This is a genomic window from Streptomyces jumonjinensis, from assembly GCF_009600885.1.
Taxonomy (GTDB): domain Bacteria; phylum Actinomycetota; class Actinomycetes; order Streptomycetales; family Streptomycetaceae; genus Streptomyces; species Streptomyces jumonjinensis.
Window position 1 is genome coordinate 271,899 of the sequence record NZ_VCLA01000192.1, and the last position, 113,833, is coordinate 385,731.

Annotated in this window: 95 protein-coding genes and 4 pseudogenes; 43 read left to right on the top strand and 56 right to left on the bottom strand. The window is 71.1% G+C overall.

Going from position 1 to position 113,833, the window contains the following annotated elements:
• Window positions 1–182 precede the first annotated feature (182 nt).
• Together FF041_RS31900 and FF041_RS31905 are read right to left on the bottom strand one after the other, a co-directional pair.
• Window positions 183–1,085, bottom strand: coding sequence for an NAD(P)-dependent oxidoreductase (locus tag FF041_RS31900; RefSeq protein WP_153525949.1), 903 nt, complete (start codon window positions 1,083–1,085; stop codon window positions 183–185).
• A complete protein-coding gene (locus tag FF041_RS31905) occupies window positions 1,082–1,546 on the bottom strand; it encodes a CYTH domain-containing protein (RefSeq protein WP_153525950.1) in 465 nt (154 codons plus the stop codon). The genes FF041_RS31900 and FF041_RS31905 overlap by 4 nt, the downstream gene beginning before the upstream one ends.
• A 328-nt stretch (window positions 1,547–1,874) precedes the next feature.
• On the opposite strand from FF041_RS31905, the gene FF041_RS39595 reads away from it, so the two are divergent.
• The 5 genes from FF041_RS39595 to FF041_RS31930 all read left to right on the top strand — a co-directional run bounded on the left by FF041_RS39595 (window position 1,875) and on the right by FF041_RS31930 (window position 7,288).
• The gene (locus FF041_RS39595; RefSeq protein ID WP_228388758.1) at window positions 1,875–2,696 is read left to right on the top strand and encodes a cation:proton antiporter; all 822 of its coding nucleotides are present in this window, start codon (window positions 1,875–1,877) and stop codon (window positions 2,694–2,696) included.
• Window positions 2,697–3,465: 769 nt separating this feature from the next.
• Complete coding sequence (locus tag FF041_RS31915) at window positions 3,466–3,930, top strand: helix-turn-helix transcriptional regulator (protein WP_153525951.1); 465 nt, start codon at window positions 3,466–3,468, stop codon at window positions 3,928–3,930.
• A gap of 35 nt (window positions 3,931–3,965) precedes the next feature.
• Window positions 3,966–4,472 carry a hypothetical protein gene (locus FF041_RS31920; RefSeq protein ID WP_153525952.1) on the top strand — a complete coding sequence of 169 codons (507 nt, stop codon included), beginning with the start codon at window positions 3,966–3,968 and terminating at the stop codon, window positions 4,470–4,472.
• 6 nt (window positions 4,473–4,478) lie between these two features.
• Window positions 4,479–5,693 (top strand): MAB_1171c family putative transporter, encoded by a 1,215-nt coding sequence (locus FF041_RS31925; RefSeq protein ID WP_153525953.1) that lies wholly within the window; start codon window positions 4,479–4,481, stop codon window positions 5,691–5,693.
• A gap of 125 nt (window positions 5,694–5,818) precedes the next feature.
• Window positions 5,819–7,288 carry an amidase gene (locus FF041_RS31930; protein WP_228388759.1) on the top strand — a complete coding sequence of 490 codons (1,470 nt, stop codon included), beginning with the start codon at window positions 5,819–5,821 and terminating at the stop codon, window positions 7,286–7,288.
• Window positions 7,289–7,585: 297 nt separating this feature from the next.
• Here the strand turns inward: FF041_RS31930 and FF041_RS40170 are convergent, their stop codons facing one another.
• The gene (locus tag FF041_RS40170) at window positions 7,586–7,711 is read right to left on the bottom strand and encodes a hypothetical protein (RefSeq protein WP_267133244.1); all 126 of its coding nucleotides are present in this window, start codon (window positions 7,709–7,711) and stop codon (window positions 7,586–7,588) included.
• A gap of 399 nt (window positions 7,712–8,110) precedes the next feature.
• On the opposite strand from FF041_RS40170, the gene FF041_RS31935 reads away from it, so the two are divergent.
• The 3 genes from FF041_RS31935 (at window position 8,111) to FF041_RS31945 (ending at window position 10,615) form a co-directional block, all read left to right on the top strand.
• Window positions 8,111–8,749, top strand: coding sequence for an RNA polymerase sigma factor (locus FF041_RS31935; protein ID WP_323393289.1), 639 nt, complete (start codon window positions 8,111–8,113; stop codon window positions 8,747–8,749).
• A complete protein-coding gene (locus FF041_RS31940; RefSeq protein WP_153525954.1) occupies window positions 8,746–9,747 on the top strand; it encodes a CU044_5270 family protein in 1,002 nt (333 codons plus the stop codon). The genes FF041_RS31935 and FF041_RS31940 overlap by 4 nt, the downstream gene beginning before the upstream one ends.
• Before the next feature lie 205 nt (window positions 9,748–9,952).
• Window positions 9,953–10,615 (top strand): peptidase inhibitor family I36 protein, encoded by a 663-nt coding sequence (locus tag FF041_RS31945; protein ID WP_194292255.1) that lies wholly within the window; start codon window positions 9,953–9,955, stop codon window positions 10,613–10,615.
• Window positions 10,616–11,105: 490 nt separating this feature from the next.
• Here the strand turns inward: FF041_RS31945 and FF041_RS39600 are convergent, their stop codons facing one another.
• From FF041_RS39600 to FF041_RS31955, 3 genes and pseudogenes are all read right to left on the bottom strand, one after another.
• A complete protein-coding gene (locus FF041_RS39600) occupies window positions 11,106–11,459 on the bottom strand; it encodes a hypothetical protein (RefSeq protein ID WP_228388760.1) in 354 nt (117 codons plus the stop codon).
• Between the two features lie 319 nt (window positions 11,460–11,778).
• Window positions 11,779–11,994 (bottom strand): annotated as a pseudogene (locus FF041_RS40460) (transposase); the annotation flags it as partial.
• Between the two features lie 247 nt (window positions 11,995–12,241).
• Entirely contained in the window at window positions 12,242–12,829 is a 588-nt protein-coding gene (locus FF041_RS31955; protein WP_153525956.1) for a GNAT family N-acetyltransferase, read from the bottom strand.
• Window positions 12,830–13,091: 262 nt separating this feature from the next.
• On the opposite strand from FF041_RS31955, the gene FF041_RS31960 reads away from it, so the two are divergent.
• On the top strand, window positions 13,092–14,345 hold the full coding sequence (locus tag FF041_RS31960) for an MFS transporter (protein WP_153525957.1): 1,254 nt from the start codon (window positions 13,092–13,094) through the stop codon (window positions 14,343–14,345).
• On the opposite strand, the gene FF041_RS31965 is transcribed toward FF041_RS31960, so the two are convergent.
• The 4 genes from FF041_RS31965 to tap all read right to left on the bottom strand — a co-directional run bounded on the left by FF041_RS31965 (window position 14,303) and on the right by tap (window position 19,426).
• The gene (locus tag FF041_RS31965) at window positions 14,303–15,382 is read right to left on the bottom strand and encodes a hypothetical protein (protein WP_153525958.1); all 1,080 of its coding nucleotides are present in this window, start codon (window positions 15,380–15,382) and stop codon (window positions 14,303–14,305) included. The two genes, FF041_RS31960 and FF041_RS31965, sit on opposite strands and share 43 nt — an antisense overlap.
• 135 nt (window positions 15,383–15,517) lie before the next feature.
• The gene (locus FF041_RS31970) at window positions 15,518–16,270 is read right to left on the bottom strand and encodes a putative adhesin (protein ID WP_153525959.1); all 753 of its coding nucleotides are present in this window, start codon (window positions 16,268–16,270) and stop codon (window positions 15,518–15,520) included.
• A 282-nt stretch (window positions 16,271–16,552) separates the two neighbouring features.
• Window positions 16,553–17,107, bottom strand: a complete 555-nt coding sequence (gene tpg, locus FF041_RS31975) for a telomere-protecting terminal protein Tpg (RefSeq protein WP_153525960.1) — start codon at window positions 17,105–17,107, stop codon at window positions 16,553–16,555.
• Window positions 17,108–17,116: 9 nt separating this feature from the next.
• Window positions 17,117–19,426: a telomere-associated protein Tap gene (gene tap, locus FF041_RS31980; RefSeq protein ID WP_153525961.1), complete on the bottom strand. Its 2,310-nt coding sequence runs from the start codon at window positions 19,424–19,426 to the stop codon at window positions 17,117–17,119.
• Between the two features lie 200 nt (window positions 19,427–19,626).
• Between tap and FF041_RS31985 the strand changes: the two genes are divergently transcribed.
• From FF041_RS31985 to FF041_RS31995, 3 genes are all read left to right on the top strand, one after another.
• On the top strand, window positions 19,627–19,899 hold the full coding sequence (locus FF041_RS31985) for a phosphopantetheine-binding protein (RefSeq protein WP_153480996.1): 273 nt from the start codon (window positions 19,627–19,629) through the stop codon (window positions 19,897–19,899).
• A 79-nt stretch (window positions 19,900–19,978) separates the two neighbouring features.
• Window positions 19,979–20,842 (top strand): phytanoyl-CoA dioxygenase family protein, encoded by an 864-nt coding sequence (locus tag FF041_RS31990; protein ID WP_153525962.1) that lies wholly within the window; start codon window positions 19,979–19,981, stop codon window positions 20,840–20,842.
• 97 nt (window positions 20,843–20,939) lie between these two features.
• Entirely contained in the window at window positions 20,940–22,190 is a 1,251-nt protein-coding gene (locus FF041_RS31995) for a cytochrome P450 family protein (protein ID WP_153525963.1), read from the top strand.
• Window positions 22,191–22,449: 259 nt separating this feature from the next.
• Here the strand turns inward: FF041_RS31995 and FF041_RS32000 are convergent, their stop codons facing one another.
• Both FF041_RS32000 and FF041_RS32005 read right to left on the bottom strand, forming a co-directional pair.
• A complete protein-coding gene (locus tag FF041_RS32000) occupies window positions 22,450–22,884 on the bottom strand; it encodes an SgcJ/EcaC family oxidoreductase (RefSeq protein WP_153480993.1) in 435 nt (144 codons plus the stop codon).
• Window positions 22,885–23,001: 117 nt separating this feature from the next.
• Window positions 23,002–24,186, bottom strand: a complete 1,185-nt coding sequence (locus tag FF041_RS32005; protein ID WP_407698215.1) for an acyl-CoA dehydrogenase family protein — start codon at window positions 24,184–24,186, stop codon at window positions 23,002–23,004.
• Window positions 24,187–24,482: 296 nt separating this feature from the next.
• On the opposite strand from FF041_RS32005, the gene FF041_RS32010 reads away from it, so the two are divergent.
• Window positions 24,483–26,066 (top strand): 4-hydroxyphenylacetate 3-hydroxylase family protein, encoded by a 1,584-nt coding sequence (locus FF041_RS32010; protein ID WP_153525965.1) that lies wholly within the window; start codon window positions 24,483–24,485, stop codon window positions 26,064–26,066.
• Between the two features lie 55 nt (window positions 26,067–26,121).
• On the opposite strand, the gene FF041_RS32015 is transcribed toward FF041_RS32010, so the two are convergent.
• From FF041_RS32015 to FF041_RS32035, 5 genes are all read right to left on the bottom strand, one after another.
• Window positions 26,122–27,495: a condensation domain-containing protein gene (locus FF041_RS32015; RefSeq protein WP_153525966.1), complete on the bottom strand. Its 1,374-nt coding sequence runs from the start codon at window positions 27,493–27,495 to the stop codon at window positions 26,122–26,124.
• Window positions 27,496–27,597: 102 nt separating this feature from the next.
• Window positions 27,598–29,223 (bottom strand): tyrosine 2,3-aminomutase, encoded by a 1,626-nt coding sequence (gene cmdF / locus FF041_RS32020; RefSeq protein ID WP_398703469.1) that lies wholly within the window; start codon window positions 29,221–29,223, stop codon window positions 27,598–27,600.
• A 70-nt stretch (window positions 29,224–29,293) separates the two neighbouring features.
• A complete protein-coding gene (locus FF041_RS32025) occupies window positions 29,294–32,095 on the bottom strand; it encodes an AMP-binding protein (RefSeq protein ID WP_153525968.1) in 2,802 nt (933 codons plus the stop codon).
• A 31-nt stretch (window positions 32,096–32,126) separates the two neighbouring features.
• Window positions 32,127–33,581 (bottom strand): FAD-dependent oxidoreductase, encoded by a 1,455-nt coding sequence (locus FF041_RS32030; protein ID WP_407698216.1) that lies wholly within the window; start codon window positions 33,579–33,581, stop codon window positions 32,127–32,129.
• A gap of 115 nt (window positions 33,582–33,696) precedes the next feature.
• Entirely contained in the window at window positions 33,697–34,938 is a 1,242-nt protein-coding gene (locus tag FF041_RS32035; RefSeq protein ID WP_153525970.1) for an acyl-CoA dehydrogenase family protein, read from the bottom strand.
• Between the two features lie 350 nt (window positions 34,939–35,288).
• On the opposite strand from FF041_RS32035, the gene FF041_RS32040 reads away from it, so the two are divergent.
• The 3 genes from FF041_RS32040 to FF041_RS32050 all read left to right on the top strand — a co-directional run bounded on the left by FF041_RS32040 (window position 35,289) and on the right by FF041_RS32050 (window position 39,271).
• Complete coding sequence (locus FF041_RS32040) at window positions 35,289–36,686, top strand: extracellular solute-binding protein (protein ID WP_323393296.1); 1,398 nt, start codon at window positions 35,289–35,291, stop codon at window positions 36,684–36,686.
• A 186-nt stretch (window positions 36,687–36,872) separates the two neighbouring features.
• Window positions 36,873–37,619 carry a DUF899 domain-containing protein gene (locus FF041_RS32045; protein ID WP_153525972.1) on the top strand — a complete coding sequence of 249 codons (747 nt, stop codon included), beginning with the start codon at window positions 36,873–36,875 and terminating at the stop codon, window positions 37,617–37,619.
• Between the two features lie 137 nt (window positions 37,620–37,756).
• Window positions 37,757–39,271: an FAD-binding protein gene (locus tag FF041_RS32050; RefSeq protein ID WP_323393298.1), complete on the top strand. Its 1,515-nt coding sequence runs from the start codon at window positions 37,757–37,759 to the stop codon at window positions 39,269–39,271.
• An 86-nt stretch (window positions 39,272–39,357) separates the two neighbouring features.
• Here FF041_RS32050 and FF041_RS32055 read toward each other — a convergent pair whose 3' ends face one another.
• Both FF041_RS32055 and FF041_RS32060 read right to left on the bottom strand, forming a co-directional pair.
• Window positions 39,358–40,107: an LLM class F420-dependent oxidoreductase gene (locus FF041_RS32055; RefSeq protein WP_323393300.1), complete on the bottom strand. Its 750-nt coding sequence runs from the start codon at window positions 40,105–40,107 to the stop codon at window positions 39,358–39,360.
• Window positions 40,108–40,503: 396 nt separating this feature from the next.
• Window positions 40,504–41,256, bottom strand: a complete 753-nt coding sequence (locus tag FF041_RS32060) for an SDR family NAD(P)-dependent oxidoreductase (RefSeq protein WP_153525973.1) — start codon at window positions 41,254–41,256, stop codon at window positions 40,504–40,506.
• Window positions 41,257–41,485: 229 nt separating this feature from the next.
• Between FF041_RS32060 and FF041_RS32065 the strand changes: the two genes are divergently transcribed.
• The 5 genes from FF041_RS32065 (at window position 41,486) to FF041_RS32085 (ending at window position 48,685) form a co-directional block, all read left to right on the top strand.
• Window positions 41,486–43,816 (top strand): molybdopterin-dependent oxidoreductase, encoded by a 2,331-nt coding sequence (locus tag FF041_RS32065; protein ID WP_194292256.1) that lies wholly within the window; start codon window positions 41,486–41,488, stop codon window positions 43,814–43,816.
• 72 nt (window positions 43,817–43,888) lie between these two features.
• Window positions 43,889–44,221, top strand: a complete 333-nt coding sequence (locus FF041_RS32070) for a YciI family protein (protein WP_153480977.1) — start codon at window positions 43,889–43,891, stop codon at window positions 44,219–44,221.
• 475 nt (window positions 44,222–44,696) lie between these two features.
• A complete protein-coding gene (locus FF041_RS32075) occupies window positions 44,697–46,265 on the top strand; it encodes a class I SAM-dependent methyltransferase (RefSeq protein WP_153525975.1) in 1,569 nt (522 codons plus the stop codon).
• Window positions 46,262–47,644: an FAD-binding protein gene (locus FF041_RS32080; RefSeq protein WP_323393302.1), complete on the top strand. Its 1,383-nt coding sequence runs from the start codon at window positions 46,262–46,264 to the stop codon at window positions 47,642–47,644. Before FF041_RS32075 ends, FF041_RS32080 begins: the two co-directional genes overlap by 4 nt.
• 555 nt (window positions 47,645–48,199) lie before the next feature.
• The gene (locus tag FF041_RS32085) at window positions 48,200–48,685 is read left to right on the top strand and encodes a GNAT family N-acetyltransferase (RefSeq protein ID WP_153525976.1); all 486 of its coding nucleotides are present in this window, start codon (window positions 48,200–48,202) and stop codon (window positions 48,683–48,685) included.
• A 221-nt stretch (window positions 48,686–48,906) separates the two neighbouring features.
• On the opposite strand, the gene FF041_RS32090 is transcribed toward FF041_RS32085, so the two are convergent.
• The 3 genes from FF041_RS32090 to FF041_RS32100 all read right to left on the bottom strand — a co-directional run bounded on the left by FF041_RS32090 (window position 48,907) and on the right by FF041_RS32100 (window position 50,740).
• Window positions 48,907–49,629, bottom strand: coding sequence for a GntR family transcriptional regulator (locus FF041_RS32090; protein WP_153525977.1), 723 nt, complete (start codon window positions 49,627–49,629; stop codon window positions 48,907–48,909).
• A gap of 342 nt (window positions 49,630–49,971) precedes the next feature.
• Window positions 49,972–50,598: a hypothetical protein gene (locus FF041_RS32095; RefSeq protein WP_153525978.1), complete on the bottom strand. Its 627-nt coding sequence runs from the start codon at window positions 50,596–50,598 to the stop codon at window positions 49,972–49,974.
• A 4-nt stretch (window positions 50,599–50,602) separates the two neighbouring features.
• On the bottom strand, window positions 50,603–50,740 hold the full coding sequence (locus FF041_RS32100; RefSeq protein WP_153525979.1) for a hypothetical protein: 138 nt from the start codon (window positions 50,738–50,740) through the stop codon (window positions 50,603–50,605).
• A 71-nt stretch (window positions 50,741–50,811) separates the two neighbouring features.
• Here FF041_RS32100 and FF041_RS32105 point away from each other — a divergent pair, with 71 nt between their 5' ends.
• Window positions 50,812–51,552: a methyltransferase domain-containing protein gene (locus FF041_RS32105; RefSeq protein ID WP_323393304.1), complete on the top strand. Its 741-nt coding sequence runs from the start codon at window positions 50,812–50,814 to the stop codon at window positions 51,550–51,552.
• A 94-nt stretch (window positions 51,553–51,646) separates the two neighbouring features.
• On the top strand, window positions 51,647–51,784 hold the full coding sequence (locus FF041_RS32110; protein ID WP_153525981.1) for a hypothetical protein: 138 nt from the start codon (window positions 51,647–51,649) through the stop codon (window positions 51,782–51,784).
• A gap of 120 nt (window positions 51,785–51,904) precedes the next feature.
• Here FF041_RS32110 and FF041_RS32115 read toward each other — a convergent pair whose 3' ends face one another.
• The gene (locus tag FF041_RS32115; protein WP_323393306.1) at window positions 51,905–53,020 is read right to left on the bottom strand and encodes a DUF2855 family protein; all 1,116 of its coding nucleotides are present in this window, start codon (window positions 53,018–53,020) and stop codon (window positions 51,905–51,907) included.
• 202 nt (window positions 53,021–53,222) lie between these two features.
• Here FF041_RS32115 and FF041_RS32120 point away from each other — a divergent pair, with 202 nt between their 5' ends.
• Window positions 53,223–54,434, top strand: a complete 1,212-nt coding sequence (locus tag FF041_RS32120) for an acyltransferase family protein (RefSeq protein WP_153525983.1) — start codon at window positions 53,223–53,225, stop codon at window positions 54,432–54,434.
• A 125-nt stretch (window positions 54,435–54,559) separates the two neighbouring features.
• Here the strand turns inward: FF041_RS32120 and FF041_RS32125 are convergent, their stop codons facing one another.
• Window positions 54,560–55,390, bottom strand: a complete 831-nt coding sequence (locus tag FF041_RS32125) for an SAM-dependent methyltransferase (protein WP_153525984.1) — start codon at window positions 55,388–55,390, stop codon at window positions 54,560–54,562.
• Window positions 55,391–55,647: 257 nt separating this feature from the next.
• Here FF041_RS32125 and FF041_RS32130 point away from each other — a divergent pair, with 257 nt between their 5' ends.
• From FF041_RS32130 to FF041_RS32140, 3 genes are all read left to right on the top strand, one after another.
• A complete protein-coding gene (locus tag FF041_RS32130; protein ID WP_153525985.1) occupies window positions 55,648–57,126 on the top strand; it encodes a multicopper oxidase family protein in 1,479 nt (492 codons plus the stop codon).
• Window positions 57,127–57,369: 243 nt separating this feature from the next.
• On the top strand, window positions 57,370–58,440 hold the full coding sequence (locus FF041_RS32135) for an XRE family transcriptional regulator (RefSeq protein WP_323393308.1): 1,071 nt from the start codon (window positions 57,370–57,372) through the stop codon (window positions 58,438–58,440).
• An 11-nt stretch (window positions 58,441–58,451) separates the two neighbouring features.
• A complete protein-coding gene (locus tag FF041_RS32140) occupies window positions 58,452–58,823 on the top strand; it encodes an ASCH domain-containing protein (RefSeq protein WP_153525986.1) in 372 nt (123 codons plus the stop codon).
• 181 nt (window positions 58,824–59,004) lie between these two features.
• Here FF041_RS32140 and FF041_RS32145 read toward each other — a convergent pair whose 3' ends face one another.
• The 3 genes from FF041_RS32145 to FF041_RS32155 form a co-directional block, all read right to left on the bottom strand.
• Complete coding sequence (locus tag FF041_RS32145) at window positions 59,005–62,391, bottom strand: S8 family peptidase (RefSeq protein WP_153525987.1); 3,387 nt, start codon at window positions 62,389–62,391, stop codon at window positions 59,005–59,007.
• A 201-nt stretch (window positions 62,392–62,592) separates the two neighbouring features.
• Window positions 62,593–62,778, bottom strand: coding sequence for a ferredoxin (locus FF041_RS32150; protein WP_398703426.1), 186 nt, complete (start codon window positions 62,776–62,778; stop codon window positions 62,593–62,595).
• A 15-nt stretch (window positions 62,779–62,793) separates the two neighbouring features.
• A complete protein-coding gene (locus FF041_RS32155) occupies window positions 62,794–63,999 on the bottom strand; it encodes a cytochrome P450 (protein WP_153525989.1) in 1,206 nt (401 codons plus the stop codon).
• Between the two features lie 184 nt (window positions 64,000–64,183).
• On the opposite strand from FF041_RS32155, the pseudogene FF041_RS40645 reads away from it, so the two are divergent.
• Window positions 64,184–64,858, top strand: a pseudogene (locus tag FF041_RS40645) (helix-turn-helix domain-containing protein).
• A 104-nt stretch (window positions 64,859–64,962) separates the two neighbouring features.
• On the opposite strand, the gene FF041_RS32165 reads toward FF041_RS40645, so the two are convergent.
• Genes FF041_RS32165 through FF041_RS32180 form a run of 5 tightly spaced genes read right to left on the bottom strand, consistent with a single transcriptional unit; the run spans window position 64,963 to window position 68,461 of the window.
• Entirely contained in the window at window positions 64,963–66,144 is a 1,182-nt protein-coding gene (locus tag FF041_RS32165; RefSeq protein WP_323393311.1) for a hypothetical protein, read from the bottom strand.
• A complete protein-coding gene (locus FF041_RS32170; protein ID WP_323393313.1) occupies window positions 66,141–67,058 on the bottom strand; it encodes a lactate/malate family dehydrogenase in 918 nt (305 codons plus the stop codon). The genes FF041_RS32165 and FF041_RS32170 overlap by 4 nt, the downstream gene beginning before the upstream one ends.
• Window positions 67,055–67,540: a phosphotransferase family protein gene (locus FF041_RS40465; RefSeq protein ID WP_228388762.1), complete on the bottom strand. Its 486-nt coding sequence runs from the start codon at window positions 67,538–67,540 to the stop codon at window positions 67,055–67,057. The genes FF041_RS32170 and FF041_RS40465 overlap by 4 nt, the downstream gene beginning before the upstream one ends.
• A 35-nt stretch (window positions 67,541–67,575) precedes the next feature.
• A complete protein-coding gene (locus FF041_RS32175; protein WP_153525991.1) occupies window positions 67,576–68,211 on the bottom strand; it encodes a hypothetical protein in 636 nt (211 codons plus the stop codon).
• A gap of 40 nt (window positions 68,212–68,251) precedes the next feature.
• The gene (locus FF041_RS32180) at window positions 68,252–68,461 is read right to left on the bottom strand and encodes a hypothetical protein (RefSeq protein ID WP_153525992.1); all 210 of its coding nucleotides are present in this window, start codon (window positions 68,459–68,461) and stop codon (window positions 68,252–68,254) included.
• A 499-nt stretch (window positions 68,462–68,960) separates the two neighbouring features.
• On the opposite strand from FF041_RS32180, the gene FF041_RS32185 reads away from it, so the two are divergent.
• The gene (locus tag FF041_RS32185; RefSeq protein WP_323393315.1) at window positions 68,961–69,998 is read left to right on the top strand and encodes a tetratricopeptide repeat protein; all 1,038 of its coding nucleotides are present in this window, start codon (window positions 68,961–68,963) and stop codon (window positions 69,996–69,998) included.
• A 39-nt stretch (window positions 69,999–70,037) separates the two neighbouring features.
• Here FF041_RS32185 and FF041_RS32190 read toward each other — a convergent pair whose 3' ends face one another.
• The 3 genes from FF041_RS32190 to FF041_RS32200 all read right to left on the bottom strand — a co-directional run bounded on the left by FF041_RS32190 (window position 70,038) and on the right by FF041_RS32200 (window position 73,137).
• Window positions 70,038–70,958 (bottom strand): oxidoreductase, encoded by a 921-nt coding sequence (locus FF041_RS32190; protein ID WP_153525993.1) that lies wholly within the window; start codon window positions 70,956–70,958, stop codon window positions 70,038–70,040.
• Between the two features lie 100 nt (window positions 70,959–71,058).
• Complete coding sequence (locus tag FF041_RS32195; RefSeq protein WP_323393317.1) at window positions 71,059–71,616, bottom strand: carboxymuconolactone decarboxylase family protein; 558 nt, start codon at window positions 71,614–71,616, stop codon at window positions 71,059–71,061.
• A gap of 948 nt (window positions 71,617–72,564) precedes the next feature.
• Window positions 72,565–73,137 carry an acyl carrier protein gene (locus tag FF041_RS32200; RefSeq protein ID WP_153480935.1) on the bottom strand — a complete coding sequence of 191 codons (573 nt, stop codon included), beginning with the start codon at window positions 73,135–73,137 and terminating at the stop codon, window positions 72,565–72,567.
• 307 nt (window positions 73,138–73,444) lie between these two features.
• Between FF041_RS32200 and FF041_RS32205 the strand changes: the two genes are divergently transcribed.
• The 3 genes from FF041_RS32205 to FF041_RS32215 all read left to right on the top strand — a co-directional run bounded on the left by FF041_RS32205 (window position 73,445) and on the right by FF041_RS32215 (window position 77,300).
• A complete protein-coding gene (locus FF041_RS32205; RefSeq protein ID WP_323393319.1) occupies window positions 73,445–74,662 on the top strand; it encodes a helix-turn-helix domain-containing protein in 1,218 nt (405 codons plus the stop codon).
• Window positions 74,663–75,068: 406 nt separating this feature from the next.
• Window positions 75,069–76,196, top strand: coding sequence for a phosphoribosylglycinamide synthetase (locus FF041_RS32210; protein WP_153525995.1), 1,128 nt, complete (start codon window positions 75,069–75,071; stop codon window positions 76,194–76,196).
• Window positions 76,197–76,265: 69 nt separating this feature from the next.
• Window positions 76,266–77,300 (top strand): proline dehydrogenase family protein, encoded by a 1,035-nt coding sequence (locus tag FF041_RS32215; protein ID WP_153525996.1) that lies wholly within the window; start codon window positions 76,266–76,268, stop codon window positions 77,298–77,300.
• Between the two features lie 72 nt (window positions 77,301–77,372).
• Here FF041_RS32215 and FF041_RS32220 read toward each other — a convergent pair whose 3' ends face one another.
• The 4 genes from FF041_RS32220 to metK form a co-directional block, all read right to left on the bottom strand.
• Window positions 77,373–77,789, bottom strand: a complete 417-nt coding sequence (locus FF041_RS32220; protein ID WP_153525997.1) for a hypothetical protein — start codon at window positions 77,787–77,789, stop codon at window positions 77,373–77,375.
• A gap of 399 nt (window positions 77,790–78,188) precedes the next feature.
• The gene (locus FF041_RS32225; RefSeq protein WP_153525998.1) at window positions 78,189–78,914 is read right to left on the bottom strand and encodes a 4'-phosphopantetheinyl transferase family protein; all 726 of its coding nucleotides are present in this window, start codon (window positions 78,912–78,914) and stop codon (window positions 78,189–78,191) included.
• A gap of 40 nt (window positions 78,915–78,954) precedes the next feature.
• Window positions 78,955–79,125: a hypothetical protein gene (locus FF041_RS32230; RefSeq protein ID WP_153525999.1), complete on the bottom strand. Its 171-nt coding sequence runs from the start codon at window positions 79,123–79,125 to the stop codon at window positions 78,955–78,957.
• Between the two features lie 56 nt (window positions 79,126–79,181).
• A complete protein-coding gene (metK, locus tag FF041_RS32235; protein WP_153526000.1) occupies window positions 79,182–80,360 on the bottom strand; it encodes a methionine adenosyltransferase in 1,179 nt (392 codons plus the stop codon).
• A gap of 340 nt (window positions 80,361–80,700) precedes the next feature.
• On the opposite strand from metK, the gene FF041_RS32240 reads away from it, so the two are divergent.
• The 4 genes from FF041_RS32240 (at window position 80,701) to FF041_RS32255 (ending at window position 85,544) form a co-directional block, all read left to right on the top strand.
• Window positions 80,701–82,251: an aromatic amino acid lyase gene (locus tag FF041_RS32240; protein WP_407698217.1), complete on the top strand. Its 1,551-nt coding sequence runs from the start codon at window positions 80,701–80,703 to the stop codon at window positions 82,249–82,251.
• Window positions 82,252–82,336: 85 nt separating this feature from the next.
• Window positions 82,337–82,954, top strand: a complete 618-nt coding sequence (locus tag FF041_RS32245) for a hypothetical protein (RefSeq protein WP_153526002.1) — start codon at window positions 82,337–82,339, stop codon at window positions 82,952–82,954.
• Between the two features lie 313 nt (window positions 82,955–83,267).
• A complete protein-coding gene (locus FF041_RS32250; RefSeq protein WP_323393323.1) occupies window positions 83,268–84,326 on the top strand; it encodes a carboxymuconolactone decarboxylase family protein in 1,059 nt (352 codons plus the stop codon).
• A gap of 303 nt (window positions 84,327–84,629) precedes the next feature.
• On the top strand, window positions 84,630–85,544 hold the full coding sequence (locus FF041_RS32255) for a trypsin-like serine peptidase (protein WP_323393324.1): 915 nt from the start codon (window positions 84,630–84,632) through the stop codon (window positions 85,542–85,544).
• A gap of 122 nt (window positions 85,545–85,666) precedes the next feature.
• On the opposite strand, the gene FF041_RS32260 is transcribed toward FF041_RS32255, so the two are convergent.
• From FF041_RS32260 to FF041_RS32280, 5 genes are all read right to left on the bottom strand, one after another.
• Entirely contained in the window at window positions 85,667–86,722 is a 1,056-nt protein-coding gene (locus FF041_RS32260; protein ID WP_153526004.1) for a prephenate dehydrogenase, read from the bottom strand.
• 70 nt (window positions 86,723–86,792) lie between these two features.
• Window positions 86,793–87,593 carry a TIGR03084 family metal-binding protein gene (locus FF041_RS32265; protein ID WP_153526005.1) on the bottom strand — a complete coding sequence of 267 codons (801 nt, stop codon included), beginning with the start codon at window positions 87,591–87,593 and terminating at the stop codon, window positions 86,793–86,795.
• 105 nt (window positions 87,594–87,698) lie between these two features.
• Window positions 87,699–88,166, bottom strand: a complete 468-nt coding sequence (locus FF041_RS32270; RefSeq protein WP_153480248.1) for an acyl-CoA thioesterase — start codon at window positions 88,164–88,166, stop codon at window positions 87,699–87,701.
• A 144-nt stretch (window positions 88,167–88,310) separates the two neighbouring features.
• Entirely contained in the window at window positions 88,311–89,969 is a 1,659-nt protein-coding gene (locus FF041_RS32275; protein ID WP_153480247.1) for an FAD-dependent oxidoreductase, read from the bottom strand.
• On the bottom strand, window positions 89,966–90,496 hold the full coding sequence (locus FF041_RS32280) for a DUF5987 family protein (RefSeq protein ID WP_153480252.1): 531 nt from the start codon (window positions 90,494–90,496) through the stop codon (window positions 89,966–89,968). The genes FF041_RS32275 and FF041_RS32280 overlap by 4 nt, the downstream gene beginning before the upstream one ends.
• A gap of 428 nt (window positions 90,497–90,924) precedes the next feature.
• Between FF041_RS32280 and FF041_RS32285 the strand changes: the two genes are divergently transcribed.
• Entirely contained in the window at window positions 90,925–91,980 is a 1,056-nt protein-coding gene (locus FF041_RS32285) for a transcriptional regulator (protein WP_228388786.1), read from the top strand.
• A 25-nt stretch (window positions 91,981–92,005) separates the two neighbouring features.
• Window positions 92,006–92,779 carry an AraC family transcriptional regulator gene (locus tag FF041_RS32290; protein WP_323371096.1) on the top strand — a complete coding sequence of 258 codons (774 nt, stop codon included), beginning with the start codon at window positions 92,006–92,008 and terminating at the stop codon, window positions 92,777–92,779.
• Between the two features lie 100 nt (window positions 92,780–92,879).
• Here FF041_RS32290 and FF041_RS32295 read toward each other — a convergent pair whose 3' ends face one another.
• The 9 genes and pseudogenes from FF041_RS32295 to FF041_RS32335 all read right to left on the bottom strand — a co-directional run bounded on the left by FF041_RS32295 (window position 92,880) and on the right by FF041_RS32335 (window position 106,746).
• Window positions 92,880–94,229 carry a cytochrome P450 gene (locus tag FF041_RS32295; RefSeq protein WP_153526007.1) on the bottom strand — a complete coding sequence of 450 codons (1,350 nt, stop codon included), beginning with the start codon at window positions 94,227–94,229 and terminating at the stop codon, window positions 92,880–92,882.
• The gene (gene sgcE6 / locus FF041_RS32300) at window positions 94,226–94,774 is read right to left on the bottom strand and encodes an NADH-dependent FAD reductase SgcE6 (RefSeq protein WP_153526008.1); all 549 of its coding nucleotides are present in this window, start codon (window positions 94,772–94,774) and stop codon (window positions 94,226–94,228) included. Before sgcE6 ends, FF041_RS32295 begins: the two co-directional genes overlap by 4 nt.
• Window positions 94,771–95,232, bottom strand: a complete 462-nt coding sequence (locus tag FF041_RS32305) for an acyl-CoA thioesterase (RefSeq protein WP_153480898.1) — start codon at window positions 95,230–95,232, stop codon at window positions 94,771–94,773. The genes sgcE6 and FF041_RS32305 overlap by 4 nt, the downstream gene beginning before the upstream one ends.
• Window positions 95,229–101,075: a type I polyketide synthase gene (locus FF041_RS32310; RefSeq protein ID WP_153526009.1), complete on the bottom strand. Its 5,847-nt coding sequence runs from the start codon at window positions 101,073–101,075 to the stop codon at window positions 95,229–95,231. The genes FF041_RS32305 and FF041_RS32310 overlap by 4 nt, the downstream gene beginning before the upstream one ends.
• Window positions 101,072–102,145 carry an enediyne biosynthesis protein gene (locus FF041_RS32315; RefSeq protein WP_323393327.1) on the bottom strand — a complete coding sequence of 358 codons (1,074 nt, stop codon included), beginning with the start codon at window positions 102,143–102,145 and terminating at the stop codon, window positions 101,072–101,074. Before FF041_RS32315 ends, FF041_RS32310 begins: the two co-directional genes overlap by 4 nt.
• Window positions 102,142–104,074, bottom strand: a pseudogene (locus FF041_RS32320) (CRTAC1 family protein). The gene FF041_RS32315 and the pseudogene FF041_RS32320 overlap by 4 nt, the downstream one beginning before the upstream one ends.
• Window positions 104,071–105,057 (bottom strand): DUF1702 family protein, encoded by a 987-nt coding sequence (locus FF041_RS32325; RefSeq protein WP_323393329.1) that lies wholly within the window; start codon window positions 105,055–105,057, stop codon window positions 104,071–104,073. The pseudogene FF041_RS32320 and the gene FF041_RS32325 overlap by 4 nt, the downstream one beginning before the upstream one ends.
• Window positions 105,058–105,142: 85 nt before the next feature.
• A complete protein-coding gene (locus FF041_RS32330; protein ID WP_323393331.1) occupies window positions 105,143–106,135 on the bottom strand; it encodes a DUF1702 family protein in 993 nt (330 codons plus the stop codon).
• 167 nt (window positions 106,136–106,302) lie between these two features.
• On the bottom strand, window positions 106,303–106,746 hold the full coding sequence (locus tag FF041_RS32335; RefSeq protein ID WP_153526010.1) for a winged helix-turn-helix transcriptional regulator: 444 nt from the start codon (window positions 106,744–106,746) through the stop codon (window positions 106,303–106,305).
• A 136-nt stretch (window positions 106,747–106,882) separates the two neighbouring features.
• Between FF041_RS32335 and FF041_RS32340 the strand changes: the two genes are divergently transcribed.
• Together FF041_RS32340 and FF041_RS32345 are read left to right on the top strand one after the other, a co-directional pair.
• Window positions 106,883–107,446, top strand: coding sequence for a hypothetical protein (locus FF041_RS32340; protein WP_153526011.1), 564 nt, complete (start codon window positions 106,883–106,885; stop codon window positions 107,444–107,446).
• A gap of 1 nt (window position 107,447) precedes the next feature.
• On the top strand, window positions 107,448–107,930 hold the full coding sequence (locus tag FF041_RS32345; RefSeq protein WP_153526012.1) for a hypothetical protein: 483 nt from the start codon (window positions 107,448–107,450) through the stop codon (window positions 107,928–107,930).
• Between the two features lie 95 nt (window positions 107,931–108,025).
• Here FF041_RS32345 and FF041_RS32350 read toward each other — a convergent pair whose 3' ends face one another.
• Window positions 108,026–109,228, bottom strand: coding sequence for an IS701 family transposase (locus tag FF041_RS32350; protein WP_153526013.1), 1,203 nt, complete (start codon window positions 109,226–109,228; stop codon window positions 108,026–108,028).
• A gap of 327 nt (window positions 109,229–109,555) precedes the next feature.
• Here FF041_RS32350 and FF041_RS32355 point away from each other — a divergent pair, with 327 nt between their 5' ends.
• Window positions 109,556–110,164, top strand: a complete 609-nt coding sequence (locus FF041_RS32355) for a TetR/AcrR family transcriptional regulator (protein ID WP_153526014.1) — start codon at window positions 109,556–109,558, stop codon at window positions 110,162–110,164.
• 194 nt (window positions 110,165–110,358) lie between these two features.
• Here the strand turns inward: FF041_RS32355 and FF041_RS32360 are convergent, their stop codons facing one another.
• Window positions 110,359–111,129 carry an SDR family NAD(P)-dependent oxidoreductase gene (locus FF041_RS32360; protein WP_153526015.1) on the bottom strand — a complete coding sequence of 257 codons (771 nt, stop codon included), beginning with the start codon at window positions 111,127–111,129 and terminating at the stop codon, window positions 110,359–110,361.
• Between the two features lie 190 nt (window positions 111,130–111,319).
• Window positions 111,320–111,970 carry a ScbR family autoregulator-binding transcription factor gene (locus FF041_RS32365; RefSeq protein ID WP_323393333.1) on the bottom strand — a complete coding sequence of 217 codons (651 nt, stop codon included), beginning with the start codon at window positions 111,968–111,970 and terminating at the stop codon, window positions 111,320–111,322.
• A gap of 116 nt (window positions 111,971–112,086) precedes the next feature.
• On the opposite strand from FF041_RS32365, the gene FF041_RS32370 reads away from it, so the two are divergent.
• Together FF041_RS32370 and FF041_RS32375 are read left to right on the top strand one after the other, a co-directional pair.
• Window positions 112,087–113,001, top strand: a complete 915-nt coding sequence (locus tag FF041_RS32370) for a ScbA/BarX family gamma-butyrolactone biosynthesis protein (protein ID WP_153526016.1) — start codon at window positions 112,087–112,089, stop codon at window positions 112,999–113,001.
• A gap of 514 nt (window positions 113,002–113,515) precedes the next feature.
• Window positions 113,516–113,833, top strand: a pseudogene (locus FF041_RS32375) (DNA primase); the annotation flags it as partial.

The following is a 113,833-nucleotide window of genomic DNA, read 5'->3' on the forward strand; positions in this document are numbered from 1 at the left end:
CCCCGGATCCGTGTCCGGCAGATCAACCGTCAGATCCGTCAGGGTCCGCAGCAACTCGGCCCCCGAATCGTCGGCTGAGGTCTCGCCGGACAGCTCAGTGAGCGGGTGCGGGAGTGGGAGCAAGGTGGGGGCGGCCACGGGGTCTCCTAGGGCGATTCATCGGCTCCCTGTCGGGGCGCCGGTCACGTCATGGACGCGGGTGGCCGCCGTACGGCACCCGGTCCGTCCGGTCGGGTGGCGCAGCGCAGGAGCACGGTGTAGTCCTGCGCGCCGTAGCCACGCGTCTCGGCTTCGGCGATCCAGGCGCGGACAGCCGAGCCGATGCGCAGGTTCACGCCCTGGGCGCGCGCCGCGTCGAGGATCAGCCCCGCGTCCTTGGCGGCGAGCCCGAGGGAGAAACGGGGCGGATAGCGGTCCTTCTCCAGGGAGGGGCGGCGGCGCTCGGCCTGCGCCGCCAGCGGCGTAGCGGCCATTACGGCGAAGACGGTGTCCGGGTCAAGCCCCAGGGCCTGCCCCAGCGCCACCGACTCGCCGAGCAGGGCGACCGTCCCGAAGAGGGACGAGTTGGCGACCAGCTTGGCCGCGGTGGCCGAGCCGACCGGGCCGGTCACCAGGACCTGGCCCACTTCCGCGAGGACGGGCCGCCATGACTCCACGTCCTGCGGGGTCCCGCCCGCGAAGACCGTCGCCCTGCCCTCTTCGACCGCGTCGGGGCTTCCCATGACGGGCGCGTCCAGCAGCGCGGCGCCCGCCGGGAGCTGGTCCGCCAGGTGGCGGCTCAGGGCAGGGGACACCGTCGACATCTGGATGACGGCGGCAGGGTGCGCGGCGGCGCCCGCGGCGATCCCGTCCGGTCCCTGGACGACGTCGGCGAGAGCCTGGTCGTCCGCGACGAGCACCAGGACGGCGTCGGCCCGGCGGGCGGCCTCCGCGGGGGATGCGACCGGCACGATCCCGGGGCGGGCCAGTCGGGCCGCGGCGGTCGGGGTGCGATTCCAGACCAGGACCTCGTGACCGGCGGTGGCCAGCCGGCGGGCCACCGCGCCGCCCATGGCGCCGAGCCCGATCACGGCGAGCCGGGTCATCGCGGCAGCCCCTCGCTGCTGAGCACCTGGTTCGAGTACCGCTTGTCGCCGGTCACCTCGGCGCCGAACCAGGCGGGCGGCTCGAACGAGGCCGCGCCCCGCCTGTCGGGGAACTCCACTTCCGCGGTGATCAGCCCGGCGAGATGGCCTTCGAACACATCGACGTACGCGGTCCGTCCGCCGGCCAGCGGAACGGCGCGGCGCGCTTTGCGGACCCGGCAGCCCTCCGTCGCCGGCCACAGGGCGTCGAACTGCTCCCTGTCGATGGTCACCTCGAACTCCAGCCGTTCGAGTCCGCTCCCCTTCTTCACCGTGAGGGAGAGGTCCGTTCCCTCACTGCGGATTCGGGCTTCCGCGTCCGATCCCCGGGCCAGATATCCCTGACGGACCGGAACAGCAGGCAGATCGCGATAGGCGTCGTCTTGCTGGATGAGGAACTTCCGCTCGATTTCCACCTGCATGTCGACCAAGCCTCGGTGTCGTCTCGATGGGGGCGATGAACGCCAATGATCGGCTGCTCTCCCAGGATTCAGACAGGTGCTCTTATGTGCGGTCCGCCGGGAGTGGCTGATCGGCTACCTCCGGAAGACCGTACCTAAGAGCACCTGTCGCCGACCATGGCGAGTTGGCTAGAAAGGCCGATGCTTCACAACAGGTTGCAGCCCGGTTCAGGAGGCGATCGACCGAATGACCGTGCAGAACTCTCACAGCGAGCCGCCGCCGCTTCCCCGGCGCCCGCCGGCCTGGACGGCGCGCGGAGTGCGCGGCTCCCACGGGGGGCGGTAGCGGATGTCGCTCGGTCCCGGTGACACCGCCCATGTCCTGATGGCCGTGGTGGCTCTGATGACGATGGCGCAGCTCGGCGGCCAGCTCTTCAGGGTCATGCGGCAGCCCCGGGTGATCGGCGAGATCGTGGGCGGTCTCGTCCTCGGTCCCACGGTGCTGGGCTGGTTCGCCCCCGACGCCCAGCAGTGGCTGTTCCCGCCGTCCGGTGCGACGGCTCATGTCCTCGGCGCCTTCCACACCATCGGTCTGCTGCTGCTCGTCTATCTCACCGGTGCGGAGCTGCGCGTACGCGGCGGCGCGGCGCAGGGACGCACGATCACCTTTGTGGCCGTCTCCGGGCTGGTTCTGCCGTTCGCCGCCGGTCTGGGCCTGGCGCAGTTGCTGGACGTACAGAAGCTGTCCGGCCGCGAGGACGAGCACAACGTCCGGCGCGACCACCAGTTCGTCTTCGAGGGCGAGGACAAGGCGACCATCCAGCGGGCCCCCACGTCCCCCGGCGCCGTGGCCGCCGTCAAGCGGCTTCTCGCCAGGGAGGACATCGAGCACCCGGGCATCCATCTGCGGGAGCGCTCCGGCATCACCGGAGACGAGCTGTCCCCGGCGATCTGCCTCGAACAGCACCGCCATCCGTTCTTCGTCTGGATCGACAAGAAAGACGCCCTGCGGTGCTCGATGGACCGGGTCAGGGTGCACGATCTACGGCTTCCGGAGGGCGAGCGCGTCAAGAAGCCTTTCAGCGAGATGGAGCTGCCCGTCTACCCGCATCTGCCGGACGAGATCGCCCAGGACCCCCGTCTTCTCCAGCTCATCGAGGCGCTGACGTAATCCCTGCGCGAGACGTTCTCGAAGGATGAGCTGCACGCCTACCGCACCCTTTCCGAGATCTTCATGTACTGAGCGATCACATGGGGCGTGCCGGCGGGCGGCCCGGAAAGCCGGGACGCGAGCCGGCGGGCGGGGCCGAAGAGCCGCCGAAAGCGGTTGTTCCGCTGCGGAGCGACCAGCGTGAAGCGGACCGTAGCCGCGCGGCGGCCCGCCCGGGGGTGATTTACCGGCCGTGCGGGGTGCCGGGCGGCACTTCCAGAGAAACAGACGATTCTGATCGAAATTCGTCGAGCACGGGAGATGGCTCTATGTCATCTCGCGGTAAATGCACAGGCATTTCGCTCATGCCTCGCATTCTGAGCGGCAGCGTTTACAGCTGTCAAGGGGTCTCCGGACATGTGCGGCTTGCACATACGGGAGAGCGTGCGGCGCGCGGATTCCCCCGTGTTCCCCCGTGTCTTCGCAGGATGTCTCCCGACTGACCGGGTCACGTCGGCCGTCCCCGCGGCGCGGCGCGGCGCGATGCCCGCCGCGGGCCGTATCCCGCCGGACGGGCCCGCCCCGCCGAAGGTCTCGGGCGCGACCCAGGATCCAGCACGGATGCCGTGAACGGCGCCGTGGAGCCGGAGCTCCACGGCACGGCTCAGACGATGATTGCTGTGGCAGCACCCCCGTTATCCATCTCAGCTGCCACAGCGATACGAACCTAAGCCGCTTACCCTGATGCAGTCAACTGAGATGGATCGCCAGAAGAGGTGAATCTGAACCGATGATCGAAACCCCATCACCGGCCGGCGAGCCCGGGCACTGCCCCGGAGCGTCGCTCGCACACCGCCTGGAGCGGCTCTTCGAAGTCGTCTATCCGGCCGGCCGCGGCCCCTACAGCAACGACGAGGTGGCCGCGCTGCTGAAGGAGCGCGGCGGGCCGACCGTGTCCGGGACGTATCTCTGGCAACTCCGGCGGGGGCACCGCGACAATCCGACGATGCGTCATCTGGAGGCGTTGGCGGGCTTCTTCAGGGTCCCGGCCGGATACTTCTTCGACGAGGCCGTCGCGACCCGGGTGGAAGTCGAGCTCAATACGCTGGAGCGCCTGCGCGAGGCCGGGGTGCAGCGGGTCGCGCTGCGGGCCGTCGGTCTGTCGCCGGAGAGCATGAGCGCCGTCGAGACCATGATCGACCGAGTCCGCGCACTGGAGGGGCTGCCCGTCGAACCGGATCAGCCCGCTCCCTGAGCCCCACGCCGCTTCTCGACGCCGGGAGGAAACCCATGCGGCGCACCCGACGCGCCTGCCGGACATTCGTGCGAAGTCTCCAGCTGCCCCCCGTGGCGGGCATCCGGGATCTGGTGCCCGAGCTGGAGCGCCGCACGGGGCGTTCCCTACAGCTGCAGCCCGCCGAGATCGGTCTGTCGGCGCCGTGCGGCATGTGGATAGCGACGCGGGCGACGGACTACGTCTTCTACGACCCCCAGACCAGCCGGGCGCATCAGGATCACATCATCGCCCACGAGTTCGGCCACATGCTGAAGCAGCACCGGGGAGTTCCCGGGTACTCCTCCGCGAACGCCGAGGGGCTGATCCAGATGATGGATCCCTCCGTCATCGAGCTGGTTCTCGGCCGGACGGACTACGACGAGATCGAGGAGCAGGAGGCCGAACTGGTGGGCTCGTATCTGCAACAGCACATCCATGCCTCTCGTATCCCGGTGAACGCTCAGCCCGGGGATCTGACGGCCGACCGGGTGGCGAAGACCTTTCTGCGCCAGAGGGACTGAAGGTAAATGAAGGACATACTTCACCCGCTGTGCCTGGTCATAGCGACTCTTGGCTTTCTGTTCCTGCTGCGGGACCTGAGGAAGGACCGGAGGGATTCGGCGCTGGTCGCGCTGAGCCTCGTCTATTTCTTCTCCGCCAGCAGCTTCGCCCTCTCCATCACTCCGGTCTGGATCGGGGTCGACAGGGCGCTGGGGGTGACCAACATCGCCGCCCTGCTGGCGCAGAGCTGTGTGATGGCGCTGCTCGTCTGCCAGACGAGCGTCCTCGCCCACTGGGCGCTGCCCCCCGCCGAGGCCCGCCGGCACACCCGGAACTTCGTCCTGGCCGGGGTGGTGGTCATCGGCTCGCTCGCCGTGCTCTTCAGCCTGCTCACCCCGGCCGTCCAGCGGCCCACCGGCTTCTCCCTGTACTACGTCCACGACCCCTACTACAAGGCGTATCTGACGCTCTACATCGGCGTCTACTCGCTCGGCGAGGTCTATCTGGCCCGCGCCTGCTGGCGGCATGCCCGGCAGGCCCGGGACATCTGGGTCGTCCGGGGTCTTCGCGTCATCACCGTGGGCGCGGTCATCACCCTCGGGTACAGCGCGATCCGTATCGCCGGCGTCCTCGGGAGCGTACTGGGCTTCAGTGTCACGGCGCTGGAGCCGGTCGCCTGGATCTGCGGCGACATCGGGGCCTTTCTGACCCTGACCGGCTACTTTCTCCCCACCCTCGTCCTCCGCTCGCGGGCGCTGCGCGCCTGGGCGGCCGACCATGTCGTCTACTGGCGGCTGCACACGCTCTGGAAGGCGCTGTACCGGGCCGAGCCGTCCATAGCCCTGCTGCGGCCCCGGCTCCCGGTCGCGGACTTGATCCGTTTCCGCTCGGTCGGCTTTCATGTCTACCGGCGGACGGTCGAGATCCGCGACGGCATGATCGAGCTGCGGCCCTTCCTCGACCCCGCGGTACGCGTCGCCGCCGAGGCCCGCTGTCTCGCGGCGGGGCTGCGGGACCCCGATCTGGCGGCGGCCGTCACCGCCGATCAGATCCGCTGCGCGCTGACCCGTCACAGCCGGCGCAGTCCGGTCGGCGAACCGGCCGACTACGCCCTCGCCCGCCAGCCCGCACCGACCGCCCATGAGGACATGAAGCTTCTCCTGCTCATCGCGGACTTCTTCACCGCCCCCGCCGGCTCCCGCAGGGCAGCCGAACCGGCCTCCAGCGGGGTCGAGCGGTGATACGACGTGCCTTTCTCACCGCGTCGGCCTCCGCCACCGCGTTTCTGACCGGCCCCCTGTTCGTCCCCTCCCGAACCCCTCGTAGCTCCCGTAGCTCCCGAACCTCCCGAAGCGGAAGGCCCCCCATGCACGGCACCCCCCACCTGGCATCCGCCCGGGACCAGACCGACTCCCTGCGGCAAGGCCGGATCAGCAGTGTCGAGCTGGTCGAGCTGCTGCTGAAGCACCATGCGGCCGTCAATCCGGACATCAACGCCGTCGTCACCCTCGACGCCGAGCGCGCCCGCGCCGAAGCGGTCCGCGCCGACCGGCATCTCGCCCGCACCGGCCGGCCGCTGGGTCCGCTGCACGGGCTGCCGATCACGGTGAAGGACTCGCTGGAGACCGTCCGGATGCGCACCACCAGCGGCTCCCCCACGCTCGACCAGCACATCCCCGCACGGGACGCCGACGCGGTCGCCCGCCTCAGAGAGGCCGGGGCCGTCATCATGGGCAAGACCAACACCCCCGCCTACTGCGCGGACATCCAGACCTCCAACACCGTCTTCGGGACCACCAGAAACCCCTTCTCCCCCACCCGGACCGCGGGCGGCTCATCGGGCGGGGCCGCCGCCGCGGTCAGCGCCGGGCTCAGCAGCCTCGAAGTCGGCAGCGATCTGGCCGGGTCGCTGCGGCTGCCGGCCCACTACTGCGGTGTCTACGCGCTCCGCCCCAGCCATGGCCTCATCTCCAGCCGGGGCCATATCCCCCGGCCGCCTGGCTGGCTGACCAGCAGTGATCTGATGACGCTCGGTCCGCTCGCCCGGAGTGCGGAGGATCTGGAGCTGCTGCTGGAGGTGCTCGCCGGCCCCGCGCCCACCGATGCGCCGGCCTGGCGTCTGGAGCTGCCCCGCCCCCGGTTCGCCCGGCTGCGCGACCATCGCGTCGGCATCTGGGCCGACGATCCGGGCTGCCGCGTCGACACCGCCACCCGGGCCCTGCTGGAACGCGTCGGGAAACTGATCCGTACCGCCGGAGCACAAGTGGACGACGTCTCCCGGCCCGCGGACCTGGCGGAGTCCGACCGGGCCTTCCAGACCCTGATGTTCGCCACGTCCACCGCGTCCGCGTCCGACGCCGACTTCCACGGCGAGGTGGAGCGGGCCGGGAAGCTGGCGCCCGACGACGCCTCGCCCTACGCGTTCTATCTGAGGTCCCGGACGCTCCATCACCGCGACTGGTTGATCGCCAACGAGAAGCGCGAGGAGCTGCGCGGGCGCTGGGCCGACTACTTCAGCCGGCACGACATCCTGATCACCCCCGCCGCGCCGACCGCGGCCGTGGCGGACCAGAGCTCGGTGCCCGTACCGGACCGCTTCATCACCGTCGACGGCGAGCGCCGTGACTACTGGTCCCAGACGACCTGGGCCAATCTCACGGGTCTGGCGGGGCTTCCCACCGCGATCGTGCCCGCGGGGACGACCCGGGAGGGGCTCCCTCTCGGTGTGCAGATCGTCGGTCCCCATCTCGCCGACCGGACCGTCATCGCCTTCGCCGCGCGGCTGGCCGAGCTGCTGCCGCCGCCGGTCGTCGCCCCCGCGCGCGGCCGGCCGTGACCGGTACGGGGACGGCGTCCGGTACTCCGTCCCCGTAGCCCGCCTTACCCTGCCCAGTGTTCCGGCCCCGTAGCCCGCCCGGCCGCGCAGCGTACAGCGGCTCCGGGTCTCAGGCGGCGCCCATGATGCGGGCGTGCTGGTGCATAGCGGCTCCTGCACCAGGGGCTCACTCCTGTTGCACGGGTACTCGGTGGGATACCGCACGCCGCCGGTGGGGTCGTCGCTCATCGTCAGGTCAGTGACGAAAGCGGTCCAGGCTGTGGCGGTGAAGTCGAGGACCGGTCCGGTGCCGTTCATCTAGGTGTCGCGCACAGCGACCGTGTGGGCGCTTCCAGCGGGGAACAGGCTGGTCTCGACGTACTCTTCCTCGTCCGCGCTGCGGGCGAACTCCAAACTCTGCTCGACGCGGTCGACAGAGGACACCACCTCAACCCCTACTCCCCGGGTTAACAAACCACCGCTATGGCGTTCATCTTTACTGGAGCTAACAGAGGTGACGTTCTGACGGCACCACCGCCCGCCGGGAGCAGCCCCGGTGTGGGCTGCTCGCTGTGGCCGGCACCCGTGCTCGGGCATCGCGGGCTGCTGATGCGCCACCCCGTCGCACGGCTCGCGGCCAGTGGTGCGGCAGGAGGTACACAACTGCGCGGTCAGCACGGCGCCCGCGAGGACGGCACGGTCGTGGCGCAGCGGAGTACTCGGGATCTCCCGCTCCCCCGCCGGCCGGTCCAGCTCCGGGTTGAGGACTGTGGTGTTTGTGGACCAGTGGGAAGTACTTCGTCGGTGAGTGGAACCGGTGGGGCTGTGCGGACACTTGTCTGTGTGGACTCGCAATTGAATGACCGGATCCGGTCCGGTGATCGGGCAGCGTTCGCCGCGATCTTCGACGAACACGCCCGTGTGATCTATGCACATGCTGTCCGTACGACGGGTGACTGGGCTGTGGCCGAGGATGTCATGTCGCTCACGTTTCTGGAGGCCTGGCGGCAGCGTGACAAGCTGCGCAGGGAAGTGAGGAACATACGGGCCTGGCTGTTGGGGATCGCGACGAATGTGCTCCGTAACACCGCCCGCTCCGCTCGTCGGCATCGTGTGGCCATGTCGCGTCTGCCGCCGGTGGAGCCGCTGCCTGACTTCTCGGACATGGTGGTCGGGCAACTGATCGACTCCCAGAGACTGGCCGCGGCGGCTAGGGCGCTGAACCGTCTGAAGCAGGGTGAGCGCGAGGTCTTCGCTCTGGTCGTGTGGTCGGACCTGGGGTACGCGGCTGCCGCCGAAGCACTGGGGATCCCTGTGGGTACCGTCCGATCCCGGCTGTCGCGGGCACGGGAGAAGCTGCGTGGACTGGTCAAAGAGGAACTGGCCAACGCGCGGGCGGCGGAACCGCGGGGCGGCAACGGACACGTACCAGACAGTCGGGCGACAGAAGTTCGTTCGTTGCAGGGGAGGAGCACATCATGAATCGGGAGCAGCAGGAGCGAGCTGAGATTGAACATGCGGCGGAGGTACTGCCGCCCGTGCCCTGCCCGGGCCCGGCGCCCGAACGGGTGCGGGTGCGTCGGCATCATCTTCTGAACGAGATCGACGCGCAGCGTGAGGTGAAGGGTTTCGGTCTGGTGCTGCGGCCGAGGCGGCGTATGGCTGTCATGCTGGCCACGGTCACGGCCGCCGGTGTGGCCGTCGCCGCGCTGGGAGGACTCGACTTCAGCACGGGTGACGATCAGGATGCACCGTCGGCGTCGGTCGCGTCGGTGCGGCTGCTGGAGAAGGCAGCCCTAGCCGCTGGTGCGAAGGCTCTTCCAAAGGTGACTCCGCGGGGATTCACCTACGTCAAGATCGTCGGTCACACGACTGTTCTGTCCGAGAATGAGGACAGTCGGACGGAGCGCCTGCGCGAGAGCGAGGACATGGAGCAGTGGATGTCCGTGGACGGCAGCAAGCGGACCCTGGAGCGCAAGAACGGCAAGGACACGCTTCTGCCCGGTGTTCCGGGTAAGGGGAATCTCAACGCGCCGACGTACGAATTCCTGGCAGCCCTGCCAACCGACCCTCAAGCGCTCATCGAGAGAATCTATCAAGAGACCGAGAGCAGTCACGGAGCGGGATCGGACTCCACCACCGGACCGGACCAAGAGGCGTTCGTTACCATCGGTGACCTGCTGCGGGGCTCGGTGGCGCCTCCTGAAACCGCCGCTGCGCTCTACCGGGCCGCGGCCCTCATCCCCGGGGTCGTCACCGTCCCCGAGGCTGTGGACGCCGCAGGGCGCCACGGGGTCGCTGTCGCCCGGGAACATGATGGCGAGCGCACCGAGTGGATCTTCGACAAGAGCACCATGCGTCTCCTCGGTGAACGCACCGTCCTGGTGAAGGACAATGCCTGGGGCAAGGCGGGCAGCGTCGTGACCTCCCTCGCCCTCGTCAAGAACGGCGTCGTGAGCGAGGCCGGCCGTTCCCTGTAAGGGGTGCGCTCCGCGGGCCTGTCCGTCAACGGCACGCGGACCGGTGCCGTCTGGTGCGGGTGTGCACGGTGGGGAGCGTCCCGCAACCGTTCCGGTTGAGACAACCTGGGGCTTGATCACCGGCAGGACGGCGACACAACGCGCTCGTTCCTGTGTGATTCCTGAGGCCGCTCCACTCGAGCATAGGAATCACATGGGGATAGGAATGCGAATCTCGCGATCTGCAGTCACCGTTGCCGCAGCCCTCTGCGCACTGGCGGTCGGCGCGGCGACGGCGACGGCGCTGCCCGAGGGCCCAGCCCCCGAGGTCGGCCTTCTCACTCCGGAGGCCGAGACTCAGCTGCAGGAGCGCCTCAACCAGACCAAGCCCGTCATCGCCTCCTACCAGGGTAGAGACATCAACCTCGCGGACGGCTGGCAGGGTGCTCAGGCATGTACCGAGGTCCCTGACGGCAAGGTCTACTGCTACGCGACCGTCGAGGAGGCGAACCGGCAGCTGGCCAAGATCGCTCCCGCCGCCGCGGCGGCGGACAGGGCGGCAAAGTCAGCACAGAAGGGGATCGGGCCCACAGCTTCCAGCGACTGCGTCTACGGGTGGGTCTGCCTGTGGGAGCACTCGAACTACACGGGTCGCCGACTGCAGTGGTCCGCCGCTGGAACCAAGAAGCTCGGGGACTGGGACTTCCGGGACAAGGCGAGCTCCGGATGCGTGAACCGCAACATCGGCGGCGCGCTCGTCTACGACGCCCGCACCGCCATGCCCGACCCGTACATGGCTCTCGGCAACCTCTACTGCTACAAGTTCACTGACGTCGGCTACCCGACCGGCGGCAACTGGAACGACAAGGCCGACTACATCGAAATGTAACCCACGCGCGCCTGACAAGTTGGCCGGGGCCGGCGCAGAGGGAGAACCATCGCGCCGACCCTGGCCGTGCGTGTACACGGTGAGTCCGGGCCCGAGACCCGGGCGGCCGAAAGACGCCGCCAGGGGCCGAGCGTGACGCCCGACCCCTGGCCGGGCAGCGGGCTACTCTGCGTGATTGCGGCGAGTCCGTAGTCCGTAAGGACGTGGATCGCCTTCGTGCAGCAGCGCCTCAACAACTGGATGGGAGCAGCCACCCGCGGCGAGGCGACCGGTGAGCGGCTGCGAGACGCTGTCAAGGACGAAGGTGTCGTCCGTGCCGTTCAGATCGCTGATGAGCATGAACAAGGCGTCATCGGACGGGTCGTCGATGTGGTCGCCGTTCTCGCTGTCGGCGCAGTAGCGGTCGGCGAGCCCCGGACCCTCCGCCCTTTTGCGTGTGCTGCTCGTTTCCGGTGGTCAGGATGGCACGGCCCGGCGGCTGGCCGGTGGTTCACAGCCACTGGCTGATCGCCGCGACGTGAACGGGGGCCTCGAAACGCACGGCGGGCTCGTCGTATCTGGTCGCGGCAGCCCGGTGCTGCTTGAGGCGGCTGATCCCGAACTCCACCGCGTGACGTGCCGTGTAGTTCTGCCGGTCGAAAGCCGGCGGGCGGGCGCCATCGCGGCCGCGGCACTTGCGGTTGCGAATCTGGTCGGCCGGTTCGGGGGTCGTGCACCGGATTCCGCGTCTGCGCGGGTAAGCGCGGTTGGCGTGCGAGGAGTACGCCTTGTCTCCCCGCACTCGCAGGGGTCTGCGTCTGGGGCGGCCACCGCCGGGCTCGGGCACTCGGATGGCTTCGAGCACCGCCTCGAGCCAACGGGCCGGCGCCCCGTTGGCCAGCCGTGACCAGTGGCGGCAACGGCTTCCGGCCCTGCTCGCACACCGGATGGATCTCCGTGATGAACCCGCCCCGTGATCGTTCGGCCCGTGATCGTCCGGCTCGTGGCCGACCTCGCCGGGCGGTTCCTTCTGCCCGGTGCCATCGTGGCGGGCACCGGTCGCGTGCTGGTGGGCCCCGCAGTTGACCTCCCAGGCGATGCGCCCGTGCCTGCGGCAACATCAGCAGCCGGGCCCACACCCCCTGCCGCTGACACGTGCGGAACAGTCCGCAAACGGTCTGCCAGGGCCCATACTCACACGGCAGGTCACGCCATGGGACACCGGCCCGCAACCACCACCGCACACCGTCCACCAGCCTCCACCGGGACGGTGCAGGACGCCCTCCGGCCGCTGTTCCCCGTTCGAGGCCGGCGGGCGCGCACTGGCGGACGTCGGTGCCATTCCGCTGGCCGCATTCAACAAGGGAATCGACCGGGAGGAACTGGGCCGGGTCTTCCACCCGCTCATGCCCGCGGCTGTCCTCAACCGCCGGAGCTACTGCCCCTGGTAGCGCCCGCCCGGGGGACAGCAGCAGAGTGGTTCGGCCGCCGCCCTGGGCTGCAGGTGGCTCAGGCGAAGAAGCCGGGGGACTGGGACGTCAGGTAGTTCTGCACCGCTTCGACGACGTGGTCGGGGTTCCCCACCCGCTGGTGCCGCTGCAGTACCGGTCGGCGACCGCCGCGCGGCGTACACAGCGGCTCCGGGGCTCAGGCGTCGCCCTGGATGCGGGCGTGCTGGTGCATGTCGTGCCAGCCGTCCCGGTGCAGATGCGCGCTGCGCCGGACGCCCTCCAGCGGAAAGCCCGCCTTGACGGCCACCCGGCAGGACGCCTCGTTGAGATGTGAGTGGGCGAGTTCGAGGCGGTGGAACCCGGCCTCGTCCAGCGCCCAGCCGGACAGGGTGATCAGGGCGCGGTGGGCGACGCCCTGGCGGCGGGCGGCGGGGAGGATCCAGTACCCGCATTCGGCGAGGCCCTGGGCGAGATCGATCCAGCGCAGCGCCATCCGGCCGAGGATCTCGCCGCCGGAGGCGCGGGTGACGGCCCACTGGGCCCCGCTCTCCTCCCGCCACTGCCGGCCGCAGGTCGCGATCCACTTCCGGGCCTCCTCAGGCGAGTCCACTCTGCGCATATGCCAGCGCCCGATCAGCGCGTCCCGGTAAGCGGCCAGCAGGACGGTTTCGTCGCCCGGTGCCCAAGGGCGCAGCAGCAGTTCGCCGTCCGCCGAGGGGAGCGAGGGCTGGGCGGCAGCGGAGAGGCTCCCCGCGGGGATGACGGGTGTGATCGCGAGGCTCATACCCGGCATCATCCCCCGACCGCGGTGCGCCGGGAGAGGACCCCGCCGCCCCGGGCCATCCCCCGCCGACACGTCGGCCCAGCCCACTCCCGTATCAAAAGGGCTGGTCGCCGCCGTGCGGCGTCGAGTAGGGTGACGCCCGTGTTCCTCCTCCGTGTCTAGGATTCCGCGCTGACCGCACCCGCCTTCACCGGTGCGGCACTTCGGTGTCCCCGCACGTCTTCAGCGCCTTCGCGTCGCGCTGCCTTCCGAGGAACCTCTCATGTCTTCGCCTTCGTACTCCGCTGTTCTGCGTACCCGTCATGCGCCCGGTGCCTTCGGCGCCGCGCTGCTGGGACGGCTGTCCTACGGGATGGTCGCCCTCTCCTTGATGCTGGCGGTCACGGACGCCACCGGCTCCTACTCCGTCGCCGGCGTCGTGATGGCCCTGTTCGGGGCGGCCAGTGTCCTTCTCTCGCCCGCCCGTGCCGCGCTGATCGACCGTTACGGGCCCCGGCGGGCGCTGCCGCCGATGGCGCTCGCCTACGCGCTGCCGCTCGCCGCACTGGCCCATGCCACCTGGCAGCCCGGTGCGTCCGGTCTGAGGCTGGGCGCGCTGGCGGTGGCGGCCGGCGCCTGCACTCCGCCGCTCGGGCCCGTGATGCGGACCCTGTGGAGCGCCCTGATACCGGATCGCGCGCTGCTCCAGCGGGCGTACAGCCTGGACGGGGTGGCCGAAGAACTGCTGTTCGTCACCGGGCCGATGCTGGTGGGGCTGCTGGTCACCTTCTCCGTCCCGGCCGCGGGGGTGGCGGTCAGCGCCGGGCTCGTCCTGGCCGGGGCGCTCGCGCTGGCCTTCTCCCCCGCCGCGCGCGGGGCGGGGACGGCGGCACCCGCCGCGGCCCCCGCCGCCGCCCCGGTCCGCCGGAACCGGATGCTGCTGCGCCGCGCGGCCGGGCTGCGGCACGCCGTGCTGGCGATGGCCGCGCTCGGGCTCAGCCTGGGGGCCCTGGATCTGCTGGTGGTCGCCTTCGCCGAACGGCATGGGCAGGGCGCGGCGGCGGCCTGGGCGCTGGCCGCGCTGTCGGCGGGCGGCGCGGCCGGCGGTCTGGCCTACGGCGCGGTGACCTGGCGCTCCTCCGGCCGTACCAGGCTCGCGGCGCTTCTGGCCGCGCTCGGCGTGGCCCTGACGGCCGCCGGTCTCTCGCCCGATGTACGGGTCCTGGTCGCCTTCGCCGGGGTGGCCGGGCTCTTCGTCGCGCCGGCTATCACCACCGCCTATCTGCTCGCCGACGAGTCGGTCGAGCCCGGCAGTCGCACACAGGCCGGTGCCTGGGCCAACACCGCGTTCAACGCCGGGACTTCGGTGGGCATGGCCGCGGTGGGGCTGCTGGTGGACCGGCTGCCGGCGGCCGTGTGCTTCGCCGTCGCGGCGCTTCCCGCGCTGCTCGCCGCCGGGGTGATCGCCCACCGGGCCCGTACGCTCCGTCCGTCTCAGCGGCGGGCCAGCGCCCAGGCGCCCCTGGAGCGCACCTGATAGAAGCCGGGCCCCGGCCAGACGAAGGCGGCGGCGCCGTCGCCTTTCGTCGCGGCCACCGCCGTCCCCTCGGCGAGGTCTCCGTCCAGGGCCTGGAGCTGGACGGGGCCCCGGCCCCGGTGCCGCAGGACGGCGGGGCCGGGCTCGCCGGTGTAGTGCAGCAGGCCGTAGCCATGGCCGTGTACGGAGTCGTCGAAGACGGGGACCGTGTCGAGGGGTTCCGAACGCGCGTGCCAGGGGCTGTGGTCGTGCTGGGGGAAGTCGACGGAGAAACGGACCACGCTCCTGTTGCCGGACCGGACCAGCGGCACCAGGGCGACGACGGGGTCCGGGCCGCCGGTGAGGGCGTAGGTCATCGGCGGGCCGTGCTTCTTCGGCGCGTCGAAGCCGAGGGTGACCCGGGTGGGGTGCTCGGTGCGGAAGACCAGTACGGCCGGTTCGCCGACGACGGGGAGGACGATACGGGGAGTGCTGAGCCCCGGGCCCGCGCCGGCGGTCTCCCGGCCGGCCCGGTCCCCGCGCGGGGCGGGCGGCAGGGCGTTCCGCGTCCGTACGGCAGCGGGGGTCCGGGACGGCGGGGCCATCGGGCTCCGGCCGTCCGCCAGCCGTACGGCGTCGGCGGCGCAGACGGCGATACGGCGGGCCGCGCCCTCGGCGGGCGACCAGACGACCTCGGTCGTGGACGGTCCATGGCGCGGGTCGAAGAAGCAGCGCGGCAGCCGGGCGGGCAGCGGCGCTCCGGCGAGGCGGGCGTCGAGACACGCCAGCGCGTGCCGCCCTTCGTCGAGGGCGCGCAGCACATCGAGCGCGTCCGCGCGGTCGCGGTCGCCGGTGAAGGCCCGCTTGGCTTCGTCGTACGCGTCCAGGGCGCGGGCCAGGTCGGCGCGCATGCCGTCCGTCGCGCCCGGCTGGCCCGGTGCGAAGGCGTGCTCGTCGACGGCGGTCCCGAAGGCCGTGATCTCGGCTTCGATCCCGGCCAGTTCGGCCGTCCGCCGCCGGTTGCGTCCGAAGAGCCCGCCGAGTCTTCCCTCCCACATCCCTCCATCCTGCCCGATGGAGATCGCGCGCCGGCCGCCGGGCCGATGCGGGTGTGGTCGGACTCCCTTCCGTCCGCTGCCGCCGAGCCACCCGCTGCCGGGGGCCGTCCGCCGGCGTCCGTGGCGGGGGACGGGTCACCCGCCCGCCTTGCTCTTTCTGCGGCGCTTGGGCTTCGGCGCGGGCTCCGGGCTCGGGGTCTTGGCCTCGGGTTCCGGCGTCGGTTCCTTGGGCGTGGTCTTCAGGATGACGGTGTAGTTGCGATGTACGAAGAGCTTGTCGATCACCGGGTTTTTGGAGGCGCCGACACCGCAGCAGGCGTAGTGGACGGTCAGCGGCGGGGCGTCCTCGTCCTGGTTCTCGCGGGCCGCGGCGAGTTCCCGCACTTTCTGCTGAAGGGTGATGCCTTCGTCGACGGTGGTCGCGCCTTCGCCCAGATGCTGGGAGGCCAGCGGCATCACTTTGTAGTTGATGACCTGCTGGCCCGCGGTGAACGTCTTGGGGTAGTCGGAGGGCAGGGGCTTGCGCTTGTTGTTGGGGCCGACCATTTCGAGGTCGTCCGCCGTCGGCAGGTCGCCGGACTCGACTTGTTTGGCCGCCTCGTTCTCCAGCCATGCGCCGGGCGGCGCGTAGACGACGAGTTCGATTCCCTCGGGCACGGCGAAGGTGGCCGTGAGGGCGCGGCTGCGTGGTTTGTCGGGGTCCTTGGGCAGGAGCTGGTTGTCGCCGAACCGCCCGTGCCCGCTGATCACGGTCCGGCCCTGTTGGCTCGGGCCCGCCTGCGGTTGCTCGTCCTGGGCGACGGGGCCCGGCATCCGCTGCACGGACGGCGTCCGGCTGCCGAGCATCCGGCACACGGCGGCGTTGCCCGCGGAGCGCTGAAGCTCCATCAGGGCGCCTGGCGGCTGGGCCGCCGCGGATGACATGGCGGTCGTCGGGAGGCCCGGCCGCGGGGTCCGGTGGTGCCGATGGCCGTCCCGTGTCTCTTCATGCGCGCGCATGAGTCGCCCCCTCGGTACGGAATCCCCGCGGAACACGGTGGGACAGCGACGCTAGGGGACCGCGCGCGGCGGCGGTAGAGCGGCGCGGCCACACCCGGGGGCAGGGGGTCTGCCCCGGGAGGCCAGGCCGGCCGGGCCCGTACGGCGGGTCAGCGGCGGGTCAGCGGCGGGTCAGAAGTCGAGCTCCACATAGTCGATGTCGGTGAACTCGACCGAGAGGCCCTCGGCGCGACGGCCCTGGTCCTTGAAGTAGATCTCCTGGAGGCCCTCGGCGACGACCGCCTGGAGCTGCCGGTCGGTGGCGCCGTCGGACTGGGCGTCGAAGAGCCGGGCCGCGTACTCCGGGGGGAGGTGCTGGGTGATCAGCCGGATGCGGCCGTCGTCGGTGCTGCCCGGGGCGGCGGTGAACCCGAAGCGCGCCCGGGTCTCGACGACGATGCCGGTGGCGGTGGCCGCCCGCTTCTTCGCCCGGTCCCGCACCCGGGGCTGCCAGCGCGCCCGGACCTCGGAGTCGAGCCGGGCCGCGAGCTCCGGGCGGGGCTGTTTGAGCTGGTCCTTGACGTACCGTTCGACGGTCCGCTGGGAGATGCCCAGCAGTTCCGCGAGGGCCCGGGTGCCCTTGAGCCGTCTGACCAGGAACCGCATCTTCGCGCCCGCCGACTTCGGAATGGGGCGGGTGGCCGTGTTCTCCTCGGCCCGGTTCAGGCTGTCGCCGAGAACGCCCATGGTGTCCGTCTACTCTCCGCTGTCGGTGTCGTCGCCCTTGATGTGCCGGGCGGGGTTGTGTCCTTCGTCGAGCAGCCGCACGGCCCACAGCAGTTCCCGGGTGCCCTCGTGTTTGACCATGCCCGGGGAGACTCCCAGCCGGAAGGAGCCCGGGGCGGGCTTGCCCTCCGGGGTGTGCGGCAGTACGTCCAGCGGGCTCGGCCCGTCGGAGAGGTAGACGGCGCAGTCGGAGAGCAGGGCGATGGGGATCAGCGCGTCGTCGTCGAGCGTGACGCGGCCCATGGGGGCGGGGTTCCGCTGGGTGGCGAGCGCCGTCTTGAGCACCTTGCGGTGCATATTGACCCGGGCGGTCGAGATGACGGCGGCGCGGATGTCGGGTCGCCAGGTCGGCCGCTCCAGCGCGGGCCACCGCTCGCCGGGCCGGTAGCCGGCGCCCTGCGGGCGTTCGCGGAGCTTGCCGATGCCGCCCTTGACCGTCGACCTGATCGCGGAGAGCACCGCCGCCAGCTGCGGATCGTTGCGCTTATGGGTCTCCATCACGGCGAGGAAGTCCGCCTCGGACAGCCCGCTGGTGACGCCCAGGTCGGCCATCGTGGCTTTGTACGCCTCGGCGAGCTGCTTGTACCAGGGGTCCAGATAGGGCGAGGAGCCGGGACGGAGCCATGCCTCCAGCGGCTCGACGGCGACCGGGAGCCGGTAGGCGTCGATGAGCTCGGCCGCGTAGGCGACGGTCGGCGTCGCGTACCAGGCGGGGCCTTCGGGGCGGGCGCCGTGCGGGGTGAACGGCGAAGGCAGACGCGGGTCCAGTTCGATGCCGGAGAGATCGACGAGCCAGGAGCCGGGCGTCTTCCGGTCGACCACCGGCCGGGTGCGGTGGACCGGCGCTCCGAGGCCGGCGGTCAGCCGGTTCGCGGCGGCGAGGAACGCCGTGTTGACGTCGATGCCGACCGCGTGGCTCCGGGCGCACTCGGCGTCGGTGAGGAGCTGCGGGTCGCGGATCCAGTCAAACGCCTCCTCGTCCAGCACCTCGCCAGGGGTGCGCTGATGGCCGCGCGGGTACCGGGCGGCGACGACCGGATGCTCTTCGGGGGCCTCGACCGGCGCGGGGTCGACGGACTCGGTCAGTGAGCCGGGCATCGGGCCGGACACCCAGGCGCCGGTCTCGTCCCGTACGGCCCGGGTCGCGGGGCGCAGCGCGGTCATCGTCTCCAGGCCGCAGACGGCGGTGGAGCCGCGCGGGGTGATGACGCGGGAGGCGTAGACGCCGAGCACCCGGGCGAGGTCGGCGGGGGGGAGCCGGTCGGCGTCGCCCCAGGAGCGGGCGTCGAGCGCGCCCCAGGGCAGGACGGCGAGCTGCACACACTGGCGCCGGCCGTGTTCGGCGGGGCGGTAGATCCGGGCCCAGGGGCCGAAGCCGCGCCGGGTGAGCTGCCATTTCGCCCGGGTGAGCTGTTTGACGGCGGGGTGGTCCTGGGGGAGTCGCAGGCCGCGCCGGTCCTCCAGGCGCTCGGGGAGTCCGAGCCGGTCGGCGGCGGCGGCGGTGAGGACGATGAGCGGGTCGGAGTCCTTGCCCGAGGGGTGGAGCCGGGGCGCTCCGAGCTTCCCTTCGGTCAGGGTCCAGGCGACCAGGGCGGGCAGAGTGGTGGCGGGGCAGTCCAGGACCAGGCCGCCGACGCAGTACAAGGCGCTGTCGCCGTCCAGTACGCCGAGCGGGCCGTGGGCGAAGCGCTCGTCAGCGACGGGAGAGGCGGGGGCGGCGGGGGCGGCGGGGGTGGGGTGGGGTGCGGCTCCGGTCGCGGGCGGGCGGCGCGGCGCTGTCTTCCGCCCGGTATGTTCCACACGTTCCATACGTTCCACGGGCTGGTGCGGCAGCGCGGGGGGTGCGGGGGCGGGGGGTGCGGACTGGTCCGGGGCGGCGGAGGCGGCGGGCGCCGGGGCAACGGGCGCGGCGCCCGAGAGGGCGGACGGGTCCGGCGCGGGCCGCGCGGACGGAGTTGCGGGCAGGTCCGGGGCCGCTGACGGGTCCGAGGGCGGAGTCACGGCCGGCGCTGCTGCCGAAGGCGCGGGCTCGTCCGGGGCCGACGGGTAGAGGTCGGCGAGCTTCTCCAGCAGCCGGGCGTACGCCTCCCGCTGCGGGGGCCTGGGCTCGGTCTTTCCGCTCTCCCACGACACCACCGTCGGCCGGCGCACCTTGAGGGCCTTCGCCACCTGCTCCTGTGTCAGGCCGTGCGCCTTGCGCAGCCGCTCGCGCTCGGCGGGCGGGGGCAGCGGGGACTGGCCCGCGATCAGGGCGTCGATCGCGTCGAACAACTCGGACATGCCGTACCTCCTCCGCCCCAGCATAGTGCGAAGCGGACTTACGGCGTACCAAGTGCGTACATAGCGCGTACACGGTGTCGGCGCGCACCACGTCGCTCCAGGTCACGCCAGCCGGTCCGCAATACGGGAGATGACCTGTGCGACGGCCGGGTGTGACGCTGCCACCGTGAGCACCCGCCGAAGCTGCGAAGGGGTTTTCCATGGACGGCGATCTCGTTGAGCACACCAGCCTCTCGCTGATCGAAGCGAAGGTGTCGGAGATCTGGACGGAGCTGCTCGGCCGCGAGGCCGCCGCGCAGGAGGACGCCACCTTCTTCGAGTTGAGCGGGGAGTCGATCGCGGCTGTCCGCATGGTGGCGCGGGTCGAGGACGACCTCGGAGTGGAGATCGAGGTGGGCGACATCTTCGAGGAGGACCCCACCCTGTCGACGTTCATCCGCCTGGTCGCCGAGCGGGCCGGCGTCACCGCGTAGACCGCGTAGACCGCGTAGGACGAACAGGGCCGGCCGGGGTGGACGGTGTGAGCGACGAGCAGAGGATGGTGAACCGGTGATGGCGGGTCTGGTCCGGGTGGCTCCCGACGCCGACCTCGACGAGGTCGTGGAAATCCTGGAACGGGACGGCGGGGTGATCGTCGAGGACTTCGTCGACGCGACCGTCCTCCGCGGGCTCTGGCACGACCTCGGCCCTTCCCTGGAGGCCCGCGCCTACGGGGACGACTGGTACAACGGCACCCGCACCCGGCGGGTGTCCTCGGTCTTCGCCCGTACCCACCGGCTGACGCCCGTGGTGACACAGCCCCTGTACCTCCAGGCCGCGCGCAGGATCATGCAGCAGCCGGTGCCGGTGTGGATCGGGCGTTCGCGGGTCGAGATGACGCCGACGATCCAGATCAGCGGCACCCAGCTGATCCAGATCCACACCGGGCAGGGCAAGCAGCCGCTGCACCGGGACGACGCGCTGCATCTGCGCCGCCACCCCGGGCCCACCAGCCGGGTGCAGCTGATGCTCGCCATGAGCGACTTCACCGCGGAGAACGGCGGCACCCTGGTCATCCCGGGCAGCCACCACTGGGACGACGAGCGTCCGCCGCGCGCCGACGAGGCGCTGCCCACCGAGATGCGGGCCGGCTCGGGGCTGATCTGGCTCGGCGGCGTCTACCACGGCGGCGGCAAGAACATCACGGACACTCCGCGCACCGGACTGACGATCGCGCTGGACCTGGGCAATCTGCGCCAGGAGGAGAACCAGTACCTCGCGGTGCCCAGGGAGTCCGTGCTGGCCTATCCGGAGGAGGTGCGGCGGCTCCTCGGCTACGACCGCTGCCCGCCGGGTCTGGGCTGGTACGAGATGGCCGACCAGTATCTCGTGCTGGACGGCGGTGTTCCGGGGGCCGTCGAAGCCCCCGCCGCCTGAGCGCGTCCGGCGCGCGCCGCGGCCTGCCGGCCGCCGGGGCGGCGGCCCGCGCCCCCGTTATCGCTTCTGCACGCTCCACGACACCCGGGAGACTTCCATGGAGATACGCTGCCCCGTCGCACTGGACCCCACCGGACGGGACATACACGCCGAGGCCGCCGCGCTGCGGGCCTCGGGCGCCGCGACGCAGGTGGAGCTCCCCGGCGGTGTCGTCGCCTGGTCGATCAACGACTACGCCAATGTGCGCAAGGTGCTGACCGACCCGAACGTCACCAAGAGCGCCCGTAACCACTGGCCGAAGTTCATCAACGGCGAGATCCCGCCCGACTGGGAGATGATCAGCTGGATCGCGATGGACAACATGGTCACCGCGTACGGCAAGGACCATCTGCGGCTGCGCCGGCTGGTCGGCAAGGCGTTCACCCCACGCCGTACGGAGGCGATCCGGCCGCGGATCGTCGAGCTCACCGAGGGGCTGGTCAGCGCGTTGGAGAGCGCGGCGCCGGGTGAGGTGGTGGATCTGCGGGCACGGTTCGCCTATCCGCTGCCGGCGCTGCTGGTGGCCGACCTCATCGGCATGTCCGAGAACGCGCGCGCCAAGACGGCCAAGGTCATCGACATGATGGTGGACACCACGGTCACCCCGGAGCAGGCGCAGTCCGTGCTGCGGGACTGGCGCGGTGCGATGGAGGAGCTGGTCGCCGAGAAGCGGGCCAACCCCGGCGAGGACATCACCAGCGATCTGATCGCCGCCCGCGACGAGGACGGGTCGCGGCTGTCCGAGGCCGAGCTGACGGACACCATCTTCGCCATCCTCGGCGCGGGTTCCGAGACCACGATCAACTTCTTCGACAACGCCATCACGGCGCTGCTCTCCCATCCGGAGCAGCTGGAGCTCCTCCGGTCGGGACGCGCCTCCTGGGACGATGTCATCGACGAGACGCTGCGGGTGGAGTCGCCGCTGGCGCATCTGCCGCTGCGGTACGCCGTCGAGGACATCGAGCTGGACGGGGTGACGATCCCGCAGGGCGAGCCGATCCTGGTCAACTACAGCGCGGTGGGCCGTGACCCGGCCGTGCACGGGGAGAGCTCCTGCGCGTTCGATCTGGCCCGCGCCGACAAGGAGCATCTGTCGTTCGGCTTCGGCCCGCACTACTGCCTCGGCGCGGGGGTGGCCCGGCTGGTGGCGACGATCGGGCTGTCCACCCTGTTCGAGCGCTTCCCCGAGCTGTCGCTGGCGGTCGACGCGACGGAGCTCCAGCCGCTGCCGACGTTCATCATGAACGGTCACCGGGCGCTTCCGGTGCGGCTGACGGCGGCGGTGCCCGCGGTGAGCGCCGCCGGCTGACGGCGCTCGCGCCCGGGGAGTGTCTTCGAAGTAGCGTCGTCCGCCCGGAGGGCGGGTCTGGCGGGGTCTGGTGCCGTGCATCGCAAGGCGGAGGAAGGAGCCACTGCGGAGCATTGGCGACTGACGACAACGCGGCGAGGTGCGGTGCCAGGGCACGCCAGACAGACGGGACTTCGAAGACACGACCCGGCATACGTCCGCGCCCCCGGCTTCTCCGAGGAGAGGCCGGGGGCGCGGTGGCGTGGGGCGGTGCGCCCGGTCAGGCGCTGTCGCGGGGGCTGTTCTGGTAGGCGGCGAGCAGCCACTCGCCGTTCTCCTTGCTGATCACCCAGGTGGCCCGGATGGCCCGCTCGTCGGCGACCTCCGTCTCGCCCGGGGCGAGGATGCCGCCCTGGGTGATGACAAGGGCCACGTCGGGGCGGAGGAACTTCAGGGCGAGCGGCGTTCCGGTGACCCGGGTCCCCTTGAAGGGGCCCTGGAAGGCGGCGGCCATGAACTCCTCGATCTGCTGCCGGCCGTCGCGGTAGAAGCCGGGCAGGATCATGCTGCCCTCGGGGGTGAAGTTCCGGGCGAAGGCCGCCGCGTCATGGTCCGCCCAGGCCGCGACGATACGTCCGGGGACGGCGACGGCCGCCGCCCGGTCCGCGTCGGAGACGGTGGCGCCGGTGTCCGTGGTGGACGGTGCTGCGGTCATGGTGCTCCCTGTCCGTGGGCCGATGGCGGACGGTGCGGCCCCGGCCGGGGGCCGCACCCTCGTTCAGATGTCTCAGATACCTCAGGTATCGCAGATGCCTCAGGTGCCTCAGGTGCCTCAGATGTAGAGACTGTTGGGTTCGAGGCCGCACAGGACCCGGCCGTACAGCTCGTTGTTGGTGTTCGGGTGCATCAGCGCGTGCAGATTGACCGCCTGTACATCGCGCGAGATGCGCTGGATCGGCACATCGCTGTAGATCGACGAGCCGCCGCTGGCGGTCTGGAAGATGTCCACGGCCTCTTTGGCGAGACCGCAGAACGCTCCGAGGTCGGCGCGGGCCTGGACCCGCTCCCGCAGGGTCCAGGGGCTGTTCTCGGCGGCCTTGGCGTCGACCAGGTCGGCCAGGCGCAGGGCGTGGAACTCGGCCTGGTCGGTCTTGAGGGTGGCCTCGGCGACCTGGAGGTGGGTCAGCGGGGCCTGGCTCTGCGACGCGTAGTCGGTGTAGGTGATCTTCCGGTCGGGCAGCCGGCGGAAGAATTCGTCGGCCGCCGCCTTGGCCAGTCCGAGGACGGCGCCCACGGAGGAGGCGGAGGCGACGGGCAGCAGCGGGGGCCGGTGCAGCGGGGAGTCCGCGCCCGCCTGGGAGACGCCGCCCTGGCCCTGCACGATCACCGGCAGCGGCAGGACGCGCTCGGCGGGCACGAAGAGGTTCTGCGCGACGGTGGTGACGCTGCCGGTGCCCTTGAGGCCCGCGGTGGACCAGTCGGCCACGATCGTGAGGTCCGCCATGGGCACGAGCGCCATGACGGGCATGGGCACGCCCTCGGCGGTGGGCTGGATGGCGACGATGATCTGCCAGTGGGCGTGCAGGGCGCCGCTGATGAACTTCCACTGGCCGTTGACCACCACGCCGCCGTCGGCGGGGGCGGCCATGCCGCCGGGGCTGAGGGTTCCGCAGACCCGGACGTCGGGGCTGGTGAAGACCTCGTCCTGGACGGCGTCGGGGAAGAGTCCGGCCATCCAGCCCGGGATCCAGTAGACGGAGGCGGTCCACGCCGTGGAGCCGTCCGCCCGGCCGAGTTCGGCGGCCACCTCGACGAGGGTGCGGGTGTCGCTCTCGTAGCCGCCGTAGCGGGCGGGCACCCTCATCCGGAAGACGCCGGCGTCGGCCAGCGCTTCGATCGACTCGTCGTGAACGCGCCGATTCTCCTCCGCCCATGCCGCGTGGCCGCTCAGCAGCGGGCGCAGGTCGGTTGCGCGGCGAACCAGTTGTTCCCGCGCCGGCACACCGGTTGTCAACACCATGTCCTCCTGGAAAAGACGCGCCACGGCCGTCGGCCCGGACATGGGCCGTCCGCGATAGTCACGCTCGACCGTCGCAGTCGCACAATGGGCCCGCATCTTCTGTATTGCGTCGTGTGGGCGGGTGCGCCGGAGCCGGTTCGAGTGAAAGGGAAGCCGCAATCTCGGAGAAGCTCCGCACGGCGGCGACTGCGACCATGGAGGACGCTTTGTCCTTGCGTCGGCCCGACCCGACGGGCGTGTCGCAGCCGCTTTACAGGGAGAATCCACCCTACGACGGAACGGGACGACATCTGATGACCGAGCGTCAGGAAATCCCCGCCGAAAATGCTGGGGAGCGGCGGAAGACCCGCCCGTTGACGGGTGACGAATACATCGAGAGCCTGCGGGACGACCGCGAGATCTATCTGTACGGGGAGCGGGTCAAAGACGTCACCACGCATGCGGCGTTCCGTAATCCGATCCGTATGACGGCCCGGCTCTACGACGCTCTGCACGATCCGGCGCAGCGCGGGGTGCTGACCAAGCCCACCGACACCGGGAGCGACGGCTACACCCACAGCTTCTTCACGACGCCGCACAGCGCCGACGATCTCGTCGCCGATCAGCGGGCGATCGCGGCGTGGGCGCGGCTGAGCTACGGATGGATGGGCCGCAGTCCCGACTACAAGGCGTCGTTCCTGGGGACGCTGGTGGCGAACGCGGACTACTACGACCCGTATACGGAGAACGCGCGGCGCTGGTACCGGGAGTCGCAGGAGAAGGTCCTGTTCTGGAATCACGCGATCGTGCATCCGCCGGTGGACCGGGATCGCTCTCCGGACGAGGTCCGGGACGTGTTCATCCATGTCGAGAAGGAGACCGACGCCGGTCTGGTGGTCAGCGGCGCGAAGGTGGTCGCCACCGGCAGTGCGCTGGCCCACTACAACTTCATCGCCCATTTCGGGCTTCCGGTGAAGAAGCGGGAGTTCGCGCTGGTGGCGACGGTGCCGATGGACGCGCCGGGCATGAAGCTGATCTGCCGCCCGTCCTACAGCGCCACCGCCGCGGTGATGGGCAGTCCGTTCGACTATCCGCTCTCCTCGCGTCTGGACGAGAACGACACCATTCTGGTGCTGGACAAGGTGCTCATTCCCTGGGAGAACGTCTTCATCTACGGGCATCTGGGGAAGGTCCAGATGTTCGCGGCCCGTTCGGGGTTCGTGGAGCGTTTCACCTTCCATGGCTGCACCCGTCTGGCGGTGAAGCTGGAATTCATCGCAGGTCTGCTGATCAAGGCTTTGGAGATCACCGGGACAAAGGATTTCCGCGGTGTGCAGAGCCGGATAGGCGAGGTGCTCGCCTGGCGGAATCTGTTCTGGGCGGTCTCGGATGCCGCCGCACGCAATCCGGTGGAGTGGAAGAACGGGGCGGTGCTGCCGAATACGCAGTACGGGATGGCGTACCGGTGGTTCATGCAGCTCGGCTATCCCCGGATCAAGGAGATCATTCAGCAGGATGTGGCGAGCGGTCTGATCTATGTGAACTCCAGCGCGGAGGACTTCAAGAACCCGGATGTGCGACCGTATCTCGACACGTTTCTGCGCGGGTCGGGGGGCACCGAGGCGGTGGACCGGGTCAAGGTGATGAAGCTGCTGTGGGACGCGGTCGGCACGGAGTTCGGCGGCCGGCATGAGCTCTATGAGCGCAACTACGCGGGCAACCATGAGAACACCCGGGTGGAGCTGCTCTTCTCGCAGATGGCGAACGGGCAGGTGGACAGCTATACCGCGTTCGTCGACGAGTGCCTGGGCGAGTACGACCTGGACGGCTGGACGGTGCCGGATCTGTCGTCGTTCGAGGAGCTGCGCGGGGCGCGGAACGGGCTGCTGAAGGGCTGAGGAACCGCCGGGGGGCCGTCTCGGGGAGCGGTCCCCGAGGCGGCCCCCGTGGTGTTCAGCCGCGCCGCAGCGAGGGGTCCGGCGCCGCGACCGTGGTCCGCAGCGGGGCGTCCGGCGCCGCGACCGTGGTCCGCAGCGAGTCGGCGAAGGCGGCGGCCATCTCGGCCATGGTGTCCTCGCGGTAGATGTTGGTGTTGTAGCCCAGATGTCCCACCATCTCGCCGGCGGCGGCGTCGACGGCGAGCTGGAGCATCGCGCCGTCGGGGATGTCGGTGCTCACGGCCTGGGACAGCACCCGCCGGCGTATCTCCGAGTAGGCGAGGTCGCCGGCCGGCTCGCGTTCCACGGGCGGGAACTGGAACACCTGGAAGGCGAAGACGCCGAGGTCGTCCGCGGCGAAGGGCGCCGCGACCTCGGGGGCCTCGGCGACGACCTGTCCGAAGGGCAGCTCATGGGCGTACGCCCGGAAGCAGGTCGTCCGGGTCCGCTCGACCATCTGCCGGAAGGTGGCGCAGCCGGCGGTGTCGGTCCGCAGCGGCACGAAGTTGAAGAACGCCCCCACGGTGTTCTCGAACCGGCGGGGGCCGCGCCCCGACGCCATGGTGGGGACGGCGACATCGGTGACGCCGGTCCGTTCGCTGAGGAACACCTGGTAGGCGGCGAGCAGCACCATGAAGGCGGTGCTGCGGGTGGACCGGGCGAGGGCCACGGTGGCGGCGGTGAGCTCCGCGCCGATCTGGAAGCGGTGGACGGCGGTCGTCTTCTCGATCCCGGCGGACTTGAGGTGGTCGGTGGGGACGCCGGTGATGGCGCCGCCGGCCAGCTGTTCGCGCCAGTAGGCGCGGGCCTTGGCGGCGGGCGCCGAGTCGGGGGCGAAGCGCTCCCGCTCCCAGCGGGCGAAGTCCTGGAACTGGGTGACCTCGGGCAGCGGCGGGGGCTGGTGCCCGGTGTGGCCCGCGTACAGGGCGGCGAGGTCGCGGATGATCAGCTGCATGGAGACTTCGTCGGCCGCGGTGTGGTGCACGACCAGGACCAGGACCGCGTCCTGGTCGTCGAAGCGGCCGAGCACGGCGCAGAGCAGCGGCGGGTCGGTGACGCCGTAACGGCCGCCTTCGACGTCGATGAGCAGTTCCTCGGCACGCCGGTCGCGGTCGGCCGGCTCGGCGGGCAGTTCGCGGATCTCCAGGTCGACGGGGCCGGGGGCGAGGATCTCCTGGTGGGGGGTGTCGGCGTCGCGGACGATGGAGGTGCGCAGCCCTTCATGGCGTACGACCACGTCGTCCAGGGCCCGGCGCAGCGCGTCGGCGTCGGTCTTCCCGTACAGCCGCCAGCCGCCGACGATGTTGTACCGGGGGCCGAAGGGGCCCTCCTCGTCGCCTTGGTCGAACATGCACAGGAATTCCTGGTTGAACGAGAGCGGGATGGTCATGGCGTCCCCCCATGGGTGGTGTGCGGCGGTGCGATGGCAGGGCGCACAGCAGGCCGGAGCGGCTCCGGCCTGCTGTGCGGTGGGTTTCGCTGGGGTGTGTCGTCAGAGCAGTTCGGTCCCGCTGCTCGCGGCGGCCTGGAGGAGTTCGCCGCGGGAGAGCGCGGCGGCGATGAGCTCGATGTCGTCGGACATGAAGCGGTCGCGGTCCAGGGTCGGGACCAGGGAGCGGATCTGGTCGTACGCCGCCTTGCCGGCGGGGCTGAGCCGGCTGTAGCGCCCGGAGAGGTCGACCGCCTGGGCGGCGGCCAGGGTCTCGACCGCGAGGATCCTGGTGTTGTTGGAGAGGACCCGGCGGGCGTTGCGGGCGGCGATCAGGCCCATGCTGACGACGTCCTGGTTGTCGCCGTTGGAGGGCACGCTCTGGATGCTGGCCGGGCCGATGGTCCGGTTCTCGGCGACGAGCGCGGTCGCCGGGTACTGCGCTCCGGCGAAGCCGCTGTTGAGGCCGGGGTCGCCCTGGACCAGGAACTCGGGCAGTCCGTCGCTGAGGTGGCGGTTGAGGAGCCGGTTGGTGCGGCGCTCGGAGAAGACTCCGAGCTGGGTCAGGGCGATGGTGACGTAGTCCATGGCGAACGCGATGGGCTGGCCGTGGAAGTTCGCTCCGTGGAAGATCTCCTTGCCCTCGAAGAACAGGGGGTTGTCGTTGGAGGAGTTGAGCTCGATCTCCAGCTTCTGGCGCGCGTGGTACAGGGTGTCGCGGACGGCGCCGACGACCTGGGGGATGGCGCGCAGGGTGTACGCCTTCTGGAGGTAGACCTCGGTGCGGTCGACTCCTTCGCCGGTCTTCTGCTCCTGTGCCTGGCGGCGCAGTTCGGAGTGGTCCAGGGCGAGGCCGCTGCCGCTGAGCAGGGCGCGCATATTGGCGGCGGTGTCCATCTGGCCCTGGTGCGGGCGGGCCAGGTCGTGGCCCTCGGCCTGGAAGGGGCTGGTGGAGCCCTGGAGGGCTTCGAGGACGAGCGCGGTGACGATCTCGGCCTGGCGTACCTGCTCGAAGGCGCGGCCGACGACGAGGGAGCCGACTCCGGTCATCGCGGAGGTGCCGTTGATGAGTGCGAGGCCCTCCTTGAACCTCAGCTGGAGGGGTTCGATGCCGTGTTCGCGCAGGACCGTGCCGGTCTCGGTGCGTACGCCGTCGCGCAGGACGTATCCCTCGCCGATGAGCGTGGTCGCGACATGGGCCAGGGGGGCGAGGTCGCCGCTGGCGCCGAGGGAGCCGATCTCCGGGATGGCCGGGACGATGCCCAGGTTGAGGTAGAGCGCGAGGCGCTCCAGGAGCTCTGGTCGGACCGCGGAGTAGCCGCGGGCCAGGGCGTTGAGGCGGGCCGCGACCACGGCGCGCGCCTCGTCCTCGGCGAAGAGCGGTCCGACGCCCGCGCTGTGGCTGCGGACCAGGTTGGTCTGGAGTTCCACCTCCTTGGAGGTGGGCACCAGCATGTAGATCATTTCGCCGTAGCCGGTGGTGACGCCGTAGACGGGCTCACCCGAGCGGACGATGTCCTCGAAGAGGCGGCGGCTGTCCGCCGCTTTGGCCAGCGCCTCCGGGGCCACGGTGACGGGTGCGCTGTCCTCGGCGACCCGCCGTACCGCGGGGATGTCCAGATTCTCTCCGTCGAACCGGACGGTGGCCCCATCGGAGTCGACCGAGATCTCGGCCTCGACAATGGTCACGATTCTCACCTCATCATGGGTTCGGTAGCACTGCTGTGGCAGGGAATTCAGGCGGAGCAGGGGGCTCCGGTCAGCCCGGGACCTGCTGCGGGGCCGCCAGCGAGCGGCGGTCGATCTTGCCGCCCGCGTTGCGCGGCAGCGCGGTCAGCGTCCTGAAGGCGACGGGGATCGAGGTGCCGAACCGGCGGCGCAGCACGGCCCGCCATACGGCCGGCGCCCCGTCGGGCTCTCCTTCGGGGGTGGGCCCGGGGACCACATGGGCGACGAGGCGGGAGACCAGGCCGTCGTCGCCGGTGTGCGCGGTCACGGCGCAGTCGGCGACCGACGGGTGCGCGGTCAGGGCCGCTTCGATGTCGGTCAGTTCCATGCGTACGCCGTAGAACTTGATGCGTGCGTCGCCCCGTCCGGCGAATTCGAGTACGCCGTCGGGGCGGCGGCGGCCGAGGTCGCCGGAGCGGTAGAAGCGGTCGTCGGGGGCCGGGGTCCCGGCCGCCAGGACGGTCACCGGGCGGAAGGCGTCGTCGTGGGGTGCTCCGCCGCCGGCGTAGCCGGGGGTGATGTAGGGGCTGCGGACGACGATGCTGCCGGTGGTCCCGGGCGGGCAGGGGCGGTCGTTCTCGTCCAGGACCAGGATCCGCCGCCCGGGGATGGCCCGGCCGGCCGGCACGGTCCCCGCTTCGGGGCCGGTGATCTCGTGCCAGGTCGCCAGGATCGTCTCGGTCGCGCCGTAGAGGTTGATGAGCCGTACGCCGGGCAGCGCCGCGCGGAGTCCGTTCGCGAGCTCTCCGGGCAGCGGCTCGCCCGCCAGCAGGAGGCAGTCGAGCGCGGCGGGGCGCGGCCCGTCGGCGGTGATCGCGCCCAGCAGCGTGCGGGCGAAGCTGGGGACGGTCTGGAAGTGGGTGATGCGCTCGGCGGCCAGCCAGGCGGCCAGCTTCTCGGGGTGGGCCCTGATCCGGTCGGGCACCGGGCACAGGGTGGCGCCGGCGGCCAGCGCCGCGAAGGTCTCGACGAGGCTGGCGTCATAGCCCGGGGAGGCCCATCCGGCGACGCGGGAGCCGGGGCCGATGCGGAATTCCTCGGTGAACCAGTCGGTGAACTGGGCGAGGGTGCGGTGCGTCTGCGGTATGCCCTTGGGGACGCCGGTGGAGCCGGAGGTGTGGGTGAGATACGCCCACCGGCCGCCCGCTTCGGCGAGCGACGCGCTCCGGGCGGCTCCGCACGCCGGTACGGGCAGTGCGCCGGGGTCGACGACCCGGCCGCCGAGCGCGTCCCGGTACCAGCTCGCCAGGGCGTCGTCCGACTGGCCGGGGTCCACGATCAGACAGACGGGCGCGGCGGCGGCCAGGGCGTCGCGGTCGCGGTCGCCCGCCGTGCCCGTGCCAAGGCAGATCGCGTACGCGCCCGCGGCGAAGACGCCGAGGAGGGCCGCGGCCCGGTCCGGGCCGCCGCTCATCCGCAGGGCGACGCCCGAGCCCGCGCCGGCGCCGGTCGCCCGGAGTTCGCGGGCGATCGCCACCGCCCGGGACTGGAGTCCGGCGTAGGTGACACGGGATCCGCCGGTGTCGACGGCGACCGCGTCGGGCACCGCGACGGCGAGGGCGCGCACCTGTTCGTGGACGGGGGCGAGGGCGGCGGCGCGGCTGCGGCGGGTGAGGGGGAGGCTGTCCACGGGCGCCCCGGGGTCGTCGAGCGCCGCGGTCAGCAGGGTGCGGAGTTTGTCGGCGACGGCGAGGGCGGACGCCCGGTCGAAGAGCGCGGCGCGGTACTCCAGGGATCCTCCGACGGAGGCGTCCTCGCGGCGTACGGTCAGCGTGAGGGCGGCCCGGACCGTGCTCTCGCGGGGCGGCCTGCGGGTGACGGTCAGCCGGGGCAGCCGCAGTTCGCTCTCCGGCGCGTCCTCGAAGACGAACAGGGCGTCGCAGAGCGGGGTGCCGTACGGCCGGTGGCGCGGGTCGGCTCCGAGGGCTTCGACGAGCTGCGCGAAGGGCAGTTCGCGGTGGTCGAAGGCGTCCCGTACCCGGCGGGCGACGCGGCGGAGGAGGTCGCGGAAGGAGGGCCGGCCGGTGAGGTCGGCGCGGAGCACCAGATGGTTGCGGAACGGGCCGACGGCGTCGGCGTACCCTTCCCCGGCGGGGCGCAGGGTCGCGGGGACGCCCACGGTCGCCGCGGTGGTGCGGCCGAGGCGGCAGAGCAGCGTCTGGTAGGCCGCGAGCAGGACGATGTACGGGGTGGTGCGCTCGGCCCGGCAGAGCGCGGCCAGCCGGGCCGCGGTGTCGCGGCCCCAGTCGAAGCGCACGACGCCGCCCCGGTCGGGCGCGACGGCGGAGCGCGGCGGGGCGGCCGGCAGGGCGAGCGGCTCGGGGAGCGGGGTCAGATGCGCCGTCCACCAGTCGAGCAGCTCCCGGTGGGCCGGGGAGGTGGGCTCTCCCCGCAGCCGGGCCGTGAGGTCCGGGTAGGGGCGGGCGGGCGCGGTCAGTTCGGCGGGCAGCGGGCGGGCGTGGGCGACCGCCGCGTAGTACGCGGAGAGCTCGCGGGTCAGCACGGCCATGGACCGCTCGTCGGTGACGGCCTGGTGCAGCCGGAGCGTGACCTGGTGTTCGCCGGCGCCGAGGCGGACGATGCCGAGCCGGGCGGCGGGGATCGGGGGGCCGGTGTCCGGCCCGGCGGCGGGGGCGGTCCGCAGCGCTTCGTGCCGCTGGACCACCGCCCGCCACGCGGTGCGCAGTGCCTGTGCGTCGAGCTCGCCGCGGACCGTGTAGACCCGGCACACCGGGTGCGCCGGGAGGCCCGGGGCGGCGTCGGGAAGGGGTCGGATCGTGCCGTACGCCCAGGGGGCGGTGCGTTCCCCGGCGTCCGCCGTTGCCTCGATCACGCCTCTTCCCTTCGTCGTCGGGCCGCGCGGATCAGCTCGCGATGAGGTCCTTGCGGGACCGGTCGCTCTGCGCCGGGCGGGGCACGGGGGCCGGGCGCTTCTGCCCGGATCCGCCGCCGGTGAGGGCGCCGGCCACCCCGCGCGCCGTGTTCCACAGCACCCGCAGCACGAGCGCGGGCTTCATCAGGGAGTCGGGGCGCTCCACGAGTCCCGCGGCCTTCATATAGGCGGCGGTGACCTCGCCGTCGACGACGGCGGCCTTCTGCACGAGCTTCAGATAGATCTGTCCCATGCGGACCTGCGCGGTGCGGTCGCCCTTCACTCCGGAGAAGGAGAGGTCGACCATGTTGGTCATCTCCCACGGCGGGTCGATGACGTCGTGGGCGAGGTCGCGGAAGTACTGGAGCGGCTGGGGGGAGGCTCCGGTGTGCAGATGGTCGCGGATGGTCAGGGCGCAGAGCGCGGAGACCGTCATGCCCTGGGCGTAGATCGGGTTGAAGCAGGTGATCGCGTCGCCGGTGACCAGGAGGCCGTCCGGGAAGCGGGTCAGCTTCTCGTAGCGGCGGCGCAGCGTCGTCGGGAAGCGGAACGCGACCGGCTCGTCGAGGGGTTCGGCATGCTGGAGCGCGTCGGCGATGTCCGGGACGGCCAGCGTCTTGAGCCAGTCGTACAGGCCCTGCTGGTCGGTGGGCGGGTGGTCGCCGAGGAGGCCGTAGGTGGTCAGCTCGACGCGGTCGCCGTCGGTCTTGGTGAAGATGGCGCCCCGGGGGACCTGGGGCGAGGCGGCCGGGTTGATGGACAGGTCGCCGTGGTACGGGTCGGCGAGCATCCGGTAGTGCTGGGTGACATAGCCGAGGCCGATCTTCTTGCGCTCCTCCTCGACCCGGCCGTAGCCCAGCTCCTCCAGCCAGATCGGGGTGCGGGAGCCGCGGCCCGTGGCGTCGACGACGAGGTCGGCTTCGATGACCTCCTCCTCGCCGCCGCCGGTGCGCTGGACCCGGGCGCCCGTGATCCGGCTGCGGTCCGGTGTGGTCTCCAGGCCGAGGATGTCGTGCTCCTCGATGAAGACGACGTTGGGCAGCGCCTCGGTGCGCTCACGGATGTGGCGCTCCAGCATGGGGCGGCTGGCGGCGACGCAGACCAGTCCGGCGCTCTGCTGCTTGAGCTGCTTGCCGTTGAAGTACCAGCGGACGTTGCCGGCGAGGTCGCCGGTGGGCACGCCGTCCGCGAACAGCTCTTCGGTGATGCCTGGGTACAGCTCTTCCATGATCTGCTGGCCGCGGGCCAGCAGGCCGTTGATGTGGCGTCCCTGAGGGGCGCTGCGGCGCGGTCCGTCCACCCCGACGAGCGCATCGCGGTCCACGATGAGCACTTCGTCGTAGGCGTCGGCGAGCACCCTCGCGGCGAAAAGGCCGGCGATGCTTCCGCCGAGTACCACCGCGCGCGTCCCAGTGCTGTCGCCCGTCACGGGTACCTCCTCGGGTATTAGGAATACGGATGACCGGAGTTCTGCGGAGCCGCCGTCCAAAACGGCCGGAGCCGAGTGTTTCGAGAGTGCCATCGAATACACGTCCGGCACGTCTTCTGAAATGCTCGTCGGTTCACTGAACAACGGGAAATCTGGATTTGGTGTACTCACGGTTGGCGATGGCCGAGAGAAAAACGGCGATTCCGGCGTGGCTGTGCTGCATGGAGAGGTCCCGCCAGACCCTTTCCATGCGTTCGCCTTCTTTCACTGCGCTGGAGCCGGCGGTGGGGAAGAGATGGCTTTCGACGGCACGCCAGCTCTGCTTCACCGCTTCACGGCAGATGGTGATGATCCGGAGTTCCCTTTCGGGGGTGAACTGTCCGGGCCCCGCCGCGGCGGCCTCGTCCCACTGCCGGATCGCGTTCAGGAAGGCGGCTTCGGCGGACGCGATGAGGCCGGCGGCCTCGCCGTACCAGAACTGGAAGTCGGGGTCCTCGCTGCGGACGGCGATCGGGGGGAACATGGTCCGCTTGGTGCGGAGCAGCTCCTCGTAGGCGTCGAGCGCGCCCTGTGCCATGCCGATGGCCAGCGCGGCGTCCTCCAGGACCATGAAGCTGAGCGGGCCGCCCCCGTACATCGGGTTGCCGTGCAGGGCGAGACCGGGGGTCCCGTTCAGGACGTCGACCTCGCTCATATGCATGGGCAGGGTCCAGTGGCCGGGGATGCGGCCGTTCTCGATGGCGATGCTGTGCGAGCCGCTGCCGCGGAGGCCGAGCTGCCGCCCCCAGTCGTCCAGCCGCCGGAACTCGCTGCTCGGGGCGATGAACATCATGGGCCGCGGGTCGGCGCCGGGGCCGCCGGGGATCAGGGTGTGGCCGACGAAGTGGGTGGCGTACGGCGATCCCGAGCAGTAGTTCCAGACGCCGTTGAGCACCCACTGTCCGTCGTCGGCGCGTTCGGCGGTGCCGCTGGGCGCGACGGTCGCGGGGCAGATGAAGTCTCCGTCGGCGAACACCTCGCGCTGGACGCGTTCGTCGAAGAGCGTCGCCACCGCGTGCGCGTGGGCGGCGCCCAGGCAGTACATCCAGCCCGTGGAGGGGCAGCCTCTGCTGAGCGCCATCACCACGCGCATGAACGTGCCGACGCCGAATTCATAGCCCCCGTATCTGCGCGGGACCAGGATCCGGTAGAAGCCCGCCGCCCGGAACGCCTCATGGGTGTCGGGGGCGTAGAAGGTGCGCTGCTCGGTCTCGGCCTGACGGGCGGTCAGGGTGGGGGCGATGGCCTCGGCCCGGGCGAGGATGTCGTCCGGGGTGAGTCCGGGCTCGGGGGGAAGGGACATGTCATGGCCGGGGACATTCGCGGTCACTGTCATCGCTGCGCGGATCCTTTTCCTCGGGCGGGGCACCACCGCCGGGGCCGCGGCATCCGGTCCCATGGGTGCGTCTGTCGTGCCGGGTCACGCCATGCAGGCAGAGTCACAGCGGCCCGGTTGAGCACGCATCTCCTGAATTGCGGTGCCACCCCCCATGGCCTCGGGAAAGAGAGCAATCGCCGAGATGTGACCCGGCCCGCGGAGCGTCAAGGATGGACGGGAACAGCGATGCCGTAGGGGCGCGCGACGCTGTTTCCGGTTCAGGCCGGTTTCCGGTTCAGGCCCCGTTCCGTCCCCGAAGTGGAGGACCCATGCGCCCATGCTGCCGCGCAGCCGCGTCGTCGCCGGCAGTGCCGGACACCGCTGTCACCGCCGTCACCGCCGGGGTGAGTGATCTGCCGCGGATCGAACCCGCGCGGCCCGGTGTCACGGTCATCGAGGCATGGCTCTCCGAGTTCCCCTTCCCCGGCTTCCTCGACGCGGTGCGCGAGCGCGCCGCCGAGTTCGAGCGGACCCATCCGCGGTACCGGATCGTCATCCGGGGCTTCTCGTACGAGAAGCTTCCCGCGAAGGTCGTACGGGCGGCGGCGAGCGGCTCCGCCCCGGCGATCGCCTCGTACTACTCGGGCGCCTCCCAGCTGGCCCGCGACACCCGCACCGCGGACGGGGCGCCGCTGTTCGTCTCGGTCGAGAAGGCGATCGGCGGCCGGTCCGAGATCCTCGGCGAGCCGGTCGTGATCGACGATGTGCTGGCGGGGGTGCGGGAGTACTACACCTACGACGGCGATCTCGCCTCGATGCCGATGACGCTGTCCACGATGCTGCTGTACGCCAACACCACGCTGCTGGAGCGGGCGGGCGTGCCGCGCACCCCGCGCAGCTGGGACGAGGTGGAGCTGGCGTGCAAGGCGGTCGCCGGGCTCCCGGACGGGCCGGCGCACGGCATCGCCTGGCCGGTCGACGGAAAGTTCATGCAGCATGCGCTCGCCCAGCAGGGCGGGCTGCTCACCGACGCGTCGAACGGGCACGCGGGCCGTTCCCTGCGCGTCGATCTGACCTCGCCGGAGCTGCTGGCCTATGTGCGGTGGTGGCAGCGGCTGCACCAGGAGGGCCACTATCTGCACACCGGCGTCATGGAGGACTGGGCGGGCACGTTCGGGGCGCTGGCCGGGCAGCGGGTGGCGCTGCGGTTCAGCTCGTCCTTCGACGCCAACTACATGGTGCGTGCGGCGCAGGATGCCGGGTTCGGCCTGGAGGTGGGCCCGCTGCCGCACAACGACACCGTGCCCTGGGCCGGCAACTGGATCGGCGGGGACTCGCTCTGGCTGGCGGACGGCCTGGACGAGGCGACCCGGGACGGCGCGCTGGCCTTCATGCAGTATCTGAGCAGCCCGCTCAACATCGCCCGGCGGCACAAGGCCAGCGGCTCCGCGCCGGTGACCGGGGCGTCGGTCGCGCTGCTGGAGGAAGAGGGCTGGTTCGACGAGCATCCGCACCACCGGGTCCCCGTGGAGCAGCTGGCGCTGCGCGGCGGTCCGCCGTCCGCGCACGGCGCGCTCGCCGGGGGGCTGCACGGCATCCAGATGGAGATGATGGCGGCGATGGAGGACGTCCTGACCCAGGGCGCTCCGGCGGGGGAACGGTTCGCCCGGGCGGAGGCCGAGGCGCAGCGGATCCTGGACGAGTACAACGCCTGGGCGCTGGGGACGGGGCCGCTGACGCCGGAGACTCTCGCGGTACGCATCTGACGCACAGCGCTTTCCGGCCATGAGGCCGGTCCGTTTGCACGGCCGCCGACCTGGGCTGCCGTGTGAAGAACCGCATTCCAGAAGATGCGGGCCGGTGGAATCGGGACCGAGGATGCATCGCGGGACAGTCCTCGCGGATGGCTCGATCCCAACTCTCCACCGGCCCCCCGACGACAGGGATTCCTTATGAACGACACCTCGAACGCTCTCCCACCCGTGGTGTCACGGGAGGAGTGGCTCGCCGCTCGTAAGGCACTGCTCGCCCGGGAACGGGAGGCCACCCGGCTCAGGGACGCGGTCAACGCGGAACGCCGCCGGATGCCCATGGTGAAGGTGGAGAAGGAGTATCTCTTCGAAGGGCCGGACGGCAAGGAGTCCCTGCTCGATCTCTTCGAGGGACGCCGTCAGCTCTATGTCCACAGCTTCATGTGGGTCGACGCGCTCGACACGGGGTGCCCGGTCTGCACGGCCACCTCCGACATCAACTTCACGCCGTCCATGCTCAGCCAGCTGCACCGGCGCGATGTCTCCCTGGCGGTGATCTCCCGCACCTCGCTGGCGAGCATCGAGCGGTACAAGGCGGAGAAGGGCTGGTCGTTCCCCTGGTACTCCACGGGCGGCAATGACTTCCCGTACGACTACCAGCTCACGGTGGACGACGAGCGGGGCGCGACGGAGTACAACTACCGGGACCGTGAGGACCTGACCCGGCGTGGTTTCGGGGAGACCTTCTCCGAGCTCGATCTGCCGGGGAATCTGGTCTTCCTGCGCGACGGGGACGATGTCTACCAGACGTACGGGGCCTATGCGCGCGGTCTCGACCACATCGTGCCGTACTACAACTTCCTGGATCTGACGCCGCTCGGCCGGCAGGAGGACTGGGAGGAGACTCCCGAGGGCTGGACGACCTATCCGTTCGGCCACTTCTTCTGAGATTCGCCGGGGATTCGCCGGGGGCTGCCGAGGGTCTGCTGAGAGCCCGCCGGGAGCCCCCGGGGTCCCGGGAGTCCCCGCCGGGATCGGCCACTTCGTCATGTGAAGACCCGTCATGTGAAGAGAGGACGACCGACGTGTCCCAGAACGACATCGCGGCTCTCGGACCGGCCACGATAGCCGCCGACGACCCCCGCTACACCAGCATGGTGCGCGGCATGAACCACCGGTTCACCGGCCGGCCGGACTATGTCCGGGTGGTGTCGACGACCGAGCAGGTGCGGGCGGCGGTGGGCGAGGCGGTCGCGGCCGGCAAGCGGGTCTCCGTCCGCAGCGGCGGGCACGGCTTCGAGGACTTCACCACCTCCGGCGTCGAAGTGCTGCTCGACCTCTCCGAGATGGACCGGGTCGGCTATGACCCGGTCCGGCGGGCCTTTGTGATCGAGGCGGGCGCGACCCTCGGCCATGTCTACCGGGTGCTGTTCAAGGGCTGGGGAGTGACCGTGCCCGCCGGGGAGTGCCCCGAGGTGGGCGTGGGCGGTCACTTCACCGGCGGCGGCTTCGGCAATCTGTCGCGCAGCCTGGGCCTGGTCGTGGACTACATGGAAGCCGTGGAGGTCGTGGTCGTCGACCGCGACGGCACGGCGCGCACCATCGTGGCCTCCCGCGATCCGGAGGATCCGCACCACGATCTGTGGTGGGCGAACACCGGAGGCGGCGGCGGCAACTTCGGGGTGGTGACCCGGTTCTGGATGCGTACGCCCGGAACGGAGGAGCTGGAGCCGCAGCGGCAGCTGCCGCGGGCTCCCGCCCAGTGGCGCAGCGGGATGGCCGTCTGGTCCTGGGACGGTCTGAGCGAGGACGCGTTCGCCGCGCTGCTGGGCGACTTCGGCGCCTGGTTCGAGCGGAACAGCGCCCCCGGCTCCCCCTATGAGAAGGTCCACGGCTTTCTGCACGCCTCGCACCGCTCGGGCTTCGGGGTGACCGTGGGCTCGATGATCGACGACAGCCTCCCCGACGCGGCGAAGCTGATGGACGCGTTCTTCGACGAGGTCTCCGCCCGGGTGGGGGTGGAGCCGATGTTCCGGACCCAGCAGGTGAAGCCCTGGCTGTACTTCTCCTCGTATCCGGGGTGGGGCGACCCCGGCGGCCCGGACACCCGCCGGATCAAGATCAAGGCCGCGTATCTGCGCCAGGGGTACTCCGACCGTCAGATCGGCGCGGTCCACCGCCATCTGAGCGCCGAGGGCTCCGAGGCGGCGCAGCTGATCCTGATCGGCTACGGCGGACAGGTGAACACGGTCGCGCCGGAGGCGACGGCGACCGCGCAGCGGGACTCGGTCATCAAGGCCGCCTATCTCTCGGTGTGGTCCGCGGAGGAGCAGGACGGGCCGAACATGACGGCGCTGCGGGAGATGTACCGCGAGGTGTACGCGGAGACCGGCGGGGTGCCGGCGCCCGGCGGGGGCAGCGACGGATCGTATGTGAACTACGCCGACGCCGATCTGGCCGATCCGGTCTGGAACACCTCGGGGGTGCCCTGGCACACGCTCTACTACAAGGACAACTACCCGCGGCTCCAGCGGATCAAGGAGCGTTACGACCCGCGGAACGAGTTCCGCCACGGGCTCTCCATCGAGCTGCCCGGCTGATCCTCTCTCCTCGCAGAGCGGCGCCCCGGCCCCCCACCTGGTGGGGGGCCGGGGCGCCGGTCCGCGGGAGGCTTCGACGGAACGGTCTAGGCGTCGGCCACCGCGGGGATGATCTTCTCGCCGACGATGTCGACCTGGGCGTGCGGCCGGGAGCCCGTGACGATGCCGATCACGGTGGTCACGCCGAAGGCGCCGAGCGCGAGGATCTCCTCGGTCAGCTCGCCCGCCTTCGCGCCGTTCTCGCCCGCGTCGAAGTGCATGACGCAGGTCTTCTCGATGGCGTCGTAGTCGCGGCCCTCGGTCTCGCAGTGGCCGCGCAGCACATCGAGCTTATGGGCGAGGTCCGGTCCCGGGTAGAGGTTGCAGGCGTCGGCGTAGCGGGCGACCAGGCGCAGGGTCCGCTTCTCCCCGCCGCCGCCGATCATGATCGGGGGGTGGGGCCGGGAGAGGTTCTGCGGCAGGTTCAGGGGCCGCTCCAGCTGGTAGTGCTCCCCCTCGAAGGGCCGTTCGTCGCCGCGTTCGCCGTCCCACATCCGCAGACAGATCTGGACGGCTTCCTCCAGCATGCCGAAGCGCTCCCCCAGCGGGGGGAACGGGATGCCGAGGCCGCGCGCCTCCTCCTCGTACCAGCCCGCTCCGATGCCGAGCGCGGCCCGGCCGCCGGAGAGTACGTCGAGGGTGGTCACGGACTTGGCGAGCAGGCCGGGCGCGCGGAAGTGGACGCCCGCGACCAGGGGCATGAGCCGGCAGCGCCGGGTGTGGGCGGCCAGGACGCCGAGGGTGGTGAAGCACTCCGGCTGCGCAGCTCGGGCCCGCCCATGAGGGGGCCCTGCCACACATGGTCGGGGACGCTGATGACGTCGAATCCGGCGTCGTCGGCGGAGCGCGCGAGCCGTGCGAGCGAGTCCCCCATGCGGGGCGCTCCGCCCTCCCAGTCGAAGTCCCCGATGCACAGGCCAATCTTCATGACAGATCTCCCAACAGGTCTTCGGTGAGGTGGGGTTCGCGGGTGGGGCACGCCTCGCGGGCGCAGGGGCCGGTCGTCCTGCCGGAAGCGTAGGACGGGCGCGGGCTGCGGCTTTCTCCCAGCGTGCTGGGGCCGGGGGCCGGGGGGGCCGAGCGCATTCGGCCGCCCGGCTCACCCGGCTGCCCGGCTGACCGTGTGGTCGGACCGCCCGTACACCGCCGTCATGCCGTACGTACGCCCGTACGGTACGGCCGTTCGCCGCCCGTCAGCCGGGGACGGAGCCGACCAGGCCGCCGTCGACGACGAGCTCCTGTCCGGTGATGTAGGAGGACCGGGCGGAGAGCAGGAAGGCGACGGCGTCGGCGACGTCCCCGGGGGCGCCGAGACGGCCGAGCGCGACCTGTCCGCGGAAGAACTCCCGTACCTCGTCGACGGGGGCGACCGTGTCGAACATCTCGGTCCTGATGTGGCCCGGGGTGATCGCGTTGACCCTGATGCCGCGGCCCGCCAGATCGGGGGCGAGGGAGCGGGGCAGATTGAGGACGGCGGCCTTGGTCGCCGCGTACACCGAACCGGGGCCCATGCCCCGGTGCACCAGCCAGGAGGCGTTCAGCACGATGGACGCGCCGTCCGCGAGCAGCGGCAGCGCCTTCTGCACGGTGAAGAAGACGCCCTTGAAGTTGGTGCCGACTACCGCGTCGAAGTCTTCCTCGGTGACGTCCCCCGTACGGGCGTTGAGCGAGATGCCCGCGTTGGCGAACACTCCGTGCAGAACGCCGAAGCGCTCCTTCACCCGGGCGGCCACCGTGTCGAGGTCGGCGGTGCGGGAGACGTCGGCGGAGACGGTCAGCACCCGCTCGCCCGCGTCCAGCTCCTTCGCCGCGGCGGCGAGCCGGTCGGCTCCGCGGCCGACGAGCGCGACCTGGGCGCCGTCGTCCAGCAGCCGTCGCGCGGTCGACAGACCGATGCCGCTGCCGCCGCCGGTGATCAGTACGTTCTTGCCCTGGAAGTCAGTCATGCGGTCAGGGTCGGTCCCGTCGCGCGCGCGGCGCATCTCACGGAGTGCGGTGATGTCCGCCCGTACCCCACACGTGCCTCGCCAGGGCCTCGTCGAGGGTGGAAACCACCGCACACCGCGCAATCACGAAGATGCGGACGCCGTACCTCCGCTGCGAACGTCGAACGGCCTGGTACGGTCCGCCGGCGACGGCGCTGCGGACTTCACCCCGACGACCCCGGGAGCCCCGTTGCGCACCGTGCACCGCACCTGCCCCATCTGCGACTCCGTCTGCGGGCTGAAGATCACCCTCGGCGACGACGGCCGGGTCGAAAGCGTCCGGGGCGATCAGGACGACCCCCTGTCCAAGGGCTATATCTGCCCCAAGGGCGCGAGCCTCGGCCGGATCGACGAGGACCCCGACCGGCTGACCGTACCGATGATCCGCACCGGGGAGCGGTGGCGCGAGGTCTCCTGGGACGAGGCGTTCACGGCCGTGGAGCGGGGGCTGCACGGGGTCGTCGAGCGGCACGGCCGCCAGGCGCTCGCCGCCTACTTCGGCAATCCCACCTTCCACACCATGTCCGGCATCCTCTACCGGGGGCCGCTCGCCCAGTCGCTCGGCACGACCAATCTCTTCAGCGCCAGCTCCATCGACCAGATACCCAAGCATGTCGCGGGCGGGCTGATGTACGGCAGCGGCACCGCCATCTCCGTACCCGATCTGGACCGCACCGACTTTCTGCTGATCCTGGGCGCCAACCCGATGGTGTCGCACGGATCGCTCTGCGCCGCGCCGGACTTCCCCGGACGGCTGCGGGCGCTGCGCCGCCGCGGCGGGCGGATCGTCGTGGTCGATCCGCGCCGTACCCGCACCGCCGATGTCGCCGACGACCATCTGTTCATCCGGCCCGGCACCGACGCCGCCCTGCTGATGGCCATGGTGCGCACCCTGTTCGCCGAGGATCTCACCGCCCCCCGGGTCCCGGTCGAGGGCCTGGCGGAACTGCGGGCGTACGCGGAGCCGTTCACCCCCGAGGCGGTGGCGCCGGTCTGCGGGGTGCCGGCCGAGCGGATCGTCCAGCTGACCCGTGAGCTGGCGGCAGCGCCCGCCGCCGCCGTGTACACCCGTATGGGCACCTGCACCGCCGACTTCGGCACCCTGACGCAGTGGCTCGTCGAGGCCCTCAACGTCCTCACCGGCAACGTCGACCGGCCCGGCGGCGTCATGTTCCCCAAGCCCGCCACGATGGAGGTCCCCTGGGGGCCCCGTCCCTTCACCATGGGGCGCTGGCGGAGCCGGGTGCGGGGGCTGCCCGAGGCGCTGGGCGAACTGCCGCTGGCCACCCTCGCCGACGAGATCGAGACCCCGGGCGAGGGGCAGGTCAGAGCGCTGGTGACGGTCGCGGGGAACCCGGTGGTCTCCGCCCCCAACGGCCCCCGGCTGGGGCGGGCGCTGGCGGATCTGGACTTCATGGTCTGCGTCGATCCGTATCTCAACGAGACCACCCGGCTCGCCGATGTGATCCTGCCGCCGCCCCGGATGCTCCAGATGGCGCACTACGATTTCCTGCTGCTGACGGTCACGGTGCGCAACTACACCCGGTTCTCGCCGCAGGCCCTGCCGCTGGAGCCCGGGCAGCTCTCCGAGGGGCACATCATGGCCAGGCTCTCGCTGATCGCCGCCGGGCAGAGCGCGGACGCCGATCCCGCGCAGCTGGACGAGATGATCCTCGGTCAGCTGCTCTCCGCCGGGGTGCAGATCCCGGGCTCGCCCGCCGAAGGCGGGGATGTGGAGACGCTCAGATCCCAGCTCAGCGGGGAGAGCGGGCCCGAGCTGATCCTGGACGCCATGCTGAAGCTCGGCCCGTACGGGCTCTCCCTCGACCGGCTGCGCGAGCACCCCAACGGGCTGGACCTCGGGCCGCTCATGCCCCGGCTGGCGGAGGTGATGAGCACCGAGTCGGGGCGGGTGCGGCTCGCCCACCCGGATCTGACGCCGGAGGTGGAGCGGCTCACCGCACGCCTCGCCGCGCCCTCCGCCCCGACCCTGCTGATCGGCCGCCGCCAGCTGCGCTCCAACAACAGCTGGCTGCACAATGTCTCCGCCCTCGTCGGCGGCAGCAATGTCTGCACCCTTCAGATCCACCCCGACGACGTGGCCCGGCACGGCCTGGACGCGTGGGCCACGGTCCGCTCGGCGGCCGGTGAGCTCGTCGTCCCCCTGGAGCCCACCGAGACGATCATGCCGGGGGTGGTCAGCCTGCCCCACGGATGGGGGCACGCCGGCTCGGCGCAGGGGGTCGCGGCGCGGCATCCGGGGGTCAACGCCAACGCTCTCACCGATGAGACGGTCACCGACGCCATCTCCGGAAACGCCGTGTTCAACGGCGTTCCCGTCACCCTCGCGCCCGCCGATCCCCCGCCGTCCGCCGACGCCCCGCCGGAGCAAGAGCACGATGGAAGAAGACAATCCGGTGACCGGCGTGCCACGGTTGTCGGTGTGGACACCGCTTCGACGCCGGGTTCACCCGCAGGGCGTCCCCCAGCGGTCCGCGCGCGCGGGGCCGGCGTCCGATAGGGCGCCGTCGCTGTGCGCGGCCCGGCCCGTCGTCGCCGGTGTGCGACAGGAAACAGACTGAAGGAGACTCCCATGGCCAAGTTCGCGGTTCTGCTCTATGTTCCCGCGCCTGCCAACCCGCTGGAACTCACTCCCGAGGAGCTTGAGGGCCACGAGAAGTTCGGCGCCAAGCTGGGGGAGCTGGGTGGCACGATCGTCGACGGTCATGCTCTGCTCTCCAGCACCGAGGCCGTCACCATCCGTGACGGTGTCGCCGTCGACGGTCCGTGGGGCGACGGCAAGGAGGTCGTGACGGGCTTCATGGTGCTGGAGGCCCGTGACCGCGACCACGCGATCGAGATCGCCAAGCACGCCCCGGGCGCGGGTGTGGAGGTGCGTCCGCTCTTCGAGCCGCCGGCCGAGTGATCTGACACGGCATCACGGCTTTGGCGGCGGACGCCGGGGCCGGGGTGGCGCAGCTTCCTCCCGAGTGCCTGTGGGGACAGGACACACCCGAGGGGAGATGAAACGGACTGCCTGAGTCTGTTTCAACCGCTGAAGGGAGCGGGGCAGGCCGTATACGGTCTGCCCCGCTCCCTTCGCGCGTTCCCGGGCCGGATGGGGCGCCCGGCGCTCCCGTCGGGCCCCGTCGTGCCCCTTTGTCCGGGAACTCCGGGAACTACGGGAGCGCCGGGAACACCGCAAGTCGCGAGATGCAGCCGTGAGCGGTCCGGAACAAGCTGGTCGCGGCAACCAACTGATCAGGGACGGTCACCAGGTGAGGCCCGTCCGGGACTTCACTCCCGCCCGGGAGGGCGCCCGTACGCCCGGTGTGGTCGCACAGGCCGCTTCGCCGCCTCCGGCACCTCCGCCCCCTCCGCCCTCCTGAAAGGCTGCGCACATGACTGTGACGACCGCCCGCTCGTCCGTCGCCGAGCTGCTCGGCTCCTTCGCACAGGCGACGCCCGCGCAACTGCCCGAGGCGTTCGGGCGGCTGACCGCCTCCGTGTGGAGCGCGGACGGCCCCACCGCGGACGCGCTGTCCGCGGTGCCCGCTCTCGTGGCGCGCCTCGACGAGGTCGACGACGCCCGCAAGGGATATCTCGCCATCGTCCTCGGACTGCTCGTGCAGAGCGAGTTCCCCGCCGCGGAAGGCGGCCCCCTGACCGCCGCGGTACGGAGCGGACTCGACCGCTATCTGGAGCTGCTGCACGGCCGCACCGGCCAGGACCCGCTCAGCCTCGCGCTGCTCTACCTCCTCTCCCACTTCCCCGGCGACCGCGAACGCGTACTGGCCGCCGCCGAGCCGCTCGGGCTCGACCCGCACGACCGCTCACGCCTGGACCGCTGCCTGCAGCGTCTCGACCCGGACCGCCCCGACCTCGGCCGGGTGTGGCCCTCCCCCATGGTGTGGCGGCTCGACGACGACGAGCGGAGCTTCGACCAGGAGTGGATCAGCAAGCTCACCGCCGAGCAGACCCAGGTCAACTGGGACAACGACACCCGCACCGTGCTGGCGTACACGGGCATGCGCGCCTACTGGGCGGTGCGCAACGGCGTCCCCGAGGAGACCTCCTACCCGGTGCCCGCGCCCCCCGCGGAGCCGGTGGAGGCCCCGGAGCTCGACGGCACGGCCTTCGCCCGGTACGAGGGGGCGCTGCGCTGCCCGTCCTGCCACGGCGACCTCGGATTCGGGCCCGGCGGCGCCCGCTGCGCCCCCTGCGCGACGACGTACCCGGGCGCACGCGGGCTGCTCGACCTCTCCGCGGGCATCCGGGACAACGCGGCGGACGACCCGGAGGACGTCACCGCCGATCTGCTCCAGAAGCTGTCGGAAATGCCCAGCATGGGCCTGTACTACGAGTCCGTGCTGCGCCCCGCCTTTCTGCGGATAGCGGGTCTGAACTGGGGCAACGAAGTCCTGCCCGGCGATGAGGACGCCTATCTGGCCGAGCACATCGCCCCGGTGGACGGGCCGGTGCTCGATCTGGCGGCCGGCGCCGGACGGTGGACGGAGGTGGTCGCGCGGACCGTGGGACCGGACCGGCTCGTCGCCCAGGACATGGGCGCGCCGATGCTGACCGCGCTGCGCGCCCGGCTGCCCGAGGTGCCCGCCGTCATGGCCAGCGCCCTCGACCTGCCCTACCAGGACGGCACTTTGGGCGCGGTGAACTGCTGGAACGCGCTCCAGGCCTTCCCCGAGCAGGCGGACACGGCCATCGCCGAGATCGGGCGCGTCCTGCGGCCCGGCGGCACCTTCACCATGATGACCTTCCTGTGGGCGGACGACCCGATCGACCGCTACTTCCAGGGCGGCCACCACTTCCCCAGCAGGCCGGCGGGCATGCTGCTGTTCGAGCTGGCCGAGCTCAAGCGGTGGCTCTCCGACGCGGGGATGACGGTACGTGAGCTGTCGGGGCCGGGAAGCTTCGTCTTCGTCACCGCCGAACGGACGGGCGGCGGAGCGTGACCGCACCGGACGAGCGGTACGCCGGCTTCGACCTGCCGGGCGAGGCGGCGTACGACGAGGCGCGGCAGGTCTTCAATCTGCACGCGCCGGTGAGCCCGGCGGCCACCGTGACGGCCCGCACCGCCGACGAGGTCCGGGCCGCGGTCCGGCTGGCGGGCGAGCGGGGGCTGGCGGTGCGGGTGCAGTCGACCGGGCACGGCTCGGCGACCGCGCGCCCCATGGACGGCGCGCTGCTGATCCGCACCCGGATCCGGGAGCCGGTCGCCGTCGACGTCCGGCGGCGGGTGGCCCGGGTGAGTGCCGGGACCCTGTGGGGGGCGGTGGTCGAGGCCGCCGCGCCCCACGGGCTGGCCGCCGCCCACGGCTCCTCCCCCACGGTGGGCGTCGTCGGCTATCTGCTGCGGGGCGGGCTGAGCTTCTACGGCCGCTCCGCCGGGCTAGCCGTCAACACGGTGCGCGCCGTCGAGCTGGTCACCGCCGACGGGGAGCTGCGGCGGGCGGACCCCGAGTCCGATCCGGATCTGTTCTGGGCGCTGCGGGGCGGCGGCGGTGGATTCGGGGTGGTCACGGCCGTCGAGTTCGCGCTGTTCCCGGTGGCGAAGGTGGTCACCGGGGCGGCGTTCTGGCCGGTCGCCGAGGCCCCCGGGCTGCTCGAACAGTGGCGGCGGTGGACCGAGGACGCGCCCCGGGAGGCGACGACGGCGATGCGGGTGATGAATCTGCCGAAGCTGCCGGAGCTGCCGTCCGTCCTCACCCAGGGGCCCGTCCTCTGTCTGGACGGGGTGGTGACGGCCGAGACGGCGGGGGATCTGGCCCGCGCCGAGCGCCAGGCCGCCGAGCTGCTCGGCCCGCTGCGGGCCGCCGCCGCTCCGCTGCTGGACGACTGGCGGGTCGCGGACGTCTCCGATGTGCCCGCGACGCATCTGGACCCGCCGGACCCGGTGCCCGTGCACGGCGACCATCTGCTCCTCGGCGAGCTCGGCACGGAGGGCGTCGCGGCGTTTCTGCGCGCGGTCGACCGGCCCGGCACGGCGCTGGTGGTGGGCGAGCTGCGCCAGCTGGGCGGGGCGCTGGCCGAACCGGATCCGGCGGGGGGCGCGCTCAGCGCTCTGGAGGCCCGTTACGCCTATTCGGGTTCGGGCGTGCCCATCGGGGAGACGACGGAGAAGGCCATCGACGAGCACACGGCGCAGGTGCGTGCGGCGCTCGCGCCGTGGGACACCGGCCGTACCGCCCCCACCTTCGTCGCGACGACGGGCCAGCCTCAGTGCCATCTGGACGCGGACGCGGTACGAGCCGTGGACGCGGTACGTCTGCGGGTCGATCCACGGGGGATGTTCCGGGGCGATATCGACCGGGGGTCGAGCGCGCTGGCCTAGGAGGTGGGTCGTCCGCCCGGATGGGGGTCCCCCCGGGCGAAGCCCAGGGGGAGGGTCCGGCGGAGTCCGGGGCCTGGGGTCGGGTCTCCCCGGGCCCGCGGGGCGTCATGGGGGCGCTCCGCCGGGCTCCGCCGGGCTCCGCCGGGGGTGCCCGCGCCCGCGCCCGTATCCGGGTACGCCGCCTCAGTGCCCTTTCGCCACACCGGTCGTGAGACCGGAGACGCCAGCGCCGACGACGATCACCTTGTCCGTTGTCGTGGCCCGACCGTAGTCCGTCAGATGCCCGCAGCGCTTTGCTGTTTCCCGACCGTCTCCTCCAGCCCGGGGAGGAAGTCCCGGACGTACGGATTCCGCTGGCGTCGGCGCAGGTCGGCCGTCAGCTGATCTCGTGGTGGTGGATGACGTCGCGGGGTGGCTGCTGGGCTGCTTCGAAATCGTTGGACGCCCTTCGGGTTGGTCGGCGAGCATCCGAGGGTGACAGATGATGCTGATTACTGGGGACCGTTCACGCGGAACCCGAAGTGTGTCCGTTTTGCAGAGTTGTCCGGTGTGGCGATGTCCGCATTGCTCGATGGAGACCTGTCCGAAGCCAGCAGGGTGGCAGGGGTTTCTCTGACCGAGTACTTCCTGACCGACGGAGCACGGTGGCTGTGGCAGTTCCGGCTCGACCAGATGGCCGCCGATCCGGGCCATGCACGGTGGATGATGCGGCAAGCGGTCGTCGGCGACAAGGGTCTCGTCGTCGGACACGCCGGGTTCCACGGACCGCCCGATGAGGTCGGCATGGTCGAGATCGGCTATTCCGTCGCTCCCCAGTTCCGCCGCCAGGGATACGCCCGATCCACGTTGATCGAGTTGCTTCGCCGGTCAGCGGCCGAAACCGCAGTTACGACCGTGCGGGCGACGATCAGCCCCGACAACGTGGCCTCCCTGGCCACGATCTCGGGCTTCGGTTTCGTTGAGGTCGGAGAGCAGTGGGATGAGGAGGACGGTCTCGAACTCGTCTTTGAGGTCCCTGCCCGCCGGGTTTCGCCCGCTTGATAGCGGGATTTGCGGGTTGTGACCGGGGCGTCCGGCGCGGTCGTCAGGCCGCGGGGGCGAGTGGGCGTCCGCCCCAGCGGAGGTCTTTCTCGCTGGGGCGCCCTTCTCCACGGCGTGCGCACCTATCTCCAGCAGGTCGAGTCCCATGCCTGATGCTCCGTAGGCACATACGAGCGAGCTCCCAGGTCTGGACGGCTCGGGGGGCTCGTCATCTGCTCTGGCTATTCGGTTTCCAGTGTGTACTCGAAACCGATCGTGAAGCGGCGCGGTAGAACCCACTCGCCGTAGACGATCAAGCCGTCGTCGTCCAGCAACTCATGAGCGCCTGCGCCTACAGCTGAGCCAACTGGGATCGAGAGTAGACGCGCCTCCCGCTCTGAAGCCTCCCGTCCGTGGAATGCATCGCGTCCGAACTTCACGCGACGACCCAGCGTTTCCGCGAGCTGCACCATCAGGTCGTCGCCACGGCGTGGTTCGGTCCTGAGTAGGTCGGGCACTTCGTCCGCGAGATGCGGGGGATACCAATCGACGTGTAGCCCTGTGCGGAATGAGCCCTGGCCGGTGACGTACTCGCGACGTACCACCCTCTTCCCTGGGTTCAGGTCGAACAGCTCGGATACGTAGAGCGGGGGTGCCGCCAGTCCTGCCGAGGTGACGAGCTTTGTCTCCCCCTTGGCGAGGGTGGTGCCGGTCCTGTAGACGCGCATCAGTCGATCGCGGCCGCTTGGTCCTGCCGTGGGGACCTCGGCAACGAAAGTGCCTCGCTGCGTCGTGGTCACGTATCCCTCAGCCTGAAGCCACGTGAGGGCGTTCCGAATGGTCGCCCTGGCAACACCGTGTTCCTCAGTCAGTTCTGTGATCGGCGGAAGTCGCTGACCTGGCGTTAGCTCTCCGTCACGAATCTGCTCCCGGTACTTCTCTGCGATGACCTGATAGGGGTGCATGACCGCACCTTCCCACCTTTGGGTGACGACCCATTCCAGGGGCTTGCGGGCTAGCCCACATAACCGTGAGTGAGCTAGAACGTCAAATACCCCCGCGATCGTGGTACCGATCCGGGAGCGTGGCCGACGCCTTCTGGGAGCGTCGACATGCTCAAGGCTATCGTTCACCTCATTGGGCCGCTGTTGCGGCTTCTCCTTCCTCTTCTGGTGGCCGTTCGCCGCCGGAGCGGGCCTGGCGACCGCCGCGTACTGCCTCTACCTCCACCACACCCAGTGCTCCGAGACCGAAATGGCACCACGCCAGGGCCGGCCTCATCGGGTGGGGCACACCACTCGGCGGGTTCACCAGCCGGTGAGGTCCATGACCCGGGAGCAGTGCGGGTCGGTGTCGTCGACCGTCAGGCGTTCCTCCTCGGTGATCAGGGACGGCAGGGCCGCGATGAGGGCGGTGAGCGCGCCGGAGGTCCGTACATCGGCGGCGACTGTTCCCGATGGGTCCTCGGTGTCGAAGTACAGGCGCAGTCGGTCCTTGTCGGTGAGGAGAAAGCCGAGCAGGCGCGGCTTGGGCTCTTCGTCGCGGAAGGCCAGGGCGTGCAGGAGGGTGAGGGCGGTGTCTTCCGGTGTGGGATCGGCCGGTTCGACAGTCGCGGGCTCCACGCGCACGAGGTTCATGCCCATGACGCTGCTGATGCTGCGGCTGGGGTAGATGTGGGTTCCGGTGTGGAGGGTGCGCAGGATTCCGGTGATGGTGGAGAGCGGGAGCAGGTCGTCTCCGTCGAGGGGGATCTCGTAGGCGGTCAGCCCGTCGGGGGCGTGGGCCTTGGGTCCGGTGACGATACGGACGGCTTCAGCGGGCGGCGGCGCAGGCAGGACGCCGCGGATGTACTGGTCCCCGGCGAGAGATGCGTGGATGTGGTGGAGCATCAGGCGGGCGATGTCCGCCTGATACTCCACGATGTCTTCGTCCATGAGGTCAATCATTCACCCAGTCGGGGCACCTGTCCCTGCCCCTGCAGTAGGCGGTGATGACGCCGATCTTCTTGCCCTTGCCCGCGTCGTAGTCCCGGTCTTTGGTCCTGCGGGCGTATTGGACGATGGTTATGAGCGTCACCTTCTTCGTGCCGTTCCGGGCGACTCCCTCGTAGACAAGCAGGTGGTGAGTGACGGGGCATACTGTCCGTCGTGACGACGTATGACCGCATCGGTGCGACCTACAATCACACGCGACGACCCGACCGCCGGATCGCGGTCGAGATCCACGAAGCGCTCGGCGATGCCCGGACTGTCATCAACGTTGGTGCTGGCGCCGGCTCCTATGAACCACCACAAACGGTGCTGGCGGTTGAACCCAGTGCAGTGATGATCGCCCAACGTCCGGCCGGATCCGCACGGGCCCTACAGGCATCCGCGGAATCGATCCCCATCGCCGACGACTCGGCCGACGCGGCGATGGCCCTGCTGACCGTGCACCACTGGACGAACCTGGAAGCCGGTATCGGAGAACTCCTTCGGATCAGCCGGCAGCGCGTCGTCATCTTCACGTGGGACCAGGCCGTCTTCCGCAGGTTCTGGCTGCTGGCCGAGTACCTGCCGGAGGTAGCCGAGTTCGTCGACGCACACGCTGTTCCGATCGACCGGCTGATTGCGCTGCTGGGAGGCGCCCGCATCGAGACGGTCCCGATCCCGTACGACTGCACTGACGGATTCGGCGCTGCCTTCTGGCGCCGACCTGAGGCATACCTCGATCCGGAAGTGCGAGCAGGCATATCGATGCTCGCCCAAACCGGCGAGGAGGTCCTCCGTCCGGGCCTGGCCCGGCTGTCCAGCGACCTGTCTTCCGGCGTGTGGCACGATCGCCATGCTGACCTGCTCGACCGCGAAACACTGGACGTCGGCTACCGACTTCTCGTCGCGGACCTTTAGGAACAGGCGGCTGACCGACTCCGCGCTCAGGCAGATCCGTGCCTTCTGCGGTGGTGCCTGTTCATGCCGCGAGGGGCTCGGACCGTTGGGCGAGATGGCCGCGTTCGAAGCGGGCCCCGGCGCGGACGAGGGCGACGAGGTGGGGTGCGTTCACGGCGACCATCTGCTGCTCGGCGAGCTCGGCGCGGAGGGCGTCGCGGCGTTACGTACAGCGGCGGGGCCGAAATCCTGATGGGACTCCGGCCCCGCCGTCGTGCCCGCCGGTGCCGGCGGGCTGTCGGGACACGCGTACCGGGTACGGTCACCCGTCCTCACGCCGGTCAGCTGCGGCTGGCGACTGTTTCGCCGCCGGTCAGCTGGGGCTGACGACTGTTCCCGTGTCCACGGGAAGTCCGCCGGTGAGCAGCCGGTCCACCGCGTCCAGGAGCGCCTCGGGGCCCTTGGCCCGGCGGACGGAGAGCCAGGACGCGGCCTCCCTGATGAAGCGGCGCTCGGCGGCCGTGTACCGGGTCAGATAGTTCTGCTCGCCTTCCGCCGCGATGAGCTGGTCCTCCTCCGGCGGGGTGAAGAAGATCTCCGGCATGGGGTCGATGAGCTCCGGCGGCGGATCGATCTGCGCGCCGGGGTGGGTGTAGCCCACCAGGAGGATCTGGGTCAGGGAGTCCGCGGCGTACGCGGCGACCTCGAAGAGCCGGTCCGCCACTCCGGTGAAGTCCACCAGGACGGTCGGCGCCTCGATCCGGGCGGGGGTGAGGTCGTCGTAGGCGACGACCGTGTCGTAGAGGCCGAGTGAGCGGACGAACGCCGTGTTGCGGGCGGAGGTGACCCCGGTGACCGTGAGGTCCCGCCGGGGCGCGAGCAGCCCGGCGAGGCCGATCGCGGTCTTGCTGGAGGCGCTGGTGATCAGCACCGAGCGGGGGGCGGGGCCGTCGCGGCGTACCAGGAACTCGCCCGCAGGCGGGGCGTCCGTACGGTGGGTGAGGCAGTGGGCGACGTTGAACGACGCGGAGAACAGCGGTCGCAGCAGGGTGGCGTGGTCGTCCGCGAGGTCGGCCTCCCCTGTCCGGAGGTAGGTGCGGTACCAGGGGTGCAGGAACTCCCGTGCGGGCGAGGTCTCGGTGAATCCCCGCTCTGTGGGGTCGACGGTGAGCGTGACATGGGTGGCCATCGGCAGCAGTCCGTAGCAGCGGTCCCCCACGGCGATGCCGGGATGGTTGGACTCCTCGACGCGCGCGTGCCCCCAGGCCGGCACCCTGCCGTAGCCCTCGGGCCCCGGGAAGGCGTCCCAGAAGGGGAGTTCGGAGTCGCCGAGGCGCATATAGGTCGCGCTGATCGCGGTGACCGCGAAATTCTCGACGGCGAGCCGGATCTGGCCCGGCCGCAGGGTGTCCCCGGGTATCGGGCGGATCTCGCGCTGGGTGAGGTCGTCCCGCCTGACCAGCAGCTCCCACCTCTCCAGTTCGGGCACGTCTCTCTCCTCCGTCGAGTTCCGGGCACCTGAGACCGGGTCTGGAGACCCATCGTGCTGGGGCCGTTTCACCGCCGCATCTCCTGGTGTGCGCTGACGACCTGGGGTGCTGGCGGCACCGCACGCTGGGAGATGCCGGGGCATCGGTGAGCTGTCAAGGTCGCGGGGTTCTGATCAGGCCAGCACCGGGAGGCATTTCCAGATGACAGAACTTCCGAGAGCCGGAACGCGTCCGACCGCCTTCTCCGCCCGGCTGCCCGCGCTGACGGGCCTGCGGTTCATCGCGGCGGCGATGGTCTTCTTCTATCACGCGCTCTGGCAGCGGTTCTTCACCTCGGAGGAGCACCAGAGCACCGCCCATTCGCTCTTCTACCAGGGCGGCTGGGCGGGCGTCAGCTTCTTCTTCATCCTCAGCGGGTTCATTCTGACCTGGTCGGTCCGGCCGGGGGACACCGTCCCGGCGTTTCTGCGGCGGCGCTTCTTCAAGATCTATCCGCTGCATCTGGTGACCTTCGCCGCCGCCCTGGGGCTGGCGGCCTGGCTGACCCCGGTGCCGCTCGCGGTCGGGGACGCGATCCTCAACGCACTGCTGATGCAGTCGTGGTCGCCGGACATCATGGTGCGCAGCAGCTTCAACGCCGTGGCCTGGTCGCTCTCCTGCGAGGCGCTGTTCTACGCGCTGTTCCCGCTGCTGATCCGGCTGATCAACCGCATCCGGCCGGAGCGTCTGTGGGGGTGGGCCGCGGCCGTCGTGGCGATGGTGTTCGCCGTGCCGCTCCTCGCCCGGCTGCTGCCGGACCAGGCGCCGCTGCCGCCGGTGAACGTGACCGTGTCGGAGATGTGGCTGGTTTATCAGTTCCCGGGGACCCGGCTGCTCGACTTCGTCTTCGGCATCCTGCTGGCGCGGATCGTCCTGGAGCGGCGCCGGCTGCCCTTCTCCTTCGGCGGTTCGCTGGCCCTGACCGTCGCCGCGTACGCCCTCGCCCCGATGTTCCCGTCCGGGTACTACCCGGTCGCCGTCATGCTGGTGCCGCTGGGGCTGCTGGTGGCGTCCTGCGCGGCGGAGACGAGCGCCGGAGCGCGCACCCTGCTCTCCAGCCGGGTGATGGTCCGGCTCGGGGAGGTGTCCTTCGCGTTCTATATGACCCATGCCCTGGTGCTGACCTACGGCCACCGGCTGCTCGGGCAGAACGAGAGCTGGAGCGCGCCCGGCGCGATCGGGGTGCTGGCGCTGCTGTTCGGGGCGACGCTGCTGCTGTCGTGGCTGCTGTTCACCCTGGTCGAGGGCCCGGTGATGCGGCGGTTCGCCACCTCGCGGCGACGGCGCGGGCGACCCGTGACCAACACCGCCGAGACGACGGGGCCGGGCGGGGCCGCGGAACCGACGGCTGCCCGGGAGTCGACGTTGCTGTGACGCCCCGGCGGGCTGACGCGGGCGTCGTCGTACGGGACTGTGTACGACGACGCCTCCCCGGAACGTACGCAGGCGACTCCGGCAGCCGACAGGACGACGGGGCAGCGGGGGGCGCCGGGGCGCGGTCAGCCGCGAGGCTTGCGGGCGGCCACGATCACGTACCCGATCTGGTCCTTCCTCGGGGCGAAGAATCCGCGGTGCAGCCGGGAGAACTCCGCGATCTCGGTCTCGCCGAACTTCTCTGCGATCTCGTCCCGCCGGCCCATCGCCGTCTCCAGATACTTCGCCTTCATCCCGAACACCCGGGGACCGCACTGGGTGTACTCCTCGACGGCGAACCCCGCGGCGGCCGTGTGAGCGAGCCACTCGCTCAGGGTCGGCAGCACGGGCAGCTTGAGCGTCGTCATGAACCGCTCCACCCGCCTCGGCTCCGCGTCCGACTCCAGGCTGAAGTCCGAGAACGAGATCCGGCCGCCGGGCCTCAGCACCCGGAAGAGCTCTTTGAGCACCCGGCCCAGATCGGGGGCGTTCTGAAGCGACTCCAGGGCGAGCACGGCGTCGAACGAGCCGTCGGGAAACGGCAGCTCCATATAGTCGCCGTACTGGAAACGCACCTTGTCGACGACCCCGGCGTCCTCGGCCTTGCTCCGGGCCGCGCCGATCTCGAAGCCGCTCACGGTGACCCCGGTGACCCGGACTCCGTACTCCTTCGCGAGATACACCGCCGTCTCGCCCGGACCGCATCCGGCGTCCAGAACATGCTCGCCGGGGCGCAGCCCCAGGGTCTCGGTGACCTTGCGGGTGGTGCGGTGGACGGCCTCGGGCAGCGAGGCGTCGTCGTCGCGGTCGTACCAGTACCACATATGCAGCTGGCCGCCCCGGAACTCCTCGCCGATGGGCGTGCGTTCGTCGTAGTGCCTGCCGATGTCCACGGGGTCAGCCAGTACGTCATCCATGCCCCCATCGTCGGGACGCGCCGATACCCGCACATCTCCGCGCTTGCTGTGCTGCGCCGCCGTACCGGGGTCTTCGCCGCACGTCAGGGGCCGCCCGCAGAGAGCACTTTCGAAGGGGACAGCGCCCAGCCGCGCTGTAAGGATCGCGTTGGCGGACATCGCGCCGGTTGGGGAACCGTGCGGCCGCGGGGCCCGGCGGAAGCCGAGTGACCTCCCCGCCCGCCCCTCTACCTACCTGTGTACTGATTGGGGAACAGATGCTGGACAGACGACGCATGCTGGCGCTCAGCGGTGGTGTGGTGGTGGCGGGCGGTGCGGCGGGTGTGCTCGCCAACGCGCAAGCCGGGGGCTCCGGGAACACCGCCGCCCGTCCGATGGGGCACCGCCATGCCCTCGCCGGTAACGCGAAGATGAGCTCCAAGGCGGCTGCGACTCCGTTCTCCACCAAGATGCCGGTACCCCAGGTGCTGAAGCCGGTGGGGCGGCGTACCGCCTACGACCTCTACGAGATATCCCTCCAGACCGCGAACGTCGACATCCTGCCCGGTCTGAAGACCCCAGCCATCACCTACAACGGCTCCTTCATGGGCCCGACCATCCGCGCCAAGGCCGGTCGCCCCGTGAAGGTCCGCTATGTCAACCGTCTCGACAAGGGCGCCAACGTCCATCTGCACGGCGCGCATGTCGCGCCGAGCAGCGACGGCTATCCGACGGACCTCATCGCCGCCGGCGCATCCCGGGTGTACGACTATCCCAATAATCAGCTGGGCTCGACCCTCTGGTATCACGACCACACCCACCACATGGAGGCCGAGCATGTCTACAAGGGCATGCACGGCTTCTATCTGATCGAGGGCGCCGACGAGCAGGCGCTCAATCTGCCCAGTGGGGCGTACGACGTGCCGATCATGATCCGTGACGCGCACTTCGACGCAGCGGGCGGTCTGATCCTCGATGTCACCCAGCCGCAGGCCCGCTCCACCTTCCTCGCGAACGGCAAGCCGCAGCCCTACTTCCAGGTCGCCGCGCGCAAGTACCGATTCCGGCTGCTCAACGCCTCGATCTACCGGACGTTCGATCTGGATCTGGGCGGCGTGGAGATGGTGCAGATCGCCTCCGACGGCGGTCTGCTGCCCGAGCCCGTACGCCGTACGAAGCTGAAGCTCGCCCCGGCGGAGCGCGCCGAGATCGTGGTGGACTTCTCCCGCCACCCCATCGGCACCAAGCTGGTGCTCTCCGAGCCGAGCGGGCCGGTGATGCGTTTCGACGTGAACCGGATCGTCCCGGACACCAGCACGGTGCCCGCGCGGCTGCGCGCGCTGCCGCCGCTGGCCACTCCGGCGCGGACGCGTCAGTTCAAGCTGGGGGTCGCGCCCTCGAAGATGGCGTACGCGATCAACGATCTGTCGTGGGACGCGAACCGGGTGGACACCACGATCAAGGAAGGTACGACGGAGATCTGGCAGATCTACAACGCGGACACGGCGGACTCGGAGTTCGGCGCCATCGACCACACCTTCCATCTGCATCTGGTGCAGTTCCGGGTGCTCGACCGGGACGGCAAACCGCCGCTGCCCGGTGAGGAGGGCTTCAAGGACACGGTGCTCGTCAATCCGGGTGAGACGGTCCGTCTGCAGGCCACGTTCAAGGGCTACCCGGGGCGGTACGTGTACCACTGCCATATGCAGGAGCACAACGTCGCCGGGATGATGGCCCAGATGGAGATCGTTCCATAGACCGTACGGCCTGACCCGCCGTCCCACGTCCACGTCCGCGTCCACGTCCACGTCCGCCCCGGCGCCCGCGCACCGGGGCGGACGTGCGGGCGGCTCCGGGGTGAGCCTGGGGTTCCCTCCGCCGGGCCCACGGCCGGCTCGTCAGGAGAGCAGTCCGCTGTGGAGTACGGGCGCGCTGCGGCTGGAAGACTTCCCGAAGGAGAAGCGGAGCGTTCCGGCACGGATCCGCGGACCTTCACGGAGGTGAAGGCGACGAAGCGTCGCAAGGCGGTGAAACTCGCCGGACTGGCCCTGGCCTCCCCGGCCGCCGCGGCTTGGGTGCTGGAACAGGCCGCCGCCGACGCCCGGGAATTCACCCGGCAGGCCGAGGCGAGTGCGCTCGGCTCCGGCACGCTCGACCACCTCGACCTCGCGGTCACCGAGTTCAACCGCGCGTACTCCCTCAAGCCGCCCCAGGCCGTCTTCGACGCGGTGATCGACTACCGGCGCAAGGTCGACGCCCTCCTGCGGGGTCGGCACACCCACCGCCAGGAACGCGAACTGCTGGCGTTCGCAGGCTGGCTGTCCGAGCTCTTGGCCTGGCTCGCCCACGACCTCGGGGACGCCCGCGCCGGTCTCGCGTTCGCCACCGACGCCTTTGTCCACGGACAGCAGTCCGGACACGGCCAGTTGAGCGCGTGGGCGATGGACGCCGCCGCCTCCATCAACCTGTATGAACAACGGCCCGGCAGAGCCCGCGACGCGGCCCTCAAGGGCCTCATCGACGCCCCGGCAACCCACCCGCTGACCGTGCGGCTGCATGCCCAGGCCGCCCGCGCCGCCGCCGCCGACGGCAACGCGGACGGCTTCACCACAGCCTTCCGGGCAGCCGAGGACGCCCATCGACTCCTGCCGCCCCGCTCGCCCCGCCGCTTCGGCATGGACGTCCTGCCCCTCGCGGACTATGCCCTCACCTCCTATCCGGCGACCTCTTTCATCTGGCTGGGGCAGGCCGAACAAGCCCGCCAACATGCCGAACAGGCACTGGCGATCTATGAGGCGGCCCCTGCGGCATCGAGGTCCCCGAGCCGCGAGGCCATCGCCCGCATCGATCTGGCCCTCGCCCATGCCCTCCTCGGTAACCTCGACGACGCCGTCGCCCTCGGCCACCAGGCCCTCGGCTCCGCCCGCGTCGTCGACTCCGTCCGCCACCGCGCCGGCGACCTCACCTCGTTCCTGAACCGCCGCTATCCCTGCCAGGCGGCCGTCGAGGGCCTGAGCGAACGGCTGGCCGCCGCCCGCCCGGCCCTGCCCGCAGCTTCCCCCGGAGCGTGAAGGACACCGCTATGACGACCAACGACCCTCAGCCCCGCGAGCACTCCCTCACCATCCGCAAGCCGTACTTCGACCTCATCGCGTCCGGTGCCAAGACCACCGAGGTACGCGTTGGCTATCCCAAGATCCGCAAGATCACCCCCGGCGACACCCTCACGATCACCTGCGCGGACGAGTCCGTGACCACTCGCATCACCGCCGTGAAGGAATACGAGTCCTTCACCGTGATGCTCGACGCCGAGGACACAACCGCGATCGGCGGCCCGGAGGCGACCCGCGACGAACTCGCCGCCGCGATCCGCGGCATCTACCCGCCCGAGAAGGAAGCCCTCGGCGTCTTCGCCCTCCACCTCGCCCTCGTGCAGGCCGACACCGGAGGCTGACCGGTCCCCCGGGGAGAGGGGACCCGTACTCAGCCGCGTACGACTCCGGCGTGCACCACCGCGTACGGAGCCGCAGCGGCCTGTCCCGTACCAGCCCCGTACCGGCCCCGCATCCGCAGGACGGCCCGTACCCGCCCTCTCGGGCTCGGTACGGGCCGTCCGGGTCGGAGGCGGAGGAGGTCTACTTGCCGAAGTAGGCGTCGTAGACGGTGATGGTGCTCTTGTTCTTCTTCGTGTCCACGATCTGGGCCTTGAAGGAGATCGACTTGCCCTTGGCGGGGTTCTTGACCGTGATCTCGCCCTTGGCGACGGTGACCTTCTTCCAGGTCCTGCCGCCGTCGTAGGAGGCCGAGACCTTCAGGGACTTCAGTCCCTTACCGGCCGCCGGGCCCTCGACGGTCACCGGAATGGTGGTCTTCCTGCCCGCCGGAGCGGTGTCGTCCAGTGCCAGCTCCGGGTTGAAGCGGACCGAGGAGACCGGCAGCGCGGCGACTTCGCCCTCAGCCGGCTTCTTGGAGCGGAAGGTCCAGCTGACGTCGATACGGCTGGCGGACTTCGCCACCTTCTTGTCCCGCTTCACCGACGACGCGAGCGTGTACTCCACGTCCTCCGCGCCGACCTCGAAGGTCTCCCGGCCCGACAGCGGGTCGCTGTTCTCGCCGATCCTGGTCTTGCCCTGGTGGAGCGTGGTCTTCGCGGAGGAGAAGTCGGAGCTCCCGTCATTGCCCTGGGCATCGGCGAAGACGTACGTGGAGCCCGCGATCTCGTTGCCCTGTCTGAAGACGCCGTTGCTCTCGCTCACCCGGGGAGAGTGGACTCCGCCGCCGAGCGTCTCGGTGTAGGACTTGCCGGCCGTGTACTTCTTGTCCGGGGTGTCGTATCCGGCCTCCTGGGTGAAGGACCCGTCCGGGTCCTTCGGGCCGAACTGCACGGTGCCCATCCTCCAGACGGCCTTACCGTCCGACGCCAGGTGCAGGGTCCGGGAGCCCGGGAAGGCCATCGCCGGGCTGGTCGTGTAGAACCCGGTGACGTCCGACTGGCCCAGCGTGTACATGCCGCCCCGCTTGTTCTTCGCGGAGGCAGCGGCGTTCACCTTGGCCTTCGCGAAGTCGGCGGCCTTGAACTTCTTGGTGTAGCCGGTGGAGTACTTCTTCACCGTGCCACCGGTGAGAGTGGTGTACTGCGTCGCGGCGCCCGATGTCCAGTTCGTGGCCCACGCCTCGCTGAAGGAGCCGTCGGTGATCTGCGGGCCGAGGTGCGCGGTGCGCACATTGGCCAGCGAGGAGTACCGGTTGTCGGCGCCCATGTTCATGTCCGGCCGGGACACGACGTAGGACAGCTGGGCGTCGTCGAGCTTGGCCTTCGTGTCCGGGACCGATATCGCGACCGGCTTGGCCTTGCGGGCGTCGACCGTGACCGTGGTGTCCTTGTGCATCACCAGCTTCGGCTGGAGCAGATGGTCGAAGCCCTTCGTGCTGTCCGTGGGGTTCACGGCCGCACCGGCGTCCAGGGCGTATTCGCCCTTCGGGACGCGGATCCTGGTGGTGCCCGACTCGCTGGTGAGGTTCTGCCAGCCGAAGTTCCAGTCGTCCAGCGACCCGAGGATGGCGGAGAAGCCGTCGCTCGGCTCGCCGTCCCGTCCGACGTACTTGACGGTGAGGTCGTAGGACTCCGCCTCGCGCTCCACGGCGGCGACGCTGCGCACGCTCTGCCCGCCGCCGGTCGCGACGACCGCGGCCGTGTAATGGCCGTCGTCGTCGCCGACGCGGGTGTCCGCGGTGAGATCCACCGAAGCGGTGCCACCGGCGGGTACGTCCACCTTCTGGGCGCCCAGGGCGAAGAAGCCGGCCGGGGCCGCCTTGCCCTGAGGGCCGAGGCCGGTGACCGTCACATCGAGGGTGATGTCCTGATCACTCAGGTTGCGGTAGGTGACCTTCTGGGTCTCGGGCGTGTCGTCGTGGTGCGGCCACGCCTGCTTCGCGAAGCTCACCGAGGAGGACTCCGCGACGATGCTCTGCTTGATCGCCTGGTCCACAGCGATACGCCCGGTGCCCTGCTGGAAGGCGGTGTAGCCGCCGTCCTCGGTGGAAGCGGTCAGCACGGCCTTCAGCTGCTCGGCCTTCCAGGACGGGTGCTGCTCCTTCAGCAGGGCCGCGGCGCCCGCGACATGCGGAGCGGCCATCGAGGTACCGGACATGGAGACATACCCCTCCGGGCTCCCCGATCCGGTGCCGGCCGCAGCCGCGGCGGTGATGTCCACACCCGGGGCGGTGACATCCGGCTTGACCGCGCCGCCGCCGGACCTCGGGCCCACGCTGGAGAAGTCCGCCAGCTCGTTCTTGTCGTCCACCGCGCCGACGGTCAGGGCGGCGTCCGCGGTGCCCGGGGAGCCGACCGAACCCGCGCCCGGGCCCGAGTTGCCCGCGGCGATGGCGAAGAGAACGCCCTTCTCCGCGGTCAGCTTGTTGACATGGGCCTCCAGAGGGTCGATCTCCGGAGTGTCCTTGCCGCCGAGGCTCATATTGATGACATCGGCGCCCTGTTCCACGGCCCAGTCCATCCCGGCGATGATGCCGGAGTCCATGCCGGAGCCGTAGTCGTCCAGCACCTTGCCGTTGAGGATCTTGGCGCCGGGGGCGACGCCCTTGTGCGTGCCGCCCGACTTCGCGCCCGTGCCCGCGACGGTCGAGGCGACATGCGTGCCGTGGCCGTCGCGGTCCTTCGCGTCCTCGGATTCGCTGAAGTTCTTCTCCGCGACGACCTGGTTCCTCAGATCCGGGTGGCTGTCGTCCACCCCGCTGTCCAGGACGGCGACCTTGACGTCGGTGCCGTCGTAGTCGCCGTCCCACGCCTTCGGCACGCCGATCTGGGCCACGCTCTTGTCGAGATCGGCGGTGCGGACCCCGTCCAGCCAGATGTGCTCGACGCCGGAGACGGCGGCGGTACGGGCGTCCTTGCCGCTCGTGGTGCGGGTCAGCGCCTCCCACAGGGCGCCGGCCTCCCGCTCCGAGACGGTCACGGCATCCGCGTTCATGCTCGGGAGGTTCCGGCTGATCTGTACGTCGTCCGTGGAGCGCAGTCCCTGCTTGGCCGTGGCGGCGGAGGCGCCGCTGTAGGCGACGATCACCTTCAGGCCCTTGCGGTACGCCTTGCGGCTCTCCGCCCTGCTCAGCTCGGTGATGTTGAACAGCCGCCGGTCGAGGCGGCCGTCCGCGAGCAGCGCCCGGGCGTCGTAGGGCACCACATAGGTGTCGCCGCCATGGGTGAAGGTCTGGACGGGTACGTTCTCCCGGCCCTTGGCGCGGTCGACGGTGACCGCCTTGCCGTCGCCGTCCACCCCGACGCGGTCACCCGTGATCAGGGTCACCCAACGGAGTCCGGCGGTCTTGCCGTTGCTGCTCTTCTGGGTCAGCTCGGCGCCCGTCGCGGAAGCCGCGGCGGCGGCCGTGGCTCCGGGGAGTGCGGGGGACGCGGACGACGCCGGGGCGGTCAGTCCGGCGACGAGCGCTGCCGCGACCGCTGTGGTGAGTGTTGCGGCGCCGAGGTTCTGACGTCTCCTGGAAAGCATCGATTCCCTTTGCTGGGGCGGGGGCCGGTGGAGCTCGGAGTGGCCCCGCTTCCCACTCCTGCCCGGGAACAGGGGAAAGATGATCTTCCGGTTGCCGCCCATCCGGCGAATGGCCGGAACTTGTACCCCGAGGGGAGTTCGCCACCCCGATGATCTGCGGAGATGACACTCAGCAAGAACATGAGCTGAGCAGATGGAACGTCAGTGAAGGCTGAATACGATCGCCGCGGCAGGGCACAGATCGACGGCCTCGCGAACCGAATCCCGCATTTCAGCGGGCGGCTCGGGTCGCAGGACGATCACCTTGCCGTCGTCTTGACGCTGATCGAACACCTCGCCGGCCGTCAGCACGCACATTCCGGAGCCGACGCAGCGCTCGGCGTCCACAGTGATCCTCATCGGTCACACATCCCAGGTGACCGGGAGGCTCTTCACCCCGTAGATGTCCGCGGTCTCCGGCCGCAGGGCAACCTCCTCGGGCGGTACGGCCAGACGCAGCGCGGGGAAGCGGTCGACCAGCGCGGGGAACGCGACGCGCATCTCGACGCGGGCCAGCTGCTGACCCAGGCACTGGTGGATGCCGTGGCCGAAGGCCAGGTGCCCGCCGTCCTGTCTGCGGAGGTCGAGCACATGGGGATCGGCGAAGCGCTCGGGGTCGCGGTTGGCGGTGTTGTACGACAGGATCACCGGCGAGCCGGCCTTGATGGTCCGGCCGCCCACCTCGGCGTCCTCCAGCGCCGTCCTCATGAACGTCTTGGCGACACCGAGGTACCGCAGCAGCTCCTCCACGGCCCGGTCGGCGAGCGCGGGATCGGCGCGCAGCGCGGCCAGTTGCTCCGGGTTGCGCAGCAGCGCGAAGGCGCCGAGGCTCAGCATGTTCGCGGTGGTGTCGATCCCGGCCGCCAGCAGGATCAGGGCCATCCCCTTCAGCTCCTCGTCGGTCAGATCGCCGTCGGTGAGGTCGCTGAGCACGTCGTCGGCGGGGTTCGCGCGTTTGGCGGCCACCAGCCGCGCGAGGTACTCCTGGGTCGCGGTGTAGGCCGCTATCAGATCCTCGTCGCTCGTCTCCCCGTTCATGAACGAGTCGACCTGCTCCTGGAAGGACCCCCGGTCCTCGTACGGCACCCCCAGCAGCTCACAGATCATGATGGCGGGGATGGGCTTGGCGAACGCGGTCACCAGGTCCGTCGGCGGCCCGGCCTTCTCCATGGCGTCCAGGTGGTCGGCGGTGATCTGCTCGACGCGCTCGGTGAGCAGCCGCATCCGCCGTACGGTGAACTTGCCCATCAGCGGTTTCCGATAGCGGCCGTGCCGGGGCTCGTCCATGAGGAGGAACTCGCCGGGCGGCGCCGGGGGAGCCTCGAAGTCTCCGTAGTCGATGGTCGGGTGGAGCAGGAGCTCCTTGCGTGAGCTGAACCGCGAGTCGGCCAGGACCGATCTGACCAGGTCGAATCCGGTGATCAGCCAGCCGGGTCTCCCGCCGGGGAAGGTGTAGCGGCTGATGGGGCCGTGCCGGCGGGCGTCGAGCAGCTCCGCCGGCGGGTCGAAGGGGCAGCCGGGCTGACGCACCGTCGGCATCGTTGTGACGGTGTGCGGGGATTCACCCATGACCATTCCTCATCTCGCGATAGTACGCGTTTGACAATGCTCGAAAGCTACGTTGCATTCAAAATGACTGTCAATCGCCAGAAAGGCATATCCCCAGGTACAGCACGGAAAATTGATGCAATGACGCTGAGGTCGAATGCAACAGCGCGTTGCAATGAGTGGCAGCGAAGGCAATACTGACGGCATGCCAGGAGGACGGTTGACCCAGCAGGACCGCCAGCGCATCGCGACTGGACTCGCCGACGGGCTCTCGTACACCGAGATCGCGAGGCGGCTCGACCGGCCGACCTCGACGATCAGCCGGGAGATCGGACGCAACGGCGGCCCCGGCGGCTACCGGCCCCAGCAGGCGCACCGGGCGACGGCCCAACGGGCGCGGCGCGGCACACCGGCGCCCCCGCGCGCGGCCGGACCGCCGGGTGGCACGACGGGAGAGGGCATCATCGAGATGGCGGTCCGGGCGGGGCTGCCGAGGATGACCGCGCGCGTACACGTCGACCTGCTGCTGTCCGAGGACGGCAGGCGCACCGCGGCCGAGCTGACCCGCAGGCTGGAGGTCAGCCCCGCCTCCGTCTCCGTGGCCGTGAACTACCTGGTCCAGCAGGGGTATGTCCGGCGCGAGCGCGATCCGCGGCGGCGTCGCGACGTCTAGTTGGTCGACGACGAGGCCTGGTACCACTCCGTCGTGATCAGCGCGCGGCAGACGCTTGAGGCGGTGCGGGCCTCGGTGGCCGCGGCGGAGACGTCCGGGCCCGACAGCCCCGTGGGGCAGCGGCTGGCCAGGGCAGGGGCGTTCCTGGAGCGGGTCTGCCTGGACCAGAAGGAGTCGGCCGACCGCTGGCGCGACCTCCTGGCATGAGGGTTCTCGGACGAACCCGGGGAGCCGGCCGACCAGTTCCCGCCGATCGCCCCCCCCGGTAGGGACCGGCCGCAGGTGATGCCGTGGACCGGCCTGGGCTGACGTCACCTTGCGTGCCCGGGAAGGTGGTCGAACCCCCAGCCGGTATCGGCAGAATCGGCAGCTGGAGAGCGCTGGTCGGTAAGGCCGGTGAGAAAGCCGGTGTTGGCCTGTACATCGTGCCCGAGCGTGATTCCGTGCCGCGGGAGTGCGGACAGGCGCTGGGTGAGTTCGTCGTACGGGGACCGGCTGCGGTCGGTCTCGGCTCGGATGAGGCCGAACACGTCCGGGTAGCGGTCTTCCGTTCCCGCGGTGAAGACGTCGTCGGCGTCCAGCTCGCGGCCGTCGTCGAGAACGGCCGGCCCCTCTCCCGTGTCGAAACGGGGGAAGAGGACGTGGGCGGCCCGGCCTTCGGCGGCCAGCGGCATTCCGAGCCAGGTGTCGAGCTGGTCGGGGAAGAACTGGGGCTTGAGCTCTTTGCCTCTCTCGTTGAACAGGGGTTCGCGGGAGCCGGAGGTGAGGGCGTCGGTGACCCGCTGGTGCTGGGTGGGGTGCAGCCGTTCGCCCGCGAGGACCCGGCCCCGTACACCGTCGTAGAGTCCGAGCGCATCCAGCAGCCCGAGCCCGATGGCGGCAGCCGCGGGCCAGGGCAGCACCCGTACGCCGCCGTCCTCGGGGCGGACGAAGACCCGGTCGTTGGCCAGGAGCCGCCAGCCCGCACGGGCGAGGAGCAGGGCCGTGGTGGTCTTGCCCGCGCCTTTGCCGCCGAGCGTGAGCACGGTGTGGCCGTCCTGCACGGCGGCGGAGGCGTGGAGGATCGTCCAGCCGTCGGCCAGGAGCTGGGAGCGGAGGAGTTCGCGGGCGAGGCGGGCTGCGGCGGTGGCCACGGGGGTGTCGTCGCCTCCGGCGATCCGCAGCCGACGTTCGTCCGGCTGGTAGCGGAAGGCGAGATCCCGGCCGGGCTGGGCGGCGGTCACGGTGCCGTCGCCGTCGCGCCGGTAGAGCATGGCCGATCCCGCGTACTGGGTGCTCTCGTGCGGGTGGTCGAGCACGTCGCGGGTCAGCCGGGAGAGTTCGGCCGCGTCGACGTCGGCGGCCACGACCTGTCCGGTGGCGGGGCCGCTGAACTCGGCGGCGTTCCACCAGGAGCCGAAGTACCGCTGGGACCAGGCCGGGATGGACAGGACATCGCTGGTCACGGTCACGGCGCGGTCGGCCGTGGTGATGCGGGTGGCGTACGGGCTCACGGGGCGGTGTCTCCTTCGACGCAGTGCTGGATCTTCTGATAGGCGGTGCGGGTCTTGCAGTCGGCGTCTGCCAGCAGACGCGTCTCCACGGGGTCGAGACCGGCCGGGATCACGGTGGGCCTGCCCGTGGTGAACCGCAACGGGGTTCCCAGGCAGGAGCCGTCGGGGTTGACGACGGACAGCTCCACCACCGTGTCCACCAGTCCCAGGGCCGCGGTGAGCGCGGCGAGGACCGCCCCTGCGGGGCCGGAGCGGGCCCGGCCGAGACCCTCGTTGATCCGGCGGGGGCGCGCGGTCAGCTCCTCGTGGACGTTCCGCAGGGGGATGGCGGCCGGGAGGCCGCCGACGCGGGTGGCGGCGGCGCACACCACCGCGTGGTCACCGTGCTCGCCGATCACCCGGCCTTCCACCGAGGCAACGGGAACGGCGAGGAGCCGGGCGAGGGCGAGGCGGTAGCGGGCGCTGTCGGTGGCGGAGCCGACGCCGTAGACGCGGGCGGAGCCGGATGCTTCGGTGAACAGCCTGGTCATAACGTCGACCGGGTTGGTGACGACGATCGCCGCCCCGGTGTATCCGGCGAGTCGGCGGCCGAGGTCCGCTACGACGGGGGCGTTCGCCGTGAGCCCGGCCATGCGGACGTCGCGTTCGGCGGTGTTGGCGAACTTCGCCCGGGGGCAGATCACCACGGCGTCGCAGTCGGTCATGGCGGGCACGTCGGCGGTCTCGGCCCGTACGGGGGAGGCGATGACCTGGGCCATGTCGTTCAGGTCGGTGACAAGCGCTTCAGCGGTGCGGTCGCTGCCGGAGGCGATCAGCAGCCGTTCGCACCATCCGGCCGCGGTGAGCAGGGTGGCGACCGTGTGGCCGACGGCCCCCGCACCGATGATCCCCACGGCCCCGACACGGCGGTTCACCGTCCGGCCGCCGTCGCCGCGTGGTCCAGGGCGAGCCGCCACAGTGCCGGGCCCTCCGCCTTCGACTCCAGGGCCGCAGAGGTCCGCTCCAGCATCGTGCACACCGTGTCCGCTTGCCCGATGACTGCTCGGGCGTGCTCGGGCAGTGGCAGCCCCTCGGGAGCGGTGAGGTAGGTGGTGAGGATGTTGACGGTGTCCATCAGCCACAGGACCACGAGCTGCCACAGCCAGTCGGCGCGTACGGCACTGGTCATGCCGTGGGTGGTCGTGTCGGTGAACTGGCCGATCCCTCCCACCACCGCACGTACTCCGGCCCCCTGGGGCGGCACGGCCAGCACGTGGAGGACGAGCCGGGAGATCAGTTTGCCGAGGTCCATGGCTGGATGCCCCAGCGACAGGCCGGGGTCGAGGAAGGCCGGACGGCCGCCGGCGTCGTCGTCGGGGAAGAGGACGTGCTCGGGCTTCAGGTCCCCGAAGATCACGCTCCTGTGCGGCCCCGTGATGGTCCCCCGCAGCTTCAGCAGCCGGAGATCACCGTCTGAAGGGCGGGGGCGGCGTCGCCGGACAGGGCGATGCAGGCGGCGGCGCTGATGCCGTTGAACTTCCGGGCGAACGTCGCCTGGACCGAGCGTTCGGGGATCGCCGCCGCCGTCGCCAGGGCCCTGGCGTCCGGCTGGCCCAGGGCGTCCAGTTCACGGATGACCGTGGCCAGGAGTTCGGCGGTGCGGTGCGGCTGCTTGACGATCAGGTCGGTCAGCGTGAGCCCGTTCACCGGCTCGGTGAACAGCACCCCGTCCGCGTAACCGGCGATCCTCGGGGCGCCCAGGCGGGCCGTGTGCAGGATGCCGTACTGGATCGTCTCCCGCTCCAGCAGACCGCCCGGGGTGGTGGTGTAGGCGGCCTGGCGGGCCTTGACCGTGGCCCAGTCACCGCAGGCGCCCCGCAGGACGGAGGCGAGGGAGACGCCCAGCAGGGACACCTTCGCGAACAGCGGGCGGTCGTCCACCTCGACGCGGCGGACGTAGGCGGTCACGGACGGGATGTGCGGGCCGAGGCGGACGGTCGCCCCCGGCCAGAGTCCGGCGGCGGTGTGCTCGATCCAGCCGCTGGCATAGGTCATGACATCGGCCGGGGACGGTACAGGGGTGTGCACAGGGCACTCCTTCGAACGAAAGGGGGAGCGGCGGACGGGCTCAGCCGGACTCGGGGCCGGCGTCGGGGGCCGATATCGGCACCGGGAGGCCGGCACCGAGCAGTTCGGCGGCCTCACCTCGCAGGACCCAGGCGGGAGCGGCCATACCGAGCACGGCGAGCACGGCGAACGCCCATGCCCCGGCCGATTCGGCCTGGTCCCGGGCGGTGCCCCTGGACTGTTCGCCGCGCTGTCTTCCTCTCACGGTCACCAGTGCCTCCGTCTCCTCACAGGAGTGGCGCAGCGAACCGCTTCCGGGTCTCGCTGCTGTGGAGCCGACCAGTCCCCGCGCCGTTTCAGCGGGGTACCGGTCGGCGTAAATCCACTCAACCGCCTGACCCCGGACGGCGGGAGGGCCCACGATGTAACCCCGAGTAGTCCTGTGTAACCCACAGCGAGAGGGCCGGACGGCCATGGCACACGAAGGAAACCGCCGCATCGATCACTTCATCCGCGACGCGTGCGAGCAACGCGGTTGGGGACCTTCCAAACTGGCCAGGGAGCTGGGCATCGCGGCAGGCCAGGGCCCGAACGGCATGAGCCGCCAGTACGCGCGGAAGCTGCTGAGCGGTGAACGCAGCCCCGGCAAACACTGGATGCCGCACGTCACCCAGGTCTTACAGCTGGTTCAAGAGGCCGATTCCTCTGCCCAGAACAACGAACCCGTCGATACCGTGGCCTCAATCCTGGCTCTTGGGAGGAGCGGAAACGTGGACCGTCGAAACTTCCTCACCGCCTCGGGCGGCACTGCCTTGTCCTTCCTGGGCGTCCCCGACGCCGAGGCCATCACCCGCCGGGTCCGTTCCGCCCCGGCGGGTGCCGTACGAGTCGGCCGCGGCGAGGCCGACGCCATCCGGCAGATGGTCCAGGTCCTCGGCGACAACGCCGCCGAATACGGCGGCGGACACGTCCGCCACCTCGCCGTCAGCTACCTCACCGACAACGTCGGCCCCTGGCTGGAGGGCCGCTACACCGAAGCTGTCGGCCGCGAGCTCTACGCGGCGACTTCGCAGCTCGCCCAGCTCATCGGCTGGATGACCCAGGACCACACCGACGACGACGCCGACGCCGCCCGCAGCTACTACGCGCACGCCTACCGGCTCGCCGACGAAGCAAACGATTCGGAACTCGCGGCCACCGCCCTGCGGGGGATGGCGGTCCAGGCCATGGGGCTCGGCCCCCGGCACCACACCAAGGCCCTAGCCCTGGCCGAGAAGTGTGTGGAACGGGCCAAGGGGCTGAGCGACCCGAGGGTCATCTCCTTCTACCAGTCCACCCTCGCCGAAGCCGCCGCCCTCGACGGGAACCACCAGCTCGCCACCACGAGCCTGGCCGCCTCCCAGACCTTCATCGAGCGCACCGCCGACGCCCCCACCGGCACCTCGTGGGCCTCCCATTTCACCATCGGACGCTGGTCGCACGCCTCCGGGCTGGTCCTCGCCCGCATGGGCGACCTCGACGGCGCCCAGGTCCAGCTCCACCAGGCCCTCGCCGTCCACGGCCTCGACCGCCGTCGCAGCCGCGCCAATGTGCTGGGCCACCTCGGGACCATCCACCTCCGCCAGGGCGACCTCGACGGAGCTCTCACGGCGTGGTCCGAGTTCCTCGACTGCGCCGAAGGCGTCCAGTCCACCCGCGTACGGGACTCCGCCGAGGACTTGCGTGTCCGCCTCGCCCGCTACCCCGACGACATGGGCGCCCAGAACCTCGCCGAACGGGCAACCGCCCTCCTCGCCCGACAGCCCTGAACACGGCCAGGCCCTGCGTCAGCCGTGGTCGGCGGCGGCTCAGAAAGAGTAGACAGTGCCGGTGGCGCGCTCGGACGCGGCCCAGAGGCGGCGCGCGGACTCCGGGTCGCGGGCCCGGCGGGCGGTGTGGACCAGGCCCGGGTGGCCCTTTGTCTCGGTCAGTCCGAGCGGCCCGTAGTACTCGCCGCCGCGTACGGCCGGGTCGGTGGCGGCCCGCAGACCGGGCAGCATCCCCCGCTCGGCCGGCTGAAGGAACAGCGGGGCGAACAGGGGGCCGATCCGGCGGAGGGCGGACGGGATATGGCGTCCGAGGCCGGTGTCGGCCAGACCGGGGTGGGCGGCCACCGAGAGGGTGTCCGCGCCCGTGTCGCCGAGCCTGCGGTGCAGTTCGAGCGCGAACATCAGATTGGCCAGTTTGGACTGGTTGTACGCCCGGAATCTGCTGTAGCGGCGCGGGGAGTCGGGGCCGTCGGGGGCGATCCGGCCCAGCCGGTGCAGATAGCTGCTGATCGTCACCACGCGTGCTCCGGGAGCGGCCCGCAGAGCGTCCAGGAGCAGGCCGGTGAGCGCGAAGTGGCCGAGGTGGTTGACGGCGAACTGCGTCTCGTGTCCGTCAGCCGTCCTGCCCTCGTCGGTCCACATCACGCCCGCGTTGTTGACCAGGAGGTCGACGCGGTCGAAGCGGTCCCGCAGCTCCTTCGCCGCGTCGCGCACGGAAGTGAGGGACGCCAGGTCCAGGCGTTGCAGCGTGAGGCGGGCCGCCGGTACGGCGGCCCTGATCCGGGCCGCCGCGAAAGCCCCCCGCTCCATGTCGCGCACGGCGAGCACGACATGGGCCCCGTGCAGCGCGAGCGTCCTGGCCGTGTGGAAGCCGATGCCGGAATTCGCTCCGGTGACCACCGCGGTGCGGCCGGTCTGATCCGGGACGTCGGCGGCGGTCCATCGGTGCTGGGCACCCATCCGTTCCTCCCTGTTCGGCGTGTGGGGCCGGGGCGTACGACGCACGGGGCGCGAGTCACAGAATCACAGAGTGGCGGAGTCGCGAGGTCGCCGTGTGCGGTCAGCTCACCGGCACTTGCGCGTGCCCGCTCCGGTAGCCGTGGGCGACGATCCGCTGCGCGGAGCGCGCGTAGTGACCGGAGTCCGCGGGCAGTTCGGTCGCGAGGGCGCTGACATAGCGGTTGTACATGCAGAAAGCGGCGGCGATCAGCACCGTGTCGTGGAGATCGGTGTCATCGGCGCCCGCCGCGCGCGCGGCGGCGACCGTCTCGTCGGAGAGCGGGCGCGCGGCGCTCTGGACCTCGCCCGCGACGCGCAGCAGGGCGCGCATCTTCTCTCCGACGGGGGCGGTCGCGGGGTCGGCGAGCACCGCCCGGACCAGTTCCTCGCCGCCCGTCAGCTGCGCCGCCGCGAAGGCGCTGTGCGAGGCGGAGCAGAACTCGGTGGCGTTCCGCTCGGAGACATACGCCGCGATCAGCTCGCGTTCACCGGGGCTCAGCGAGGACGGCGCGCGCAGCAGCGCGTTCGCGAGGTCTCCCAGCGGGGCGCCGGTGTCGGGGCGCTGGGCCAGCAGACCGCTGATTCCGGGGAGGTCGTTGTCGATGGCGATGTGCGGCACGGTGGTTCCTTTCGACGGGCGGAGGAAAGGCGGGGCGCGTGTCGCGAACAGTATCGGTCGGGGCGGGTCGGGTTCGAGTGCCGAGGGGGGCGGCCGTTCCGCGTGGTGCGGAACGCGCCGGGCGGGGTGCGGGCCCCTGGCAGAGGCTCCGGGGCCGGGCGTGCCGGGCCGGGCCTCGGGCGGGCCGGGCCGGGCCTCGGGGTGGAGCGGCCGGGGCGGTCCGAAGCGATGCGGCCGGCCCCGGCGGCGGGCATTAGGGCCACTCGACCTCGTCGTCACCGGAGTGGGCCGGGACGGCGGTCACGGTGAGAGCGATACGCATGAGGGGCTCCTCGTCAGGCGCGGAAGGGACGGTTGGGCCACAGGAGCCGTTGGACGTCTCCCGATCCCAGGAAGCTAATCCGATCCGCCCCCAATGGCAATCTTTTGCCAGACTTTGGCAACTTGCCTGTATGGAGGGTGATCGCCCCTGACCGGGAGGAAATGGGCAACGGCACCGGAGCATGGGGCGACGGGCGGACGCGCCGGCGTGCGCCCGGTGGGCGGGCGGGGGACATGCGGACACGTGCGGATACGTGGGCATCCGGGCGTACCGGCGTACCAGTCGGTGGACGCCCGTACCAGTCGGTGTACGGGCGTACACCGACTGGTACGGGCGCTGCGGCGTGCCCGGCGCACCGGCACCGGCGGGCGGGTGCGCCCGCACCGCGGGCGTCTGGGCGCGCGGAAGAGCCCGCACGGCGGGGGGCTGCCGTACGGGCTCAGGAAGGGGGTGGGCGGTATCTCGCCAGTGGGCGCCAGAGGCGCGGGGGCGGGCTATCCGGAGCCGCGGCGCGGAGGGCACCAGGGCCGGCGCGCTCGGGGGCGGGGCGTAAGCGGCGTACCGGCGGGAGATCTCCGGCCTCCCCCGCCGCGGGCCGGGAGCGCTCGCGGCTCAGCGGGAGAGGGTCACGCGACCCGTCGGCCCATGGCGGCGGGCGAGTTCAGGCCCCCCGTGAGCAGACCGTTGACGAGCAGGGTCTGGCCGCCCAGCGTGGTGGCGGCCAGGATGTCGGGCACCGCCACCGCGACGCCGAACTCCTTGCCGAGGCGCCGGGCGAGCCGGGTGACCGTCAGCGAGTCCCCGCCCAGGACGAAGAGATCCGCGTCGTCGCCCGGGGACGGGCAGTCGAGCAGCTCCGCCCACTGGCGCCTCAGAAACGCGCGGATGTCACCGGCGGTGACGACGGGCCGGGGCTGCGGAGGCGTCGCCGGCTGGGAACGCCGGCTCTCGACGAGCGCGATCTGGTCGCCCAGATTCCGCCACGACATCTCCCGCAGCGACACCACGACGCCGAACTCCTTGCTGATACGCCGGACGAGACGCGTCATCAGCAGCGAGTCGCCGCCCCGGGCGAAGAAGTCCGAGTGCTCGGTGAGGTTCGCGCAGCCGAGCAGTTCGCTCCAGGCGGCGAAGAGGGATTCCCGTACGTCCTGGGCTCGGCCCAGGGGGCCGATGACGGCAGAGCGGTCACGGGTCATTTACGCCACTCCTGTGGTCGTCGTCGGCTGCCGGTCCGGTCACAGATCCGGACCGACCTCATGTTGCCAATCAGCCTACGGCAGTCTTGCCAGATTGACAACAACTTACCCAGGTCTATGGCAACTCACTCTTGCCGAAACGCCTCCCTCTCGGTAGATGGAGCGATAGGATCCGGTGTCACAGGTTTGCCAACCTGCATACTTCCTGGATATCCTTTGGCATATCTGAAGCGAACGGTGTGACACGACCACGGCAATCCGGTCCGACCTGGAATCTCTTCATCCATCCATCCGTTGGGGCGTACACGTGCTGGAGCAGCCATCCTTCGGTCGTCGGCTGAGGCAGCTGAGGACCGAGCGCGGCCTGTCGCAGGCCGCGGTAGCCGGGGACGGAATGTCGACCGGCTATCTGTCACGCCTGGAGTCGGGCGCACGTCAGCCGACCGAGCGCGCCGTCGCCCATCTCGCCGGGCAGCTCGGCATCAGCCCCGTGGAGTTCGAGGAGTCCAGAGCGACCTCGCTCGCGCAGATCCTGTCCCTGGCCACCTCGCTCGACTCGGACGAGACCAGCGAGCTGCTGGCCGAGGCGCTGAAGTCGGCGCACGGGCAGGACCCGATGCTGCGCTGGCAGGCCCTGTGGCTGCTCGGCCAGTGGAAGCGCCGCCATGGCGACCAGGCCGCCGAGCGCCTCTACCTCGATGAACTCGTCGCGCTCAGCGAGGAGATCGGCCTGGCCGAGCTGCGGTCCCGGGCGCTGACCCAGCTGGCCCGCTCGCTGCGCGTCTCCGGCGAGATCATCCCCGCGGTCGACGCCGCCGGGGCGGCCTACCGGCTGACCCGGGAGAACGAGCTGTCCACCCAGGACGTGGCGGGCGCGCTGCTGGTGCTGGTCTCCGTCGAGGCGGAGGCGGGCCGGATGCCGGACGCCCGCCGGCACGCGGAGGAGCTGACCACCCTGGTCGATGGCCGCTCCGACGCCCTGTGGGCGGAGTCGCTGTGGACCGCCGGCGCCCTGCGGGTGCGCGAAGGCGAGTTCGCCCTCGCGCAGGAGCTGTTCCAGCGGGCTCTGGACGGCTTCGACAGCCGGGAGAACCTCACGATCTGGCTGCGGCTGCGGGTGGCCATGGCCGAGCTCCACCTCCAGAAGTTCCCGGCGGACCCCGATGCCGCCCAGCGGTGCATCGAGGCCGCGGAGGCCGCCCTGCCCTTCGCCCGGACCCCCGCGCTGGAGCAGTCCCTGACCGCGCTGCGGGCCCGGCTCGCCTTCCACGAGGGCCGGTTCGCGGACGCCCGCGCCCTGCTGGACCGGCTCGGCCGGAGCGAGCTGCGCCTGCCCTACCAGACCCGGGTCCGGCTGGAGGTGCTCGGCAACCAGCTGCGCATTCTGAACGGCGAGGAGGACGAAGGTCTCGCCGGACTTCAGCGGCTCGCCCTCAAGGCGCAGGAGAACTCGAACATCGACCTCGCCGCGGAGATCTGGCGGCTGGCCGCCGAGTGCCTCATGAAGGCCCGCGACAAGGCGTAGCGGGCCGCCGCTCCCCGGCCGGGGGCTTCTCCGCGCCCCCACTCGCTCGCTCGCCCGCCCGCTCGCTCGCTCGCTCGCTCGCCGGAGACTTCCCGCCGGGCAGTTCCGGGCGGTCCCGGCCAGGCACTTCCGCCGGTCCGCGCCCGCCGCCCCCGGCGAATCCCGCGCCCCCGCGCACACCCCTCCGCGCCCTCATTATTGCCAGCTCACCCACACTCATGGCAAGATTTTGTCTTCACTTTGGAAAGATTGGCACACCGCCCGAGCACGCTATCCCGATCAGAGGTGAAACACCATGCAGATCGCGAAGTCGAACAGGGAGAAGCCGTGCGTTGCCGTACTGGTGGACGCTCACCCATCTGGCAAACACTTGCCAAACGCCTTCGCGAAACGCGGGTTCGGGACCGTGCGTCTGCAGAGCGCACTCGACACCACCCCCGAGAAGGCCGCGGCCCGGCTGCGCCCGTACACGCCCGTGTGCGTACTCGCCTGCCGGCAGTCCGGTGTGCCGCTCGCGGACGCCCTGGCCGAGCGGCTCGGACTGCCGGGCAACAGCGTCGCCTCCTCGCCCGCCCGGCACGACCGGTACCGGGCGGGCGAGGCCCTGCGGCACGCCGGGGTGCGTGGAGCGGCGCAGTTCGCCGGGGACGACTCCGCCGCACTGGCCGACTGGGCCGCCCTGCGCGGCAGCCGCCCGGTGACGGTCGGCCCGGTGTGCCTCGCCGACCGGGGTGTGACTGTGTGTCAGGGCCCGGACGAGGTCCGCGAGACCGCCGACCGGATTCTGAGCGCCCGGCCCCGCCCCGGCGGAGCGCCGTCCCCCCGGGCGCTGGTGCGGGAGTTCCTCGGCGGCGACGCGTACACGGTGGACACCGTCTCCTGCGCCGGGCGGCGCTATGTCGCGGCGGTCCGCCGCCGTCTCACCGCGCGGCGGGACGGACGCGTCGTCCACGACCGGAGCCTTCTCGTCTCCCGCACGCTCGCCCCGGCGCCCGCGCTCATCGCGTACGCCCATGAGGTCCTCGACGCCCTCGGCGTCGTCCACGGCCCGGCCCGCACCACTGTGGTGCAGACCCCGGCCGGACCGGTCCTGCTGAAGAACTCGGCCCTGCTCGGCGACGATGTGCTGCCCGGGTACGACGATGTCTGCCTCGGCGCCAACCCGGCCGATCTGACCGCGCTGGCCTGCACCGCGCCCGACGACTTCCTCAGCCGCTGGGCGGGGCTCGGCTACGACAAGCTCTGCGAGGCCGAGGTGATCGTCATCGGGGACCGGGGGCGGAGCCCGGCCGGGCCCGGCGGCGCGGCGGTGATCGGCGCGATCGAGGCGCTGCCCTCCGTCTACTGCTTCACCCCGGGCCCCGCGCCCGCCGGACACGGCCCCGGGCGCCCTCCCTTCGGCCGGGTCCACGCCCTGAACGGCTCGGCCCGGCAACTGGAGCGGGACCGGCTCCATATCCACGGGCTCACCTCCCCGGCGGCCCTGGCGGCGCCGACGCCCACCCCGCGCGACGAGGCCGTGTGCGCCTGCTGACACGGACCCCGGCGCCGAGGCCGGGCCCTGCGCGCCCCCGCGTACCCAGACGATTGCCGAGGCGCTCCCATGACCGGTGAACTCTCCCAGCGAGCCCTGATGCAGGCCGCCGCCGAGGGCCTGCGCAAACTGGCCGCCGACCCGCGCTGCCGCACCGCTCTGGCCACGCCCGGCTCGGCGCTGTACGACCTGCTCACCCCCGCCGCACGGCGCTATGTGCTCGCCCCCGACCGGGACCGCTTCCTCCACCGGATCGCGGCACTGCGCGCGAAGGGCTATCTGGTGACCGCCGAATACGCCGCCGAACACCCTGCTGAATACGCCCCTGAGCGCACCGCCGAGCGCGTCGCCGCGGCCCCGGAGCACGGCGGGGAGCACAGCGGGGAGCCGTGCTGCGGACAGGTCGTCGAGGAGTACCTCGCCCTGCTCTCCCACGAACCGGCCCCCGAGCGGCTCGGCTTCGATCTGTCCCGTATGGGCCTCGCCCGCTCCCCGGAGCTGGCCGCGCGGAACACCGGACGCATCGCGGCTGCCGCGGCGGCCCGGGGCAGCGAGATCGTCCTCGGCATGGAGGGCTTATCGGAGGTCGACGCCGTGCTCGCCGTGTACCGCGAACTCTCCGCCCGGTACGCCAATGTGGGGGTCACGCTCCAGGCCCAACTGCACCGCACCGAGCAGGACGCACTGGCCGTCGCCCGGCCCGGCCGTACGATCCGGCTGGTCAAGGGAGCCCTTCCGGAGCCGGCCCAGGCCGCCCTGCCCCGCGGCCCGGCACTCGACGACCGCTTCCTTGAGCTGGCTCAGCGCCTGGTGGACCGGGGAGCCCGGTTGAGCCTGGCCACCCAGGACCCGGCGGTGCTCGCCGCCGCCGGGGAGCGCGGACTGCTGGAGCGCGCCGCGGAGATCGAGATGCCGCACGGGGTACAGCCTCATCTGCTGCGCCGCTACCGGGAGGCGGGCCGGGTGTGCCGGATCCACACCGTCTACGGAACGAACTGGTGGCCGCATCTGATGCGACGACTGGCCGAGCACCCCCCGACGGTGCTCAGCGCACTGGCCGACATCGGCGCGGGCCGCGCGGACGCCGAGGGGATCGGCTATTAGGGCGCTTCTGACGGACCCTGCTGGGCTCCCGTGCCCTCGCACCGCGCCCGCCCTGCCTGATGAACGCCGTGCTCAGTGCCTGCGCCGGGGACTCCCGCGGCCCGGGCGGCCCTCTCGTGGCGCGTCGGCCGTGCCGTCTTCGCCCACGGGCGCGGCTCGCGGCGCGCGGCCGGGCGGCCGGCCGTCGTCTTCCGGCGGGCCGGGGTCGCGGCGTACGCAGGGGCAGCGCACGCCGTCGCGGATTCCCTCGACCCAACCGCAGCCCGCGCACCGGCGGCAGGAGCCCTTCGCGTCGAAGTCGACGTATCCGCAGTCGAACAGACCGAAGCCGGCCCGGCGCAGAACATGAGCCCACCACAGACAGTGCGCACCGGTGAGGAGGGCGACGCAGCCGAAGACGACCAGCCAGACGGGCTCGGCCTGCGCTGCCGCCAACGAGCCGAGGACGGTCCACAGCACCCCGTAGAACAGTCCCGCGAAGGGCGTCATCTCCGCTCTCCCTCCCCCGGGCCGGGTATCCGTGCCCACCGATCGTTCCATCAGCGGGCACGGCCGTCCCGGGGACGCGGTCCTCTTCACCCCTCGGACGCGTGCCCGCCGGAGCCGGGCCGAGTAGCCGGGCGGGTCCGGCCCGCACGGGCGACCGCACGGCCGGCCGTACGAGAGTCCGCGCCGTCCCGCCCCACCCTGCACGGGGAGACCTCGGCGTGGAAGGGCAGGGGACATGGCAGCGGAGACCTTCGCCTCCGGAGGCTGGTGCGGCGTCGGCGTCGGCGTCGGCGTCCGAGTGCGTCGGGCCGCGCGTCACAACCCGCGCGACCGCGCGTCACAACCCGCGCCCCGACGCGGACCAGCGCGCAGAACGCTCCTCCCCGATCCGTCAGACCGTCAGCCCGTCAGCCCGGACGGCTCCTCGACCGCGACCGCGACCGCCGCCGCGTATCCCGGAGGCACCGTGATGTCCTCCACCCGCCAGCCGGGCGGGCCGTCCACCGCCCCCGTACCGGTGCCGAGGTAGTCGAGCGAAGGGCTGCGGGCCAGACCCGTGCCGAGGCCCTTGAGATAAGCCTCCTTGCGGACCCAGACCCGGGCGAAGGCATCCGGCCGCCCGGCCTCGGAGCAGGCCGCCAGCTCCGCCTCCTCCCGGGGATGGAGCACCCCTTTGACCTCGTCGGCGGCCTCGGCGGACCCCCGGGTCTGCACATCGACGCCGACCGGAGTGGCAGCGAACGCGAGCAGCGCGAGGTCTCCGCTGTGCGAGAGCGCGAAGTGCAGCGGCACGCCCGGATCCGCCGGCGCGGGCCGCCCGTGCGGCCCGCCGCAGCACGGGCAGGGCTCGCGCCGGAAGCGGACCCGGTCGGCGGCGATGCCCAACTGCGCGCCGAGCAGCAGCCGCAGGGCCACATGGGCGGTGACATAGCATCTGCGGTCCGCCGTCCGGCTCAGCGCGGCGGCCCGGTCCCACTCCGTCTCGTCCAGCACCCGGCGGGCCAGTTCCTCGACGACGGCGGGCCGTCTGGTCGCGTCGGCCAGCCAGAGCCTCGACGCGGCCCGGGGCAGCCCCAGCGGGCCGATGGGCGCTCCCGGTGTCAGCAGACGGGGTGTCCTGGCCATGGGCGGGGCCTGTTCGCGCGGCGGACTCGGTACGGCGAGATCAGTGCACATGACCGGTGGCCGCCGCGACAACGGACCGGCGCACACCGTCCGCTCCCCCGCGCCCCGGCGGATCCTCCGGCGGAAGCCAGGGGTCGCGGCGCGCGGGGGCGGCGGGCGCGTCCAGGCAGCGGCGCGGACGCCCCGGGAGCCGTGCTGAGGTGTTCGGCATGGTGACTCCTCACAGAGGGTCGGGTGTCGGCCGGTGTACCGCGCCCGCCGCTGCCGCTAGGCGGCGGTGACCGGCACTCCCACGGCACGGCGCAGCGCGTCGGCGCGGTCGGTGCGTTCCCAGGTGAAGCCGGGGAGCTCGCGGCCGAAGTGGCCGTACGCGGCGGTCTGGGCGTAGATCGGGCGGAGCAGGTCGAGGTCGCGGATGATCGCGGCGGGCCGCAGATCGAAGACCTCGTCGATGGCCCGCCGGATGTCCTCGACCGGGACGGTGTGGGTGCCGAAGGTCTCGACGAAGAGGCCCACCGGCTCGGCCTTGCCGATGGCGTACGCGACCTGGATCTCACAGCGGGTGGCGAGTTCGGCGGCCACCACGTTCTTGGCGACCCAGCGCATGGCGTACGCGGCCGAACGGTCCACCTTCGAGGGGTCCTTGCCGGAGAACGCCCCGCCGCCGTGCCGGGCCATACCGCCGTACGTATCGATGATGATCTTGCGGCCGGTGAGGCCCGCGTCGCCCATCGGACCGCCGATCTCGAACCGGCCCGTCGGGTTCACCAGGAGGCGGTGCCCCTCGGTGTCCAGTTTGACGCCGTCCTCCGCGAGCCGGCGCAGCTCCGGTTCGACCACGAACTCCCGGATCCCGGGCGCGAGCAGCGAGTCGAGGTCGATGCCGGACGCGTGCTGCGAGGAGATGACGACGGTGTCGAGACGGACGGCCCGGTCCCCGTCGTACTCGATGGTGACCTGGGTCTTGCCGTCGGGACGCAGATACGGGAGGGTCCCGTCGCCGCGGACCTCGGTCAGCCGGCGCGAGAGCCGGTGGGCCAGCTGGATGGGCAGCGGCATCAGCTCCGGCGTCTCGTCGCAGGCGTAGCCGAACATCAGGCCCTGGTCGCCCGCGCCCCCGGTGTCCACCCCCTGGGCGATGTCGGGCGACTGCGCGCCGATCGACACCGAGACGCCGCAGGAGGCTCCGTCGAAGCCCTTCCGCGAGGAGTCGTAGCCGATCTCCAGAATCTTCTTCCGCACCAGTTGGGCGATGGGCACATACGCGGTGGTGCTGACCTCGCCCGCGATGTGCACCAGTCCCGTGGTGACCATGGTCTCGACGGCGACGCGCGCATGGGGATCCGCGCGCAGCAGCGCGTCGAGAATCGTGTCGCTGATCTGATCGGCGATCTTGTCCGGATGTCCTTCGGTCACGGACTCCGAGGTGAACAGTCTCCCGGCCATGCCCAGTGATTCCTCTCGGTGTTCGTCGGAGATCGGATGTCCTGGTCCGGCGTTACGACGAGCCCGTTGACCGGTCGTTCGGCGTGGCGTCTCCGAACACACCGCGGGCGCACACATAAGCCCGGATCCATCCAAGTGACGAACGCGCGCGGGGAACATACGCACTTGGCCAAGTGGCGTGCCCGGCCGCCGCCGGAGCGCACTCAGGCAGATCGGCGGACGGCCCCGGGGCGTGGCCGCGGCCCCCGCTCCCCGGCTTCTGCGCACGTGAGGAGACGCCAGGGGCGCGGCCGGGTCCGAGAATATTGCTCCTCAGCGTGGAGGGAGCCGGACCTTGTCGGTGTTCGAGACCGAAGTCGCCTCCGTGGTCGTCGACGGACGGAGCCTGACCGTCGGCGCGCTGCGCTCGGTCGCCGAGCACAGCACCGGGGTGAGCCTCTCCGGCGAGGCCGTGTCCGGGGCCCGCCGCGGCAGGAGGGCGCTGGAGGAGCTGCTCCGCGCGAACCCCGTCGAAGGGGTCACCGCCTTCTTCGACGGGACCCGGCTCGCCCGCGTCGGCGCCGCCCTGGAGTGCGCGTACCAGACCAATCTGATACGGGCCCACAGCACCGGCGTGGGGCCCCTGTTCGCGGGGGACGAGACCCGGGCCATTCTGACGGCCCTGCTGAACTCGCTGGCCAAGGGGTACTCCGCGGTACGGCCCGAGGTGCTGGAGCGGCTGGCCCACTATCTGAACCACGGGGTGACGCCCGCCGTCCCCGAGCTGGGCTCCTTGGGCGCGGCGGGCGACATGGTGCCGCTCGCGCATATCGCGAGCACGCTGATCGGCGAGGGGCAGGTCGTACGGGACGGACGGCGGATGGAGACCTCGCGGCTCCTGGGTGATCTGGGGGTGCGTCCGCTGCGGCTGCGCTTCAAGGAGGGGCGGGCGCTGATCGGGGGCGTCTCGGCGATGACCGGTCTCGGCTCGCTCATCGCCGCGCGCGCCCTGGACCAGGTGCGCCAGGCGGAGATCGCGGCGGCCGTGCTGACGGGGGCCGTGGGCGGCTCGGCGGCTCCGTTCCGCGCCACGGGCCATGATCTCGCCCGTCCGCACCGGGGGCAGATCGACACGGCCGCCAATCTGCGCGAGCTGCTGCGGGACGGCTCCGCCGCCCTGGCTGGCGGAGGGTGGCCGCAGCCACCGGAGGCGTATCCGCTGCGGGCCGTCCCGCAGGTGCTCGGCGCCGTACGGCATACGCTCTACCAGACGGTCGACACGCTGGAGACGGAGCTCAACTCCGCGAGCGACGACCCGCTGTTCTTCGGGGGCCGGGAGGTCTTCCACGGGGCGAACGGCCAAGGGCAGCCGGTGGCGTTCGCGATGGACTTCGCCACGATCGCGCTGGTTCAGCTCGGCACACTGGCCGAGCGGCAGCTCGACGGGGTGCTGACGAGCGGCGCGGCGGGCGGTCTGTCCCGGTTTCTGCTCGCCGCCGATCCGGTGCTGCACCATGGCTTCGCCGCGGCGCGGTATCCGGCGCTCGCCCTGGCGGCGGAGAATCGCACCATCGGCCCGGCCAGTACGCAGAGCGTCGCCACGGGCGACGACCGGCTCGGCATCGCGAGCATGGGAATGGTCGCGGTGCGCAATGCCCGCAGAGTGCTGGAGAACAACAACAGAATCCTCGCGGTGCTGTTTCTCGCCGCCGCTCAGGCGGTCGATCTCTCCCGGCGGTTCGACGAACTGGGGCCCGCGGCGCAGGCGGCGTACGACGCGGTGCGCTCGCTGGTGCCGCCCCTGGGCGTGGACCGCGCGATGGCGGGGGACATCGAGTTGATGACCACCGCGCTGTCCCGGGGCGAAGTGCTCCGGGCGGTGAGCCGGTACGCGGCCGTCGCGCTGCGCTGACACCGGCCCACCGGGCACCGCGCCGCTGTTCACGCCGTCGCCGCACCGCCGGCTCCGGCGTCCCACCCGGCAAGGGAGGCAGAGCATGAGCGATATCCGCCCGGCGGCCCGTGGGGCCGAGGACGATCCGGCCGGCTGTACGGCGAACGACGACCCTTCCACGGCGGGGGCGCCGCCGCGCGCCACGACCGGGGTGTCGGCGTGTGACGGCGTGGAGACGCCGTCGTGTGACATCGCACCGGCAGTGGCAGTGGCACCGGCAGTGGCACCGGCACCGGCGGCGGTGCTCACCGCGGCGGCAGGCGCGACCATCGCCTACACCGCGGCGACGGCGCGGAGCGCGGCCACGGCGCTGGTGCGGATGCTGCTGCGTGAGGGGGTGTTCGCCGCCGCCGGGGGCGAGAGCCGGAACGACGGCTCGGACGGCGGATCGGGCGACAGCTCGGACGGCGGATCGGACGGCGGCTTGGACGGGGCTCCGGGCTCTTCGGGCGCGGGCGCATCCGGAGAGCCCGGGGCCGGAGAGCCCGGCGCCGGGGAGCCGGACGGCTGGGACCGGATGCGGGCCGTCGTCGCGCTGACCGAGGCACGCCGCGCGGAGGTGCCCGGTCTGCGTCTGGTGGGCGAGGCGGTGACCCGGACGGCGGCCCGCCGTCATCCCGTCAGGGCGGTGCCGGTAGCGCCGGCAGCCCCGTTGAAGTAGTGCCGCCCCCCGGAGCGCGGGGCCGGCGGGGTCTGGCCGGGAGCGCCTCCCGTGCCGCCGGGCACAGGGCGGAGGAGCTTCCCCGCGCGCTGGGCCGCCGGGGAGAGCGTGCTCCCCGTGCCCCTGCCCGCAGGGGCACGGGTACGGCAGCCGGGACTTCGACGACACGGCCCAGCGGCAGCGCCGCCCCGGCCGGGACCGCGGACACCGGTTGAGCAGTCCTGAGGATGCGCCCCGCCCGCCCGCCTGGACAGGATCGGGCGAGGCCCCGGTGGATCGCCGCGGCTGCGCGGGATCCGGGAGGTGCATGACCGTGAGGCCGGTTGTCAGAGCCGTACTGCGTGGTGCGCTGAGGCAGGTGCGGTATGTGAAGGCCGTCCCGCCCGGCGCGGCCCAGGGGACGGTCGCCGAGGTGTACGCCCAGGTCGAGCGGGACTTCGGGGTGCTCGCCCCGCCGCTGGCCCTGCATTCGCCCGCGCCGGCGCCGCTCGCCGCGAGCTGGCTGCTGCTGCGTGAGACGCTGCTGGTGGACGGCGTGGCGAGCCGGGCGGCCAAGGAGCTCACGGCCACCGCCGTCTCGGCGGCCAACTCCTGCTCGTACTGCGTCGACGTCCATCAGGCCACCCTGGAGACCCTGGGGGCGGAACGTCCCCTGCCCGGCGGGCCGGACGCGGCGCTCGCCGACTGGGCCGCCGCGAGCGGCCGGATCGTCCGGGGCGGCGGGAGTCCGGCCGTGCCGCCGGAGCTGGCCGCCGGGGCGGCCGGGGCCGCCGAGATCTTCGGAGTGGCCGTCGCCTTCCACTATCTCAACCGGATGGTCGGCGTCTTCCTCGCCGACTCCCCCGTGCCCGACCGGGCGCCGGACTTCGCGCGCGGCCCGATCCTGCGCACGGTCGCGCGGACCATGCGGCCGGTCGTGCCGGAGCCGTTGCAACCGGGGGCCTCGCTCCCGCTGCTGGCCGGGGCCCCGCTCCCGGCGGGCCTCGCCTGGGCGCGGGGGAATCCGGCGGTGGCCGACGCGCTGGGCCGGGCCGTCGCGGCCGTGGACGAGGCGGCGCACTGGGTGTCCGGGCCGGTGCGCGAACGGCTGCGCGAACGTCTGGACGGATGGGACGGCGGCCGGATGGGCCCCACCCGTGCCTGGCTGATCGAGGCGCTCGCGGGGCTGCCGACGCCCGAGCGGCCCGCGGCCCGGCTGGCGCTGCTGACCGCGTTCGCCCCGTACCAGGTCATCGACGCCGATGTGGCCGCGCTCCGCGAACGCCATCCGACCGACCGCGAGGTGATCGAGCTGACCTCCTGGGCGGCGCTGACCACCGCGACCCGTGTCGGCGCCCGGCTGACCGCGCCCCGCACCGCCGCCGGCCGCTGACCGCGCGCCGGCCGTCCCCTGCCACGCGTCGTGGTGCGGGGACGGCCGGGGGCCAGCGGCGTCGCGGGCCCCGCGCGCGAGGCAGGGGCGGGGCGGCGTACGACGGATTCCGCGAAAACGCGTGAGCCGCCCCGGAGGCAAGGGCTCAACCGGGCATCGCCGGCTGCTTGTGTCACAGATCATCGACAGCGCCAACCGAACAGGCGGATTCCCCTCTCTTGCGGAGCGTACCGACAGCCACCGTCCGCTTCCCGCACCAGCCAGGAGACATCTGCCATGCCCAGGACATCCCCTTCCGTTTCCGTGACCCGGCGTCTTCGTGGCCGGGCCATGGGACTCGTCGTGGCCGGTACGGCCCTCGCCCTCGCCGCCCCGATACCGGCGACGGCGACGACCGCGGCCGACCCGGCCCCTGCCCGTGCCGCCGCCGCGGCCGACCCGGTCTCCGTCCTGAAGTACACCGCCAAGGAACGCCGGGCCGCCCTCGCCTACTGGACGCCCGCCCGTATCAAGGCCGTCGGGAAGTCCGTGGACCTCGGTCCGACCGGGCCGAAGACCAAGCCGTACAAGGGCGCCCCGCTGAAGACCGTGGGAAGGCTCTTCTTCGTCAACGCCAACGGGGCCGACACCTGGTGCACGGGCACCGCCGTGAAGAGCGCCAACAAGTCCGTCGTGATGACCGCGGCCCACTGTGTGCGCCGGGGCTCCTCCCCTTACAACACCAACATGGACATGGTGTTCGTCCCCGGCTACAGCAAGGGCAAGCAGCCGTACGGCGCGTTCGCGGTCCGCTCCGCCGCGACCCCGCGCAGCTTTGAGACCGAGTCCGTCAACGACATGGCCGCCCTCGTCGTCGACGCCGACAAGAAGGGCCGCAAGCTCACCGACGTCGTGGGCGCCCAGGACATCGCCTTCAACCGCGCCGTCGGCGGCAAGGTCACCGCTCTCGGCTACCCCGCCACCCGCCCCCACCTCGGCGAGAAGCTCCTCCACTGCGTCGGCACGGCGAAGAAGGAGCACGGCTTGCAGTTCATCCCCTGCGACATGAGCGGGGGCTCCAGCGGTGGCCCGTGGCTCGCCGACTTCGACGCCACCACCGGCAAGGGCACCCTCGTCTCCGTCAACAGCGCCGGGGACGCCCTGATAGCGACCAAGATGTACGGAGAGCTCTTCAAGGCCACGGCCAAGAAGGTGTACGACCGGGCCCAGCACGCCTGACGCAGCACACGCGCCCAGCGCGCCTGACGCGGCGCCCTTGCCCTCGCCCTCGTCGACGGACACCACCGCCCTCCCCGCCCGTACGGTCCTGTCACGGGCGGGGAGGGCGGTGGTGCGAGGTCTCACTCCGGGTCGCCCGCCGTGGGCTGGAACTGGAACGGGCGGAAGGTCGGGAGCGGACCCGTGGGCCGGCCCGGGGCGAGCCGCAGAGTGCCGTACGGGCCCCGGGCGGGCGCGGGGACGGGGGCTTTCGGGGTGAGCGACGTGAGCGGAGCGGGGATGGGGGACTTCGGGGTGAGCGGGGTGGGGACGGGGGTTTTCGGGGCGGCGTCCAGGAGGGCCGAGCGGCCGAGGTTGCCGCGGCCGAGGAGGGCGTCCACCAGGGCCGAGCCGCCGGACGGGCCGTTCGTCCTCAGCTCCGCCGCCGCCGAGGCGAGTTCATCGGCGAGGCGGCTCACCGCGTCGGCCACGGCGGACGCGTTCTGGGCGAGGATGTCGCCCCACATCCGGCGGTCGCTGCCCGCGATCCGGGTGGTGTCCCGTACCCCGGTGCCGGCCAGCGCGAGGACCTCGGGGTCGAGATCGGTGAGCTGGGCGGCGAGCGCGGAGGACACCAGCTGGGGCAGGTGCGAGAGCGCGGCCACCGCCCGGTCGTGCCGGGCGGGAGCCATATCGGTCCGGCGGGCCCCGCAGAGCGACACCAGCGCGTCGACGGCGGCCAGGGCCTCCTTCTCGACGCCGGGGTACGGGCAGAGGATCCAGGGCCGCCCGGCGAACAGATCCGGCTGTGCGGCGGCGGGGCCGGAGAGCTCCCGGCCCGCCATCGGGTGACCCGGGACATAGCCCTGGAGGTCGCTCCCGCGCAGCTCGGCTTCCGTCCAGATGTGCTCCTTGGCGCTGGCCACATCGGTGTAGGCCCGGCCCAGGCCCCTGGCCTGGGCCTCGTACAGGGTGTCCACCACCGCGGAGGGCGGGGTGGCGATGACGACGAGGTCGGCGAGCGGTGTGTGCTCGGTGAGCGCCGTGCCGGCCCCCATGCTCCGTGCCTGGCCCAGGGTGTGGGGGTCGAGATCGTCGAGTGCGACCTCGACCCCGGCCCGGGTCAGGGCCAGCGCGATCGATGTGCCGATGAGTCCGCAGCCGATCACGATGACGCGCTCCAGGCCGGTGCTAGTCATGATCTTCTCCTTGGTGGGCTTCGCGCGGTGGGGCGGCGGGGACGGCTGAGCGAGGCGATCTGGCGGCGGGTCACCGTGCCGCGTCCGCGAACTGGCCCGGCGTACGGCCCTCACCGGCCGGGCCCCGGTAGGCCTGAGCGATGTTCAGCCACTCCTCGGCCCGCTCGCCGGTCGCGGTGAGGGCGAGGTCGTCGCGGTGCCTGCGCCGGGTCACCAGCAGGCAGAAGTCGTGCGCCGGGCCGGTGATCGTCTCGGCTCCCTCCGGGCCGACCGTCCAGATCTCGCCGGAGGGGGCCGTCAGCTCGAAGCGGAAGGGCTCGGCGGGCGGGGTCAGACCGTGCGACTGGTAGCCGAAGTCGCGGGTCAGCCAGGCGAAGTCGACGATGTTGCGCAGCCGCTCGGTGGGCTGCCTGCGGGTGCCGAGGGCGTCGGCGATGTCCTGCCCATGGCCGAAGAGCTCCATGATCCCGGCGCAGGCGAGGACCGCCGGCGGCAGCGGGTTGACGAGCCAGGGCACGACCTGGCCCTCGGGCACCGCGGCGAGGGCGTCGACGGACGCCGTGCCCAGCGCCCGGAACCGGGCGAGCAGTTCCTTCGGCGGGAAGCTGTTGAACTGCTGCAGAGCGGCGTTCACCGCGCCGTCGAAGTTGCCCGCGGCGGCGGTGGTGATGGCCTGGAACGCCTGCGGGTCGGCGGCGGCCGTCCTCGCGAGGTTGAAGACGAAGGTGAGATGGGCGATCTGGTCGGCGACGCTCCAGCCGGGGGCGGGGGTCTCGGTCCGCCAGGCGGCGTCGTCGAGGTTCTCCACCAGCGCGGCGACCTCCTCGATGTCGGCGGCGAGGTGCTTGAGGATGTCGTTGAGGCTGTTCATGGTCTTTCTCCTTCGGCTGTGGCAAGGCGTGGGCGGACGGATGTCGATGCTGGTTTCATGAAGCAACTCACTGGTCGGCGGAGCGCCGGCCCGCGGTGGATCCGGTCAGGCGGCCCGGCCCGTGAGCGAGCGGACCCGGCCCGAGTACGGCGCCAGCGCCTCGGCCAGCGCCCCGGGGATCAGGGACGGCACGGTCGCGGTGTTGGGACCCCGCATGCAGGCGATCCGCTGCCTGCCGCGGGCCACCAGGATCTCGGCGCCCCCGGTCACCTTGACGTAGTCGAAGGTGAACTCCAGCTGGGTCTGGCCCAGCTCGGACAGGCGCATCCGGATAGACAGCTCGTCGAAGGCGGTGATCTCGGCGAAGAACTCGCAGTCGACCTTGAGGGTGAAGAGTTTGAGATCGTCCTGCACCTCGGCGAGGACGGTCGGGGCCTTCTCCTTCAGGAACAGCTCCCGGCAGCGGCCCTGCCAGCGCAGATAGTTCACGTAATAGACATTGCCGACGAGGTTGGTCTCCTCGAAGCCGACGGTGTGGCTGTACTCGAAGTAATCGGTGCTCGTCGCGGTCATCGTCTGTGCCTTCCTCGTGATCCGTGTGTCGTGGCACCGGCGGTCCATCGGGTTGTTTGAAACAACTCACTCACCCGACGCGTCCGTCCGAAGCGATCTCTCGCTGTACGGACGCGGATTCCGCTCGGCGTGCCGGCCCGCGCTCTAGCTGCGGGCCAGGGAGGGCAGCAGGGGCAGCACCCTCTTACGGCCGCTCCGGGAGCCGTCGGGGGCCGGCGCACCGTAGGTGACGGAGATCCCCTTGCGCTGGGCGGCCTGCACGATGCCCGGGACGGCGCGCTCGGCGAGCGCGGCGATGGTCATGGCCGGGTTGACGGTCAGCGCACCGGGGACGGCGGAGCCGTCGGTGACGAAGATCCCCGGATGGTCGCGGAGTTCATTGCGGTCGTCGAGCGCGGAGGTGTGGGGGTCGTCGCCCATCCGGCAGGAGGCGAGCGGGTGCACCGTGTACGCGCCGACCAGGTCGTTGGTCCACGGCATCACCTTGGCCAGGCCGTCCTTCTCCAGGATCTCCTTGACCTCGGCGTCGGAGGCGGCCCACGCTCCCAGGGTGTTCTTCGTCGGCTCGTACCGGAGATTGCCCCGGCCGAGCATCTGCTGGGAGATGCGGTGCGAGTTGCCGGTGGCGGGCGGCGGTCCGAAGACGCCTTCGTTGTCGTCCTCGATCATCGAGAAGATCGTCAGCCAGGAGGTCCAGTTGCGGAGGATCTCCTTCTTGTCCGGGCCGAACCAGGCGGGCCCGGCGGCGTCGGGCGCCTGGGCGAGGATCGTGCCGAGCCCCGGCGGGAAGTACAGCTGCTCCAGGGAGTAGCGCGAGTACTCCGGCAGTGAGCCGTCCAGCTTGTCCCAGCTGGCGACGGTGGGGCCCTTGCCGATGTGATTGGCCGCGTACGCCACCCCGTCTCCCCGGTCCAGACCGAAGAGCGAGGCCGCCTTCTCCTCATCGATGATCGCTGTGTTGAGCCGTTCGCCGTTGCCGGAGAAGTAACGTCCGACGGCCCGGGGCATCCGGCCCAGATGCGCCTCGCTGCGCTGGAGGATGACCGGCGTGGCCCCCGCGCCCGCGGCGATCACCACGATCTTCGCCTCGATGACGCCGCTGCCCGCCTGGAGGCGGTAGTCCTCCTCGTGGACGAGGTTGTAGTGCACCCGGTAGTCGCCGTCGCTCGTCCGCGATATGTGCTGCACCTCGTGGAGCGGCCGGATCTCGGCGCCGTGGGCGAGGGCGGCCGGCAGATAGTTCACCAGCAGCGACTGCTTCGCCTCGAAGCGGCACCCGGCCATCATCCAGTTGCAGTTGACGCACTTGGAGTTGTCGATGGCGACGGCCAGCGGGTTGGCGGTGCGGCCGGAGTGGTTGCACGCGGCGGCCCACAGACCGCCGGCATAGCTGACGTCGTTCCAGTCCTGCTTCTTGATCGAGAGCGACTCCTCGACACGGTCGTACCAGGGGTCGAGGGTGTCGCGGCTGACCGCTCCCGGCCACATCCGGCGGCCGATGGAGCCGTGCCGTTCGAAGACGAAGCGCGGGGCCCTCGGCATGGCCGCGAAGTAGACGACACTGCCGCCGCCGACGCAGTTGCCGCCGAGGATGCTCATCCCGTCGCCGACCGTGAAGTCGAAGGCCCGGGTGTAGGAGGCGCCGAGCTTGTAGTCGTGCTCGAAGTCGGTGCTCTCCAACCATGGCCCGCGTTCCAGAACGGTGACCTCGGCGCCGCCCGCGGCCAGATGATAGGCGGCGATCGCGCCGCCGAAGCCGCTGCCGATCACAAGGACTTCCGTACGCTCGACGGTGCTGCTCATGCGGGGCTCCCGGTGGACGTGGTGTCGGGGTGCAGACGGGCGAACACGCGGCCGTAGCCGAAGTCCTCGAAGCGCCAGAGACCGTCGGGGCCGGGCTTCGGGATGCCCATGACGGTGAGTCCGGGGTGGCCCGCGGCCAGCGCCTCGGCGGTGTGCAGATGCGCGGCCGAGTCGAAGGACATGTTGCAGAAGAGGGCGAGCATCACCCAGAACTCCTTCTCCGGGTGGCCCGGAGTCGTCAGCCGCTGGATCAGGGCGACGCGGTCCGGGTACTCCAGCGCCACGAAGGGCGGCACCTGCGGATCGAGGGTGAGGCCCCGCTCGCCGGCGTAGACCTCGGTGTGCTCATTGAGCAGCCGCGCCAGATCGTCCAGACCGTTGTGGATACCGGTCGCGTCCCACTGGAGAAGTTCCAGGGCACCGGCCTGTACCGCTCCTCCGCCGGTGGCGACACCGGCTATGGCGCGGTCGTCGGCCGAGCGCTTCTCCCCCGGAATGATGGTGTCGGCGTATGCCTCCAGTGTCATCGTCCGGAGTTCGCCATCCGGCGCCACTCGCTCATTTTCGCTTCGCAACTCGCTCTCCTTTCGGATGGTGCGGAGTGGGGTGCCTTGCGGCGTGACAGAAAGCTAGAACCAGCAGCTCAGTTCAAGCAACTAGCCAAAGTAGTCGTGACCTTGAACCCGACTCCTCAGAGTTGGCGCAACAGGGCGTAGGAATGCCGTTCAGCGGCGCCCTGGTCACTAGGCTTCAACCTGGATGTATTCATCACCCGCACGTGACATTCCTTCTGCAAAGAGCACGGCATGCGGAAGTGGGCCCTGGTCTCACGCTTGGGGGAAATGTGAAAAGTGCTGACGCTGAAGAGCATTCACCGAGTTCACCGCACTTAGTTCGAATCGATGAACTCATTCCCGCCGATTCGCCGCGTCTCAACGGCATCGACAGGTCTCATGTGCGGAGGCTCGCGGCCGTCTACCCGTCCCTGCCGCCGGTGCTGGTGCACCGGCCCACGATGCGGGTCGTCGACGGCATGCACCGGATCAGGGCGGCCATGCTGAAGGACCTCGACACCGTCGAGGTCACCTTCTTCGAGGGCGCCGAGGACCAGGTCTTCCTGCGGTCCGTCACGGCGAACATCTCGAACGGGCTGCCGCTGTCGGTCGCCGACCGCAAGACCGCCGCCGCGCGCATCCTGGCCACGCACCCGAGCCTCTCGGACCGGGCCGTCGCCACCCATGTGGGACTCGACGCCAAAACCGTGGCGGGTGTGCGCGTCTGTTCAAGTGCGGGTTCTCCGCTGCTGAACGTACGTACGGGCGCCGACGGCCGGGCCCACCCGCTGGACCGCACCGCCGAACGCATGCACGCCGCCGCACTGCTGTCCGAGGACCCCGCCCTGCCGCTGCGCACCGTCGTCGAGCGGACCGGTCTGTCGCTGGGCACGGCCCACGACGTACGCCGCCGGCTGCTGCGCGGCGAGGACCCGGTGCCCACCAGCAGGCAGGGCGGGACGCCCCCGGCGGGGTCCGCCCCGGGACCGGCGGGCTCCGGCGGCCGGGCCGGGGCGGGCAGCCCCGGCGACGGCTCACCGGGCGCACCGGCCGCACCGGGCGCACGGACGGACCGCGCACCGGCCGGCGGCGCACCGGCCGCCGCGCGGGGGCCCGGGGCGGGCCCCGGCGGGAGTGCCCCCGGCGGGGCGGCTCCGCTCTCCCCGCGCTCCCGCGCTCCGCTGGACACCCTGCGCAAGCTCGCCAACGATCCTTCGCTGCGCCATTCCGACACCGGGCGCGAATTCATGCGCTGGCTGCACACCCGGTTCATCGTCGACGAGGCCTGGCGCAGACGCGCGGACGCCATTCCGCCGCACAGCGTCGACTCCATGGCCCATCTCGCCCAGCACTGCTCCGACGTATGGCGGCGATTCGCCGAGGAGCTGGTCAGAAGGCGGCATACCGATACGACGGACCCCCGGGAAGCACAGACGACGCAGTCGACGTGGCACTGACGCCCGGACTCGACAGGGAGAAACGGTGACCACCAACACCATCGAGCACGCAGTCCGCCGGGTCATCGGCTATATGCACGTCAATCTCGGCCAGGACCTGACGATCGACGACATGGCACGCACCGCGATGTTCAGCAAGTTCCATTTCACCCGGATCTTCCGGGATGTCACCGGAACCTCTCCCGGACGGTTCCTCTCCGCCCTGCGCATCCAGGAGGCGAAGCGGCTGCTGGTCCACACCGACCTCAGCGTCGCCGACATCAGCAGCCAGGTCGGCTACAGCAGCGTCGGAACCTTCAGCTCCCGCTTCAAGACCTGTGTCGGCCTCTCGCCCAGCGCCTACCGCGATTTCGGCGGGGTGCAGCCGGGGGCGCCCGCGGGCAGCGTGGTGCGGGCCGCCGTCGCGCACAGTCTGTCGCTGCGCGGCCGGGTCTCCCTCGCGCCCGGCGAGCGGCCGGGCCATGTCTTCGTGGGGCTCTTCCCCGGCCGGGTCCGCCAGGGCCAGCCGGTGCGCTGGACCACCCTGGAGGGCCCCGGGCTCTTCGAGCTCCGCGATGTGCCCTCGGGCACCTGGTACGTCCTGGTCCACTCCGTGCCCTACGGCCATGAGCACCAGCCCTTCGACTCGGACGGGGCGGGCCTCCTCTCCGTCGGCCAGCACGGGCCGGTCGCCGTGCACCCCGGCGCGCTGCTGCGGCCGGTCGAGATCGTGCTGCGACCGCAGGGCGAGCTGGACCCGCCGGTTCTGCTGGCCCGCTTCCCCGCCGCCGCCACGGCGCCGGCGCGGGCGGCCCGCTGACCCGGCGGCATACAGGAGTACGTAATAGAGAGGGGCCGGACGCGGAATCCGCGTCCGGCCCCTCTCTTCTTTACGTCCTGGGCGCTGTGCGGCCCGGTCCTCAGCTCACCGGGTGCACCGTCATGGGCAGCCCCCCGCGCATCCGCAGCGAGAGCATGGCCTCCGCCACCGCCTCTCCCCCGCGGACCGGCCTCAGTTCGAGATCGCGGGTGACGAGCGCCGTGACGAACACGGCCTCCATCATCCCGAGGTTGCTGCCCACGCAGAAGCGCGGACCGGCGCCGAACGGAATGTAGGCGTACCGGGGCCTGCTGGCGACCCGCTCCGGGTCGAACCGCTCGGGATCGAACCGCTCGGGATCGTCCCACAGCGCCGGGTTGCGGTGCATGACATAGGGGCAGACCAGCACATCCGCCCCGGCCGATACGTGGTAGCCGCCGACCGTGTCGTCCTGCTGCGCGACCCGCGGCAGCACCCACACCGGCGGATAGAGCCGCATCGCCTCCTGGACGACCTTCGTCGTGTATGTCAGCCGGTGCAGATCGCCCAGTTCCGGGACCCGGCCGTCCAGCACCTCGCGGGCCTCCGCACGGACCCGCTCCCGGGCCTCGGGGTGGCCCGCCAGCAGATGCAGGGTCCAGCCGAGGGTGCTCGCCGTGGTCTCGTGCCCGGCGAGCAGCAGGGTCACCAGCTCCTCGCGGAGCCTTCGGCGGACCCGTTCCGGGTCGCGCTCCTGCTCCCCGGCCGCCTTGATGATCCGGGACAGCGCGTCATCGGCCGGCTCGCCGCCGGTCATCCGCGCGCTGCGGTCGGCCACCAGGGCGTCGGCCACCCGGTACAGCTCCCGGCGGGCCCTGCGGAAGCGCCCCTGCGCGGGCAGCGGCAGCCAGCCGGGGACCATGCCCTGGGTGACCATCTCCAGCATGGCCTGGTCCTGGACCTCCTCGAAGGAGTGCGCGATGGAGTCGTACGCGTCCAGGCCGAGGTCGAGCAGGGTGCGGCCGAGCACTCCGAGGGTGAGACCGGTGACCTCCTGAAGGATGTCGACGGGCCCGCCCCCTTCATGGGCGCGCAGCAGGGCGACCAGTTTGACGGACTCCTCGGCGACGGCGCCGGCCTGCTGATTGATGCGGCCCGGCTTGAACGCGGGCTGCACCGCCCGGCGCTGGTTGCGCCACACCTCGCCGTCGCTGGTGAGCAGGCCGTCGCCGAGGACCCGGCGGGCCTCCACGAGCCCGATGCCCTTGTGGTAGTTGGCGCTGTTGTCGGCGAGGATGTATTTGGCGTAGTCGGGCCGGTTGAAGACATAGAGCTTCTTGGGCCCCATGGAGACCCGGACGGCGTCCCCCAGGGCCGCCGCGTCCTTCATCAGGCCGAGGCGGTCCACCACGAGCTTGCGCAGCAGCCCCGGCAGCGCCCTGACCGGCGGCCCCGGTGGATGAATCCTCATGCCGCCCTGCCCTCGCCGTGGTCCGGGGCGCAGTGGCGGAAGCGCCCGCCGGAGAAGAGCAGGGCCTCCCGGTGGGGCCAGTGCACCGCGGTGAGGACCTTGCCGAGGAAGATCGTATGGTCTCCGCCGTCGTACACCCCCCACTTCGCGCACTCCAGATGCACGGCCGCGCCGTTGATCAGCGGTGCGTCGGCGACCCGCCCCGGCAGCCAGTCGACGGCGTCGAACTGTCCGGCGCCGACCGGCCGGGAGCGGTTGGCGAAGTGCCGTGCCACGGTCTCCTGTCCGGCGCCGAGCACCGATACGGAGAAGTCGTCCAAGGCGTTCAGCCGGTGGTGCATGACGGCGTCTTTGTTGACGCAGACCAGCACCAGCGGCGGCGTCAGGGAGACGGAGGTGAACGAATTCGCCGTCATGCCCCGGGGGAGCTCCCCGCCGACGGTCACCACGGTGACCCCGGTGGGGAACGCCCCGAACGCGCCGCGCAGTTGTTTGGTGTCATCGAGGTCAACGAGCTCCGCGGGCGGAGCGGTCACCGGACTCATATCTGCCTCCCGGCCGTCGGCCGGGGCCCGGCCGCGTAGGGCGCCAGCGCTTGTGCCAGCGCGTCGGGGATCAGTGCGGGGACGGGGGCGTCGGCGGGGCCGCTCATGACCGCGACGCGCTGACGGCCCCGGGCCACCGGCGTATCGCCGTCCCGTGTCTCTCTGACGTACTCGAAGTCGAGGTCGAACTCGGTGTGGCCCAGGCGGGCCACTCGCATCCGGATGGACAGCTGGTCCAGTGCCCTTACCGCCTCCAGCAGCTCGCAGTCCACCTGGAGGGTGAACAGCCGGGTGCCGTCGGGCGTCTCCTCGGCGAAGGGGATCGCCTCGCTCAGGAAACGCTGCCGGCAGGTGCTCTGCCAGTGGAGGTAGTTCACATAGTCCGCGGTGCCGCACAGCCCGGTCTCCGCGAAGGCGACCGTGTGCCGGTACGCGAAGTGGTCCGCCCGGCCCGTCATGGCCGCGCCCCTCCCGCCGCCGCGCCGTCCGTGGTGTCCGTGCTGCTGACGGGATCGGACGTATCGGTGAGGAAGGCGAAGACCGCCGGCTCCAGCGCGTTGCGCAGCGCCGTGACGAAGGTGGCGATGCGCAGCGGGCCCGCGGTGAGCACCACCCAGTTCTCCCGCTGCTGCGGTTCGAGGGTGAGCGGCGCGCCGGCCAGTATCCCGGCCTTGCGCAGGCATTCGACGGCGCTCCACACCCGGGTCGCCGCCGTGTCGGGGGCCTCCCCGGTCTCCTTGGCCACCAGGGCGGCGAGCTCGGCGTGCTCGCCGAGCAGTCCCTCCCATTCGGCGGCCGTACGGATGTTGACCGCCTCGATGTCGCAGGCGACGGTCTGCGCGGCGGTGACGCCGAGGGTCACTCCGAGGCCGTGGGCGGCCGAGATCCGCCGGCCGCTGTCGAGCTCGGGCCGGCCGTCAGGCCGGTAGCGGACTTCGACGGCCTGCCCCAGCGCCCGCTGGACGGCCCGCGCGGTGGCCGCCCGGCGTCCGGCCGACGGCTCCCCCTCGCCTCCCTGGGCTGTGGCGTCGGGCTCCACCGCGACGTCGAGATGGGTGCCGAGCACGTCCTCCAGGGTCCGTTCCAGATAGGAGCCGAGCAGGGTCGGCACCCAGGGTCCGGCGCCGTCCGTCTTCCGTACGGCGTGCAGGGTGAGCCCCTCCCACCGTTCGACGACGGTGCCGTCCGCGGTGCGTACGGCGATGTCGTACACATAGGTGTCACCGTCCCGGTAGCGCTCGGTGGCGCAGTAGCGCAGCTCGCCGGGCGCCTCGGCGGCGGCGGCCAGGGGGTGGAGCCGTTCGATGCCGGACGGCAGCAGGGTCGCGTCGGGGACGCACACCTGGTTGCCGTGCATCAGCGCGTCCCGCATGCCCGGGTCGGCCAGCAGCAGGGTGCCGGGCAGGAATCCGGCGAACCAGCCCAGCTGTGCGCCGACGGCGACGTCGGCGTCGACATGGCGGGCGGCGGCCCGGTGGAAGCGGCGCAGCCGCTGGAAGCGTTCGCCCTGGAAGAGGACGCCGCCGTAGAGATCGGCCGCGGGGTCCAGCACGGCGGCCGGGACTCCCGGGTCCACCTGCGCGGGCGGCCCCTGGGGGATGGCCTCGCCGGAGTAGATCAGCCGGGCCCGGAAGTGCTCGGCGGCGAATCCGGTCTCTTCCGCGTGGATGGCCACGTCGACGGTGTCGGCGCCGGTGACGGTGGCCGCGATCCTGATCCGGGTGGTGCCGGCCGGGGGTACCACGATGGGCCGCAGGAAGCGCGCGCCCTCGATGACCGGTACGTCGGTGCGGCCGGTGACCGCGGAGGCGACCTGGGCCATGGCCTCCATGCCGAGCACGGCGGGCAGCAGCAGATTGCCGTCCAGGAGGTGATCGGCGAGATAGAGGTCGGTGCCGGCGTTGAGCTCCACCTCGGTGACGAGTTCGACGCCGTGGTAGCGCACCAGCGGATTCTGGGTGAACCGCATCAGCGGCAGCGGCGGCAGGTCGCGGCGTACGGTCTCGATGCCTTCCGTACGGCCGCTGATGACCGTCACCACCGGCGCGTCCGGGTCGGAGATCAGCCGGAGCAGTATCTCCACGCCCTGGTCGGGCGAGACGGGGACGATGCCCTCGCGGGAGAGCGACTCGATGACGGAGAGCTTCTCGCCCATGCCGACGCCGGACCAGACCGACCATTCCATGCACAGGGCACGGCAGCCGGGGTGGTCGCGGGCGACCTCCTCGGTGAGGTCGGCGAGCCATTCGTTGGCGGTGGCGTAGTGGGCCTCGCCGCGCAGTCCGGCCCGGCCGATGATGCTGCCGAAGGTGACCAGGAGCTTGAGCCGCTCCGGGCCGACGGCGTCCAGGACGGTCCGCAGTCCGCCGACCTTGGGGGCGAAGGTGCTGTGGACGGCGTCCATGCCGAGGCCGGTGAGGGCCGCGGGCTCATTGCGGCCCGCGCCGTGCAGCACCGCGGTGACGGGGCCGAGTTCGCCGGTGAGCGAGGCGACGGCGGCGGCGACCCGCGCGGGGTCGGTGACGTCGGCGCTGGCGTAGCGCACGGTCACCCCGCTGCTCTCCATCCGCCGCAGGTTCGCGGCGAGGTCCGGGTCGTCGGCGGGGTCGGAGCGGCCGATGACGGCCAGTTTGACGCCGCTGTCCCGGGCCACGGCCAGGGCGCATTCGGCGGTGATGCCCTTGCCGCCGCCGGTGACGAGCAGGACGTCGGAGGCGTCCAGGAGCTGGTCGGTGCGCTCGGGCCGTACGGGCAGGGCGCGGAGCACGGGGACCCGGCGGGTGCCGTCGGCGTCGAGGTGCACCTCGCTGAAGCGGCTGGTGGCGGCGGTCTCGGCGGCCACCCGGGCCGCCGCGCCGTCGACCGCGGGGGTGTGGACGACGGTGGTGCGCAGATGGGGCGCTTCCAGATGCAGGGTCTTGGCGAGCCCGGCGGCTCCCCGGCCGTGCTGGACCAGGACGAAGCGCCGTTCGCGGTCGCCCGCGAGTGCGGCTTTCGCGCCGTCGAGGGCGTGGGCGATCTGCTCCGGCGGGCAGCCGGGCGGCAGGCAGACCAGCACTCCGGAGCCGACGGACGCGTTCTCCAGCGCGCGTTTGACCTCGTCGGCGAAGGGGTGGTCCGGTGCGGTGAAGAGTTCCCAGGCGCCGCTGCGCCCGTCGCTCTGGGCGGGGGGCGCCGGGACCTCGTCGAGGTCGACGGCGAAGGGGCGGGCCCAGGTGGCGGCTCCCGCGACCAGGGCGGCTCCGCCCAAGTCGCCGGCCTGGGAGGTGTCGGCCAGGGTGGTGAGGGCCTCGGCCAGTTCGGCGACCGTGGCGGTGGCGAAGTTGGTCGGTACATGGGCCGCGGTGAGACCGAGGCGTACGGCGGCCTGGTTGACGATCTGGCCGACCGTGATGGAGCTCATGTGCAGATCGTCGAGGAGGCTGCTGTTCTCGTCGACCAGTTCGGCGGGGAGTTCCGCGCGTTCGGCGACCAGGGCGCGCAGCACATCGAGCGCGGACTCCCCGCTCGCGCCGCCCGGCTCCGCCGCCGCCTGGTCGCCGGAGGTCTCCGGCCTGGGCGTACGGGCGGCGGGCAGGTCGATCTCGGGGGCCTGCTCGCAGGGGCTGGCCAGGAAGGAGAATTCGGCGCCGATCTCCAGCGGCCGGGTCAGCCGGTCGTTGAAGAGCCGTTCGTGCATCAGCGGCACGCCGGTCACATAGGCGGCTCCGACGACCTGGAGCAGGGAGCGCAGGGAGTCGTCGTCGGTGTTGAGGGAGACCGCGGGCGTCTCGGCGCTCGCGGCGGCCAGTGCGCCGAGGACCCGGCCGGGGCCGACTTCGACGAAGAGGTCGACGTCGGCGGCGGCGGCCTGGACGGCCTGGGTGAAGAGCACGGGTTCGGTGATCTGCCGGCGCAGCAGCCCGGCGAGATCGGTGTCGGCCGTCAGTTCGCCGCCGGTGACGGTGGAGAGGATACGCCGGTCCACCGCGGCGAAGTCGCGGTCGGCGAGCCAGTCCCCGAAGGAGTCGGCGGCCGGTGCGACGAGCGGTGAGTGGAAGGCGTGGGAGACCGCGAGCCGGGTGCAGCCGACCTCCGCCGCGGCAGCGCGCTGGGCGACGGCGGCGATGGCGTCGACGGGTCCGGCGACGACGGTCTGTCCGGGGCCGTTGTAGCCGGAGACCACGACGGGCAGTTGGTCGATGAGCGCTTCGGCGCGCTCGGGGGCGGTGGTGAGGGAGGCCATGGTGCCCGAGGCGCTGTGCTCGGCCATGGCCCGTCCGCGGACCCGGGCGGCTTCCAGCAGGGTGTCGGCGTCGATGGCGCCCGCCCAGTGCAGGGCGGTGAGTTCGCCGAGGCTGTGGCCGACCGCGAGGTCCGCCTCGATGCCGAGGGTGTCGAGGACCCGCAGTGCGGCGGCCGAGCCGGTGACGATGCGCGGCTGGGCCACATCGGTGGCGACGGTGTCGCCGGTGGTGGGCAGCTTCGCCCGGGTGTAGACCTCGGCCGCCTCGGTGAAGCGGCGGGCGAGCGCGCCGCCGTCCATGGACTTGCCGGAGCCCTGGCCGGGGAAGAGGAAGCCGATCCGGGCGCTCTCCCGGGCGGTGCCGAGGAAGGCGCGGCCGTCGGAGGCGAACAGGGTGGTCTCGCCCGCTTCCAGGGCGTCGGCCAGCTGGCTCAGCCGTGCTCCGGCGTCCGCGGGGGAGGTCACCACGACGGCGGCCCGGTGGGGCAGCTCGCGCAGTTCGCGCTGGAGGGTGGCGGCGAGGTCGGCGAGCTGGGCGTAGGAGACACGGCCGGCGAAGTCGGCGACCTCGGTGAGCCGGTCCTTGAGCGCCTGGGGCGATTCGCCGTCCAGCAGCAGCAGTTCGGCGTCCTGGAGCGAGTGCGCCAGGGTGGCCGAGCGCCGGCTGACGGCGGGCCGCCGGCCGGTGACCGCCTTGTCGAGGACGACATGGGTGTTGATCCCGCCGAATCCCATGGCGGTGATGCCCGCGCGCAGCGGTGCGCCCTTGGGCCAGACCTCGCCCTTGCGCAGCACCCGCAGATTGGCCTGCTCGTCGGTGAGCAGCTCATGCGGGTCGACGCAGCCGATGGCGGGCGGCAGCATCGCCGCGTCCAGGGCCATCGTCGCCTTGATCAGCCCGGCGACTCCGGCGGCGGCCTTGGTGTGGCCGATCATGCCCTTGATGGAGCTGATGGCGGCGCTCGGCGCGGCGGGGTCGGCCTGGGCGCGGGCGCCCATGATCGCCTTGAGCTCGGTGGCGTCGCCGACCTCGGTTCCGGTGCCATGGCCTTCGAACAGCGGTACGGTGTCGATGCCGAAGCCGGCCCGTGCGTAGGCGCGGGAGAGCGCCAGCTGGTAGCCGCTGACCTCGGGGCGGGTGATGCCGCCCTGGCCGTCGGAGGAGATGCCCCAGCCCGCGATGCTGGCGTAGATCCGGCGGCCGGAGGCGATGGCGTCCTCTTCGCGCATCAGCACGACCATGCCGCAGCCCTCGCCGGGCCAGAAGCCGTTGGAGCCGCGGTCGTAGAGCCGCATCTCCTTCCGGGCGAGCGCGCCGGTCTTGGCGAAGCCGATGATCTCGAAGGGGTCGATGGAGAGGTCGACTCCGCCGGCGACGGCGACGTCGAGGTCTCCGCCGAGCAGCGAGGTCGCGGCGGTGGTGACCGACAGCAGCGAGGAGGAGCAGGCGCCGTCGACGGTGTAGCCGCCGCCGTTGAGGTCGAAGTGGTTGCAGATCCGGCCGGCGATGGTGTTGGAGAGACCGCCGGCGAGGGTGTCCTCGTCGATGGCGGGGAACGGCTTCTTGTAGGCGCTCTCCACCCCTTCGAGGAATTCGCCGAGCCGGTCGTCGTCCCAGTCCTGGTTCTTGAGCGCGGCGGCGAGCACCCGGCGGACGTACGGCCAGCGCAGCCGCATCACATTGGCGCGGGAGAACTCGCCGGTCAGCGTGTTGCCGACGACGACTCCGGTGCGCTCCTTGGGCAGTTCGGCACCGGCCGGGAAGCCCGCGTCGGCCAGGGCGCGGCCCGCGGTGTCCAGGGCGAGCCAGTGGGTGAGGTCGGTCGACCGGTAGGTGCTGCCCGCGATGCGGTGGGCGATCCGGTCGAAGGAGTACCCCTCCAGGACGGCGGCGGTGGAGGCGTAGAACGTGTCGGGGGTCGTGGGGTCGGGGTCGTAGTAGTCGTCGAGGCGCATCCGCTCGTCGGGCAGCCGGCGGAAGGCGCGGCGTCCGGCGAGGGCGTTCTCCCACAGTTCGCGGGGCGTGGCGGCGTCAGGGTAGCGGCAGGCGACGCCGACGATGGCGATTCTGCTCATCCGGGCACCCCCACTTTCTTCGTCTCGGCCGCGCGCTTGGAGGCGCACGCGCCGTGGAAGCAGGTGCCCTCCTGGCACGGGTCGCCCGCGGCGGCGGCGACGGGTACCGGGGCGGGGACGACGGCGACGGGCGCGGGCGGGGCGGCGGCGGCCTTGGCCGCGGCCTCGCGCTGCTTGTCCAGGAAGTGCAGGCCCCACAGGTAGCCGCCGCGGATCAGGCAGACCAGGGCGGTGGCGAAGAAGATGCCGTAGGCGATGCCGAATCCGGTGAGCACTCCGTACAGCGCGGCGACGCCGCCGCCGAAGGCGATCTGGGAGGAGCGCTTGGAGGGCGAGGTGCCGGGGTCGGTGACCATGTAGTTGGTGAAGAGGACGAAGGCCACCCCGGTCATCATGCCGAGGGCCGCGGGGATGGAGGTGCCGAGGAAGATCCCCCGGATGACGGCCTGGAGGACGAAGCCGACCAGCCAGGCCATGATCAGCCACATCCGGTTGGTCAGCTTGGCGTTCAGCAGGGTGCCGAGGGTGATGATGATCGCGGGCAGCACCCAGTCGGCGGGACCGTAGAGATACTCGGTGAAGTGGTACGGCGGGGCGATGCTGGCCCAGGGGAAGAGCAGCAGGATGATCGCGATGCCGAAGTTCGACGGGTTCATGTAGTGCCGCATCCGGCCCTTGACGGGGGCCCGGAGCACCCACTTGGCGCCGACGGCGACGATGACGCCGAAGAGCATGACCCAGACGCGGTCATTGACGTAGGTGAGCATGTTCACGGCGAGGCCGGTGATATGCGCGGGGAAGAGGAACTCCACCATCCCCTTGAAGCCGCCGCCCGCGTAGCGCGGTGCGCGGCCGTCGACCTTGGCGCTGACGAACTCCAGGGAGATCTCCACCGTATAGGCGGTGAGGACGGCGAAGACGGGCCAGATCCAGGGCTGCTCGAAGCCGAGGAAGGTGTACCCGGCGATGTTGAGGACCGAGATCGAGATGGCGAATCGGCGCAGTGCGGTGATGACCTTGGCGTTGTGCCGTGGGGCTGCGGCGGTTGGCTGGTTGGCTGACACGGTCACTTCTCCTTGGCGTCGGTGCCGAGCTGGAGTGAGTGCCAGCCGGGGCTCAACTGGAGTTCCTTGCTGTGCACCTCTCCGGAGCGGTTGCGCCAGGTCAGCTCGACCTGCACGGGCCCGTCGGCCTGGTCGCCGAGACCGATGTGCACATCGCTGGAGCGCTTGCCGGAGTGGCCGCTGCCGCCGTCGACCCGGCCGAGCCGGGTGGTGCCGTCGGACAGGGTCACGGTGGCCTGTGCGCCGATCACGGCGGAGCCGGCCTCGTCGGTGAGCCTGAGGCCGAGGAACCCGCCGGCGTTCTCGCTCATGTTGCAGTAGAAGACGGCGTCCTCCCACTGGCGGGCGACGGCCATGTCGAGGCGTCCGTCGCCGTCCGCGTCGGCGGTGGCGATGCCCCGGGTGGGGACGGGGACGGCGAGTCCGAGCTGCTTGGCCAGGTTGCTGTAGGAGCCGTGCTCGTTCTTGACGAAGAAGCGCAGATGCTGATCGCCGGCGAGGTCGTCGCCCTCTTCGACGTTGGGCCAGAAGTAGGGGTTCTTGATCAGGGCGTCATTGGCGGTGGCCAGCTCCTGGAGCTGGGCCCAGCGGTTCTTCTTGCCCTTGAGGAAGCCGGTGGTCTGGGTGATCTCCTGGTCGCCGTTGTTGTCGAAGTCGCCCATCTTCACATCCCAGCCCCAGCCGGACCAGGCGAGGTTGAGGGGTGCGCTCTTGTCCTTGTACGGGGCTTCGCCCTTACGGAGCTTGGCGCGGAGATCGGCCCGGTCGTCGGCGGTGCCGATGAAGGCGAAGTTGGACTCCTGGATCCCGAACGACGTGGTGATGTTGGAGACGAAGGCGTCGTACAGGCCGTCGTTGTCGAGGTCGCCGAAGTCGACGCCCATGCCCTTGAAGGAGCTGCGGCCCATCTCCTTGGACTTCGGGACGAGCGCCGAGTGCTTGGCCTTGACCTCGCGGAACTCGAAGGTCCCGGGGCGGGACTTGTTGTAGAGCAGCGAGGAGGTGCCGAAGTCATGGGCGAGGTAGAGCTCGGGACGGAGGTCGCCGTCGAGGTCGGTGGCGGAGGCGGCGAGCGTCCAGCCCCGGTCGATGTTGTCGGGCAGTACGCCCTTGACCTCCTTGAAGCCCTGCGGGGTCCAGCGGAAGAAGTGGCCGCCGCCGCCGTTCTGGGCGTGCGACAGCGAGTCGTTCATGGTGACCCCGCCGTCCTTGGTGTGATCGAGGACGGGGCTGTCGGGGAAGTAGTTGCCGATGAAGATGTCGTTGTGGCCGTCTCCGTCGAAGTCGGCGACGGCGGCGGCGTTGGAGTTCCAGAGCGGCCCGGTGTAGACGCTGGTGCCGACGCCCGGGACGAGCTCGACCGGGGTGAAGCGGTCGGCGCTCATCGGGGTGGTGACGGCTCCGGTGGAGGCGTCCTTCTTGGCCTGGAAGATGAACCGGGGTGCGGCCCCAGTAGTAGACCAGGAGGTCGGTGGCGCCGTCCTCGTTGTAGTCGCCGGGGACACAGCCGATCGGGGCCGTGTAGTCGCTCTTGGGCAGCGGGGCCGGGTCGAGCGCGAAGGGCGCGTAGGTGGCGCTCTTGCGGCCGGGCACCGGCGCGGGGGTCACCACGGCCTGATCGATCTGCGGGTCGGTGACGCAGAGATCGTTGGGCAGGGCGTCGCCGTCGATGTCGTTCATGGCGACACCGGCGCCGACCGAGGATATCCAGCCCTCGATATGCTTATACGCCTTATTGACCTTGCGTACCGTCTGCTGCTTAAAGCCGCCGGGCATCGCTATCGCCATCGGCTGAAAGGCGAAATTCTTCGCCAGCTTCGCGTCGTCGGCAGCACTGACGGTTGGCAATTTCACGGCGTAGAAGGTGCTCACCATGAGAGTGAGCGCAATGACTCCGGGGGCCTGCTTTCGCAGCCAGGAAAGCGGGTGTGTCATGCGACGGCGCCTTTCTGTGCGTACGGACGTGAAGTAATCGCTTCGGCGATGTGCTGCCGCCAGGTCTCGAAGGCGGGGATCTCGCCCCCGTCACAGCCGGCGGGCTTGGTGTCGATGCACACCCGGGCGGCTTCCTCGGGGGTGCGGTCGGCGCAGAGCACCCGGGCCGCGAGATGGGTGTGCTCGATCGTGGTGCCGGCCCGCTCGCGGGCCTCGACGGCGAAGGCGGAGCCCTGCGCCAGATTCGGGAAGTGCGGGCCCGCGTGCTCGGCGAAGCGGCGCAGCTCCTCCTCGTCGACGCTGCCCGCGTAGGTGCAGGCGAGCCCCGAACCGGCGTAGAGGTCGCCGTGGCGGTGCTCGGGGAAGGAGGCGATGAGACCGGCGACCACATCGGGGTCGGTGCCTCCGACGAACCAGAGGGCACGGCCTATGCCCTGGTCGATGGCGCGTGCGCTGTAGCGGTCCGAGCCGCCCCGCCAGCTGAAGGGGTGCGGGGCCGCCGGGTCGCGGACATAGGCGCCGGTCTTGAAGTACGCCTGGTGGAACCCGTATCCGTCGAGGATCAGCCAGCGCAGCACCGGGTCGATCGCGGTCACATCGGGCCACAGGAAGCGCGGCAGCCGGGCCATCGCCCAGCCGACGCCCACATAGATCATGTAGTTGTGGCGGGCGCCCTCGCCCGTCAGCAGTCCCGCGAGCCGCTTGCCGCTGCCCGTGAGCGCGTCGAGCATGACGGCGCCCATGCCCGCGCCCTCGTAGGCGAACCCCCGGAAGGACCGGGGCACGGTCTCCAGCCACTCGACGGCCTGATCGGCGGAGCGCGCCTCCACCGCATAGGCGTAGCCCTGGAGAAAGGACACTCCGACGGTCTCCAGCTGGTGTTTCGCTTCCGCGTTCTTGACATGGAATCCGCGCGTTTCCAGCTGCGTTTCCCGGACGTTGGGTGTGAGGACTCTGCGCCTCAGCGCACGCAAGTTGGACACGTAAACGACCGCCTCTCGATTCTCTCCCCCAGCATTTCCCGCAGATCTAATGGAATCTTCCAAAGTGTCAGCGGAAGCGTCTACTTCAGGAATGCTCGAACGCGTTTGCGGGCAGCTTTCCGCGCACGGCGCGGCGCCAGAGTTCATAGGTGGGGATCTCGCCCTCGCGCTCGGCGGGCGGAGCGCAGTCGTCGGCGAGAAGGGCCGCCGTCTCGACGGAGATTGAGGCCAGCGCGTGCAGCGCAGTCCTGGTGTGCTCGGGGACGGCGCCGGAGAAGTGGCGGGCCTTGGCCGCGAAGACCGAGCCCTGTGCGACATGGCCGCGCAGGTCGCCCGCGCTCTCGCGGAGCGCGGCCAGATCGGCGGCGGTGGAGCAGCCAGCGAAGGTGGCGGCGAGCCCGACGCCGGCCCAGAGATCCGGGCGGCGTTCAACCGCGAAGGCGTTCACTGCGGCGGCGACATGGTCGGCGCGGGCCCCGTCGATGAACCAGAGGGCGCGTCCGATGCCCTGGTCGACCGCGCGCCGGAAGTAGCCGGAGTGGCCGTCCCAGCCGTACGGGGTGTCCAGCCGCTGATCGCGGACGTAGCGGTCGGTGTCGAAGTAGGCGCGGTCGAAGCCGTAGCCGTCGACGGCGAGCCAGCTCATCGGCGGATAGAAGTCCTCGCCGTCCAGCTCCGGCATGACCTTCTTCCACAGCACGCGCGGCAGCCGGGCCATGGCGAAGCCGATGCCGATGTAGTTGAGGAAGATATGTCTGCGCCCGGCGCCCGTCAGCAGCTCCCGGGTACGACGGCCGCGGCCGGGGCCCATCGCGTCGCGAATGACGAAGGCCATGGTCGCACCCTCGTAGGAGAAGCCCTGGACCTCCGGGTCGACCAGCGAGAGCCGGCGTTCGATCTCCCAGAGGTCGCGTGCGTCGATGCCCCATTCGAAGCCGGTGACCATGGCCTGCGGGATCGACTCCAGCTGCCTGGTGGCAGCCGTCTCCGGTACGGCGAATCCACGCCCGGCGAAACTCACGTCACGCAGGGACGGGGCCATGACCAGTCTGCGCAGGGAGCCCATTGCGGTTGCCACGCTCTGCCTCCTCGGCCCGGTGGCCACCCCTCACAGGGGTGGCGGGGGCCTCATGGTCGGCTGGCCTCGCGAGGGCGGGCATCTTCACAAGTGCGCACACCTGTGCGATGCATGGACTTCAGAGCGAGCGCGGAAGCGGCCGATCGGCGGGCGGCGGCGGGGGTGGATCAGCGGGCGCGGCGCACCGCGACCTCCTCGTCGTGAAGATCGCGATCGCACTTCGCACAGCCCATCCGCACGCTCACATGACCGTCGCAGCCGATGTGCTCGGCACGGCGCGGGGGCCCCAGCTCGGTGGGGAGATTGCGGTCCCCCCACTGCATCAGGGCGATGACGGCGATCGTCAGATCCCGCCCCATGGGAGTGAGCGGATACTCATGGCGCACCGGCTTGTCCTGGTAGGGCACCCGCTCCATGATGCCGAGATCGACCAGCCGGGCGAGCCGGTTGGTGAGCACATTGCGCGCGATCGGCAGCTGTCCCAGAAACCCGTCGAACCGTTTGACCCCGAGCAGGGCCGAGCGGACGATCAGCAGGGTCCAGCGCTCGCCGATCACTTCGAGGGCGCGGGCCAGGGAGCAGTCCTGGCCCTCATAGGTCCGAGGCAGCATGAACCGACCGTAGCGCAATGAGTTGCGTGAAAGGACTCAATGGCGGCGGGGCCCGGTAACAGAGCACGTGGAGAGAAGCCGCCTCACAGGGGCTGCTGCTGTGATAAACCACCGGTTCCGGACCATGGAGGTTCCTATGGCAACCAGCACCGAAGCCCCGCCGAGCGGGGTACGGGGCGGACTCGACGCCCTCAACAGCAGACACCACCAGCTGGGATTGCGGATCTTTCTGTTCATCGTCGTCGCCCACTGGGCTGAACATCTTGTTCAGGCGATCCAGATCTATGCTCTGGGCTGGCCGCTCCCCGAGGCCCGCGGGGTGCTCGGGGTTCCCTTCCCCTGGCTGGTCACCTCGGAGTGGATGCATTACGGCTACGCCTTGCTGATGATGATCGGTCTCTTCATGCTGCGGCCGGGGTTCACCGGCGCCTCGGGCACCTGGTGGAAGACCTCGCTCGGGCTCCAGATCTGGCACCATCTGGAGCATCTGCTGCTGCTGCTCCAGGCGCTGGCCGGAGCCTATCTGCTGGACAAGGCGGCCCCGACGAGCATCATTCAGCTGATCATGCCCCGGGTGGAGCTGCATCTCTTCTACAACACCCTGGTCACCATCCCCATGGTGATCGCGATGTATCTGCACACCCGCGCGGGCCGGAGCGACAACGCGAGCGCCCGCTGCCACTGCGCCCCGAAGGACTGAGATGACGTCCGCGGACGCCGGCACGCGAAAGGCCCGGAAGCCATCGGGGTTCGTATCGCTGCTGCTTCTGCTGACGGGCAGTCTGCTGCTCTATGTGTCACTGCCCAATCTCGGCGAGGCGGCACGGGCGGCGACCGGCGAAGGGACCACGGGCACCTTCACCGCGGCCCGGCTCGGCTGTGTGGGGCACGGAGGTCATGAGACCTGCGAATGGACCGGAACCTTCCGGTCCGCCGACGGAACCGTCGACCGGGAGGGCGTCAAGCTGTACGGGAGCGGCCGGGACAGCTTCGAGGCCGGAGAGCGGGCCGCGGCCGTGGACGTGGGGAACGCGGGGCGGGTCTACGGCCCCGGGGGCTCCCAGGAGTGGATCTTCACGGTGCTGCTGCTGCTCGCCGGCTACACCGTGCTCGCTGTGGTGGCCGGACGGCATCTTGCGCCGCCGCCGCTGCCCCGGCCGGTACGGACGCCCGTGCCCGGATAGCAGCCGGGCCGCCGAACGGGATGTGGGTGTGTCCGGTACGGTCCGGACACACCCACATCGGCTGATGTCACCGTGATCATGGGCGAGGAGCACGGTCAGACCAGAACGGGCGTCCGGACGGGTGCCGGGTCGGACAACTCCAGCCTGCTGTAGGCGCAGGCGGCGGATACCAGGGTCATATGGTGATGCCAGCCCGGGTAGGAGCGGCCCTCGAAATCCAGCAGTCCGAAATCGTTCTCCAGCGTCTGCACCGTGAGGCCCGCCCTGCGCTGGAGCTTGGTGAGCGCGGTCAGCTCCTCGGTGCGCCGGTTCACCATATTGGTCAGCCACATCCGGGTGGTACGGCGTCCCGCGTAGGGGTGGACCGCGAACATCCGGTAGACGTGGTGGTGGGACTGGCGTGCCAGCCGCACCTCCGGCAGCCGTACCAGCGCGGTCGTCACCGAGGCCCGCTCCAGCCGGCCGTCCCACCCCGCGGGGGCATCCTGGGCGTCGAGCCGGAATCTGCCGCCGTGCTTCAGCTCGAACAGCCGCCGCGCCTCGATGGCCGCGGGCAGTTCGGTCGCCTGGCTCTGCCGCACCGCGGTCCGGCCCGCCGGGATCACCGGAGTACGGCCGGGCAGGGTGACGACGAAGTCCCGGCCGCGCGCGGTGAGTCCGCGGATCAGCGAGGTCACCCCGGTGTGGTGGCTCAGATCGGCCACGATGGGCGGGGCGCTGAGATGGGTGCTGTCGGTCAGCGCGTCGACGAGGTCCAGAGCGTGCTGCTCGATGGTGCGGTGGGTGGCGTCGGCGGGGATACGGGCCCGGGAGCGCCGTTCCTCGTCCTTCGCCCAGGCGCCTGGGAGCAGCAGGCTCCAGTGCACCGGCAGCGCCTCGGTCTCCGTGGTGAGGAACGCGCCGATGCCCAGCTGGCAGTTGACGGACCGCCCGGTGGACGGGACGAACCGGCGGTGCACCCCGCAGGAGTGATCTCCGCGCTTGCGTAGAACGGCCGCGTCCAGGGTCCAGGCGCGCGGTGCCATCTGCCGCTCGATCCACCGGGTCAGCTCGGCACGGGCCGGAGCCCACTCCCAGGGACTGGCGTTGACGAACTGATGCATGGACTGGGACGCCGTCGGCGAGGTCGAGACCGTGGCGGCGATCCTCCGCACGGACTTCTTGCCCTCCGTCGTGAGCAGCCCCTGGAGATACGCCCGCGCCCAGTAGCGCTGATCGGCCCGCGGGAGGTGTCCGAAGATCTGTTCGGCGAGTAAGGAGATCGGTAGGCGTGACCGGTTCACATCGTGTGCCGTCATGGCGAGTTCCCTCCTGCTGGGCATCCCATCCAACACGGCTATAGAATAGCGAACATTATCTTTTTTTTTCAACGGAGGAGCACGGCTCCTCCCCGGCGGAAGGGGCACGATGCGGCCGACGGCACGCAGCCACGACTCTGCCCACCACCGTGACCAAGGGTTTTGCTTACTTGGGCAACTTCGCGTTGCCACCGCGCCGGGCCTCGGCAGAAGCTGGAACGATCCCGGCCGGACCGGTGGGGAGAGCCCCGGAAGGCCGCCGCATCGGCCGCTCGGGCCCGGTAACGCGTCCGCAGCACTGTGCCCGCCGACGCCCTCGGAGAGAACATGGTGAAACAGGAGAGAGCCGCGAGGACCCGCGAAGGTCTGGTGCACGCAGCCGCCTCGCAGTTCGACCTCGACGGCTACGCGGGCGCGTCACTGGTCAGGATCAGCAAGGCGGCGGGCATCTCCCTGGGCGCGGTGACCTTCCACTTCCCGTCCAAGGCGGAGCTCGCCGAGGCCGTCGAGTCACAGGGCAGGGCACAGGTGCGGGCGACCCTCAGCCGGATGGCCGTCGGCAGCGCGCCCGCGCTGGAACAGCTGGGCGAACTCACCCTGGAACTCGCCCGGTTGATCGAGCAGGAGGACACGGTACGGGCCATGGTGCGCCTGGAACGGGAGCGCCCGGGCAGAGCGCACTGGTCCGAGATCTGGCTGCCGACCGCCGACGAGCTGCTGCGGCGTGCCTACGACAGCGGCGAACTGCGCGCCTCCGCACAGCCCGAGGCGATGTCGACGCTGGTGGTGCATCTGATAGCGGGCGCGGAGATCACCCTGCGCCGCCACCGGGCGGCCGGGACGGCACCTTCGGAGGGGGCGGTCGATCTGCTCGCCCGGATCTGGCAGCTGGTGCTGACGGGCATCTCGGCCCGCCGGATCACACCGGGTCCCTGAGACTGACGGAAGAGCGTGCGGGACCGGGAAGCCCGGGGCCGAACAGCCCCGGGCCCGGGCATTCTCCTACGGCGCTGCATCCCTGGGCCCGGTCAGCGAGCACCGTCACCGGCGAAGGCCCCGCTGTCCTCATACGGCGCTGCATCCCCGGGCCCGGCCAGAAAGCACCGTCACCGGCCAAGGCCCCACCGTCCTCATACGGCGCTGCATCCCCCGTCCACCGGAACGGCCCCGCCGGTCACGAAGGACGAACGGTCGCTGCAGAGCCACGCCGCGGCCTGGGCCACCTCCGTCGGGTCGGCCATCCGCCGCTGGATGGCGCGGGAAGCAACGGGCCGCTCCGGCCGGCTGCGCAGCGCCTCCTCGGTCAGCTCGGTCCGCGTCGTGCCCACCACCAGGGCGTTGACCCGGATGCCCCGGTTGCCGTACTCGGCGGCGGCGGCCTTCGTCAGCCCGAGGACGGCGTGCTTGGCGGCCACATACGGCGCGAGCGCGCCGGTGGCGAAGATCCCCGCTGTGCTGGAGGTGTTCACGATGGTGCCGCCGGTCCGCTGTTCCAGCATGACCGGAATCTGACGGCGCAGACAGTTCCACACCCCGCGTACATTCACCTCCATGATCTGCTCATAGGCGGCGTCGTCCGTCTCGTGCCGATCGGTCCCCCGCGCCCCCCAGCCCGCGTTGTTGAAGGCCGCGTCCAGCCCGCCGAAGAACTCCACCGCGGCCGAGACGGCCCGCTTGACATCATCGGTGGAGGTCACATCCCCGGCGACCGGCACCGCGCGACCCCCCAACGCGGCGATGTCCTCGGCCAGTTGGCACAGCGGCTTCCCCCGTCGCGCCATCAGCACGACCGACGCCCCTTCGGCGGTGAAGAGCCGGGCCGCCGCGGCCCCGATACCGCTGGACGCTCCCGTGATCATGATTCTCTTGCCGTGTAACAGCCCACCCGAGATCGCGTGCATGGACGCCTCCCCCTGCACACCCGGCCCGCGCCGACTGTGCTACCGGTCACTGAATCATCCGAGGCTCAGACCCTAGCGGGGAACGGCCCCTTAACCCCCCGGGCGTACCGCCTCGATACCCGAGTACAGAGCGGTCATGCCCAGGCCGCCGCACCGCACACCTCCCAAGTCCGGCCCGACCTGCGGAAGTTCAGCTCCCGACGCCGCGCCGCCCGCGCTCCTCACCGAAGAGCAGACCCCGCGCGGCGGCCGGCTCCGCGATCGCCGGCAGCAGGCAGTGCCACATCTCCTCGATCCTGTCGGGGAGGTCACGCCGCCCGGTCTCCATGTGGGCGTGCATCTGCGCTCCCGTGCAGACGCTGACCACCATCCGCGCCACAGCCCGGATGTTGACGTCCGGCTGAAGCTCGCCTCGATCATTCGCGTCAGCGAATCCCAAGACCAGCACCTCGGTCCACTGCTGATGGGAGTTCTCATCCTTGTCGATGAAGAACTCCTGATCCGTCACCAGCCGCGCCCCCGCCAGCAGCAGCGGCTCGTCGAGCATCTGATACGCCCAGGTCAAGGTGATGTCAACGACACCCTGAAGGCCAACGGCCGGGATCGGCGGCGAGACCAGATTCGGCTGACTGCGGACGATCTCGCGGGCCAGCGCCTCCTTGTTCTTGAAGTGGAAGTACATCGCCCCCAGCGTCACCCCGGCTCGATCCGCGATCCGCGAGACGCTTGCTCCCGCAAATCCCCGCTCGGCGAAGACCTCGGCCGCCGCCCGGATCAGACAGGCCCTCGTCCGCAGAGCACGCTCCTGCTTCACGCTGCGCGTGTCAGGCGATTCAGGCACGGGGTCCCTCCCTCATAGACAAAAAAAAGAATAATCCTTATTTTAATGCAGTGCCGCACGTCACACCTGGCACATGGCATGGCCAGTTTCGATGTCCCACGGGGAGTGAACTCGCAATGACTTCACCTAACGTTCATGGCTCGGCTGTCCTGCACTCGAGACAGCCGACCGCCAGGCAGCTCGTCCGCAAGGTCGATTCCACGGAGGTCCTCGTCGCTGACTGGCGCAGCGTTTCAGACGTCCAGCACGTCGTGACGACTGAATGGCCCTGCGCGCACTCTTTCTACACCGCGGACCCCGAGTCCCATACGCCGCTTCTCTTCACGGAGAGCCTGCGCCAGGCACTGGTCCTACTCTCCCACACCGCCTTCGACATCCCCCTGGACCACCGGCTGGGCTGGGAGTACATCAGCTCCACCATCACCGGCGAGGGACTGCGGACGGCGGCGGAACCCGCCCGGGTGGAACTGCACATCACCCACACCACGGTGAACCGGCGCCGACAGGGCTCCTCCCGGATGACCGCGGAGGTGGAAGCGGTACGCGACGGGAGGCCGGTGGGCAGCGCGCAGCTCCGCTACACCTCCTACCCCGAGGCCATCTACCGCAGGGTGCGCGGGCATTACGCGAACGCCGCCGACTGCTGCGCCCGGGCGCTGCCGCCCGGACCGCCCGCGGACCCCGCGCTCGTGGGCCGCCGGAACGAACGCGATGTCGTCCTCAGTCCCACGGACCGCGCCAGGGTCTGGCGGCTGCGGACCGACCTCACCCATCCCGTCCTCTTCGACCACCCGCACGACCACATACCGGGGATGGTGCTCCTGGAGGCTTTCGACCAGGCGGCCCTGGCCGCCGGCGTACCCCACCGGGTCCGTCCGCTCTCCTTCGACACCGTGTTCAACCGGTATGTGGAACTGAACCAGCCCTGTCTGATCGAGGCTGATGTGCTGGACCTGTCCACGGTCAAGCTGGTCGCCACCCAGAACGACGCCGTCGCCGCGTCCGCCCTGGTCACCGTAGCGCCGATCTAGCGCTGCCGGAGGAACGACGGTCCTGTATCAGCGGGGGAGCGGGTTCGTGCCGTCCGGGGCACGGACCCTGCTCTGAGCGGGCGCCCGAGCATCGACAAATTATCCGATCACCCATTACGTTATGGCCGGTTCACCGGGCACCATACAGGGACACGGCCACCCTGTACTCTCGGCCTACTTGTGCTGGACATGTCCAGCCCTTGAGTCGCTTCAGTCGCTGAGAGGATGCACATATGCTCTTTGACCTGGAGTTTTCCAGAAGCGACTCAACGCTGCACCCCTACGCTCATCCTCCGGTGACACCCCTCGCGCACCGCCGATTACCGGCGGCGGTCTCCGCGCCGCGCGCCGCGAATCCGTCTCGACTTCCTGAAATAGCGCTCAGCGCAACAGCCGTCACCGGCTCGGCCGCCCCTTCGGACCGTTCGGCGTGCCAGGGCCGCCGACCGCAGGCCCCCGGCCCGGACCACGTCTCGTGAGTCTGCCCGGCCCCGGACGCAAGCATCCGCTCGGCGTGTCCGGAAAGCTGTCTCAGAACCCACCGGCCGAACCGGCCGTCGCCCGTGGTCTGCTGCCTGATCTACTGGCCGACCGGGGCAATGCGAAGCTTTTCGTCAAGCTGTATGCCAGCGACTACCGTCATGTCACCGGTCTCGGCTGGTACCGCTGGACCGGCCACCGCTGGCAGAGCGACGACGACGACACCGTGCTCTGGGCCGCCGGAGAGATGGCCGAGTCCCTCGTCCAGAGCGACCCGGCGGGTCGGCACACCAACGCGGCGCTCCGTCGTGCGTTGTCGACGTCGGGGATGAATGCGTTGTTGATGCAGGCG

Excerpts from the sequence above, each read along its gene's own strand:
- FF041_RS32125 (WP_153525984.1), bottom strand. The coding sequence starts at position 55,390 with ATGGATGACGTACTGGCTGACCCCGTGGACATCGGCAGGCACTACGAC.
- FF041_RS31990 (WP_153525962.1), top strand. The coding sequence starts at position 19,979 with ATGGCGGGTCTGGTCCGGGTGGCTCCCGACGCCGACCTCGACGAGGTC.
- FF041_RS32015 (WP_153525966.1), bottom strand. The coding sequence starts at position 27,495 with ATGACCATCCCGCTCTCGTTCAACCAGGAATTCCTGTGCATGTTCGAC.
- FF041_RS32345 (WP_153526012.1), top strand. The coding sequence starts at position 107,448 with ATGACGTCCGCGGACGCCGGCACGCGAAAGGCCCGGAAGCCATCGGGG.
- FF041_RS32085 (WP_153525976.1), top strand. The coding sequence starts at position 48,200 with ATGTCCGCATTGCTCGATGGAGACCTGTCCGAAGCCAGCAGGGTGGCA.
- FF041_RS31920 (WP_153525952.1), top strand. The coding sequence starts at position 3,966 with ATGCGGCGCACCCGACGCGCCTGCCGGACATTCGTGCGAAGTCTCCAG.
- FF041_RS32340 (WP_153526011.1), top strand. The coding sequence starts at position 106,883 with ATGGCAACCAGCACCGAAGCCCCGCCGAGCGGGGTACGGGGCGGACTC.
- sgcE6 (WP_153526008.1), bottom strand. The coding sequence starts at position 94,774 with ATGAGTCCGGTGACCGCTCCGCCCGCGGAGCTCGTTGACCTCGATGAC.
- FF041_RS32035 (WP_153525970.1), bottom strand. The coding sequence starts at position 34,938 with ATGACAGTGACCGCGAATGTCCCCGGCCATGACATGTCCCTTCCCCCC.
- FF041_RS31985 (WP_153480996.1), top strand. The coding sequence starts at position 19,627 with ATGGACGGCGATCTCGTTGAGCACACCAGCCTCTCGCTGATCGAAGCG.
- FF041_RS32145 (WP_153525987.1), bottom strand. The coding sequence starts at position 62,391 with ATGCTTTCCAGGAGACGTCAGAACCTCGGCGCCGCAACACTCACCACA.
- FF041_RS31945 (WP_194292255.1), top strand. The coding sequence starts at position 9,953 with ATGCGAATCTCGCGATCTGCAGTCACCGTTGCCGCAGCCCTCTGCGCA.
- FF041_RS32280 (WP_153480252.1), bottom strand. The coding sequence starts at position 90,496 with ATGACACTGGAGGCATACGCCGACACCATCATTCCGGGGGAGAAGCGC.
- FF041_RS32045 (WP_153525972.1), top strand. The coding sequence starts at position 36,873 with ATGAACGACACCTCGAACGCTCTCCCACCCGTGGTGTCACGGGAGGAG.
- FF041_RS31925 (WP_153525953.1), top strand. The coding sequence starts at position 4,479 with ATGAAGGACATACTTCACCCGCTGTGCCTGGTCATAGCGACTCTTGGC.
- FF041_RS32295 (WP_153526007.1), bottom strand. The coding sequence starts at position 94,229 with ATGAGGATTCATCCACCGGGGCCGCCGGTCAGGGCGCTGCCGGGGCTG.
- FF041_RS32070 (WP_153480977.1), top strand. The coding sequence starts at position 43,889 with ATGGCCAAGTTCGCGGTTCTGCTCTATGTTCCCGCGCCTGCCAACCCG.
- FF041_RS32275 (WP_153480247.1), bottom strand. The coding sequence starts at position 89,969 with ATGAGCAGCACCGTCGAGCGTACGGAAGTCCTTGTGATCGGCAGCGGC.
- FF041_RS32090 (WP_153525977.1), bottom strand. The coding sequence starts at position 49,629 with ATGCACCCCTATCAGGTCATCGCAGAGAAGTACCGGGAGCAGATTCGT.
- FF041_RS32000 (WP_153480993.1), bottom strand. The coding sequence starts at position 22,884 with ATGACCGCAGCACCGTCCACCACGGACACCGGCGCCACCGTCTCCGAC.
- FF041_RS31900 (WP_153525949.1), bottom strand. The coding sequence starts at position 1,085 with ATGACCCGGCTCGCCGTGATCGGGCTCGGCGCCATGGGCGGCGCGGTG.
- FF041_RS32270 (WP_153480248.1), bottom strand. The coding sequence starts at position 88,166 with ATGACCGCGACGAGCACCGATTACTTCGAGTACAGCCACACCGTCGGC.
- FF041_RS32360 (WP_153526015.1), bottom strand. The coding sequence starts at position 111,129 with ATGCACGCGATCTCGGGTGGGCTGTTACACGGCAAGAGAATCATGATC.
- FF041_RS31995 (WP_153525963.1), top strand. The coding sequence starts at position 20,940 with ATGGAGATACGCTGCCCCGTCGCACTGGACCCCACCGGACGGGACATA.
- FF041_RS31955 (WP_153525956.1), bottom strand. The coding sequence starts at position 12,829 with ATGAGCCTCGCGATCACACCCGTCATCCCCGCGGGGAGCCTCTCCGCT.
- FF041_RS32310 (WP_153526009.1), bottom strand. The coding sequence starts at position 101,075 with ATGAGCAGAATCGCCATCGTCGGCGTCGCCTGCCGCTACCCTGACGCC.
- FF041_RS32260 (WP_153526004.1), bottom strand. The coding sequence starts at position 86,722 with ATGACTAGCACCGGCCTGGAGCGCGTCATCGTGATCGGCTGCGGACTC.
- FF041_RS31905 (WP_153525950.1), bottom strand. The coding sequence starts at position 1,546 with ATGCAGGTGGAAATCGAGCGGAAGTTCCTCATCCAGCAAGACGACGCC.
- FF041_RS32155 (WP_153525989.1), bottom strand. The coding sequence starts at position 63,999 with ATGGGTGAATCCCCGCACACCGTCACAACGATGCCGACGGTGCGTCAG.
- FF041_RS31940 (WP_153525954.1), top strand. The coding sequence starts at position 8,746 with ATGAATCGGGAGCAGCAGGAGCGAGCTGAGATTGAACATGCGGCGGAG.
- FF041_RS32200 (WP_153480935.1), bottom strand. The coding sequence starts at position 73,137 with ATGACCCGTGACCGCTCTGCCGTCATCGGCCCCCTGGGCCGAGCCCAG.
- FF041_RS32355 (WP_153526014.1), top strand. The coding sequence starts at position 109,556 with ATGGTGAAACAGGAGAGAGCCGCGAGGACCCGCGAAGGTCTGGTGCAC.
- FF041_RS32215 (WP_153525996.1), top strand. The coding sequence starts at position 76,266 with ATGACCGGTGAACTCTCCCAGCGAGCCCTGATGCAGGCCGCCGCCGAG.
- FF041_RS31970 (WP_153525959.1), bottom strand. The coding sequence starts at position 16,270 with ATGGAGCTTCAGCGCTCCGCGGGCAACGCCGCCGTGTGCCGGATGCTC.
- FF041_RS32335 (WP_153526010.1), bottom strand. The coding sequence starts at position 106,746 with ATGCTGCCTCGGACCTATGAGGGCCAGGACTGCTCCCTGGCCCGCGCC.
- FF041_RS32140 (WP_153525986.1), top strand. The coding sequence starts at position 58,452 with ATGACGACCAACGACCCTCAGCCCCGCGAGCACTCCCTCACCATCCGC.
- FF041_RS32350 (WP_153526013.1), bottom strand. The coding sequence starts at position 109,228 with ATGACGGCACACGATGTGAACCGGTCACGCCTACCGATCTCCTTACTC.
- metK (WP_153526000.1), bottom strand. The coding sequence starts at position 80,360 with ATGGCCGGGAGACTGTTCACCTCGGAGTCCGTGACCGAAGGACATCCG.
- FF041_RS32060 (WP_153525973.1), bottom strand. The coding sequence starts at position 41,256 with ATGACTGACTTCCAGGGCAAGAACGTACTGATCACCGGCGGCGGCAGC.
- tpg (WP_153525960.1), bottom strand. The coding sequence starts at position 17,107 with ATGGGCGTTCTCGGCGACAGCCTGAACCGGGCCGAGGAGAACACGGCC.
- FF041_RS32130 (WP_153525985.1), top strand. The coding sequence starts at position 55,648 with ATGCTGGACAGACGACGCATGCTGGCGCTCAGCGGTGGTGTGGTGGTG.
- FF041_RS32370 (WP_153526016.1), top strand. The coding sequence starts at position 112,087 with ATGACTTCACCTAACGTTCATGGCTCGGCTGTCCTGCACTCGAGACAG.
- FF041_RS39595 (WP_228388758.1), top strand. The coding sequence starts at position 1,875 with ATGTCGCTCGGTCCCGGTGACACCGCCCATGTCCTGATGGCCGTGGTG.
- FF041_RS32225 (WP_153525998.1), bottom strand. The coding sequence starts at position 78,914 with ATGGCCAGGACACCCCGTCTGCTGACACCGGGAGCGCCCATCGGCCCG.
- FF041_RS32265 (WP_153526005.1), bottom strand. The coding sequence starts at position 87,593 with ATGAACAGCCTCAACGACATCCTCAAGCACCTCGCCGCCGACATCGAG.
- FF041_RS32190 (WP_153525993.1), bottom strand. The coding sequence starts at position 70,958 with ATGGGTGCCCAGCACCGATGGACCGCCGCCGACGTCCCGGATCAGACC.
- FF041_RS32305 (WP_153480898.1), bottom strand. The coding sequence starts at position 95,232 with ATGACGGGCCGGGCGGACCACTTCGCGTACCGGCACACGGTCGCCTTC.
- FF041_RS32220 (WP_153525997.1), bottom strand. The coding sequence starts at position 77,789 with ATGACGCCCTTCGCGGGACTGTTCTACGGGGTGCTGTGGACCGTCCTC.
- FF041_RS32245 (WP_153526002.1), top strand. The coding sequence starts at position 82,337 with ATGAGCGATATCCGCCCGGCGGCCCGTGGGGCCGAGGACGATCCGGCC.
- FF041_RS31915 (WP_153525951.1), top strand. The coding sequence starts at position 3,466 with ATGATCGAAACCCCATCACCGGCCGGCGAGCCCGGGCACTGCCCCGGA.
- FF041_RS32110 (WP_153525981.1), top strand. The coding sequence starts at position 51,647 with ATGGCCGCGTTCGAAGCGGGCCCCGGCGCGGACGAGGGCGACGAGGTG.
- FF041_RS31965 (WP_153525958.1), bottom strand. The coding sequence starts at position 15,382 with ATGTGGGAGGGAAGACTCGGCGGGCTCTTCGGACGCAACCGGCGGCGG.
- FF041_RS32075 (WP_153525975.1), top strand. The coding sequence starts at position 44,697 with ATGACTGTGACGACCGCCCGCTCGTCCGTCGCCGAGCTGCTCGGCTCC.
- FF041_RS32120 (WP_153525983.1), top strand. The coding sequence starts at position 53,223 with ATGACAGAACTTCCGAGAGCCGGAACGCGTCCGACCGCCTTCTCCGCC.
- FF041_RS31930 (WP_228388759.1), top strand. The coding sequence starts at position 5,819 with ATGCACGGCACCCCCCACCTGGCATCCGCCCGGGACCAGACCGACTCC.
- FF041_RS32010 (WP_153525965.1), top strand. The coding sequence starts at position 24,483 with ATGACCGAGCGTCAGGAAATCCCCGCCGAAAATGCTGGGGAGCGGCGG.
- FF041_RS31960 (WP_153525957.1), top strand. The coding sequence starts at position 13,092 with ATGTCTTCGCCTTCGTACTCCGCTGTTCTGCGTACCCGTCATGCGCCC.
- tap (WP_153525961.1), bottom strand. The coding sequence starts at position 19,426 with ATGTCCGAGTTGTTCGACGCGATCGACGCCCTGATCGCGGGCCAGTCC.
- FF041_RS32095 (WP_153525978.1), bottom strand. The coding sequence starts at position 50,598 with ATGGACGAAGACATCGTGGAGTATCAGGCGGACATCGCCCGCCTGATG.
- FF041_RS32230 (WP_153525999.1), bottom strand. The coding sequence starts at position 79,125 with ATGCCGAACACCTCAGCACGGCTCCCGGGGCGTCCGCGCCGCTGCCTG.